The sequence below is a fragment of the Paracidobacterium acidisoli genome (assembly GCF_003428625.2).
GTDB classification, from domain to species: domain Bacteria; phylum Acidobacteriota; class Terriglobia; order Terriglobales; family Acidobacteriaceae; genus Paracidobacterium; species Paracidobacterium acidisoli.
In genome coordinates this window covers 171120-285732 of record NZ_QVQT02000004.1, presented here as the reverse complement: position 1 = coordinate 285732, position 114613 = coordinate 171120, and the positions used below count along the sequence as shown (strand labels likewise).

At 61.4% G+C, this 114613-nt stretch carries 101 protein-coding genes (2 of these 101 only partly in view); 59 read left to right on the top strand and 42 right to left on the bottom strand.

Features of this window, described 5'->3' with window-relative positions:
• From D0Y96_RS12295 to D0Y96_RS12275, 5 genes are all read right to left on the bottom strand, one after another.
• Positions 1–99: the 5' end (the start) of an acyltransferase family protein gene (locus D0Y96_RS12295; protein ID WP_158562368.1), read on the bottom strand. 1008 nt of this gene lie to the left of the window's left edge; 99 of the gene's 1107 nt are visible here — the first part of the coding sequence; the start codon lies at positions 97–99; the stop codon falls past the left edge of the window.
• 283 nt (positions 100–382) lie between these two features.
• The gene (gene dnaN, locus D0Y96_RS12290; protein ID WP_252263731.1) at positions 383–1549 is read right to left on the bottom strand and encodes a DNA polymerase III subunit beta; all 1167 of its coding nucleotides are present in this window, start codon (positions 1547–1549) and stop codon (positions 383–385) included.
• Positions 1550–2577: 1028 nt separating this feature from the next.
• A complete protein-coding gene (locus tag D0Y96_RS12285) occupies positions 2578–3351 on the bottom strand; it encodes a hypothetical protein (RefSeq protein WP_117300278.1) in 774 nt (257 codons plus the stop codon).
• A gap of 116 nt (positions 3352–3467) precedes the next feature.
• Positions 3468–4364 carry an FkbM family methyltransferase gene (locus tag D0Y96_RS12280; protein ID WP_117300276.1) on the bottom strand — a complete coding sequence of 299 codons (897 nt, stop codon included), beginning with the start codon at positions 4362–4364 and terminating at the stop codon, positions 3468–3470.
• Positions 4365–4805: 441 nt separating this feature from the next.
• The gene (locus D0Y96_RS12275) at positions 4806–5918 is read right to left on the bottom strand and encodes a prolyl oligopeptidase family serine peptidase (RefSeq protein WP_158562367.1); all 1113 of its coding nucleotides are present in this window, start codon (positions 5916–5918) and stop codon (positions 4806–4808) included.
• A 147-nt stretch (positions 5919–6065) separates the two neighbouring features.
• Here D0Y96_RS12275 and D0Y96_RS12270 point away from each other — a divergent pair, with 147 nt between their 5' ends.
• The 3 genes from D0Y96_RS12270 (at position 6066) to D0Y96_RS12260 (ending at position 8122) form a co-directional block, all read left to right on the top strand.
• Positions 6066–6680, top strand: a complete 615-nt coding sequence (locus D0Y96_RS12270; RefSeq protein ID WP_117300274.1) for a PadR family transcriptional regulator — start codon at positions 6066–6068, stop codon at positions 6678–6680.
• A complete protein-coding gene (locus D0Y96_RS12265; RefSeq protein WP_147325043.1) occupies positions 6649–6855 on the top strand; it encodes a hypothetical protein in 207 nt (68 codons plus the stop codon). The genes D0Y96_RS12270 and D0Y96_RS12265 overlap by 32 nt, the downstream gene beginning before the upstream one ends.
• 160 nt (positions 6856–7015) lie before the next feature.
• Positions 7016–8122 (top strand): Gfo/Idh/MocA family protein, encoded by a 1107-nt coding sequence (locus D0Y96_RS12260; protein WP_117300272.1) that lies wholly within the window; start codon positions 7016–7018, stop codon positions 8120–8122.
• Between the two features lie 54 nt (positions 8123–8176).
• On the opposite strand, the gene dnaA is transcribed toward D0Y96_RS12260, so the two are convergent.
• A complete protein-coding gene (gene dnaA / locus D0Y96_RS12255; RefSeq protein WP_117300270.1) occupies positions 8177–9622 on the bottom strand; it encodes a chromosomal replication initiator protein DnaA in 1446 nt (481 codons plus the stop codon).
• A 431-nt stretch (positions 9623–10053) separates the two neighbouring features.
• On the opposite strand from dnaA, the gene rpmH reads away from it, so the two are divergent.
• The 6 genes from rpmH (at position 10054) to mnmE (ending at position 14986) form a co-directional block, all read left to right on the top strand.
• Positions 10054–10209: a 50S ribosomal protein L34 gene (rpmH, locus tag D0Y96_RS12250; protein ID WP_117300268.1), complete on the top strand. Its 156-nt coding sequence runs from the start codon at positions 10054–10056 to the stop codon at positions 10207–10209.
• Between the two features lie 90 nt (positions 10210–10299).
• Positions 10300–10713, top strand: a complete 414-nt coding sequence (gene rnpA / locus D0Y96_RS12245; protein WP_350449051.1) for a ribonuclease P protein component — start codon at positions 10300–10302, stop codon at positions 10711–10713.
• Positions 10710–10997, top strand: coding sequence for a membrane protein insertion efficiency factor YidD (gene yidD / locus D0Y96_RS12240; protein WP_117300264.1), 288 nt, complete (start codon positions 10710–10712; stop codon positions 10995–10997). Before rnpA ends, yidD begins: the two co-directional genes overlap by 4 nt.
• Before the next feature lie 42 nt (positions 10998–11039).
• Complete coding sequence (gene yidC, locus D0Y96_RS12235) at positions 11040–12830, top strand: membrane protein insertase YidC (RefSeq protein WP_117300262.1); 1791 nt, start codon at positions 11040–11042, stop codon at positions 12828–12830.
• Positions 12831–12953: 123 nt separating this feature from the next.
• A complete protein-coding gene (locus D0Y96_RS12230) occupies positions 12954–13496 on the top strand; it encodes a Jag family protein (RefSeq protein WP_117300260.1) in 543 nt (180 codons plus the stop codon).
• Between the two features lie 95 nt (positions 13497–13591).
• Entirely contained in the window at positions 13592–14986 is a 1395-nt protein-coding gene (gene mnmE, locus D0Y96_RS12225; RefSeq protein ID WP_350449050.1) for a tRNA uridine-5-carboxymethylaminomethyl(34) synthesis GTPase MnmE, read from the top strand.
• A 196-nt stretch (positions 14987–15182) separates the two neighbouring features.
• Here mnmE and D0Y96_RS12220 read toward each other — a convergent pair whose 3' ends face one another.
• Positions 15183–15530 (bottom strand): hypothetical protein, encoded by a 348-nt coding sequence (locus D0Y96_RS12220; RefSeq protein WP_117300258.1) that lies wholly within the window; start codon positions 15528–15530, stop codon positions 15183–15185.
• Between the two features lie 476 nt (positions 15531–16006).
• Here D0Y96_RS12220 and D0Y96_RS12215 point away from each other — a divergent pair, with 476 nt between their 5' ends.
• From D0Y96_RS12215 to D0Y96_RS12175, 9 genes are all read left to right on the top strand, one after another.
• On the top strand, positions 16007–17785 hold the full coding sequence (locus D0Y96_RS12215; RefSeq protein ID WP_117300256.1) for a 2-oxoacid:acceptor oxidoreductase subunit alpha: 1779 nt from the start codon (positions 16007–16009) through the stop codon (positions 17783–17785).
• 140 nt (positions 17786–17925) lie between these two features.
• Positions 17926–18822, top strand: coding sequence for a 2-oxoacid:ferredoxin oxidoreductase subunit beta (locus D0Y96_RS12210; protein WP_117300254.1), 897 nt, complete (start codon positions 17926–17928; stop codon positions 18820–18822).
• Between the two features lie 89 nt (positions 18823–18911).
• The gene (locus tag D0Y96_RS12205; RefSeq protein ID WP_199480264.1) at positions 18912–19364 is read left to right on the top strand and encodes a CBS domain-containing protein; all 453 of its coding nucleotides are present in this window, start codon (positions 18912–18914) and stop codon (positions 19362–19364) included.
• Positions 19365–19744: 380 nt separating this feature from the next.
• Complete coding sequence (locus tag D0Y96_RS12200; RefSeq protein ID WP_117300252.1) at positions 19745–21439, top strand: nitrite/sulfite reductase; 1695 nt, start codon at positions 19745–19747, stop codon at positions 21437–21439.
• Between the two features lie 11 nt (positions 21440–21450).
• Positions 21451–22116 carry a precorrin-2 dehydrogenase/sirohydrochlorin ferrochelatase family protein gene (locus D0Y96_RS12195; RefSeq protein ID WP_117300250.1) on the top strand — a complete coding sequence of 222 codons (666 nt, stop codon included), beginning with the start codon at positions 21451–21453 and terminating at the stop codon, positions 22114–22116.
• A complete protein-coding gene (gene cobA / locus D0Y96_RS12190; RefSeq protein WP_117300248.1) occupies positions 22113–22895 on the top strand; it encodes a uroporphyrinogen-III C-methyltransferase in 783 nt (260 codons plus the stop codon). Before D0Y96_RS12195 ends, cobA begins: the two co-directional genes overlap by 4 nt.
• A complete protein-coding gene (cysD, locus tag D0Y96_RS12185; RefSeq protein ID WP_117300246.1) occupies positions 22892–23827 on the top strand; it encodes a sulfate adenylyltransferase subunit CysD in 936 nt (311 codons plus the stop codon). Before cobA ends, cysD begins: the two co-directional genes overlap by 4 nt.
• Positions 23827–25467 (top strand): sulfate adenylyltransferase subunit CysN, encoded by a 1641-nt coding sequence (cysN, locus tag D0Y96_RS12180; RefSeq protein WP_117300244.1) that lies wholly within the window; start codon positions 23827–23829, stop codon positions 25465–25467. The genes cysD and cysN overlap by 1 nt, the downstream gene beginning before the upstream one ends.
• Positions 25464–26153 (top strand): phosphoadenylyl-sulfate reductase, encoded by a 690-nt coding sequence (locus D0Y96_RS12175; protein WP_117300242.1) that lies wholly within the window; start codon positions 25464–25466, stop codon positions 26151–26153. Before cysN ends, D0Y96_RS12175 begins: the two co-directional genes overlap by 4 nt.
• Before the next feature lie 55 nt (positions 26154–26208).
• Here D0Y96_RS12175 and D0Y96_RS12170 read toward each other — a convergent pair whose 3' ends face one another.
• Positions 26209–27153 carry an FkbM family methyltransferase gene (locus D0Y96_RS12170; protein ID WP_158562366.1) on the bottom strand — a complete coding sequence of 315 codons (945 nt, stop codon included), beginning with the start codon at positions 27151–27153 and terminating at the stop codon, positions 26209–26211.
• A gap of 275 nt (positions 27154–27428) precedes the next feature.
• Here D0Y96_RS12170 and D0Y96_RS12165 point away from each other — a divergent pair, with 275 nt between their 5' ends.
• Positions 27429–28958 (top strand): YXWGXW repeat-containing protein, encoded by a 1530-nt coding sequence (locus tag D0Y96_RS12165; protein ID WP_117300239.1) that lies wholly within the window; start codon positions 27429–27431, stop codon positions 28956–28958.
• Between the two features lie 71 nt (positions 28959–29029).
• On the opposite strand, the gene D0Y96_RS12160 is transcribed toward D0Y96_RS12165, so the two are convergent.
• Positions 29030–29278: a hypothetical protein gene (locus D0Y96_RS12160; protein WP_147325042.1), complete on the bottom strand. Its 249-nt coding sequence runs from the start codon at positions 29276–29278 to the stop codon at positions 29030–29032.
• Positions 29279–29584: 306 nt separating this feature from the next.
• On the opposite strand from D0Y96_RS12160, the gene D0Y96_RS12155 reads away from it, so the two are divergent.
• Complete coding sequence (locus D0Y96_RS12155) at positions 29585–30583, top strand: isoaspartyl peptidase/L-asparaginase (protein ID WP_117300235.1); 999 nt, start codon at positions 29585–29587, stop codon at positions 30581–30583.
• A gap of 154 nt (positions 30584–30737) precedes the next feature.
• Here D0Y96_RS12155 and D0Y96_RS12150 read toward each other — a convergent pair whose 3' ends face one another.
• From D0Y96_RS12150 to D0Y96_RS12130, 5 genes are all read right to left on the bottom strand, one after another.
• Positions 30738–31181 carry a PPC domain-containing DNA-binding protein gene (locus D0Y96_RS12150; protein WP_117300233.1) on the bottom strand — a complete coding sequence of 148 codons (444 nt, stop codon included), beginning with the start codon at positions 31179–31181 and terminating at the stop codon, positions 30738–30740.
• Between the two features lie 391 nt (positions 31182–31572).
• Positions 31573–32037 carry an SRPBCC family protein gene (locus tag D0Y96_RS12145; RefSeq protein WP_117300231.1) on the bottom strand — a complete coding sequence of 155 codons (465 nt, stop codon included), beginning with the start codon at positions 32035–32037 and terminating at the stop codon, positions 31573–31575.
• A complete protein-coding gene (locus D0Y96_RS12140) occupies positions 32030–32350 on the bottom strand; it encodes an ArsR/SmtB family transcription factor (protein WP_117300229.1) in 321 nt (106 codons plus the stop codon). Before D0Y96_RS12140 ends, D0Y96_RS12145 begins: the two co-directional genes overlap by 8 nt.
• A gap of 74 nt (positions 32351–32424) precedes the next feature.
• Positions 32425–33435, bottom strand: a complete 1011-nt coding sequence (locus D0Y96_RS12135; protein ID WP_117300228.1) for an alpha/beta hydrolase — start codon at positions 33433–33435, stop codon at positions 32425–32427.
• A 103-nt stretch (positions 33436–33538) separates the two neighbouring features.
• A complete protein-coding gene (locus tag D0Y96_RS12130) occupies positions 33539–34495 on the bottom strand; it encodes a metalloregulator ArsR/SmtB family transcription factor (RefSeq protein WP_117300226.1) in 957 nt (318 codons plus the stop codon).
• 72 nt (positions 34496–34567) lie between these two features.
• On the opposite strand from D0Y96_RS12130, the gene ahcY reads away from it, so the two are divergent.
• Positions 34568–35998: an adenosylhomocysteinase gene (gene ahcY, locus D0Y96_RS12125; RefSeq protein ID WP_117300224.1), complete on the top strand. Its 1431-nt coding sequence runs from the start codon at positions 34568–34570 to the stop codon at positions 35996–35998.
• Between the two features lie 88 nt (positions 35999–36086).
• On the opposite strand, the gene D0Y96_RS12120 is transcribed toward ahcY, so the two are convergent.
• Together D0Y96_RS12120 and D0Y96_RS12115 are read right to left on the bottom strand one after the other, a co-directional pair.
• Positions 36087–36383 (bottom strand): hypothetical protein, encoded by a 297-nt coding sequence (locus tag D0Y96_RS12120; RefSeq protein ID WP_117300222.1) that lies wholly within the window; start codon positions 36381–36383, stop codon positions 36087–36089.
• Positions 36367–36666: a BrnT family toxin gene (locus D0Y96_RS12115; protein WP_117301021.1), complete on the bottom strand. Its 300-nt coding sequence runs from the start codon at positions 36664–36666 to the stop codon at positions 36367–36369. The genes D0Y96_RS12120 and D0Y96_RS12115 overlap by 17 nt, the downstream gene beginning before the upstream one ends.
• 72 nt (positions 36667–36738) lie before the next feature.
• Here D0Y96_RS12115 and D0Y96_RS12110 point away from each other — a divergent pair, with 72 nt between their 5' ends.
• The gene (locus tag D0Y96_RS12110; protein ID WP_117300220.1) at positions 36739–37350 is read left to right on the top strand and encodes a Maf family protein; all 612 of its coding nucleotides are present in this window, start codon (positions 36739–36741) and stop codon (positions 37348–37350) included.
• Positions 37351–37354: 4 nt separating this feature from the next.
• Here D0Y96_RS12110 and D0Y96_RS20600 read toward each other — a convergent pair whose 3' ends face one another.
• A complete protein-coding gene (locus D0Y96_RS20600) occupies positions 37355–37489 on the bottom strand; it encodes a hypothetical protein (RefSeq protein ID WP_286676412.1) in 135 nt (44 codons plus the stop codon).
• 690 nt (positions 37490–38179) lie between these two features.
• On the opposite strand from D0Y96_RS20600, the gene lpxC reads away from it, so the two are divergent.
• Complete coding sequence (lpxC, locus tag D0Y96_RS12105) at positions 38180–39100, top strand: UDP-3-O-acyl-N-acetylglucosamine deacetylase (protein ID WP_117300218.1); 921 nt, start codon at positions 38180–38182, stop codon at positions 39098–39100.
• Positions 39101–39222: 122 nt separating this feature from the next.
• On the opposite strand, the gene D0Y96_RS12100 is transcribed toward lpxC, so the two are convergent.
• Entirely contained in the window at positions 39223–40386 is a 1164-nt protein-coding gene (locus D0Y96_RS12100) for a lactonase family protein (RefSeq protein ID WP_117300216.1), read from the bottom strand.
• 122 nt (positions 40387–40508) lie between these two features.
• On the opposite strand from D0Y96_RS12100, the gene thpR reads away from it, so the two are divergent.
• The 3 genes from thpR (at position 40509) to D0Y96_RS12085 (ending at position 44267) form a co-directional block, all read left to right on the top strand.
• Complete coding sequence (thpR, locus tag D0Y96_RS12095; protein ID WP_117300214.1) at positions 40509–41066, top strand: RNA 2',3'-cyclic phosphodiesterase; 558 nt, start codon at positions 40509–40511, stop codon at positions 41064–41066.
• 70 nt (positions 41067–41136) lie between these two features.
• Positions 41137–42774 (top strand): phytoene desaturase family protein, encoded by a 1638-nt coding sequence (locus D0Y96_RS12090; RefSeq protein ID WP_350449081.1) that lies wholly within the window; start codon positions 41137–41139, stop codon positions 42772–42774.
• Between the two features lie 41 nt (positions 42775–42815).
• Positions 42816–44267 carry an APC family permease gene (locus D0Y96_RS12085; protein WP_117300212.1) on the top strand — a complete coding sequence of 484 codons (1452 nt, stop codon included), beginning with the start codon at positions 42816–42818 and terminating at the stop codon, positions 44265–44267.
• Here D0Y96_RS12085 and D0Y96_RS12080 read toward each other — a convergent pair.
• From D0Y96_RS12080 to D0Y96_RS12060, 5 genes are all read right to left on the bottom strand, one after another.
• Positions 44237–45583 (bottom strand): MFS transporter, encoded by a 1347-nt coding sequence (locus D0Y96_RS12080; protein WP_117300210.1) that lies wholly within the window; start codon positions 45581–45583, stop codon positions 44237–44239. The two genes, D0Y96_RS12085 and D0Y96_RS12080, sit on opposite strands and share 31 nt — an antisense overlap.
• Before the next feature lie 70 nt (positions 45584–45653).
• A complete protein-coding gene (locus D0Y96_RS12075; protein ID WP_147325041.1) occupies positions 45654–45977 on the bottom strand; it encodes a hypothetical protein in 324 nt (107 codons plus the stop codon).
• A 147-nt stretch (positions 45978–46124) separates the two neighbouring features.
• Positions 46125–48203 carry a tRNA uridine-5-carboxymethylaminomethyl(34) synthesis enzyme MnmG gene (mnmG, locus tag D0Y96_RS12070; protein WP_117300206.1) on the bottom strand — a complete coding sequence of 693 codons (2079 nt, stop codon included), beginning with the start codon at positions 48201–48203 and terminating at the stop codon, positions 46125–46127.
• 90 nt (positions 48204–48293) lie between these two features.
• On the bottom strand, positions 48294–51695 hold the full coding sequence (locus D0Y96_RS12065) for a TonB-dependent receptor (RefSeq protein WP_117300204.1): 3402 nt from the start codon (positions 51693–51695) through the stop codon (positions 48294–48296).
• A gap of 390 nt (positions 51696–52085) precedes the next feature.
• Entirely contained in the window at positions 52086–55496 is a 3411-nt protein-coding gene (locus tag D0Y96_RS12060; protein WP_117300202.1) for a TonB-dependent receptor, read from the bottom strand.
• A gap of 160 nt (positions 55497–55656) precedes the next feature.
• Here D0Y96_RS12060 and obgE point away from each other — a divergent pair, with 160 nt between their 5' ends.
• The gene (obgE, locus tag D0Y96_RS12055; RefSeq protein WP_117300200.1) at positions 55657–56706 is read left to right on the top strand and encodes a GTPase ObgE; all 1050 of its coding nucleotides are present in this window, start codon (positions 55657–55659) and stop codon (positions 56704–56706) included.
• Between the two features lie 377 nt (positions 56707–57083).
• Here the strand turns inward: obgE and D0Y96_RS12050 are convergent, their stop codons facing one another.
• Positions 57084–58298 (bottom strand): DEAD/DEAH box helicase, encoded by a 1215-nt coding sequence (locus D0Y96_RS12050; RefSeq protein WP_117300198.1) that lies wholly within the window; start codon positions 58296–58298, stop codon positions 57084–57086.
• A 515-nt stretch (positions 58299–58813) separates the two neighbouring features.
• On the opposite strand from D0Y96_RS12050, the gene D0Y96_RS12045 reads away from it, so the two are divergent.
• Positions 58814–59023, top strand: coding sequence for a hypothetical protein (locus D0Y96_RS12045; RefSeq protein WP_117301016.1), 210 nt, complete (start codon positions 58814–58816; stop codon positions 59021–59023).
• Positions 59024–59163: 140 nt separating this feature from the next.
• Here the strand turns inward: D0Y96_RS12045 and D0Y96_RS12040 are convergent, their stop codons facing one another.
• The 3 genes from D0Y96_RS12040 to D0Y96_RS12030 form a co-directional block, all read right to left on the bottom strand.
• A complete protein-coding gene (locus D0Y96_RS12040) occupies positions 59164–59514 on the bottom strand; it encodes a VOC family protein (RefSeq protein ID WP_117301014.1) in 351 nt (116 codons plus the stop codon).
• 274 nt (positions 59515–59788) lie between these two features.
• Entirely contained in the window at positions 59789–60358 is a 570-nt protein-coding gene (locus D0Y96_RS12035) for a thioesterase family protein (RefSeq protein WP_117300196.1), read from the bottom strand.
• A 261-nt stretch (positions 60359–60619) separates the two neighbouring features.
• Positions 60620–61237: a thiamine phosphate synthase gene (locus D0Y96_RS12030; protein ID WP_117300194.1), complete on the bottom strand. Its 618-nt coding sequence runs from the start codon at positions 61235–61237 to the stop codon at positions 60620–60622.
• Positions 61238–61374: 137 nt separating this feature from the next.
• Between D0Y96_RS12030 and sthA the strand changes: the two genes are divergently transcribed.
• On the top strand, positions 61375–62772 hold the full coding sequence (gene sthA / locus D0Y96_RS12025; protein ID WP_117300192.1) for a Si-specific NAD(P)(+) transhydrogenase: 1398 nt from the start codon (positions 61375–61377) through the stop codon (positions 62770–62772).
• A gap of 18 nt (positions 62773–62790) precedes the next feature.
• On the top strand, positions 62791–63693 hold the full coding sequence (locus D0Y96_RS12020) for an ROK family protein (RefSeq protein WP_117300190.1): 903 nt from the start codon (positions 62791–62793) through the stop codon (positions 63691–63693).
• A 112-nt stretch (positions 63694–63805) separates the two neighbouring features.
• Here D0Y96_RS12020 and D0Y96_RS12015 read toward each other — a convergent pair whose 3' ends face one another.
• Positions 63806–64729 (bottom strand): DUF1684 domain-containing protein, encoded by a 924-nt coding sequence (locus tag D0Y96_RS12015; RefSeq protein ID WP_117300188.1) that lies wholly within the window; start codon positions 64727–64729, stop codon positions 63806–63808.
• 211 nt (positions 64730–64940) lie between these two features.
• Here D0Y96_RS12015 and D0Y96_RS12010 point away from each other — a divergent pair, with 211 nt between their 5' ends.
• Positions 64941–65741, top strand: coding sequence for an NIPSNAP family protein (locus tag D0Y96_RS12010; protein ID WP_117300186.1), 801 nt, complete (start codon positions 64941–64943; stop codon positions 65739–65741).
• Positions 65742–66269: 528 nt separating this feature from the next.
• Positions 66270–69728, top strand: coding sequence for an outer membrane beta-barrel protein (locus tag D0Y96_RS12005; RefSeq protein ID WP_117300184.1), 3459 nt, complete (start codon positions 66270–66272; stop codon positions 69726–69728).
• Between the two features lie 157 nt (positions 69729–69885).
• On the opposite strand, the gene D0Y96_RS12000 is transcribed toward D0Y96_RS12005, so the two are convergent.
• Entirely contained in the window at positions 69886–71358 is a 1473-nt protein-coding gene (locus D0Y96_RS12000; protein WP_117300182.1) for an outer membrane beta-barrel protein, read from the bottom strand.
• Positions 71359–71688: 330 nt separating this feature from the next.
• Between D0Y96_RS12000 and tgt the strand changes: the two genes are divergently transcribed.
• Entirely contained in the window at positions 71689–72828 is a 1140-nt protein-coding gene (gene tgt / locus D0Y96_RS11995) for a tRNA guanosine(34) transglycosylase Tgt (protein WP_117300180.1), read from the top strand.
• A gap of 389 nt (positions 72829–73217) precedes the next feature.
• Here tgt and D0Y96_RS11990 read toward each other — a convergent pair whose 3' ends face one another.
• A complete protein-coding gene (locus tag D0Y96_RS11990) occupies positions 73218–73643 on the bottom strand; it encodes a c-type cytochrome (RefSeq protein WP_117300178.1) in 426 nt (141 codons plus the stop codon).
• A 162-nt stretch (positions 73644–73805) separates the two neighbouring features.
• Between D0Y96_RS11990 and D0Y96_RS11985 the strand changes: the two genes are divergently transcribed.
• The 13 genes from D0Y96_RS11985 (at position 73806) to D0Y96_RS20740 (ending at position 86609) form a co-directional block, all read left to right on the top strand.
• Positions 73806–74693, top strand: coding sequence for an RNA polymerase sigma-70 factor (locus D0Y96_RS11985; RefSeq protein ID WP_117300176.1), 888 nt, complete (start codon positions 73806–73808; stop codon positions 74691–74693).
• The gene (locus D0Y96_RS11980; protein ID WP_147325040.1) at positions 74690–75202 is read left to right on the top strand and encodes a hypothetical protein; all 513 of its coding nucleotides are present in this window, start codon (positions 74690–74692) and stop codon (positions 75200–75202) included. Before D0Y96_RS11985 ends, D0Y96_RS11980 begins: the two co-directional genes overlap by 4 nt.
• 108 nt (positions 75203–75310) lie before the next feature.
• Positions 75311–76507, top strand: a complete 1197-nt coding sequence (locus D0Y96_RS11975) for a Fic family protein (protein WP_147325039.1) — start codon at positions 75311–75313, stop codon at positions 76505–76507.
• Between the two features lie 401 nt (positions 76508–76908).
• Positions 76909–77220: a preprotein translocase subunit YajC gene (gene yajC / locus D0Y96_RS11970; RefSeq protein WP_350449049.1), complete on the top strand. Its 312-nt coding sequence runs from the start codon at positions 76909–76911 to the stop codon at positions 77218–77220.
• Positions 77221–77247: 27 nt separating this feature from the next.
• Positions 77248–78870 carry a protein translocase subunit SecD gene (gene secD / locus D0Y96_RS11965; protein WP_117300170.1) on the top strand — a complete coding sequence of 541 codons (1623 nt, stop codon included), beginning with the start codon at positions 77248–77250 and terminating at the stop codon, positions 78868–78870.
• Positions 78871–78997: 127 nt separating this feature from the next.
• Positions 78998–80215: a protein translocase subunit SecF gene (secF, locus tag D0Y96_RS11960; protein ID WP_117300168.1), complete on the top strand. Its 1218-nt coding sequence runs from the start codon at positions 78998–79000 to the stop codon at positions 80213–80215.
• Positions 80216–80574: 359 nt separating this feature from the next.
• Complete coding sequence (locus D0Y96_RS11955; RefSeq protein WP_117300166.1) at positions 80575–81306, top strand: energy transducer TonB; 732 nt, start codon at positions 80575–80577, stop codon at positions 81304–81306.
• Between the two features lie 101 nt (positions 81307–81407).
• Positions 81408–82148, top strand: coding sequence for a MotA/TolQ/ExbB proton channel family protein (locus tag D0Y96_RS11950; protein ID WP_117300164.1), 741 nt, complete (start codon positions 81408–81410; stop codon positions 82146–82148).
• Positions 82149–82268: 120 nt separating this feature from the next.
• Complete coding sequence (locus tag D0Y96_RS11945) at positions 82269–82721, top strand: ExbD/TolR family protein (protein WP_117300162.1); 453 nt, start codon at positions 82269–82271, stop codon at positions 82719–82721.
• A gap of 150 nt (positions 82722–82871) precedes the next feature.
• Positions 82872–83306, top strand: coding sequence for an ExbD/TolR family protein (locus D0Y96_RS11940; protein WP_117300160.1), 435 nt, complete (start codon positions 82872–82874; stop codon positions 83304–83306).
• A 165-nt stretch (positions 83307–83471) separates the two neighbouring features.
• Positions 83472–84293: a tetratricopeptide repeat protein gene (locus tag D0Y96_RS11935; RefSeq protein WP_117301009.1), complete on the top strand. Its 822-nt coding sequence runs from the start codon at positions 83472–83474 to the stop codon at positions 84291–84293.
• A 295-nt stretch (positions 84294–84588) separates the two neighbouring features.
• Positions 84589–86106 (top strand): acetyl-CoA carboxylase biotin carboxylase subunit, encoded by a 1518-nt coding sequence (gene accC / locus D0Y96_RS11930; RefSeq protein ID WP_117300158.1) that lies wholly within the window; start codon positions 84589–84591, stop codon positions 86104–86106.
• Positions 86103–86609, top strand: a complete 507-nt coding sequence (locus D0Y96_RS20740) for an acyl-CoA carboxylase biotin carboxyl carrier protein subunit (RefSeq protein WP_158562365.1) — start codon at positions 86103–86105, stop codon at positions 86607–86609. Before accC ends, D0Y96_RS20740 begins: the two co-directional genes overlap by 4 nt.
• 164 nt (positions 86610–86773) lie before the next feature.
• On the opposite strand, the gene D0Y96_RS11920 is transcribed toward D0Y96_RS20740, so the two are convergent.
• From D0Y96_RS11920 to D0Y96_RS11905, 4 genes are all read right to left on the bottom strand, one after another.
• The gene (locus D0Y96_RS11920; RefSeq protein WP_117300154.1) at positions 86774–87763 is read right to left on the bottom strand and encodes a Gfo/Idh/MocA family protein; all 990 of its coding nucleotides are present in this window, start codon (positions 87761–87763) and stop codon (positions 86774–86776) included.
• Between the two features lie 34 nt (positions 87764–87797).
• On the bottom strand, positions 87798–88871 hold the full coding sequence (locus tag D0Y96_RS11915) for a SurA N-terminal domain-containing protein (protein WP_350449048.1): 1074 nt from the start codon (positions 88869–88871) through the stop codon (positions 87798–87800).
• Positions 88872–89078: 207 nt separating this feature from the next.
• Positions 89079–90056, bottom strand: coding sequence for a DsbA family protein (locus D0Y96_RS11910; RefSeq protein WP_252263728.1), 978 nt, complete (start codon positions 90054–90056; stop codon positions 89079–89081).
• Between the two features lie 209 nt (positions 90057–90265).
• Positions 90266–92857, bottom strand: coding sequence for an LPS-assembly protein LptD (locus D0Y96_RS11905; protein ID WP_158562364.1), 2592 nt, complete (start codon positions 92855–92857; stop codon positions 90266–90268).
• A gap of 284 nt (positions 92858–93141) precedes the next feature.
• Here D0Y96_RS11905 and D0Y96_RS11900 point away from each other — a divergent pair, with 284 nt between their 5' ends.
• On the top strand, positions 93142–94392 hold the full coding sequence (locus D0Y96_RS11900; protein WP_117300148.1) for an RDD family protein: 1251 nt from the start codon (positions 93142–93144) through the stop codon (positions 94390–94392).
• A gap of 21 nt (positions 94393–94413) precedes the next feature.
• Here the strand turns inward: D0Y96_RS11900 and D0Y96_RS11895 are convergent, their stop codons facing one another.
• The gene (locus D0Y96_RS11895; RefSeq protein WP_147325037.1) at positions 94414–95301 is read right to left on the bottom strand and encodes a hypothetical protein; all 888 of its coding nucleotides are present in this window, start codon (positions 95299–95301) and stop codon (positions 94414–94416) included.
• 77 nt (positions 95302–95378) lie between these two features.
• The gene (gene mltG, locus D0Y96_RS11890; protein ID WP_117300144.1) at positions 95379–96374 is read right to left on the bottom strand and encodes an endolytic transglycosylase MltG; all 996 of its coding nucleotides are present in this window, start codon (positions 96372–96374) and stop codon (positions 95379–95381) included.
• Between the two features lie 122 nt (positions 96375–96496).
• Between mltG and ruvX the strand changes: the two genes are divergently transcribed.
• From ruvX to D0Y96_RS11875, 3 genes are all read left to right on the top strand, one after another.
• Positions 96497–96919: a Holliday junction resolvase RuvX gene (gene ruvX / locus D0Y96_RS11885; RefSeq protein WP_252263727.1), complete on the top strand. Its 423-nt coding sequence runs from the start codon at positions 96497–96499 to the stop codon at positions 96917–96919.
• Between the two features lie 122 nt (positions 96920–97041).
• Positions 97042–97515 carry a GreA/GreB family elongation factor gene (locus D0Y96_RS11880; protein ID WP_117300140.1) on the top strand — a complete coding sequence of 158 codons (474 nt, stop codon included), beginning with the start codon at positions 97042–97044 and terminating at the stop codon, positions 97513–97515.
• A gap of 7 nt (positions 97516–97522) precedes the next feature.
• Positions 97523–98251 carry a CDP-alcohol phosphatidyltransferase family protein gene (locus D0Y96_RS11875; RefSeq protein WP_117300138.1) on the top strand — a complete coding sequence of 243 codons (729 nt, stop codon included), beginning with the start codon at positions 97523–97525 and terminating at the stop codon, positions 98249–98251.
• A gap of 12 nt (positions 98252–98263) precedes the next feature.
• Here the strand turns inward: D0Y96_RS11875 and D0Y96_RS11870 are convergent, their stop codons facing one another.
• The gene (locus tag D0Y96_RS11870; RefSeq protein WP_117300136.1) at positions 98264–98758 is read right to left on the bottom strand and encodes a GNAT family N-acetyltransferase; all 495 of its coding nucleotides are present in this window, start codon (positions 98756–98758) and stop codon (positions 98264–98266) included.
• A gap of 146 nt (positions 98759–98904) precedes the next feature.
• Between D0Y96_RS11870 and tilS the strand changes: the two genes are divergently transcribed.
• From tilS to D0Y96_RS11845, 5 genes are all read left to right on the top strand, one after another.
• A complete protein-coding gene (tilS, locus tag D0Y96_RS11865) occupies positions 98905–100269 on the top strand; it encodes a tRNA lysidine(34) synthetase TilS (RefSeq protein ID WP_252263726.1) in 1365 nt (454 codons plus the stop codon).
• A 229-nt stretch (positions 100270–100498) separates the two neighbouring features.
• Positions 100499–102415 (top strand): ATP-dependent zinc metalloprotease FtsH, encoded by a 1917-nt coding sequence (ftsH, locus tag D0Y96_RS11860; RefSeq protein ID WP_117300132.1) that lies wholly within the window; start codon positions 100499–100501, stop codon positions 102413–102415.
• Between the two features lie 91 nt (positions 102416–102506).
• Entirely contained in the window at positions 102507–103040 is a 534-nt protein-coding gene (gene lptE, locus D0Y96_RS11855) for an LPS assembly lipoprotein LptE (protein WP_117300130.1), read from the top strand.
• A gap of 71 nt (positions 103041–103111) precedes the next feature.
• Positions 103112–104248 carry a DNA polymerase III subunit delta gene (holA, locus tag D0Y96_RS11850; protein WP_117300128.1) on the top strand — a complete coding sequence of 379 codons (1137 nt, stop codon included), beginning with the start codon at positions 103112–103114 and terminating at the stop codon, positions 104246–104248.
• A 54-nt stretch (positions 104249–104302) separates the two neighbouring features.
• Positions 104303–104875 carry a pyridoxamine 5'-phosphate oxidase family protein gene (locus D0Y96_RS11845; protein WP_117300126.1) on the top strand — a complete coding sequence of 191 codons (573 nt, stop codon included), beginning with the start codon at positions 104303–104305 and terminating at the stop codon, positions 104873–104875.
• 4 nt (positions 104876–104879) lie between these two features.
• On the opposite strand, the gene D0Y96_RS11840 is transcribed toward D0Y96_RS11845, so the two are convergent.
• Positions 104880–106559, bottom strand: a complete 1680-nt coding sequence (locus D0Y96_RS11840; RefSeq protein ID WP_117300124.1) for a type II secretion system protein GspD — start codon at positions 106557–106559, stop codon at positions 104880–104882.
• Between the two features lie 73 nt (positions 106560–106632).
• Positions 106633–107568 (bottom strand): DMT family transporter, encoded by a 936-nt coding sequence (locus D0Y96_RS11835; protein WP_117300122.1) that lies wholly within the window; start codon positions 107566–107568, stop codon positions 106633–106635.
• On the opposite strand from D0Y96_RS11835, the gene D0Y96_RS20735 reads away from it, so the two are divergent.
• Both D0Y96_RS20735 and fdhA read left to right on the top strand, forming a co-directional pair.
• Positions 107527–107922, top strand: coding sequence for a heme-binding protein (locus D0Y96_RS20735; protein ID WP_350449047.1), 396 nt, complete (start codon positions 107527–107529; stop codon positions 107920–107922). The two genes, D0Y96_RS11835 and D0Y96_RS20735, sit on opposite strands and share 42 nt — an antisense overlap.
• On the top strand, positions 107844–109043 hold the full coding sequence (fdhA, locus tag D0Y96_RS11830) for a formaldehyde dehydrogenase, glutathione-independent (protein ID WP_117300120.1): 1200 nt from the start codon (positions 107844–107846) through the stop codon (positions 109041–109043). Before D0Y96_RS20735 ends, fdhA begins: the two co-directional genes overlap by 79 nt.
• Positions 109044–109129: 86 nt before the next feature.
• Here the strand turns inward: fdhA and D0Y96_RS11825 are convergent, their stop codons facing one another.
• From D0Y96_RS11825 to D0Y96_RS11815, 3 genes are all read right to left on the bottom strand, one after another.
• Positions 109130–111193, bottom strand: coding sequence for a M13 family metallopeptidase (locus D0Y96_RS11825; RefSeq protein WP_117300118.1), 2064 nt, complete (start codon positions 111191–111193; stop codon positions 109130–109132).
• 186 nt (positions 111194–111379) lie between these two features.
• The gene (locus tag D0Y96_RS11820) at positions 111380–112276 is read right to left on the bottom strand and encodes an SGNH/GDSL hydrolase family protein (RefSeq protein WP_147325036.1); all 897 of its coding nucleotides are present in this window, start codon (positions 112274–112276) and stop codon (positions 111380–111382) included.
• Between the two features lie 283 nt (positions 112277–112559).
• The gene (locus D0Y96_RS11815; RefSeq protein WP_117300112.1) at positions 112560–112760 is read right to left on the bottom strand and encodes a cold-shock protein; all 201 of its coding nucleotides are present in this window, start codon (positions 112758–112760) and stop codon (positions 112560–112562) included.
• Positions 112761–113097: 337 nt separating this feature from the next.
• Between D0Y96_RS11815 and D0Y96_RS11810 the strand changes: the two genes are divergently transcribed.
• Entirely contained in the window at positions 113098–114474 is a 1377-nt protein-coding gene (locus tag D0Y96_RS11810; RefSeq protein WP_117300110.1) for a pyridoxal phosphate-dependent decarboxylase family protein, read from the top strand.
• A gap of 25 nt (positions 114475–114499) precedes the next feature.
• On the top strand, positions 114500–114613 hold the 5' portion of the coding sequence (locus tag D0Y96_RS11805) for a DUF4432 family protein (RefSeq protein ID WP_117300108.1). Its footprint extends 828 nt past the window's final position; the window shows 114 of its 942 coding nt (coding positions 1–114); the start codon lies at positions 114500–114502; its stop codon lies beyond the right edge, outside the window.

The following is a 114613-nucleotide window of genomic DNA, read 5'->3' as shown; positions in this document are numbered from 1 at the left end:
CTTCGGGTTCACGCAGTGAGAGACGATGACAAGGATAATGGAGACGGCGCGGAGACCATCCAGCGTGGGAATGTAATGGCTCTTTACCGACGCTCCCAAAATTTCCTCTCAGCTCAGAATCGGGGAAGGCTTGTTGATTATGACAGATACCCCTGCAAACAGATTATGAAATCAGAGGCCTGAGAGGGAAGGCTGAATGCCAGGCCGGGCATGTCCGGCGCCCCTGTAAGCGCCTGTCGCGCTGGATGGATCGCGGCCCGCAGACGGGTACAGACTGAAGATCAAAAAAGGCCCGGAGGGTTTCCGGGCCTTTGCGGGATACGTATTTCTGCGGCACGCGTGTATGTTCCGGCGGCTTTGTCTTCCGCCCTCCGCGAAGGAGTCAGATGCGCATGGGCATGATGATGTAGCGGTACTTGTAATCTTCGGAGCCATCTTCGGGGCGCATCTGGCCGGCCGACTGCGAGTCCTTGAACTCAAGGCGAACTTCGCCGGTGTTGCCGATGGCTTTGAGGAAGTCAAGGAGATAGGCGGAGTTGAAGCCGACGACGATGGGATCGAAGGTGTAGGGGCTGTCGATGGTGTCTTCGGATTCGCCGGTCTCGGTCGAGGACGATGAGATCTTCAGCTCGTTCTGCTCGATGCGAATGCGGATGGCGCCGGAGCGCTCGTCGGCGAACTGGGCGACGCGCTGGATGGAGCCGGAGAGATCTTCACTGCGCACGACGACGAACTTGTTGTTGTCGCGGGGCAGGACCGCCTCGTAATTGGGGAACTGGCCGGTGAGCTTGCGGCTGGTGAGCACGCGAGCGCCGATGCGGAAGTAGAGGGTGTGATCGTCATCGGCAAAGTCGAGGGCCTCGGCGTCGGTATTCGAGAGCAGAGACTGCAGCTCGGAGAGCGCTTTGCGCGGGATGAGGGTCTTCTTTTCCGGACCGATGCCGGGGAAGTCTTCGCCGCTCTTCTCGATGTGAGCGAGGCGATGACCGTCGGTGGCGACCATGGCGATGGATTCGGCCTTGAGGATGAGCAGCGCGCCGTTGAGGGTGTAGCGCGACTCCTCGTTCGAGATGGCGAAGATGGTTTTGGATATCAGGCTCTTCAGGGAAGCGACCGGGATGCGGGTGATGCTGGCTTCGGGGAACTCCGGCACCTGCGGGAAGTTGGCGCGGGCCATGCCGACCATCTTCGTGTTGGAGCGGCCGGAGCGGATCTGCACCCAGTGGTTATCGAGAAGCTTGATCGAGATATCGCCCTCGGGCAACAGCTTGATGTAGTCGTACAGCTTGCGCGCGGGGATGGTGCAGGAGCCGGGCTTTTTGACCTTTGCGGCGCAGGTGGTGCGGATGCTCTGGTCGAGATCGGTCGCGGTGATGGTGATGCCGTCGTCTCCGGCCTCGAAGAGGAAGTTGGAGAGGATGGGAATGGTCGTTTTGCGCTCGACGACACTCTGCGTGGCGGTCAGTTCGCGAAGCAGGTCCTGACGGCTGACGCTGATCTCCATGGATGCCCCCTGTACGGTTTTCTCCTGTTCGACTCCCACCAGCATGCTGTGCCTCCCCAAGGCTGCTGCGGCGTTCGGGCCCGTTTCCGGGCGAAGCGCCGACGATACGTTTGCCTCACTGTATACCACGCGAGGGATCGATTCCGGCGCAGCAAGTGCAGACGGCTCCATTCTAGTGAGAAAACCCCTATTTGCGCTCTCTGGAAAACAGGGATTCTGTGTGGGGGACGCGGCAAACGGCCAGGCAGGACGAGCCTTTCGTGCTGAGCCGCGGCCCGGTTGGCAACGGCTACGGGTACTACCTGTTTTTGAGTATGTATTTATCCCGCCGTAGCAGCCGTTCGGTGCGGAAAAGTGGAAAGCCGCGGCAAAACCGCATGGAGAGCGGCTCCGGAATATGTACCGGTTTTAGAAAACCGGTGACGGCGGATTCGCAAAAGCAGGAAAGCGGGGGAAAAGACGCGAAATGCCACCCCGGTTCTCCTCGTTATGAACAGGAGGCTTTGCGAAGGGTGTGGAAAGCGGCTGCCGGGAGTGGAAAGCACGGTCCGGGGCGCTGCGGGAGCGGTCTCCGTAAAGGCGGGTGATCCACAGCGGAGGGCTTATCCGCAGTTTGCACAGGAGGCGGAGAGGACGTGGAAATGAAGGACGGTTTGAATGCGGGATGAGGCTGAGGGGATAAAAAAAAATGCCGGTAGAGTGCGGGCGGGGGTTTGTCTTCGTGGGGCACCCTTTCGTTTTCTCCGATATGAAAATGCAGATCCCTCGGCTTCGCTCGGGATGACAAGGGGAAGAGTTCCCAGTCCCATGTCCGACAGACGGACATGGGGCATCCGATTTTCGTCCCACCTTAGCTTCCCCACCCCCGCGCACGAACACCGCGTGCGCCGGGGACCCCGGTTCGCGAAGGTGGGGCACCCGGGTCCTGCGAACACCCCATTCATGAGAAGCAAATGCAGATCCCTCGACTTCGCTCGGGATGACAAAGTGAAGAGTTCCCAGTCCCATGTCCGACAGACGGACATGGGGCATCCGGATTCCACGTCATTGCTGATATGAGCTGAGGGATTTGCTCAGACCCAGGGAGCGTTGGGGCGCGCCGCGCGCAGGACGCGAAAATTTTCGGCGAAGCAGCCGTAGCTGTCGGCGTGGGTGATGGCCTGCTGGGCGGTAAGCGCGGCTGTGCTGGGTCCCCAGGGAACAGGATGAGCGGGGATGACGGCGCGATGGGCCTCCCACGCCTCGAAGAGGGCTGTGCCGATGAAGTAGCAGCCGCCGTTGTGGTCGGCGGTCCGGGCAAATTTATGGCTGGCCTCGTGAATGAAAAAACGAAAAGTATCGGCATCATTCACGGCCATGCGCTGAAAATTAAGGTGGATGCGCCCCTTCATGGGCTGGTTTGCGTCTTCGAAGAAGTGAGGATTGATGTAGCCGCTGACGGTGCCGCGCAGCGAAGTGTCGACGATCTGGAGCTCCTGGTCGGCCTGGATGCCGGCCCATATCTGCATGTACCGCTGGCCGATCTGGTTGAGGACCGCTCTGAGCTCAACATTCGTCAGATTGTCGGCAATTTTGAAGTAGACGTGGACGAGGCGCTCGACATCGGGCGGGACCGGGTTCTGGTTTTGCCAGAGGTTGAGCCGCTGAATGAGGATGGGCAGAATCTGATACGTCTCGTCGAGGACCCACTGCGCCGCGGCATGATCGTTCGCAGCTAACTGGGCTCCGGGACGGGTGACGACCCAGCCCACATTGGCGCCGCCGCCGGTCTGCAGCCGCTGGCGCTGGGATGCCCCTTTGAGGTGCTGTGTTTTGGTGTGGAAGTAGTTCTGGACCGCACCGCCCATATATTCTCCTCGTTCAGGCCTGCCGGGCCGGATGGCGAGAAGTGTATCGCAGAGTAAGTAAAAACAGGCACTTACGAGGGTAACGGAATCGAGGCGCCGTCTGATCAGCAGCAGATTTATGCCGTGTTCCGCCGGTTCTGCGCCGTAAGATCTCGCGCAGCGGCGAGTACCTCATCGACCTGAGAGGAAAAGCGAGAGGGAAAGCCGAAGTAATTTGAAATGGAGACATCGGGCCGAAGATCCGTAGTGAGATGGTCGGCATCGATGATGCGATATCCCTGGTTTTCAAGGGAGAGAAGACAGGCATGATTCGGGTGACCGCATTCGACAAAGAGGATGGGCTGATCGGAGTCGATGGTCTGCTGCGCGCCTCGCAGGACCGCAGCCTCATGGCCTTCCACATCGATCTTCATCAGGTCAATCGATCCGTGGTGCGCCCGCTGTTCATCGATGGAGACGAGGGGGATGGAGAGGGTGCCGGCGGGAACGCCCCAGTGCCGCTCCTCAAAGGTGGCTCCTTCGGATTCCAGGGAAGAAGTGGCTCCGGCGACGGCATTGGTGCGAAGCAGGGCGGTACCTGCCTGTTCGCTGACGCCGGCGCTCACCAGAGTGATATCCGGAAAGCTGCAGCGATCCAGTGTCTGCCGAATCAGAGCGGCATTTGCCGGCAGCGCCTCGAACAGCACCACGCTCAGATGCGGTACAGCAGTCTTCAGCAGCCACGTGTAATGGCCGATATTTGCGCCTACATCCCAGAAGGAGCGCAGCTCCAGATGACGCACGCAGGACAGGACGAGAGCCTCGCAGCTCGGTTCCTGCGAGCCTGTGGCAGCAAAGGCCAGGCCATGGGTAACCAGAAGGCCGCGCACCGGGAAACCAACGCCGGGAACCGAGATCCATGCGGGGCGATCCACGAGACGGATGGCTCCGCGTCCGAGCTTCGACTTTCGCAGATAGAACAAAGGGTGAAACTGTTCGCGGAAGGCGCGAATCGACTTTTCGGCAAAAGGCATCTACGGATACTCCTCCGTTCCTGAAGAGGCAGGTTCCCGAAACCCAGGAACGTGACGCAAGCAGGATCGCGACCAATGCGCACAGCCCGCAACTCACGTCTACCGGAAATCGGGTTGAAAGGCAAGCAATGATCCTGAGTGCAGCAGCCTGCTTCCCATCAGGGTCTGAAGCCTGGATGAATTTTCATCGATTTGCGGCACCCTTCAGCTTCGCTCAGGACGGGCTTTGAAGCTGTGCGCTGATACAGAACGACGCAAAGCGACTCACTCCCCATAAATGCTCAGAAGAGACGGGCTGAAGATGAGAAGCGCCACAGCATTGTCCCAGGCACGCAGAATCCGCACACTGCCGGCGGTCTGCGCAGGTCAACAGGCGAGATCATTCAGCGGTACTGGTCCATTGTGATATCGGAATGGGCAGCCATATCGAGGTGGGCGGAATCAGCGCTTTTTTTCCCAGAATTCTTCGTGGCGGTCGTCGCGGAAGCGGATGCCGGAGACGCGCCCTTCGGAGTCGCGCTCGAAGGTGAGGCGGGTGGGCGAGCCGGTGGGGTAAAACCAGGTGGCGGCGCTCTCGGGCAGGAGCTCGATCATGTCTCCGACGCGATTGCGGGCCATGAGCCGGTCGCCGGTGCGGAAGATGGTCTCGATGGTGACGCCCTGGTCCTGGTATTCGCCGGAGTACTCGTCATAGAGCGCGAGGCTGACGCGGGCCGGAACCGGGTGGAGAGGCACGAGGATCTGCTCGGAAGCGGGCACGAGGCGGGGAATGGCGCTGAGACGCTGGGCGAGCAGCCAGCGGGGGAGCTGCGGCTCGGCGTAGGCCTTGTCCCAGACATTGTGGCGGACTCCGGAGTACTGCCAGAAGCGCACATTGCCTCCGGCGGCCTTGAGGGCCTGGAACATGATGACGGCCTCGCGGGGCGGGACGATGGGGTCGCCGGCGCCGTGGAAGATCCAGACGGGCGTACGGCCGATGGAGCGCACGTAGTCGGCGGGCAGCGTGTGCAGGTCGTGCCAGCGCGAGGGCGCATAGGACCAGAAGATGCCGCCGCAGACGGGAACGATGGCGGCGAAGCGGTGCGGGTAATCTTTGGCGATCTCCCAGACGCCGTAGCCGCCGAGCGAAAGGCCGGTGAGGTAGGTGCGGTCTCGGTCTCCGTGGAACTCCTTCGTCTCGGCGTCGAGAGTGGAGATGGCGAGCTGCATCATGTCGGGATCGGTCCAGTGATGGTGGCTGAAGGGAACCTGGGGCATGACGACGATGAAGGGCCAGCGCTCGGGGTGAAGACGGATAGCGGAGGGGAGGCCGATCTGGATCTGGTCCATGCCTTCGACACCGCGCTCGCCGGAGCCGTGAAGGAAGAGGATCATGGGCCAGCGGTCGTGGGGGTTCCAGTTCTCCGGCAGATAGACCATGTAGTGGTGCTGGACGCCGTTGATGAGAACGGAGCGGTTGAGAAAACCGGTGTCCTGCGGATGGCGAGCGAAGGGGCGAGCCGGAGCGGCAAAGAAAAGAGCGAGAACGCCGATGAGGAGAAGGCGTGGGACCATCTTCCTGACAGGGTAAAGGGGATGGGCTGCAGGGTACAGTTTTTCACGAGGCGGGGCGGGTTCGGGGAAGAATCGTAAAAAGCTGCATCCAAAACCATCCGCGATATATCTTAAGATATATCTTAGAAAGTACGAAGGAGTATTGAGATGTTTCGTGAGAAGTTCAGACAATGGGTGGAGGAAGAGGGGGGCGAAGCCTGCCACGGGTATCAGAGGCATTTCCACGGAGGCAGACACGGCTTCTGGGCGGAGCCGGGCGGCTTTCGCGGGCGCGGATGGGGACGCTTCGGCGGGGAGTTCGGCGGACGGCTGTTCGATCCGGGCGAGCTGCGGCTGGTGATTCTGCAGATGATTGCGGAGAAGCCGAGCTATGGATACGAGATGATCAAGGCGATCGGAGAAAAGCTGGAAGGCGCGTATTCGCCGAGTGCCGGGGTGGTGTATCCGACGCTGACGCTGCTTGAGGAAGAGGGCTTTGCAACGGTGACTTCGGCGGAGGGCGGCAAGAAGCTGTACGCGATTACCGATGCGGGCCGGGAGGAGCTGAAGGCAAGCCGAGCGCGCGTGGATGCTCTGTTTGCACGGTTGAACCAGGCGGGCGAGGCCTTCGGAAAAGGGCGTTCGCCGAAGCTGATGCGCGCGATGCACAACATGAAGCTGGCGCTGAAGCTGCGCTTTGCGCAGGGTGACCTGACGAAGGAACAGATAGCGAAGATCGCGGAGATTCTGGATGACGCAGCCAGAGGAATCGAATCTGTCTGAGCGAGTTGCCGGGGCGGATATGGGAGTGGAGCGAGTGACGGAGCTGGAGGCACGGAACCGCGAGCTGGAAGCGCAGAATCTGCATCTGCGGCTGCTGGTGGCGGAGCTGCTGGAACGCAATCAGCGGCTGCGCCTGGCGGCGGAGAGTTCCGGCGATGATGCGGCGCGGGGATAGATTTGCCGATAGCCGGAGATGGCTCTGAATCCGGCTTTGCATTTTTGCGGGGCGACGTAAAACGCAGCATCGCGTGCGATGCGCATTTGAAGATGGAGTGGGGCGGGGCGTATTCTCCAGAGGCAGTTTGCTCAAGGTAAAACGATTCAGGAGAGCCTCGATGCCTTTTACGCGCCGCCAGTTCAATCGCCTTGCCGGTCTTGCCGCTGTTTCGCCCTGGTTCCCCAGGCTGGATGCATCGGGCGCTGAAGCGCCGCCTGAGCCGCAGCGTCTTCGCTGGTGCATTGTGGCCCTGGGCCGCATCTCGATGGACCACTTTATGCCTGCCGTAAAGACGACGCAGACGTCGGTGATTACGGCGCTGGTGAGCGGGCACCGTCCCAAGGCGGAGCAGCAGGCGGCGCTGTACGGCGTGCCGAGCAGCGCGATCTACAGCTACGACAACATGGACGAGATTGCGCATAACAGGAACATCGATGCGGTGTACATTGCGCTGCCGAACAGCATGCACGCCGAATATACGATTCGCGCGGCGAAGGCGGGCAAGCATGTGCTGTGCGAGAAGCCGATGGCCACGTCGGTGGACGACTGCAGGGCGATGATTGCGGCGTGCAAAGAGGCGAACGTGAAGCTGATGATCGCCTACCGGTGCCAGTATGAGCCGTCGAACCTGCGGGCGATCGAGCTGATTCGCAGCGGAAAGCTGGGCACGATTCAGGCGATCGAGAGCGCGAACGGCTTCAACATTCGCGCGGGCGAGTGGCGGCTGGACAAGAAGCTGGCGGGCGGCGGTCCGCTGATGGATATGGGAGTCTACTCGCTGAACGGATGCCGGTATCTGACGGGCGAGGAGCCGGCGGAGATCAAGGCGGTGTCGTCGGTGATCGACCATGACGGCCGCTTTAACGAAGTGGAAGAGAATGTCTCGTGGACGATGAAGTTTCCTTCCGGCATCGTCGCGAGCTGCAACACGTCGTATGGCGCGGGCATGAACGGGTTTTACCGCGTGCATGGATCGAAGGGCACGCTGGAGATGGAGTCGGCCTTCGGATACCAGGGACAGCATCTGACGGCACAGCTGCCGAATCACGAGAACATCGACGAGCTGAATCCCGCGCGCGACCCGTCACAGTTTGTGAACGAAGCCAATTACTTTGCAAGCTGCGTCTTCGAGAACAAAACACCGAAGACGGCGGGCGAAGAGGGTCTGCGGGATGTCGAGCTGATCTCGGAGATTTACAAGTCGTCGGGCCGGCCGGGGCTGTAACCACAGCCTCCGGCGGCGCCTGCGCGGCGGGCGGTCCTGGCCGGACGGGCAGCCCTACCCGTTCAGCGTTTCCTGCAGCTTGTTGATGGTGCTGTTGAGGTTTTTGTCGGTGCGGCGCTGCTCGTCGATCTTGGCGATGGAGTGCATCACGGTGGTGTGGTGCTTGCCGCCGAACTGGCGTCCGATCTCGGGCAGTGAGGCTTCGGTCATCTGCTTGGCGAGAAACATGGCGATCTGCCGGGGCACGACGACGGCGCGCGAGTTGTTCTTCTGCTTGAGCTCGGCGACGCGCATGCCGAACTGTTCGGCGACGGCGCGCTGAATGGACTCGATGGTGATCTTGCGCACCTGAGTATCGATGAACTGGCGAAGGCACTGCTGCGCGGTGGGCAGAGTGATCTCCATGCCATTGAGGCCGCACCAGGCGATGAGGCGCACGAGCGCGCCTTCGAGCTCGCGCACGTTGGTGCGCACATTGGAGGCGATGAAGAGCGCGATGTCGGTCGGCAGCGAGACGTGCTCGCTCTCGGCCTTCTTCTGCAGAATGGCGACCTTGGTTTCGAGGTCGGGCGGCTGAATGTCGGCGATGAGGCCCCACTCGAAGCGCGAGCGCAGACGGTCCTCGATCTCAGGCAGCTCCTTGGGCGGCCGGTCGGAGGCGATGACGATCTGCTTCATGTTTTCGTGCAGCGCGTTGAAGGTGTGGAAGAACTCCTCCTGGGTGCGCTCCTTCTGCGCGAGGAACTGGATGTCATCGACGAGCAGCAGATCGACGGTGCGGAACTTGTCGCGGAAGCTGGTCATCTTGTCGTAGCGCAGCGAGCTGATCATCTCGTTGGTGAACTTTTCGACCGAGACGTAGCAGATGGATGCGTTGGGCTGGCGCTGCTTCACTTCATGGCCGATGGCGTGCATGAGATGGGTCTTGCCCATGCCGACGCCGCCGTAGAGGAAGAGCGGGTTGTAGGCCTTCGAGGGCCGCTCGGCGACGGCTTCCGCGGCGGCGCGCGCGAACTGATTGCCGGCGCCGACGACGAAGGCGTCGAAGGTGTAGCGCGGGTTGAGCTGCGCGGCGGTGGACCAGTCGAAGCGCGCCTGCTGGGGGCCGCCGGCGGGAGCGGGAGCTGCGGGAGGACGCGGCGCCACGCCGTTGCGCGCTCCGCCGGGAACGTTGGGAGCATGGGCGGGAGCGGGCGGGAAGCCTCCGTCCTCGCGTGCGCGGGTGACGGTGGGATCTTCCTCGGGCGTGAGGTAGGCGACGTCTTCAAACTCAAGCTGCAGGTTCTCGATCGCTTCCTGAATGAGGTCGGCATAGCGCTCGCCGATGATGCGGAACTGCGGCGTGGGGATGCGTACGTAGAGCATGCGCTCTTTGGTATGGCTGAAGCGGGTGGGCTTGAACCAGGTGTCGTACGACTGGCGGTTAATCTTTTTTTCGAGGGCTCCGAGGATTCGCACCCACGGATTGAGCGCAGCGACGGGAGTAGCAACAAAAGACATTCATAATCCTTACAGGACGCTCGCGAACGGATGGGAACAGGACCGTGGACCATGAGGGAATGCCCCGGCTATGCCTGGCCTGTGGAACAACCAGGTCAGACATGGAGCAAAACGCGCTGGTCAGGAAGGCTCCGGCAAATTTGCCCACCGGAGCGTCGGTCAATTCCTCTTTTGACTGCCGCGAGGCGTCAGGAAATCTCAAGTAAACGTTGCCGATACTAGCACACTCGGGAAGCCCCGGATATGCACTTTCGTAAGGATTTTTTTTTATTGCGGGAGGTTGCACCGGGGGTGGTGAAAAAGTAGCCGTGAGGCGCATTTTTTGCGGCTTTGAGCCCGATACGGTATACTCAGAACTTGCCCCGAAGTGCTGTGTGAGCACAGAGCGAGCGGGCACGAATTCAGAAGAAATTTTCAGGAGCGCCGTTTCCATGCCGAAGCGCACATTTCAACCTAACCGCCGCCACCGTTCGAAGACGCACGGGTTCCGCAGCCGTATGAAGACGAAGTCGGGTGCAGCCGTATTATCGCGCCGCCGCGCAAAGGGGCGGCATCGCGTCGCTGTGAGCGCGGGATACCGCGACTAGTCTCTTTTGCCGACAGCGGTTCCCTCTGGATTTTTCAACCGAGGCAGCGCTTCCTCTGCGCTGCCTTTATCACGTCTGAGCGACCATGAGATGATGCCGGAGCCGTTTCCCGATTGGCGCAGCGCCCGTCTGCGAAAGCATGCGGACTATCAGCGTGTGTACCAGGGGAGCAGGAAGCACGGATCACCGTCGATGAGTTATTTCTTTCGCTGGCGCACGGCCGAAGAGCCTGCGGAGAACGAAGGTCCGCGCGTGGGTCTGACCGCGGGGCGGGTTCTGGGCAAGGCCGTGGAGCGGAACCGCATCAAGCGCAGGATGCGCGAAGCAGTGCGTCTGCACCTGGGCGAGCTGCCGGCAGGCGTGGACGTGATTCTGCATCCGCGAAAGTCGGTGCTGGAGATGGAGTTCGTCCGCCTCGAGGGCGAGGTGTCGCGTATTTTTACGACCGTCGCGCAGAGCGCGGCCCGTGCTGCAGCGCATACGCGAAGGCAGGAGCGGCCGTGAGGGCTCGCGAACGTATCGCAGCGGCGGCGCTGGCGGTTTACAAATATGCCGTTTCTCCCTTGCTGCACGCGGTAACGGGAGCATCGGGCGCATGCCGGTTTCACCCCACATGTTCTGAATACGCAGCGCTGGCAGTGAGCGAGCACGGGCTTGTCCGCGGCAGCCTGATGGCGGCGGGACGGCTGCTGCGCTGTCATCCCTTTCACCGGGGCGGTTTCGACCCGGTTCCATCGCGCGAAGAGCAGTCATTCATACGACGTACAGGTCCGGCCAGTTACCATTGAAGGGCCGCATTCCATTCACACAATCGACAGGAAGCAGAAGTTTTGGCAGAGATACAGAATCCAAATCAGCAGGGTGGTGGCGGTGGCGGGTTTGACTCGCGCACCATCCTTGCGTTCAGCGCCGTTTTTCTCCTGATTTTTCTGGGGATGCAGTATTTCAAGCCAAAGACGCCTCCTGCTTCGGGCCATGCCGCGACGCAGCAGCAGAAGTCGAGCGCTCCGGCGGCGCAGAGCCAGACGGCCGCAACGTCTGACGCCGGGACAGCCGCACCCGCTTCTTCCTCGCAGGCTGCTGCTCCTGAGGCGAATGCGGTGCAGGCAGCGGCGGAGAGCGAGACGGTGATCGAGAACGAGCTGTACCGCATCACGTTCTCGAACCGCGGCGCCGAGGTGAAGTCGTGGATTCTGAAGAAATATAAGAACGACGACGGCAAGCCGCTCGATCTGGTGAACGCAGCCAACGCGGCGAAGTATGGCTTTCCGCTGTCGCTGCATGTCTATGACGAAGGACTGCAGAGCCGGCTGAACCAGGCGATGTATGTGCCGTCGGCGACGGGAAGAGTGAATACCCCGGGCACGCTGAGCTTCAAGTACTCCGCGGGCGGCCTGCAGGTGAAGAAGACCTTCACCTTCGATTCAAGCTATGTGATCCATGCCGAGGTGACGGCGACGCGCCAGGGAGCACCGCTGACGGCGGCGCTGGCATGGCCGGCGGGCTTCGGCGACCAGAACACGCTGCCACAGTATGCGGCGAGCATGATCGACACGGCGAAGAACGGCGATGTGGATCAGATCAAGCCGAAGAAAGTCTCGGGCGGCGCGACGGAGCAGGGTCCGTTCCAGTGGGCGGGCGTGAGCGATCTATACTTTGCCGCGATCTTTTTGCCGGATGAGGCAGAAAACACGAGCCTGGTGACGCTGCACAACACGATCGATCTGCCGCGCGATCCGAAGCATCCGGAGTCGGGCCAGGTGGAGCATGCGTCGGTGCTGGGCGCAGGCATCGGAGGCACGGCCGCAACCTTCAGCACTCGCCTTTTTGTGGGCCCGAAGTCGCTGGACGTGCTGGAGTCGGTGAACACGCATGGAGGGCCGAGCCTCGAGAAGGCGGTGACCTTCGGCTGGTGGGGATGGGTTGCGAAGCCCATGTTCCTGCTGACGCGCTTCTTCTACGACCACGGCGTGCGCAACTGGGGCTGGGCGATCCTGGTGCTGACGTTCCTGCTGAACATCGCCATGATGCCGACGCGCTTCCAGATGATGAAGTCGTCGCTGAAGATGCAGCGCATTCAGCCGGAGATGGATGTGATCAAGGCCAAGTACGCGAAGTACAAGGCCACGGACCCGCGGCGGCAGGAGATGAACAAGGAAATGTTCGATCTCCAGAAGCGGGAAGGCATCAATATGTTCGGCGGATGCCTGCCGATGCTGCTGCAGTATCCGCTGATCTACGGCTTCTACCGGATGCTGGAGAACGTGATCGAGCTGCGGCAGGCGCACTGGCTGTGGCTGCCGGACCTTTCGGCTCCGGACCCGCTGCACATTCTGCCGGTCTTCTTTATCGGATCGATGTTTCTAGTGCAGTTCTTTACGCCGTCGCCGGGTATGGACCGCTCGCAGCAGAGAATGATGGCCTTTATGATGCCGGCGATCTTCGGCTTCATGATGTGGAACGTGGGCTCGGGACTTGCGCTGTACTGGGCGGGCAGCAACATTATCGGCGTGGGCCAGCAGCTGGTGATCAACCGCACCAGCATGGGCCGCGAGATGCGCGCCCTGGCGGCGAAGCGGGCGGCGAAGAAGCAGGGAAAGATCGTTAACGCGAGAAGATAGGGTGTTTCCCGATAAGAAACGACAAAGATGCCCGGCAAGATAAGGTAATATGGCTAACCTGACGGATAAGTTTGTATCTGAAAAGTGACTGAATTCCGGGCCGGATGCGATACTGGATGCGCAATGCCAATCGATGATTATTCCGCCGCTGCGCAGAGCATTGCGGCATTTCTGAAGACGCTTACAGCACCGGGCAGACTGCGGCTGAAGTACAGAATTACCGCGGGCTCCGGGGCAGCCGATCCGGATGGTCTGGAAGCGCGCGAGATCTATGTGGAGCTGGCCGGGCCGGATGCTCCGCTGCTGACGCAGCGCGGCGGAGAGCTGCTGCGGGCGCTCGAACATGTAGCGGCGAAGATTATCCGCCTGGATCAGGAAGAGCACGATAAGGTCTCGTTCGACGCGAATAACTTCAAGGCGCTGCGGGCCCGCGAGCTGAAACTGGCGGCAGATACGGCCGCGGAAAAAGTGCGGCGGACGGGGCAGCCGTACAGCTTTGCTCCGATGAGCTCGCGCGAGCGGCGGATGCTGCATCTGGCCTTTCGCGGGTATGACGATCTGGAGACGGCGTCGAGCGGCGAAGGGCTGCGGCGCTTTGTGGTGGCCTATCCCAAAGGCTATGACCACGAAAAGCTCTCGACGGGGCTTGCCGGCCACCGGCGCTAAAGCGGATTTCTCCGCGACTGCCGCTGTTCGCATGGTCTCCGGTATCTCCGGAGCTTGTTTTCCGGGAACGGAGAGCGGAGACTCGGGAAGACCCGGTGGTACAGATTCAGGTGCAGCCTCATCCTCAGACAACAGAACGGGAACTGGTCGCAGACGAGACGATCGTCGCGATCTCCACTCCGCCGGGGCGCGGAGGCATCGGCATTGTGCGGCTTTCAGGGGCGCATGCGATGGAGATTGCTGGCGAGCTGATCCGGGCGCGCCAGCCGCTGGAGCATGCGCGGGTGCGGCTGGCGGAGGTCCTGGAACCGGAGACGAAGGAGAAGCTGGACGAAGCGGTGGTGACCTTCTTTGCGCGGCCGAACTCCTACACCGGCGAAGACCTGGTGGAGATTGCGGCGCATGGCTCGCCGGTGGTGCTGGAGCTGCTGGTGCGGCTGGCGCTGCAGCGGGGAGCGCGTCTGGCACGGCCCGGGGAGTTTACGGAGCGGGCCTTTCTTTCGGGCCGCATCGATCTGACGCAGGCCGAAGCGGTGCGGGACCTGATTGAGGCGCAGACGCTGTATCAGGCGCGGGTGGCGGCGGAGCAGATGGGAGGCGCGCTCTCGCGGAGGATTCAGCCGGCGAAGCAGCAACTGGTGGAGCTGGTGGCACTGCTGGAGGCGGGCATCGATTTCGCAGAGGACGATATCGATGTGACGCCGGATGCGGAGATTGCGGCGAGGATCGATGGCATGACGCCGGAGCTGGAGAGGCTGGCGCGATCGTTCGAGCAGGGGCGCATTGTGCATGCGGGGCTGTCGCTGGCGATTGTGGGCAGGCCGAACGTGGGCAAGTCATCGCTGTTCAACCGGCTGGTGGAGCGCGAGCGGGCGATTGTGACGGCGACGCCGGGGACGACGCGCGATCTGGTGACGGAGCGGGTTTCGCTGGGAGGGATTCCGGTGGAGCTGGTGGATACGGCGGGGCTGCGCGAGGCGAGCGACGAGGCCGAGTCGCTGGGCATTCAGAAATCGCGCGAGGCGCTGGCGGATGCGGATGTGGTGCTGGTGGTGCTCGATGCTTCGGTGCCGCCGCGCGATGACGAGCGGGAGCTGATTGCGTCGCTCGATGGACGGCGGGCGCTGGTGGTGCGGAATAAAAGCGATCTGGAGACGGCGGATGTGGAACGATCGCTGTTTTCAGTGCAGACGTCGGCGCTGACAGGAGCGGGGATCGCGGAGCTGCGCGAGGCGCTGCTGTCGCTGGTGCGCGATCCGGCAGGCGAGAGCGAGACGGGCATGCTGACCAGTCTGCGGCATCGGGAGGCGGTGACGGGCGCGCTGACGTCGCTGGCGGCGGCGAAGCAGGCGCTGCCGAACCGGGTTCCACACGAGATGCTGCTGCTGGATCTTTACGGGGCGTTACGGTATCTGGACAGCCTGACAGGCGAGACCACGCCGGACGATATTCTGAACCGGATTTTCTCGAGCTTTTGCATTGGGAAGTAGAAGCGGCTGGTAGTGGGTCAGTCTGAAAAGAACCTGTTCTTCAGGGGCTAAAGCCCCGCAACGACTACAACCATTACGGCACGGCTGAAGCCGTGCCCTGATACAAAGCGATTCAGACCGGCCCACTATCAAACGGCTGCATCGGTGCGGATGCAGCCGTTTTTTTTTTGCTCTGCGGCGGTCGGGAAAAACTGGTTTAGTAACGGCCGTGGCGCATGAGGTGTTCGACGCCGACCTGATATCCGCGACGGAAGCCGTGGCGATAGGCGGCGCGGTCGCGATGCGGAACGGGGGGATGGCGGAACTCATCCCGGTTTTCGACGTTCGGCGGACGATGGTTTCCCGCGTCCTTGCGGGCGCCTTCGATGCCGTCGTGGAAGCCCTGCGATTCGACTCCCTGCAGCTCCGGCGGCGGGACTGCCCAGGGTTCCTGACCATAACCGTATGCAGCCGGTGGAGCGGACCATGCGCGCGCAGCGGGAACCACGCAAAGCGCCGCAGCGAGAAACGCCGCGGCGGAGAAACCTGAGAGAAACTTTTTCATACCTTTGCCTCCGTGGGTGAAGCCGTTTTTAAGATGTGGCGGGGAGGGGAGCAGTTGCACCCAGGCACCGCGTTCCGGTTGTTTTATCAGACCGCAGGGCCGCGGGTCAGTTGCAACGCAAAAAAAGCCATCTCTCGGCGGCTGGAGCCGCACCGATGCTGCACTCTTTATGGCGCGGCCGGAGCCATGACCTTCCTGGAATGATCCGGGCTCAGAATGATCCGGACTCACCCGTTACCGACCGCAGGAAAGTCTCTGCCAGCTATCGGGCCGCGGGTGTATGCTGGTTGGCGCTCGGGATCAGACAATCGAAATCCTGTGGAGCGAATTGCTGGTAGTACGTTCGGAAGTTCGCCGGGGCATGCTCCGCGTTATCCGAAACAGCGACGAGTGACGCGCGCGGCTGCAACGGTTTGCCGCGAGCGCCCCGGCACTGATGCGGGCAGATCCGGCTAATCAGCCTGGAGATGACTCATATGAGGCAGTCCTTCGCCATCGGTATTGGAGGCGCGGCCGGCCAGGGTGTTGCCACGCCGGGCGACATCTTCGCCAAGATATTCAGCCGCCGTGGTCTTCATCTCAACGCGTACAACGCGTATCAGTCGATTATTCGCGGCGGCCATACGTTTCTGACGATCCGGACGGGTCCGGAGAAGGTCACGAATATGGGTGACCGGATCGACCTGCTGATCCCTCTGAATCAGGACACGATGGACCGGCACCTGAGCCTGCTGAGCGCGGGCGGGGCGTGCATTTATAACGCCGACACGATTAAGCCCGGTACGCCGGCGGAGGGCGTGCAGCTTTGTCCGCTGCCGGTGTCGAAGCTGGCCGATATCAGCAAGAACAAAGTGGCGCAGAACACGCTGGCGATGGGGGCGGCGCTGAGCATGATGGGCGTCGGCTTTCAGGCTCTGGAGAGCGTGCTGGCGGAGCAGTTTCGCAAAAAAGAGCAGGCGGTGATCGACGAGAATGTGAACCTCGCGCGCACCGGATACGACTATGCGACGCAGAACTTCCAGGCATTCCCGCATCCTCTGCCGATGACGGACAACCGCTATGCGGTGCTGAGCGGCAATGCGGCGCTGGCGATGGGCGGAGCGGCGGCGGGAGTGAAATTTTACTGCGCGTATCCTATGAGTCCTTCGACGGGCGTGCTGCACTGGATGGCCGAGCATGCGCGGAAGGCGAACATCATGGTCCGCCAGGTGGAAGACGAGATCGGCGTGATCAATATGGCGATCGGCGCGGCGCATGCGGGCGTGCGGGCGATGTGCGCGACCTCGGGCGGCGGCTTTGCGCTGATGAGCGAGGGGCTGGGCTTGTCGGCGATGGCGGAGATTCCGGTGGTGGTGATCGACTGCATGCGCGCGGGCCCTTCGACGGGCGTGCCGACGAAGACGGAGCAGGGCGATCTGTGGCAGATGCTGGGCGCGGCGTTCGGAGATTATCCGCGCGTGATTGCGGCGCCGCTCGATATCGGCGACTGCTTCACGCTGATTCCGGAGATCTTCAACATTGCCGAGCGCTTCCAGTGTCCGGGGATCGTGCTGTGCGATCTGTTGCTCTCGGAAGGACGGCTGAGCGTGGAGCCGCAGGCGCTGGACTTTAATCCGCCGATCGATCGCGGGGAGATGATTACCTCCGCGAACGGCAACGGCCACGGCGAGTACAAGCGCTATCTGATTACGGAGAGCGGGGTTTCGCCGCGGGCGGTTCCGGGGCTTCCGGGATACACGCATACGGTTTCGAGCGACGAGCATGCGGAAGACGGCGTGCTGATCTCAGACGAGTACACCAATACAGTCAAGCGCCGCGCGATGATGGAAAAGCGCATGCGGAAGGTGCAGGGCATCGAGGCATCGGCGCCCCCGCCGGAGCTGCAGGGACCGGCCGATGCGGATGTGACGCTGATCGGATGGGGATCGACGCAGGGCGTGATCGAAGAGGCGCGGGAGCAGCTGGCCGAGCAGGGCATCAAAGCGAATCAACTGCAGATTCGCTGGCTGGTTCCGCTGCACGGCGATGCGATTGTCGGGATTCTGAAGGGATCGCGGCGCACGATCATCGTCGAGAACAACTTCAGCGGACAGTTTGCTCGCTATCTGCGCAGCGAGACCAGCTTTCTCGCCGACGGGCATATTCGCAAGTACGACGGCGAACCCTTTATGCCGCACCACATTGCCGAGGCAGTGAAGGAACAACTTGCCGGAGAGACGACGCTTTCGATTCCGGCCCACGAAGTGATGGTGTGAGGGGGGCTGAATGAGAGAGTGTGATTCACCACACCTCCGTAGTTCACCACAGAGGACACAGAGAGCACAGAGGGAGCCCGGCACGCAGATGCGGCCTCTCGATGCAATAAGGTTCAGAAACATTTACGGGAGAACTGACGATGGCGACTGAGGTAATAGCTCCGAAACAGATCACGATGGCCGACCTGAAGGGGAAGGTCGATCCGGACTGGTGCCCGGGCTGCGGCGACTATGGCGTGCTGGCCGCGGTGCAAAAGGCGCTGGTCGATCTGCAGATTCCCAACCATGAGGTCGCGACGATCAGCGGCATCGGCTGCTCGTCGAATTTTCCGGGCTTCATCAATACGTACGGCATGCACACGCTGCACGGGCGCTCGCTGGCGGTGGCGACCGGGTTCAAGATGGCGAACCACGGCATGACGGTGCTGGTAACGGGCGGCGACGGCGATGGATTCGGCATCGGCGGCAACCATTTCACGCACACGATGCGGCGCAACGTGGATCTGCTGTATATCGTGATGGACAACCAGATTTATGGACTGACGACGGGGCAGACCTCGCCGACGAGCCGCAGGGGCATGAAGACGAAGAGCATGCCGTTCGGCAACCTCGAGTCGCCGATCAATCCGATCTCGATGGCGCTGGCAGCGGGCGCGACGTTTGTGGCGCGGGGCTTCAGCGGCGAGCAGAAGCATCTGACGGAGCTGATCAAACAGGGCATTCAGCATAAGGGCTTCTCGTTCCTCGATGTCTTCAGCCCCTGCGTGACCTATAACCACGACAATACGTATCAGTGGTTCCGGCCGCGGGTGAAGAAGCTGGAAGATGACGCTTCGTACGATGCGACGAACTGGCTCGGCGCGATGGAGCGGTCGCTCGAATGGGGCGATGAGATCCCGATCGGGAAGTTCTTCGAGCGCGATGACGTGCCGACGCTGCATGGGGCGGAGCCGGTGCTGCAGACCGGTCCTCTGGTCCACCAGGAGATGCGGGTTCCGGCGGAGGCGGCGAAGGGGTTCATTGAGGAACTGATGTAACCGGCGCCGCGGTTTTTACCGCAGCAAAGGTCGATTGGCAAAGCTCTGTGCCTGGTGCTATCGTTGCCGTCCGGAAAGCAGGTGGGCGCATGAAACTGACCGAGACCGTTGGGTCCGTTCTCCGGGAAAAGAACAATGCTGCCGTTCTTTCTGTTACGCCGGAGCAGTCTGTTTACGAAGCAGTGGAGAAGATGGCCGCCGCCGGGGTGGGAGCGCTGCTGGTGCTCTCGCGCGGGCGGCTGGTCGGCATGTTCTCCGAGCGCGATTATGCGCGCAAGATCGTGCTGATGGGGCGCTCGTCGAAGGAGACGCGTGTCAGCGAGATCATGAGCAGCCCGGTCATCTCCGTGAGCCGGCGGCATACGGTCGAAGAGTGCATGGAGATCATGACGAGCGAGCGGTGCCGTCATCTGCCGGTGCTGGAGGGCGATGAGGTGGTGGGCGTGCTCTCGATCGGCGATGTGGTGAAGTGGGTGATCTCCGGCCAGGAGAAGACGATTCAGCAGCTCGAGGAGTATATCGTGGGGAAGTATCCAGCCTGAGCGGCGCTGACGGCATAGAAAAGTGCCGCCGCCGCAGAAGAAAACTCTCAGACCATCCGGTGACAGCGCTTTGATAAGGCTTCAATTCAGCGAGGCAGTGGGAAGGTGTGGACCGGAAAGGCGTTCATTCTGCAGGGATAAGCCGCGTCTCCGGATTACGGTGCGCCCGGCAGATTCGATCTGATATCATAAACGAGATGAGTCTCTGTCCCACTCCGGTGATGGCGTGTTGTGCATGTTGTCGCACGCTGAGCCGGTTTTGTGGGTGAGTGATTAACCAGATTCAACAGACTTCCCATAAACCCGCGCTACAGCTTAACGGCTGACGCGGGTTTTCTGTTTATTGCATATTGCATCGCCATTGCCCCCGAGAGGATTTCATGACTGACATTGCCGCTCCCAAAGAGACCAAAGCGCAGAGAGCCGAACGGCTGAAGCGCGAGAAGAACCCGTGGGACGCGTTCGACGAAATTCTGGGCTTTGCCCGCGACGGACGCGCCAGCATCCCCGATACCTGGAACACGTACTTCCGCTGGTGGGGGATTTATACCCAGGGCGACGGACTGGGCGTGACGGGCGGCAAGGGCGGGGAAGGCAGGGCGACCGAATATTTCATGCTGCGGATCGGGATTCCGAACGGGATTCTGACGGCGCACCAGACGCGCGTGATTGCCGATATCACGAAGAAGTATGCCCGCAACCAGGCGGATGTGACGGTCCGGCAGAATATCCAGCTGCACTGGCTGACGATCGAGTCGCTGCCGAAGATTGTGCAGGAGCTGGACGCGATCGGGCTTTCGCCGAAGGGCGCCTGCGGCGACGTGGTGCGCAATGTGACGGGCTGCCCGCTGGCCGGGATTGCGCATGACGAGCTGATCGACGCCTCGCCGCTGACGAAGCAGGTGGCGCGCGAGCTGACGGCGAACGATGCGTTTTACAACCTGCCGCGCAAGTTCAAAATCTCGATTACCGGGTGCCCGGCGTGGTGCTCATATCCGGAGATCAACGATATCGCCCTGACGGCGGTGCGGCGCGGGGAGGAAGTGGGCTACTCGGTCCGCGTGGGAGGGGGACTCTCGAAGGAGCCGCACCTGGCGGTGAAGCTGGATGCGTTTGTGCGGCAGGATCAGGCGCTCGAAGTGGTGCGCCGCATTGCGGAGATCTTCCGCGATGAGCAGTGCCTGCGCGAGAGCCGCGACCGCGCGCGCATGAAGTATCTCTTCCTGAAAGAGGGCTGGACGGCGGAGCGCTTTCTGAGCGAGCTGGAGGGCCGGCTGGGCTACAGGCTCGATCCGGGCGTGGAAGAGAATGTTCCGGACGATGTGTACCGCGACCATGCGGGCATTCACGCGCAGAAGACGGCCGGGCTGAGCTATGTGGGCGCGAGCGTGCTGCGCGGACGCGTGACCGGCGATCAGCTGGCCGCGGTGGCCGATCTGGCGGAGCGCTACGGCAGCGGCAGTGTGCGCGCGACGGTGATGCAGAACCTGGTGTTCCTCGATATTCCGACGGCAAAGGCGGGTGAGTTTGCGCGCGAGCTGGAGCAGATCGGGCTGCATGTCGAGGGAACTCCCTTCTGGCGCGGCGGCATCGCCTGCACGGGCACGGAGTTCTGCAAGCTGGCGATTACGGAGACGAAGGGCTTTCTGCGCTGGCTGGTGGATGAGCTGGACGAGCGGCTGCCGGATTTCGACCAGCAGCTGAAGCTGCACGTGACGGGATGCCCGAACAGCTGCGGACAGCACTGGATTGCCGATATCGGGATGGAAGGCAAGAAGATCAAGCACGAAGGCAAGCTGATCGACGCCTACTACTTCTGCGTGGGCGGCGCTCTGGGTCGGCATGCGGGGATGTCGCGGCCGGTCGGTTTCCGCTCGCCGGCGCATGAGGTGCCGGATGCGATCGAGCGGCTGCTGCGCGATTATCTGGCGGTGCGGCTGCCTGGCGAGAATCTGCGGTCGTACTTTGCGCGGCACAGCAACGATGAGCTGCGCGCGACGCTGGCGGGAGAAGAGCTCGACGCGGTGGAGCGCGATCAGCCGAGCGGGCGGGTGCCGCAGGAAGTAGCCGGCTGAGAGGTAGAGGGATGGGTCTCTTTCCAGTTTTCCTGAAGCTCAGTGAGCGGCCGTGTCTGGTTGTGGGCGCGGGAAATATTGCGCAGAGCAAAATCGAAAGCCTGCTGACGGCGGGGGCGAAGGTGACGGTGGTGTCTCCGGAGGCGCTGCCGGAGGTGGCTGCACATGCCGGGGCGGGAAGGATTGTCTGGCACCGCCGCGATTATGTCTTCGGTGATCTGGCGGGCGTGTTCCTTGTGGTTGCCGCGACCGATGAGGCGGCGGTGAATCAGGCGGTCTACCGCGATGCGGTGGAGCGCGGGGTCTTATGCAATGCGGTGGACGATCCGCCGCACTGCGATTTCTATTTCCCGTCGATTGTTTCGCGGGGCGATCTGCAGATTGCGATCTCGACGGCGGGCGAGAGTCCGGCGTTTGCGCAGCAGCTGCGGCGGGAGATCGACGCGCAGCTTCCGGCGGACCTGGGTCCGTGGCTGGAGCAACTGGGCGGTCTGCGGCGCGAGGTGCTGGCCGCGCATCCGGCGGGCGAGGAGAGAAAGCAGCTTCTGCATACCCTGGCGCAGCGGCAGCTTTGCGAGGCGGAAGAGTGCCCGACGCGGAAACTGGCCAGGCAGGCGCCGGAGCTGCAGAAATCAGGACTGCAGAAACCGGGACTGCAGAAAGAGGTGCACGCATGACGACGCCTCAGCCAGGAAGAGTGTATCTGGTGGGAGCGGGTCCGGGCGATCCGGAGCTGCTGACGCTGAAGGCCGTGCGCCTGATGATGGCCGCCGATGTGGTGCTGCACGACGATCTGGTGCCGGCGGCAGTGCTGGAGCATGCGCAGGAACAGGCGCTGATCATGAATGTGGGCAAGCGCTGCGGGCACAAGAATGTCACGCAGGAGCAGATCAATGCGAAGCTGGTGGAGTTTGCGCGCAGAGGCCTCTCGGTGGTGCGGCTGAAGAGCGGCGATCCGCTGGTGTTTGGGCGCGCCGGGGAAGAGATGGACGCGCTGACGACGGCGGGCATCGAGTTCGAGATTGTGCCGGGGATTACGGCGGCGTTTGCGGCGGCCGCGGCGCTGAAGACCTCGCTGACGGACCGGCGGGCGGCTTCGAGCGTGACCTTCACCTCGGGGCATCATGCGCCGGGCTCTTCGGAGCTGCCTGCTTCGACGAACGGCGCGACGCGGGTAATTTACATGCCGGGGCGTGATCTGCACGCGATTGCGGGGCAGCTTCGCGGCGAGGGGCTGCCGGCGGATCTGCCGTGCGTGGTGATCTCGCACGCGGCGCAGCCGGACCAACAGATTCAGCGCACGACGCTGGCAGAGCTGGGACAGGTGGTTCCCGGACCGGCGCCGAACATACTGCTTGCCGGAGAGGCGCTGCGCGCGGTGAGCGATGCCGCGCTGGCCGGAACGGCGCTGCCTGCGGCGGAGAACGACGCCGCACAGACTGAGGTTTTCTTATGACGACAATGGTGTCTGCACCGGAAGAGATCACGCAGCAGAGGCTGAGCCATCTGCAGCTTCTGGAAGCGGAAAGCATACATATTCTTCGCGAGGTGGCGTCGGAGTTTCAGAAGCCGGCGATGCTTTATTCGATCGGCAAGGACTCGTCGGTGATGCTGCGGCTGGCGCAGAAGGCGTTTCATCCGGGGCCGATTCCGTTTCCTCTGCTGCATGTCGATACGGGCTTCAAGTTCCACGAGATGCTGGAATTCCGCGATCGCTATACGGCGGAGCTGGGACTGAAGCTGATTGTGTGGCGGAATGAAGACGCGATTGCAAAGGGCGCGAACCCGATCGAGCTGGGAACACAGCGGTGCTGCGGCTATCTGAAGACGCAGGCGCTGCTCGACGCGCTGCGGGCGCACGGCTTCGACGCGGCCTTTGGCGGCGCGCGGCGCGACGAGGAGAAGTCGCGCGCGAAGGAGCGGATCTATTCGTTCCGCGACAGCGCAGGGCAGTGGGACCCGAAGAACCAGCGTCCGGAACTGTGGAACCTCTTCAACGGGCGCATCGGGCCGGGCGAGAGCATCCGCGTCTTTCCGCTGTCGAACTGGACGGAGATGGACATCTGGCACTACATCCATCTCGAAAACATTCCGATTGTGCCGTTGTATTTTGCAAAGGAGCGCCGCATGCTGGTGCGCGGCGAGAGCCTGATTCCGGTGGAGCAGCCGTTTGTGAAGGGACTGCCGGGCGAGGAGCAGTGGGTGAAGTGCCGTCTGCGCTCGCTGGGGTGCAGTCCGTGCACGGGGGCGATTCGCTCGGAGGCCGACACGCTGCCGAAGATCATTGCGGAGCTGGCGGCGATGCGGAACTCCGAGCGGGCCAATCGCGTGATCGATCATGATCAGGACGGCTCGATGGAGATCAAGAAACGCGAGGGGTATTTCTGATGGCGCTGCTCGATATTCCGGTGAAGGAGACGGTGGATGCGGCGCAGATGCATGCGGAAGAGCTGCTGGCGGCGGACCGCGAAAAGGATCTGCTGCGGTTCAGCACGGCGGGCAGCGTCGATGACGGCAAGTCCACGCTGATCGGACGGCTGCTCTATGACTCGCGGAGCGTGTACGAGGACAATGTCCGCGCGGTGACGCGGGATTCGGTGATCGACTTTGCGCAGCTTACCGATGGTCTGCGGGCGGAGCGGGAGCAGGGCATCACGATCGATGTGGCGTACCGCTACTTCTCGACGGCGAAGCGCAAGTTCATCATTGCGGATACGCCGGGCCACGAGCAGTACACGCGGAACATGGCGACGGGAGCCTCGACCGCCGATGTGGCCATCGTGCTGGTGGATGCGCGCAAGGGCATTCTGGACCAGACACGCCGCCATGCGTGCATCGCCGCGCTGCTGGGGATTCCGGTGGTGGTGGCGGCGGTGAACAAGATGGACCTGGTGGAGTTTTCCGAAGAGGTCTTTCGCCGTCACAAGCAGGATCTGCTGGCGCTTGCGGCGCAGCTGGAGATTCCGCATCTGCACTGCATTCCGGTGAGCGCGCTGGACGGCGACAACGTCGTTCACCGCAGCACGCGCGCGCCATGGTATGACGGCCCGAGCCTGCTCGAATTTCTGGAGTCCGCACCGCAGGCGATGCAGCAGGCGCAGGCCGGCTTCCGGCTGCCGGTGCAGCGGGTGATTCGCCCCAACCAGGAGTTTCGCGGCTTTGCGGGACAGATCGCGGGGGGAAGCATTCGGCCGGGCGATGAGATTGTGGCGCTGCCTTCGGGGATTCGCAGCCGCGTGCGCACGATCAGCACCTTTGACGGAGATCTGGCCTCGGCGCAGGCTCCGCAGTCGGTGACGCTGACGCTGGAGACGGAAGTGGACATCAGCCGTGGCGATCTGATCGCCGCAGTGGATGCGTCTCCGCACCGCGCCAGCCGGATCGAGGCGACGGTGGTGTGGATGCACGGCACGCCGCTGCGCGCGGGCAGAACGTATCTGCTGAAGCATACGGCGCAGACGGTAAAGGCACGCGTCATCGAGATTCGCTCGCGGATCGATGTGGAGCACCTGGAGCGGCGCGGGACGGATCAGCTGGATCTGAATGCGATCGGCGAGGTGGTGATCGAGACCAGCAGGCCGCTGATCGCCGATGCGTATCGCGAGAACCGCATGACGGGCAGCTTTATCCTCATCGACCCGGTGGACAATGCGACGGCGGGCGCGGGGATGATCCGCGTGGCGCAGGAGGACGAGGCAGGCATGCTGTCGCACACCGGCGCGCTGGTGGTGGTGGGCGATCGCCGGGAGATGGCGGAGACGCTCGAAGAACGGCTGCTGGCAGCGGGCGCACTGGTAGTGAGGACGCGGGTGGCCAGCCGTGAAGCGCTGCTGCCGCTGGCGCATGCCGGAGCGATTGTGCTGGCGGAGAGTGACGCGGCGGAGGCTGTATCGCTGCGCGTCTTCGAGCATGGGCATGAGATTACGCCGGCGGAGAGCGAAGCCGGTGGTCTGGCGTCGGCCGCATCGATTGTGACGGCGCTGGCTGCGAGCGGCGTTCTCGCCGATCTGAAAGGGGATTTGCTGTGAGTACTTCGAGCATTGAGCAGGAAGTGGAAGGCCGCGCCGCCGAGGCACAGCAGTTTCTCCGTGAACAGCTTGCGGAAGCGGAGAATCCCTGCGTGACGAGCAGCTTTCAGGCGGAAGACATTGTGGTGCTGCACATGGTGCGGCAGATTCTGCCGGAGCTTCCGGTGCTGTTTCTCGAGACGGGCTATCACTTTCCCGAGACGCTGGAGTATCGCGACCGCATGGCCTCAGAGTGGGGCCTGAACCTTATCAACGTGCTGCCGGAGCTGACGGTTGCCGAGCAGGAGTCGCAGTTCGGGATTCTGAACCAGACGGCTCCGGACCGCTGCTGCGCGCTACGCAAGGTGGGTCCGCTGTTCGGGGCGCTGGCGGGTTACGGCACGTGGATCACAGGACTGCGCCGCCAGCAGTCAAAGTCGCGCGCGGAGCTGCAGACGGCGGAGGATTTTACGCTGCCGGGCGGGCAGAAGATCGTCAAGCTGAATCCGCTGACGGAGTGGACGACGCGCGATGTGTGGTATTACGCGCAGGCGCATGAGATTCCGCTGCTTCCGCTCTACGATCGCGGTTACACCAGCATCGGCTGCGCGCCGTGCACCAGCCTGCCTTCGGACCCGAACGATCCGCGCTCGGGGCGCTGGGGCGGCCACAAACTGGAGTGCGGCATTCACATCCAGGCGTCGTAAGGACCGACTGGCTTCGTAAGAGCGGTCTGCTTCGGTGTGCCCGCCGGGCAACAGGTCAGGCGGCGAGGCGGCTCCGGACGAAGTCTCCCATCTCGGGCGGAACGGCGAGAAGCTCTCCCGCTGTTGCATAGTGGAGGGGCTTCAGGTGATAGCTGCAGCCACTGCGTCCAGTGACCTCGGCGAAAACGGCATCCTCCCAGAAAAGGCTTCGGAAGTCCTCTTCCGAGCCAAAGCCGGCTCTGGCCCGATCACATATCTCCATCAGAATGGGCGGCCGGTCGCGACGAATCGTATCCGCCAGTCCGTGCAGCACCAGCGGCTCGAAGCCTTCGACATCCATTTTGATGAGATCGACGGGGGGAAGGCCCATCTCGGAGCAGAGATGGTCTCCGTTCCGGACGCGGATTTCGACGGGCTCGGTATAGGTGCCGATCTCTTCGGGAAGGAACGTGCCGGAGCCGGAGTTGGCTCCGCCGCCCGGCCAGTAACGCTGCGTGCTGTCTTCTTCGCCGAGCGCGCAGGGGATCAGCAGAACATTCGTCAGGGCGTTGAGCCGGAGCTTCTCGCAGATTCGTTCCTGCAGTGGCGCAAAGGGCTCAAAGGCGATGACCTGATCGGCACAGCCGGCCATGAAGAGTGTGTGGTGGCCCAGGTTGGCGCCGATGTCGTAAAAGCAGAGCCGCTTCTTTTTTCCGCGCAGGTCGGTGGCGAGCTCCTTCAGCAGAGTCAGCTCGGCCGAGGCATGACATCCGTAGGCGAAGACGCGCCAGTCGATGAGCTGGGACAAGTCGCCGGGATAGCGCATGCCGAAGAAGTCGACTTCGAAGGGATAACTTTGTCCGGAGTCGGGATCCCAGATCTTTCGCAGCATCCAGTCCTGACCGCGGGGTATCCAGGTCTGTTTGCCGATGAGGCGGAAGAGCTGAAGCCTGAGAGGAACGGATGAGGACAGTACACCGCTGCGGGCGAAAACCTGAGGGGATGCGACCAGAGACTTCATCTTTGTCTCCTGAATGCAGGTTTTGATATGGGATTCAGTCACGCTTCGGCGGACACACCATTTCTGAGCGGTAAAAAGAACGGGGAATAGTACCGGGATTCGCGCTGTGGAACAGGACGGTACTCCCCGCATATCTGAAGAGGCAATATCAGATTTGTTAATTTCTATTCATCCGGTTACTCTGAAAGCCGTTAAATGCAAAAGCAGCAGATATTTCCGGCTGTCTCAGGCAGAATGGACACCGGATTCTGCATCTCATTTCGCCGGAGAGTTCTATGAGAAAGACAGCAATTTCCGGTTGTGCGCAGGCGATAGCGCTGGCGCTTGTTCTGGGCGCGACAGGCTGCCACGGCAGCAGTAACGCGCAGGGTGCGCAACAGGCTCAGCCGGATTCGAGCGATCCTGCTGCGGCCAACCTGGCTCCGGCGAGCAATACAACCCCGGCGGACAATACAGCCGATACGGCCGATACAGCAGCCGATACATCGCAAAACCCACCGGCGCCGCCGGCGGATCAGCCTGCGGCGTCGACGGCAGCGCAGCCGGCTCCGGCCGCCGCGTCAGCGCCTGAAGAGGCCAGCTCGCAGCCGGCCTATAACGAGAGCCCGGCTCCGGTAAGCGCTGCGCCGGCGAGTTACTCTTCCGACGGCGGACAGTACGAGGACGATTCCGATGAGCAGGAAGTTTACGCTCAGGAGGCTCCGCCTCCGCTGCCGCAGTATGAGCAGCCGGAGTGCCCGGGGCCCGACTACATGTGGACGCCGGGCTACTGGTACTGGGCGCCGACGGGCTATTACTGGGTTCCGGGAAGCTGGGTGCTCTCGCCGTATGTGGGCGCACTATGGACGCCGGGCTACTGGGGGTTTGTGGGCAGCCGCTACCTGTGGCATCACGGCTACTGGGGGGCGCACATCGGCTTTTATGGCGGGGTGAATTACGGCTTCGGCTATGGCGGCGTGGGATATGAGGGCGGTTACTGGAACCGCGGCTCCTTCTTCTACAACCGCTCGATCACACGCGTGAATGTGACGATTGTGAAGAATGTCTATGTTCACAACGTGACGGTGATCAACAACACCCGCGTGAGCTACAACGGCGGACGCGGCGGGCTGAATTACCGGGCGACTCCGCAGCAGATAGCGGCGGGACGGGAGCGGCATTTTGGGGCGATTCCCGCGCAGAGAGAGGTCGTCCACACGGCGATGCAGAACCGGGCGCAGTTTGCGAACGTGAATCATGGACGGCCGCAGACCTTTGCCGAGACCCGGCCAATCAATGGAGGCAGGACGGCACCGGCGGCGCGGGCGAGCGATTTTCATCCTCAGCCGGTGAACCGCGCGCAGCCTGGAGCACGGCCGCAGCCTGGAAATCGTCCACAGCCCGGGGCACGGCCACAGCCCGGGAACAGACCTGAGCCTGGGGCTCGCCCTCAGCCGGGCCGGCCGGTTACGCCGGCGAGACCGGAGACGAGGCCGCAACCGGTGCAGAGACCGGAGGCCAGACCGGCTCCGCATGTCCAGCCGAATCGTCCGGCAAATGTGCAGCGGCCGCAGAATACGGCTCGCCCGGTTCCGCAGCAGAGACCGGCACCGGCGGCACGGCCGGAGACGCGTCCTCAGCCGAGGCCCGAGGCACGGCCGGTACAGCCGCGTCCGCAGGCGACTCCCCGACCGGAGGCGAGACCGCAGCAGCAATCTCGTCCTGCGCCGCAGGCGCGTCCGCAGCAGCGTCCTGAGGCGAGGCCACAGCAGCCGCGTCCACAGCCAAGGTCCGAGGCTCCGCATGAGGAGCACGGAGGGCACTAAAAATACAATGCAGGTGGAACAGAGGGCGGAAGCGAGAGGCTTCCGCCTTTTTCTTTTGCGCTTTGGCGGACTCAGGCGGCGCGGTGGCGGATGACGGTGCGGTCGAGGAGCTGACGCAGACTGAAGGCGCGTTCGAGCTGGCCCCGGATCAGAAGGCGCTGACGGCGGCGGTGATCGGGATGGAGGAGCCTCGAAAGGGCGCGCTCATCGTAAGCGGCACCGGCCTCGAGACGGCGGATGGTGTCTTCGAGGGTGAGCCGAAAGCGGCTGCTGACGTGGATGGGCTCGGCGGGCGAAGTTTTCTGAAGATCGTGGCTCATGGTCTCTGCACTTCTTTCCGATGATGAGGGATACAGCCCACTTTGCGCGAGATTACGGCTCCGGATTACGGGGCTCCGGGAGCGAAGTACGCCGGTGACCGCGGAAGAGAGTTCTTTTGTGGGAGTGTGGCTCAAAACTGGTCAATTCAGCATGCGGAGCACCAGGCCATGCGACGGCCTGGTTGCGGGGTGCTTAGCGGAAAAGGGCGTCTGTGAGGCTGTTTCTTCCGGACAATATGCGTATGAGGCAGAGGCTGGATGGGTGGAAATCTGCCTCGTATAATCGAGCGTTCTGCGTGAATCGTTATGACGACGAAACGTTCTCCCATTCTTCTGGTGCACGGCGGCGCGTGGGCCATTCCCGATGATATGCAGGAGGCGCACGAGCAGGGCGTCTTCAATGCGCTGCAGGATGGCTACCGGCTGCTCGAAAAGGGCGGCTCGGCGGTGGATGCGGTGGAGGCGGCGGTGAGCTCGCTTGAAGACGATCCGACCTTCGACGCGGGACGCGGGAGTTTTCTGACGCGCGACGGGCGGGTGCAGCTGGACGCGCTGCTGATGGATGGAGCGGCGATGCGCGCGGGCGGCGTGGCGTGCGTGGAGCGGATCCGGAACCCGATCCAGGCGGCGCGGCTGGTGATGGACGAGAGTCCGCATGTGTACTTTGTCGCTCAGGGAGCGGAGGCCTTTGCCGAGGCGCATGGAATGACGCTGATCGAGAATGCGGAGCTGGTGCTGGAGCGCGAGCGCGAGCGGCTGGCCGAGGCGCAGGCGAAGGAGCGCGCGGGATTGCCGGACCTGACCTTTGCCGGAGATGACAAATCGCCGGAGACGGCGGTGCCGTATGATCCGCAATCCGGTCCGAAGTTCGATTCGCACGATACGGTGGGCGCGGTGGCGCTCGATGAGCAGGGACGGATCGCGGCAGGCACCTCGACGGGGGGGACGCTGAACAAGGACCCGGGGCGCGTGGGGGATTCGTCACTGATCGGCTGCGGCTGCTATGCGGACAATGCCAGCGCGGCGGTCTCGCTGACAGGGTGGGGCGAGCCGATGATGAAGCTGGTGCTGGGCAAGTGGGCGACAGACCGGGTGCAGATGGGGCACGCGCCGGAGCAGGTGGCTCCGGATGCGATTGCGTATCTGTACAAGCGGCTGGGCGGGCATGGCGGAATCATTCTGCTGGCTCCCGATGGGCGGTATGGGATTGCGCACAATACGCCGCGGATGGCGTGGGGTGTATGCACGGCGGATGGACCGCGGACGGGGCTGGTGGTGCGGGAGGGACAGGCGTCCGAAGACTGAGGACTGGCCGTCCAGGCGTACGCGGCTTCGCCGCCGGGGGGGATCACTGAAAACGTAAAGCATTTCCCTGCGGAATGGCAGAATGTCCAGATCGTGACGGCGCGTCAGTTTCTGAACAGGATGGCATAGCGAGAGTCTGACTGGTCAGACCGGATCAGTCTTCGATCCGGATGAGCGCGAGACCGGATTCCGGGTCGTGCTGTTTGCGCAGATGAGCCGGGGTTTCGGTAAGGACCAGCTCGAGCGTCGGCCAGACATGCGCTTCAAGCAGATGGCCGCCGTGGGCGGTGCCGTCGCGTTTGCCGACGACGATGTGCGCATGGACCTGCGGTTTGCCGTCGGGGGTGAGCGCGATATCGCCGATGAGGGACAGGAGCTCGACCTGTTCTTTTAAATCGGCAGAGGTTTCGTACTTTTTAGTTTCGCGATTGAACCAGCCGACTTTTACTCCGGAGAGCGCGCCGACCGCCTTGAAGCTGCTTCCCGCAAGGTGATGCTCTTCGGCAAACTTTTTCAGCGTGGAAGCGACCTCGTCGCCGGCGTCGAAGACAAGAATCCAGGTCTGAGTTTTTTCTTCTGCGATCAGACGGCTTTTCATGCGGCGCTCCTCAGTGAGTGAGATGCGGCGCGGACTGATTTGCGAGAGGCCACAGCGGCTTTCTTCGATCCTGCATCTCACCGTGGGTATGCCTGATTCGGCATGGAACGAGAGATTGCATATCGAAGAAGGAGAAGATTTTTATGAGTGATGCAAAGAAATGTGCAAACCCGACCTGCAGTTGTATTCCCACGGATAAATCGAAGTTCTGCAGCCCTCACTGTGAAGCGACCAAAGGCACGGTGGAGATCGCATGCCAGTGCGGTCACCCATCCTGCCAGGGTGAGGCGCTGAGGGCATAGCCGCAACTCTGCTTCAGAGAATGCCGGGGGACGGTGGTGGTTTCACCGTCCCGTCAGCTCCAGTCACCGTCCCCCCCAGCTCCAGGTGGTTAGTGCGCAGCGGCTGCGAGGACTTCGGAGATGCGCGTGGCCACCTTTCCGCGCCATCCCTGGCCCATCACTTTGTAGGCGTAGCTCTCCGGATCGAAGCCGGCATGTTCGAGATGCAGTTGCGTGCCGCCGTTTGCTGCGGGTGTGAGCGTCCAGGTGACGATGGTGTCGAGCTCGTGGCCGTACCCTTCCAGCTTTTTTGCTCCGCCCTGCCACCGATAGACGAGACGCTGCTGCAGGGCGACTTCGAGGATTTCGCAATAGACGGTGCCGTCCCAGCCGGGAACGGCCGGCGCATGAAAGTTGAACTGGTGGCCGACTTCTGCGTGGATGTTGTTGGGCATGAGCCATGCCGCGAGCAGATCGGGCTCAGTGAGCGCGCGCCAGACCTTTGCGGGCGGGTCGGGCAGCTCGTAGTCGACGACAATAGACGCTTTCTCGTTTACGGGAGTGCTCTCATTCATCCTTCATCTCCTTGAGAACGGCTTTCAGGCGCGGCATGCGCTCGTGCCAGAAGGCCTGGTGATATTCGAGCCACCGGATCATGGGCTTTAATCCGGCCGGATCGGCGCGGTAGTGGACGTGCCTGCCGGCGCGCCGCTCGGAGGCAAGACCGGCCCGCCGCAGAATGGCCAGATGCTGCGAGATGGCAGGCTGCGATACGGGGAAGCGGCCTTTGATCTCCGAGACGGTCATCTCCTGACGCGCGATGCAATCGTAAATGGCGACGCGTGTGGGATCTGCCAGTGTGCGAAAGATCTCGGCGGCGGGAAGCATGGGATAAATATATAAGCAAATACTTATATGTTCAAGAGGAAAATCCTGCGGATATGAATAAGGGCGAAGGAAGGTTATTTCGAGATCATTCCGATCGTTCTCAGCCACGTCTCAACAAGACGAGGCCAGCCTGTGATGGGAAACTTCGTCTGACGAAGGCCGAAGGCGTGGCCGCCATGCGCATACAGGTGCATCTCCGCGGCAACGCCAGCCCGCTCGAGAGCGATGTAATACGACAGCGAATCGTACACGCTGTCCTCGTGGTCGTCTTCGGCCTGCAGCAGAAATGTGGGCGGTGTCTGTCGGGTGATGTGGAGATCGGGATTCAGCGCAAGTTCTGCATCCGTGATGGACGGATGCCCGGGACGAGGAAGCGTAAACTTTTTCGCGCCCTGCCTGGCATCCCACCTTGCCGCGGACAGGGAGAGATGGCCCGGATAAATGGCTACTGCGAAATCCGGACGGCAGCTTTGCTGGTCGGCAGCGTCGACGGGCGCATATAAACGCTTGTCAAAGTGGTTGCTGATGGCCGCCACCAGGTGACCCCCTGCCGAAAACCCGAGCACTCCGATCCTGTGCGGGTCGATGTGCCACTCTGCCGCGTGGAGACGCACCAGACCGATCGTCCTCTGCGCATCTTCGAGGGCCATTGGCGATTCGGGGTAAGGTCCTGACTTCGGATAGGGCCCTGTATCGGTCACGCGGTATTTGAGCAGCACACAGGCGATGCCCCGAGCGGTCAGCCAGTCACAGACTTCCGTACCTTCGAGATCCATGGCCAGAATCTGATAGCCGCCGCCGGGAAAGACGATGACGGCGGCGCCGGTGTTTCCGCTTTTCGGCGAATAGAGGGTCATGGTGGGCTGCGTGACGTTGCTCACGCCCACTACCTGCCTGCCGGCTACAAGAAACGATTTGCCCGACGGCTCCATCATCTCCGGCCCTTTGACAGGTTGTGGATCGGGAGCCGCTCCGGGCCAGATCGGGATTTGCGTGTGTCCCGGCGATGGCTGCCAGACAGTTGTTTGCGCGTATAACCCGCCGGATGCAAAGACGGCACAGAGAGCAAAGATCAGAGGTTTCATTTCGGCTCCCACAGCTTAGCTGTAACCCGTCGCGGCCGGGATTGTCAGAGAGGTGACATTTCGAGCCGGGCAACGATTTTGCGCAGGAGAAAGAAGGGATGGCCTAGAGCGAAACGGGCGGGGCTTTCTTACCGGCGGCGAGCAGTGTCTGGAAGTAGGGGGCTTCGGCTTCGCGGTGGACGATGGAGGTCTGTATGTCGCGGAAGCCGGAGGCTTCGAGGGCGGCTCTGAGCTCGACTTCGCTGAAGCCGAGCCACTGGTCGGCATAGAGCTCGCGGGCTTCTTCGAATTTATGTTTCACCAGATCGAGCACGAGGATGCGGCCATCGGGTTTGAGAATGCGGAAGGCTTCGGCGAGGGCGCGGCCGGGATGCAGCGCGTGGTGCAGGGACTGGCTGAAGAAGGAGACGTCGACGGAGGCGTCGGCGATGGGCACATCTTCGAGATCGCCGAGGCGGTACTCGAGGTTTGCTACGCCCTCGCGTGCGGCCTGCTTTGTGCCGTACTCGACCATTTTGCGGGAGCTGTCGATGGCGATGACCTGCTGCGCGCGCTGTGCGAGCAGCAGCGAGAAGGCTCCTTCTCCCGCGCCAAGGTCGGCGATGATGAGCGGCGGCATGAGCTGCAGCAGAGCCTCGGCGACACCCTTCCAGGATTTTCCCGGCATGTAGGTGCGGCCGAAGCGCCCGGCCATTTCATCGAAGAAGCTGCGCATGCGGTCCTGGCGCTTTTCGAGGATGAGCCTGAGAGCGGCCTGATCGTGGCGGGCTTCGGGGATCTCGCCGGCGGCCTGATGAAGAAGCTGGGTGAGGACGGCAGAGCCATTTGTTTCAGAGCCGTTCTCGCGCTTCAGGCTGTAGAGGTTGTTTTTGCCGGTGCGACGGTCGGCGACGAGTCCAGCCTGGCGGAGCTGCGAGAGGTGCATGGAGATGGTGCTTTGGCCGGTCGAGAGGATCTCCTGCAACTCCGCTACCGACAGCTCCTCGCGCTCGAGCAGGAGGAGGGCGCGCAGGCGGAGGGGGTCGGCGAGAACGCGCAGAATTTTGACAATCGAGGCCATCGGGTGTGATATGAATATATATCAACATATCGTGATGAGACGATATGAGATTTCAGGATGAGGTTTTGACCGATGGCAACTGCAACGCTCGAACGCACCGCTGCCGACTACAAGGTAGCTGACATGTCGCTGGCCGACTGGGGCCGCAAAGAGATTTCGATTGCCGAGCATGAGATGCCCGGCCTGATGTCGATCCGCCGCAAATATGCCGCCGAGAAGCCGCTGGCTGGCGTGCGCGTGACCGGATCGCTGCACATGACGATTCAGACCGCCGTGCTGATCGAGACGCTGGTCGATCTCGGAGCCGACGTGCGCTGGGCGAGCTGCAACATTTTCTCGACGCAGGACCACGCCGCTGCCGCCATTGCCGCCGCCGGGGTACCGGTTTTCGCATGGAAGGGCGAGACGCTCGAAGAGTACTGGGACTGCACCTACAAGGCGCTGACCCATGCCGGCAACAAAGGTCCGCAGCTGGTGGTGGACGATGGCGGCGATGTGACGCTGCTGATCCACAAGGGCTATGAGCTGGAAGAGGGCGATGGATGGGTCAACACGCCTTCGTCGAACCACGAAGAGCAGGTGATCAAGGACCTGCTGAAGAAAGTGCATGCCGAAGATCCGCAGCACTGGCACAACGTGGCGAAGGAGTGGCGCGGGGTTTCCGAGGAGACCACGACGGGCGTACACCGGCTCTATAAGATGAAGGAGCAGGGCAAGCTGCTGATTCCGGCGATCAACGTGAACGATTCGGTAACCAAGTCGAAGTTCGACAATCTATATGGCTGCCGCGAATCGCTGGCGGACGGCATCAAGCGCGCGACCGACGTGATGGTTGCGGGCAAAGTCGCCGTCATCTGCGGCTATGGCGACGTGGGCAAGGGCTCGGCGCACTCGCTGCGCGGCATGGGCGCACGCGTGATCGTGACGGAGATCGATCCGATCAACGCGCTGCAGGCGGCGATGGAAGGCTTTGAAGTCACGACCCTTGAAGATACGCTGGGCCGCGGCGACATCTACGTGACCTGCACCGGCAACCTGGACATCATCACCTTCGAGCACATGAAGGCGATGAAGGATCAGGCGATCGTCTGCAATATCGGCCACTTCGACAACGAGATTCAGATGGATCTGCTGAACGAGGCGAAGGATGTGAAGAAGCTCAACATCAAGCCGCAGGTGGATCAGTACACCTTCCCGACCGGCAACAGCATTTTTGTGCTGGCGGAAGGGCGGCTGGTGAACCTGGGCTGCGCGACGGGACACCCGAGCTTCGTGATGAGCAACAGCTTTGCGAACCAGACGCTGGCGCAGATCGATCTGTGGGCGAACAAGGACACGTACAAGGTCGATGTCTACACGCTGCCGAAGAAGCTGGACGAGGAAGTGGCGCGGCTGCACCTCGAAAAGATCGGCGTGAAGCTGACGACGCTGACCCCGAAGCAGGCTGAGTATCTGGGCGTGGCACAGGAAGGCCCGTACAAGCCGGATCACTACCGGTACTAAGCAGGGATCAGGGATTAGCCATCAGGGATTAGCGATTAGAAATGCTGAAGAGCCTGGCGATGAGCCTGGCTCTTTGGTTTTCTGCGGGTTATGCCGACCGCAGCCGGGTTTCGGCGATGATCTCCGCAATGATTTTGTCGGCGACGCCATGTTTGCGCAGGCTTTCCGCCAGCGCCTGTGTCTGCGGGTTTTCCAGCCTGGCCAGATCTTTTCTCAGGCCCTGTCCAATGTAGGCGCGGATCAGCGGCTGATAACCGGAAAAGCCCAGCGCGGGCGCAATCTCTTTCAGATCGTCGACCACATCCTCGGGAATGCGGATGCTGATGGTGCTCATGGGACGGTCCTTGCGGAGCCGCTGCTGAATCCTTTCACTCGCCTTCTTCATACGCTTTCCTTTCATGGGATGTGGCCTGCCGGGCAGAGATGATGCGGATGGAATCTTCTTCCCGCAACAGATGAACAACGAAAAGCAGGCTCCAGTCCTCGGCCAGTCCCAGAGCAGCAGCACGCTTTTCTCCGGAATCGTCGGCCTCCGTGAGGCGGACGAAGGGATCGAAGAAGATCTCACAGGCCGTCTGGCATGAAATGCCATGCTTCAACAGATTGGTTGCCGCTTTCTCTGCGTTCCAGATGAAGTGCTGTCCCTGATAAAGAAAGCGAATTTCCATTTCAGCCAACGTATATACATTGTATATATCCACGTCAAATCATTTAACGATCGATTTGAAATAATTCTCCTTATGCTCGTTCTTGCCTCCGCATCGCCGCGCCGCAGGGAGCTGCTGGCGCAGATTGGTCTCAATTTCCGGGTTCTGCCGTCTTCCATTCCGGAGGATGTTCGCTCCGGTGAATCGCCTGTTGCTTATGTGACGCGCGTGGCGCGGGAGAAGGCACGGGCGGTGTATACGGCGCAGTCTGAGGGCGATGCCGAGGAAGATGCGCTGCTGGTGCTGGGGGCGGATACGGCGGTGGTGGCGCCGAACGGAGAGATTCTGGGCAAGCCTGCCGATGAGGCCGATGCGGCACGGATGCTGCGGCTGCTCTCCGGAGCGACGCATGAGGTGGTGACCGGGGTCTGTCTGTTGTCGGATGTTGCGGAAGAGATTGCCGCCGAGGTGACGTATGTGACGGTGAACACGCTCTCGGATGCAGAGATTGCCGCGTACATCGCCACGGGCGAGCCGAATGACAAGGCGGGAGCCTATGGGATTCAGGGATATGCGGCGCGGTGGATTCCGCGGATTCACGGCTGCTACTTCAATGTGATGGGACTGCCGCTGGCTTTAGTGGTGAATATGCTGGAAGGAATGCAGGCACGCATGGGCCTGCAGCGCAGGCTGGTGGCGCGCTGAGCGTTTACTGGCTTTCGGATTTGCGCGCGCCGATGGGATCGACCTCGGAGGGCGGCACCTCATGCGGCGATGCGGCAACCAGGCCAAAGATGATAAGGATCGACACGGCGAGCAGAGCCAACTCTACAAGCTTCAACATTGCATCCTCTCTCCGCACTCATCGTAATTTTCGAAGAGTGCCGTTCGGGACAGTTCTTAGACGTGCAAACCGAATGGTTCGTGCATTTCTTCCGGCGCCCACACCTTTATTGGATGCCGGAGCGGAGTTTTTACGGCGGGCCTGATTTCCACTGTCATGCCATGACAGCGCTTACCGAATCGAACCCAGGTTTATGGCCGGAGTCGCGCTCTCTTCAGCCGTTGTGGCGTATCTTGTCAGGTTCTGCATGCGTGCGGCAGATACCAATTGGATCGTTATTCAGCAGGAAAAGGTTCCAATATTTCCGTCACACGTGCACGTGCTTTCGTCCCGGATGCGTGCCGAAGAGGATCTGAAGGCTCTTCTTCGAGAGGTTCCTTCGAGGTGTCTGCTCCCCTGAACGCGGCTGCACACTCTGGTAGTGCAGGGAAGAGGACGGCCGTATCAAAATGTGACACAGGAAACCGGAACGCTGTGGCACGGAAGGGCAAAGCCGAATGCTTTCCGGATTCGCATCCCACGATATGATATGGAATCGCAGGATTTTATAACTAGTTGATTATAAGAGACATGCGGAAAGGGTATCCGGGCGGTTACTGTGCCGGTTCGGGCATGAACTGTGGCAAATATACAACAGTAAAACTTTTCTCTTTCAAGAGTAGTCTATGCCCTGAGACGAGGAAATACTGATTGGCTGACGTACTGCATCTGGAACAGACTGTTTCGACCGAAATTGAATTTACAGGAGTGGGGCTTCACAGCGGCGCACCGGTTCGCATGCGGCTGTTGCCTGCGCCTGCCGGTTCGGGGATTGTCTTCCGGCGTTCCGATCTGGACAACTTCGAGATACCCGCGACGGGCCGCAATGTGGCCAAGGTGAGCTATGCCACGAGCCTGATGCGGCAGGGAGTGCTGATCTCGACGACCGAGCACCTGCTTTCGGCACTGATCGGGATGGGCGTGGACAATGTGGTGGTCGAGCTGGACAACCTGGAGCTGCCGATTCTGGATGGGAGCGCCTTGCCCTATGTGCAGGCCTTTCGGCGCATGGGCCTGAAGACGCAGCGGCGGCGGCGCGAGTATCTGCGGGTGCGCAAGGCGGTCGAAGTGCGGGAGGGCGACAAGTTCATCGGCCTTTATCCGGGTGAGGGGTATTCGATCTCGTATAAGATCGATTTTCCGGCGCCGATCGGCGCACAGGGCTTTGTAACGGACCTGGCGGCGCGGCGGTACGACCGGGAGATTGCTCCAGCGCGGACCTTCGGCTTTAAGGAAGACGAGCAGAAGCTGCGCGATATGGGGCTGATCCGCGGTGTGTCGGAGGAGAGTGCAATCATTCTTACCCGCGACGGCGTGCAGAACGGCGCGCTGCGCTTCAGCGACGAGTTTGTACGGCACAAGGTGCTGGACCTGATCGGCGATCTGGCGCTGGCCGGGCACCACATTCTGGGGCATGTGGTGGCAGAGCGAGCGGGGCATGCGATGCACACGGCGCTGGTGTCGCGGCTGCTGAAGGACCGCTCGGCGTGGGAGCTGGTCACGCTGGGGCATGAAAAGCAGAAGAAGGCGCGGGCAGTTGCGGCGGCTGACCCGCGGCTGGTTCCGGCGTAGAACACTTTTACCGGGTGGCAATCCATTGCTGTGCCTGGAGGGATACGAGAAAGGCGGGGGCAAGAGCCTCCGCCTTTTTTCTTCCGGATCAGGAATGGACGCGAAGCGGGTGCGGCGCAGCCTCAGGCAAAGACGAGGCACTGCGGACGAGAGAGCGGGAAGCTCTTTCCGCTGCCGGCGAGTGTGCCTGCCTTTTCGTCGCGGGCGAAGACGGCGATGTTGTCCGATTCCTGATTGGCTGCGAGCAGCCACTTCTCCGAGGGGTCGAGCGCAATGTGGCGCGGCACCTTGCCGCCGCAGGTGGTGCGTCCGAGCACGGTGAGAAGCCCTGTTTTGCGGTTGACGGAGAAGCTGGTGATGACGTCGGCGAAGCGGCTGGCGGCATAGGCGAAGGCGCCGTCGCGGGTGATGACCACTTCCGATCCGGCGCCGGCGGGACCGCTGTAATCGTCGGAGACGAGTTTGACTTTCTGGAGCGATTTGAGGGTGCCGGCCTGGGCGTTCCAGACGAGCGCTTCGACTTCGTTCGAGAGCTCGTGCACGCAGTAAGCCCAGCGGCCGCCCGGGTGAAAGCGCAGGGCGCGCGGGCCGGAGCCGGGTGTGGCGTTCCACTGCGCCGGGGTATTGGGGGTGAGGCGGGCGCTGGTCTGATTGAGATGGTAGATGTGGATGCAGTCGAGGCCGAGGTCGTTCACGAGCAGAAAGCGATTATCGGGCGAGGGCGTGGTGCGGTGCGCGTGGGGCGCCTCCTGCCGCTGCGGGTTCGGCCCGTGACCGGTGTACTGGAAGTGCGAGACGGCCTGGCTGAGCTGGCCGTCGGGGTAGACGTAGAAGGACGAGGCGCTGCCTCCGGTGTAGTTGGCGCAGAAGACGGAGCGGCCTTCGTGATCGGTGGAGACGTGGCAGGTGCCGGGGCCAAGAGCGGTGATCTGGTTGAGCGGCTTCAGCTTTGCGGTGGCGAGGTCGATGGCGAAGCTGCTGACGGCTCCGCTGCGCTGGCCTTCGAACTGATTGAGCTCGTTGGCGGCGTAGAGAAATTTGCGCGCGGGATCGATGGCGAGGAAGGTCGGATTATTCGATTCGGCGGCGAGGCCGGCGAGAACGGGCTCGCCCTGCGCGGCGTTCCAGTGATATGCGTAGATGCCTTTGCTGGTGCCGGAGGTCTGGGTGCCGGCGAAGAGGATGGTGCGCTTCGGTTCAGCGGCAGCGTTCTTCCAGGGAAAACAGGCAGCGACGGGGACGGCGAGCGCTCCCCGTATGAAGTCACGCCGGCGAATGATTGGCATAGGGCAACATCATCGCTCAATCGATGATGCGATGCCAAATTCGCTTCCCCAAATTCGTTCATGGATTTGAGGCAGGTTGTGCGCGGCCGGGAAGAGATGCGCATCGTATGCTGTGAATCACGATGCGGCTGTTTCTCGGTATCGCTATTCCGGAGGAGATCGCGGGAGAGCTGCTGCGGCTGGTCGAGAGGCTGGCTCCGGTGGCGCGTGATCTGCGCTGGTCGGCACCGGCCACATGGCATATCACGCTGCAGTTTCTGGGCAGAACAGAAGAAGCGCAGTATGCGTGCGTGACGGAACGGCTGCGGGGAGTGCAGGCGGCACCGGTGCCGGTGGCGATGGATGGCACAGGATTCTTCGACCGGGCAGGAGTGTTTTTTGCCGGGGTTGTAGTGACGGCCGAGCTGCTGGCGCTGCAGCAGCGGATTACGGCTGAGACGCAGCACTGCGGATTTTTGCCGGAGGGCCGAGCGTATGCACCGCATATCACGCTGGCGCGCAGCCGCGGCAGAAGCGGCGCGGGACCACTGGCTCCGCTGAAGACGGCGATGCGCGGAAGGGCGAAGGCAGTCTTCGGGGGATTCACGGCAAATGAGTTTCTGCTGTATGAGTCGCTGCCGCTGCCGGAGGGATCGCGCTATGAGATTCGCGAGCGCTTTGCGCTGACCGGGGATGGGTGACCGGGGACGGAAGCGCGGTGTGATGCAGGGATGACGGGATAGAATACGGCCTCTGGAGGATTCCTCGTTGGTGCGTACAACTGCCTCGCCCACGGCGGCGATTCTGGGAGAGATCGGCCTTCCGCTTCCGGTAAAAGAAATGGCGCAGCGGCGCTGGGACGCGATTGTAGTGGGCGCGGGGCACAACGGCCTGGCATGCGCGGCGTATCTGGCGCGGGCGGGGAAGCGGGTTCTGGTGCTGGAGAGCCGGACGCGCGTGGGCGGAGCATGCACGATCGAGGAGCCGTTTCCGGAACGGTATCCGGGCGTGAGGATGTCGCCGTGCGCGTATCTGGCGGGGCTGCTGCATCCGCTGGTGGTGGAGGAGCTGGAGCTGCCGGCGAGGGGCTTCCGGTGGACCCCGGCGGTGAATGGGCTTTTTGTGCCGTTCCTCGATGGATCGAGCGTCCAGCTGTGGGATGACGACGAGCGGTGCGAAGAGGAGATTCGACGGTTCGCGCCCGGGGACGTGAAGGGCTGGCGCGCGATGAGCGCGGTGATGCGGCGGCTGCGCGATGCGCTGCGGCCGGGGGGCAGCGGCGATGTCCCAGGCGGGAAGCCCGGAGATATGTGGATCGGCGAGGCTCCGGCACGGGAGGAGATCGAGGCGCGGCTGGGAAACGATGAGGAAGCGAAGCACCTGCTCTTCGACTGGTCGATGGCGGAGTATGTGGAGCGGTACCTCGAGGACGAACGGCTGCAGGTGGCGCTGCTGGGCCAGGGAGTGATCGGGACGAATGCGAGTCCGTTTGACGCGGGCACGGCGTCGATCCGCTTTCACCACGCTTCGGGCAGGCTGGGAGGCATGCCGGGGATGTGGGGCTACGTGGAGGGCGGGATGGGGATGGTCTCGTTCTACTTCTGCGATGCGGCGTGCGAGGCGGGCGCGATGGTGGCGTCGGGCGTGGCTGTGGCAGGGATTGAACCGGGAGAGGGTGTGGTGCTGGAGGGCGGCGAGCGCATCCCTGCGCTCGTGGTGATTTCAAATGCCGATCCGCGCGTGACGCTGCGGCTGCTGGGCGATGCGGCCGATGAGGCGTGGCGAGGGCGCGTCGAAGGGATTCCGATAAAAGGGTGCACGGTAAAGCTGAACGTGCTGCTGCGCGAGCTGCCGAATTTTACGGCGCGGCAGGGCACGGATGAGCCGCACCACTATGGGCAGATCAATGCACCGCTGACGAAGCATGAATGGAAGGCCGGATATGCGGCGGCGCGGCAGGGAGAGCTGGCTGAGGCGTTGTGGTGCGAGCTGTACTTCCAGAGCGTGCACGATCGCAGCGTGGTTCCTGACGGCCGGCATACGATGAGCGTGTTTGCGCAGTATGTTCCGTATGCGTTTGCGAAGGGAAGCTGGGACGAGCGGCGAAACGAGGTGCGCTTTCTGGCGCTGAACTCACTGGCGCGGTTCTGCTCGAATATCGACGATGCGGTGATCGATGCGCAGGTGCTGGGGCCTCCGGATATCGAAAAGAAGGTGGGGCTGACGGGCGGACATATCTTTCAGGGGGAGTGTCTGCCGCCGTATATGTGGTCGAACCGGCTGCCGCCGCGAACGCCGATGAGGGGCGTGTATCTGTGCGGGGCGTGCACGCACCCGGGCGGCAGCGTGATCGGGATCAACGGGCGGAATGCGGCGATGGCGGTGCTGAAGGATATGGGCGCGAGTTAAGGCTTCGTCACGGGGGTCTTTCTCAGGTATGCTGCGCTCCAATGGCTGACGCACCGATTGCGACGCCGCCGACACTGAAGCGCGCGCTTCGATTTCGCGACCTCACGCTCTTTTACATCGTCAGCGGGCTGAGCGTGCGCTGGGTCGCCACGGCGGCAGCGGCGGGGCCGAGCACACTGGTGGTGTGGCTGTTTGCCCTGGTGGGCTTCTTTCTGCCGCTCGCGGCAAGCGTGCTGGAGCTTTCGTCGCGGTATCCCCAGGAAGGCGGATTGTATGTGTGGGCGCGGGAGGCGTTCGGGGATTTCTCCGGCTTTATTGCGGCGTGGATGTACTGGATGTCGAACCTGCCGTATTTTCCGGCGGTGCTGTACTTCGGCGCGGGGTCGATTTTGTTTGCGGCCGGCGCGCGGGGGCACAATTTGTCGGCGAGCCCGGTGTTTTACATGGGCTTCGCGGTGCTGTGGCTGACGGCGATTACGGTGCTGAACATCACCGGCCTCGACATGGGGAAGCGGCTGAACAATGTCTGCTCGTTCGGAAGCTGGCTGCCGATTGCGATTCTGATTGTGCTGGCCGCGGTGTCGGCGATGCGCTTCGGATCGGCGACCGCATTTACGCGGACGACGCTTGTGCCGCACCTGACGCTGAAGAATGCGATCTTCTGGTCGACGATCTTCTTTGCCTTCGGCGGCTGTGAAGCGGGATCATTTATGGGCGAGGAGATCGAGAATGCGCGGAGGGTGATTCCGCGCGCTCTGCTGGCGGGCGGCAGCGTGCTGGCGGTGGGCTATATTGCGGGGACGGGGTCGCTGCTGGTGGCGCTGCCGGGCAGCGCGGTGAGCGGCGTGGATGGATTTATGCGGGGCGCGGAGCAGCTTTGCACGCGGCTCGGCGTACCGTGGATGATTGCGATTCTGGCGGTGCTGCTGGCGCTGAATGCAGTGGGCGGCGCGGCAGCGTTTCTCTCGTCGACCTCGCGGCTGCCATTTGTAGCAGGCATTGATCGCTATTTACCGGCGGCCTTCGGGAGTATTCATCCGCGCTTCCGGACGCCGTGGGTGGCGATTGGCGTGTACGGCTTCGCGGGGATCGTGGTTGCCGCGCTGGGGCAGGCGGGAACGACGGTGCGCGGCGCGTACGACGTGCTGGTGGCGATGTCGATCATCACGTATTTCATTCCGTATCTGTTTGTCTTTGCGGCGATGATCCGGCTGCAGAAGAAACCGGCAGGCGCAGAGGTGATGCGCGTGCCGGGCGGAGCGAAGGTAGCCGTGCCGCTGGCGGCGATGGGATTTGTAACAACGATGCTTACGATTGTGCTGTCGGTGATTCCACCGGATGAAGAGCCGAACAAGCCGCTGGCCGTGGCGAAGGTGCTGATCTCGACGGCGGTGCTGATCGGAGCGGGCGCCGGGGTGTTTTGGGCCGCGCGGCGGAAGGGACAGAGCGGGGATGGTCCGGATCAGAGGTCGGCGCCAGAGACGGATGCGTGAACGGGCTCGGGGATGAGGCGCATCTTTCCGAGGAAGAGCACGTAGCCGGCGATGCCGATGGCGAGGACGACGGCGGCGACAGTGAAGGCTCCGCGGAAGTTGTGACGCTGGGCAAACCAGCCGGTGATGATGGGCGCGGAGATGGCAGAGATCTGCGTGACGAAGTTCATGATGCCGCCGATGCGGCCCACGCTTTCGCGCGGAGAGATGAGCGAAGGGATGGACCAGCCGACGGGCGCCATGGCGCCGAGTCCGCCGATGGAGAGGCTGATCCAGAAGAGCGCCCGGCCTGGGGTGTGCGCGAAGCCCGCGCCGAAGAGGCCGGCTCCGAAGGCCATGCCAAGGACGAGCACGGACTGGCGAACGAGCCAGGGACGGCATCCGCGCCGGATGAGCGTGTCGACGAGCCAGCCGCCGACGAAGAGATCGGTAAAGGTTGCGATGAGCCAGGGCACGCTGGTGTAGAGGACCGAATGGAGCAGATCGACGTGCAGGCTCATGGAGAGATAGCTGGGCAGCCAGGTGAGCAGGAGATAGAAGCCATAGTTGTAGGCGGCGAAGCCGATCGAGGCTCCGATGACCTGCGGCTGGCGAATGAGATAAAGCAGCGGCGCGCCGTTGTAGTCGCGTGTGGCGCTCTCGGGCTGCGCTTTGCCGCGAAGGATGAACTGGCGCTCGGCCTGGGTGAGCTCGGCATCGTCGCCGGGATTGCGGTAGACGTGCCAGAAGAGCAGGAAGTAGGCGAAGCTGAGGATGCCGGTGAAGGCGAAGCTCCAGCGCCAGCCGAAGTGGATGAGCAGGACGCCGAGGATGGGCACGCCGATGGCGGAGGCGAATTTGGCGGCGGCATCGTTGATGGAGGTCGCGAAGCTGCGTTCGCTCTCGGGAAACCAGTAGCCGACAGCCTTGGCGTTCGAGGGAAAGGTTGAAGCTTCACCCACGCCGAGCAGCAGGCGGGCTCCCAGGAAGGTGCCGATGCCGGGGGCGATGGCAGCGGCAAAGGATGCGAGGCTCCAAAGAAAGGTGGAGATACGGCCGATGCTTTTGACGCCGAAGCGATCGAGGAAGACGCCGACGGGGATCTGAAGAGCGGCATAGGTCCAGCTATAGGCGCTTGAGAGAAAGCCGAAGGTGAGCGCGGTGATACCGAAGGCGTCGCGCAGAGCGGCCTGCGACACAGAGAGATTGACGCGGTCGAAGAAGTTGATGAGCACACCGATGCCGAGCAGCACGGCGATTCGCCACCGCCGGTGCGAGGACGGTGGCGGCGCATATTCAGCCGCGGAGAGTGCTGCTGCGGATTCTTCTTCCGGCATGGATAAGGAGAATGCTTCTCACGCATTGTAGATGCAGGGCGGCTGTTGTGGCGGATCAGTGCGGATTCGTTTAGCTGAGATGAATGGCAATGCCTGTCTGTGCCTGGAGCTGTTTGAGCAACTCCGGCTCGAGGTGTTTCGGCAGATCCATGTCGAGATATGCTTCGGCGTTGCTTCCATCGCGATAGAGGATGCGCAGCGTATCGTTCGCCATATAGAAATCGATCGACGAGATATTGCGGTAGGGAATGGTCTTTTTCACGCTCTCGTTCACGATGAAGAGAACGTTCTTTGAATCGGGATCGAGATTGAGCGTGCCTTCGATGGATGCGGCGGCATTTGCTTTGGAGGAAGCGGTGTTTTCGAGCAGCTTTACCTTTTTGTATGTGGACACAGTGTTCTGAGCAGAAGCGGGCAGAGTCATGGCCAGAGCGGCCAGGAGAGCAAATGAAGCAAAGGGGAGTTTCATCTGCTCACCGTAGCATCGGCGATGCGCACACGAAAGTATCAAGCGGTGTACGCGCGCCGCGGCGATCGAATTTTAATTCGATGCTGCAGCGAAACGCCTGCCCTGAATCCCGATGTAGACGTTGATGAGCGAGAGCGCGGCGGGCGTGACGCCGGGGATGCGGCTGGCCTGGCCGATGGTGGCGGGGCGCACGCGCAGAAGCTTCTCCTGCATTTCGCGCGAGAGGCCGCTGACGGCGGTGTAGTCGAACCACGCGGGAATGCTGCGTTCCTCAGCCTTCCTGAGCTTGTCGATGGCCTTGCGCTGCTGGTCGAGATAGCCGGAGTATTTGATCTCGGTCTCGACGGACTTCAATTCGTTTCTGGACTTGCTGTCCAGGCAGCCTGTCGTGAGCGAAGCCGAAAGATGCTTCGCGCCATTCGCGTCGGGGATTGTTCCGGTCCATTGCAGACTGGTCCACGCATCGAAGAGAGAGGAATCATCGAGCGAGGCGAGATCTTCACGGATGGCCGGCCAGAGGAGATCGATGGAAACCTCTGGACGCTTCAGAACCTGCGCGTATGTCTGGCCCTGCAGATTGCCCAGGGCTGTCGCTTCAGGAAGCAGAGACGCGAGTTTCTCAGGGTTCACCTTTCTGGTCGAGAGCAGCTTTTCAAGCGCGACGGCGCGGGACTGCTTCGCCTCGTATTCGGACCATGCGGCATCGGTGATGAGGCCGAGGCGCCGGCCATGCGGCGTAAGGCGCCGGTCGGCGTTGTCGATGCGCAGATGAAGGCGGAATTCGGCTCGCGAGGTGAACATGCGATAGGGCTCGTTGGTGCCTTTGCTGATGAGGTCGTCGATGAGGATGCCGGTGTAGGCCTCGGTGCGGTCCAGGGTGAATGCAGGCTGGCCGTTGACGCTGCGGGCGGCGTTGATGCCGGCCATGAGGCCCTGGCAGGCGGCTTCTTCGTAACCAGAGGTGCCGTTGATCTGTCCGGCAAGATACAGGCCGGAGAACTTCTTCACGCGCAGAGAGCGGTCGAGCTCGGTGGGGTCGATGGCGTCGTACTCGATGGCATAGCCGGGGCGCAGCATCTCAGCGTTTTCGAGACCGGGGATAGAGCGCACGATCTCCCACTGCACGTCCATGGGCAGCGAGGTGGACATGCCGTTGACGTAGACCTCGTGCGTGTTGAGACCCTCGGGCTCGAGGAAGAACTGGTGCTGCGATTTGTCGGGAAACTTCACGACTTTGTCTTCGATGGACGGGCAGTAGCGCGGCCCGATGCCTTCGATCTGCCCGGAGTACATGGGCGAGCGGTGTACGTTTTCGCGGATGATGCGCAGCGTCTCCGGCGTGGTGTAAGCGATGTGGCAGCTGATCTGGCGCTGCGGGATCTCCTTCGTGCGGAAGCTGAAGGGCGTGGGATCGGCGTCGCCGGGCTGCTCCTCGAAGCGCGACCAGTCGATGGTGCGGCCGTCGAGACGCGGAGGGGTTCCGGTCTTGAGGCGGCAGCCGCGCAGGCCGAGGCGCTTGAGCGCTTCGCCGAGCAGAATGGCGGGCGGCTCGCCGCTGCGGCCCGCGGGATATTGCTCTTCTCCGCAGTGGATGAGGCCGTTGAGAAATGTTCCGGTGGTGATGACGGTGGCGTGAGCATGGATGGTGCGGCCGTCGCGCAGCTTCAGCCCTGCAATGCGGGGCTGAGAGCTCAGGGGACAGAGCTCAGAAACCGCAGATCCTTCGACTTCGCGCTGTGCGCTTCGCTCAGGATGAGAATCCGAGATAAGGTCGATGACCTCGGCCTGCTTGATGAAGAGGTTCGGCTGCGACTCCAGCACTTCGCGCATTTTGACACGGTACTGCTGCTTGTCGCACTGCGCGCGCGGTGACCAGACGGCGGGTCCGCGCGAGGTGTTGAGCAGGCGGAACTGAATGCCCACCGCGTCGGCAACTTCGCCCATGATGCCGCCGAGGGCGTCGACTTCGCGAACGAGATGGCCTTTTGCGATGCCGCCGATGGCGGGGTTGCAGGACATCTGCGCAATGAGATCGAGGTTGAGCGTAAACAAGGCCGTGCGCAGCCCCATGCGCGCAGAGGCCATGGCGGCTTCACAGCCGGCGTGGCCTGCTCCCACGACAACGACGTCGTATTGTTCGGTGAACGGCATGATGCTCTCTTTATTCTACCGGGAGGCGCTTCGCGCAAAAAGAAAACGCGGCAGTCTGAACTGCCGCGTGTGTGGTGAGGGATGTCCGGATTAGAAGACGAACCGGGTGGAGATTTCGATCTGCCGCGGCGTGTAGAGGAAGCCGCTGTTGTTCGAGCTGGTCACGACCTGGTAGGTGTTGTTGGAGGGGTTCGACAGCCCCTGTCCCTGATAGGTCGCGGTGGTTCCGGAGAGCTTGTAAGCGGTGGTTCCCAGACCGTCGATATTCTGATGATTGGCAAGGTTGAAGACATTTGCCATCAGCTCCAGATGGTAGCGGCTGGTGAATGCGATGCTCTTCTGGACGCGGAGGTCGTCGACCATGCGGCGAGGATACCGTTTGGTGTTGACACCGATCATGGGGATCATCGTCGAGCCGGAGCCGCCGTTCCAGTCGCTCAGAATGCCGGCGCTGAAGAAGCCGCTGACACCGACGGTGTAGGGAAGGCCGTTCTGCATCTGGAAGCTGTCGTTCACGCTCCAGTCATTGGCCAGCCATTTGACCCAGTTGCCGGACTGTACGTTGGGCAGGTTATACAGCGCGTAGGCCACGAAGCGATTGGGCACGTTGTAATTGGAGTCGCCGTAGTTGATTCGCGCGTCCTGATAAGGGTTGTACCAGCTGTTTCCGCCCGTGGTGCTGGTATTGGCGTTCTGCGCGTAGTCGAGGGCATGGGACCAGGTGTAGTTGACATCGAACTGGAGGCTGCGCAGCGTCTGATTCTGCACCTCGGCGACCAGCGCGTTGTAGTTCGAGTTCACGTTGCTGACCATTTCCTGAATGGCCTGGAAGCTGGAGGCCGCGGCGCCGAAGAGGGCCGTATTACCGTATCCGGTAAACTGCGGCACCTGATAGTGCGCGCCGTTTGGCAGCGGACCCTTACCAGAGGCGTCGGAGATGGTGACGGTAATCGGCGTCTGGACAGGGTTCAGGTTGACGTCGAGGAAGTTCGGCAGGCGGCGTCCCAGAGCGCCGAGATAGCTCAGCGAAAAGACGGTGCCTCGGGTGATCTGCTGCTGCAGGCTCAGATCGTACTCCTGCACTTCCGGGTTACGCAGGTTGGAAGCCAGGAAGTTGGAAGTTGGCTTTGCCGCTGCCGCGCCGGAGCCGGTTTCGATATTGGCAAACTGCGGCGCGCCGCCGGTGTTGGCTTTGTAGGTAGTGGTGTACTGGCCGTTCGGGCTGCCGGTAGTGAGCCGGGTCAGCAGCAGCTCGCCGTTGTTGAGGCGGCCGTAATACATGCCGTAGCCGCCGCGGAGGACGGTTCTTCCCTGGCCGTACACGTCATAGCTGAAGCCGATGCGCGGTCCGAAGTTAGTCTTGTCGCTGGGATGATTGGCCAGCTGCGGATACGGAACGAAGCTGCCGACGGCAGTAATGAGACTGGGAGTAGCCGGGGGAATCGTTTCGTAATCCCAGCGCAGGCCGAGCTCCAGCGTCAGACGCGGTAAGAACTTCCAGTTGTCCTGGACAAAGGCGGCGTTGTCCATCGTGGAAATGGCGTAGACCGGATTGCCGAAGCCCTGGTAGAAGTCGGCATAGCAGGACGAAGTGCCTACCGCGGTGCCGCTGCCTTTGGAGGACGGAGCAGTTCCGGCAGAGGATGCGCCGGAGTCGCAGGTGTTTGTTTTGCCGTTATTGCGATTGAGCTGATCGTTGATGTAGTTGCCAACATACTGGTAGCTGTAGTCGCCGTTGCTTTCGTAGGTGTTGTTGATCAGATCGTAGTTGTGGACCTCGTCGACGCCGAACTTCAGGGTGTGGTTGCCGTGGCTCCAGTAGAAGGTGTCGCCGATCTGCCACTTCCTCTCGTCGGGCAGCGCCTTGCGGTAGGAGTAATACGGGGAGCCGATGTTCATGCCTTCCGCGGTGTCGACGGCGACCTCCGGAATGTTGCCGGCCGATGCGCCGGTGCCCACGAGGTTGGCGAGAGTGTAGGGAGTAAAGGGCTGCTGTCCTTCGTCATTCAGCTCGCGTCCGTACTGATAGAGCAGCTCATTGCTCATGTTCGTGGAGATAAGGCTGGTCAGTTTGGTGACGCCGTAGTCCAGCTTCACGAAGTCGTTGCCCCACGTGTCGCGTCCGTAATCGGCCGTAGCAGAGGTCTGCACGCCACCGGGCGAGTCCCAGCGAAGACGATGATAGAGAACGCTGAGATGCTCCCGGCTGTTGATCTGCCAGTCCAGCTTGGGCGTGTTGATCTCCTGATAGCCGAAACGGGAGACAATGCCGAGGTCGGTGGTGAGCGCCGCGATGCCGGCGTTATACAGGCTGACGCCCTGGTCGTAGCCGACTCCCTGGCGGGCGGCGAGGGTACAGGCCTGGCTGTTCAGCGTGTAGTTTGTATCGGTGCCCGAACCCTCAGTCAGATATCCGGTGGCGGTATTGCAGCTTTCTCCGCTGCTTGTCCATGCCGTTGACGGAGAGGGCAGCGCGTAAAAAGAGTTCGGGTTGTTTGGAACGGCTGTTCCGGGAAAGACGTGGGTGTGCTGATCGTATGTGTACATCCAGAAGAGCTTGTCTTTGATGAGGGGACCGCCGACGGTAAAGCCGTAAATTTTGCGGAGATCCTCAGGCTTGATGTGCGTCGGGTTGTACTTGTTCGCGGCGGGATCAAAAACGGACTCCGTGGCGTAGTCGTTGAAGGCGGCCCAGTTGCTCTGGCGATCCCAGAAGTAGGCTTCTCCGTGAAGCTGATTGGTTCCGCTCTTTGTTACGGAGGTGATGACGCCGCCGGCGGCGCGGCCATATTCCGCGGAGTAGACGCCGGTGTTCACGGCAAATTCGCGCACGGCGCTAGCGGAGGTGGAATAGGCCTCGCGGGTGCGGCCGCGCTCTTCAGAGTAGTAGGCCTGGTTGTCGTCGGCACCGTCGATCTCGACGTTGTTGAGGACAGGGCTGACGCCGCGAATGCTGACCAGACCGTATCCGTTGGAGTCGGAGACGACTCCCGGTGTCGTCATGGCGAGGCTCGACCAGCGGCGGTTGTTGATGGGGATCGAGGTCAGCGCTTTGGCATTGAGCACGCTGTTGAAGTCGGGCGAATCCAGATTGACGACGGGCGCCTGCTCGGTCACCACGACGGAAGTGGAGGCCGCGGTCACCGAAAGATGCGGCTCGACCGGCGTGACCTGGCCGACCTGGACAACAAGGGCGTCGGCGCGGAAGGAGGCGAACCCGGATGCGGTTACGGTCACCGAGTAGGTGCCGGGCTCGACCAGCGGCGCCTTGAAGTAGCCGCTGCCGTCGGCGGTGAGGGTGATGTCGGCATTGGTGCCTGTGTTGTGAATCGTGATGGAGGCTCCGCTGACCACGGCGCCTGAGGAATCGAAGACCGTTCCGGCGATGGCGCCCTGTGTGGTGGATTGAGCGGAGGCCGTGCATACAAGGCCGCAGATGAGAAGCAGGGTGAAAAACAGGGGGACTCGTCTCTGTAAAAAGAGAATCAACATATTGGCGCTCCTGAAAGTTGTATGGCCGGCCTGGGTCGTGCGCCTGGCTCGTGGCAGTTCATTGAGGTGAAGAAAGGAAAATCATTCCCACGGAATGATTCCTGCGAAATCCTTCATCCGCTCCGCGATGTAATGACTCGTTCTGGGCAGCGGGACTGAAAGCGGTGCAGATGATCGTGCCTGCACCCAATACACGGTGCCATAAGTTTCTTAATGCAGGATTACAAAATCGTCAGTTTTAGAGGGCTATCGTGCGCAGCTTTCTGGAAAACAGGGATTCGGAGTGGAAATCAGAGGCGAGAAGGAGATTTTGTAACAAAGAAAGACGAAAGGCGGGATTCTCCGTCGGGCCGTATCGCCAGCAGGCACATCCGGGGAGGAGCTTTCTCTTCAGAAGATCAGTTTTATGCCTGCCTGGATCTGGCGCTCGCGGTAGAGGGTCGCGCTGTTGGCGTTGGTGATGCTGCCGAAGGAGGCTTTTCCATTGGCTCCGCTGAGAAAGGTCAGCGTGCCGGAGTTGGTCTGGTCGCGGTTGTTGTCGAGGATGTAGCCGGTCGTATCCACGGATGTGACGTTTTCATGGTTGAGCACGTTGAAGGCTTCGGCGAGGAGATCGAAAGAGATCCGCTCCGTAACGCGTGTGCTCTTGCTCATGCGCAGATCGAGGTTGGAGATGCGGGGATAGCGCCAGGTGTTGCGGCCGACTTCGGGAATCCAGTTGCTGCCGCCGGAGCCATTGAGGCTGGCGCCGAGGCCGCTGACGCCGTATGCGCTTTCGGGAGAGAGGATGGTTCCCTGATTGGGAGCGAAGATGCACTGACTCTGCATGCTCACATAGTCCTGCGGGGAGCAGAAGGATACCGGGATGGCTCCGGTGATGCGCATGCTGTAGGGCAGCCCGGAGCGGAGCTCGCCGGAGGAGGCGAGGGAGTATCCGTTGATGAAGAGCGCGGCAAAGCCGCGGGCGCGCCAGGGAGAGTGAAGAACAAAGCCGCCGACGAGGCGCTGGCGCACGTCGAAATTCGAGGTGCCGCGCTCGAGTCTGAGGTTCGTGGGATCGAGGATATCGTTGGTATCGGCAGAGGTGGATTCGTTCTGGCCGTCGTCGATGGCGTGGGCGAAGGTGTAAGAGCTGTGCAGATCGAGCAGGCGGGAGATGCGGGTATCGAGGCGGAGAACGGCGGCCTGATAGATGGAATTGCTCTCGCTGGTGATGGCGGTGATCTGCTGATATGCGGGGTTCAGGCGCGCATAAAAGAACTTGTCGGTGTAGGTCTCATGAAGAGGGCCTTTGCCGGTGGGATCTTTCACGGTGTAGTGCATGGCTCCAATGGAACCAGTGTCGATGTTGGTGTCGACGAAGGAGGGCAGCTCGCGCCCGAAGCTGCCCATCCAGGTGAGCGCGAGGTGGGTGGTGCGTCCGATGGTCTGCTCGAGGGAGAGCTCGGCCTGATCGACTTCAGGGTTCTGGAAGTGCTTCTGAAAGAAGACCGCGGCGGGCGGGACCAGCGACACGGGATTGCTGCTGAAGACATAGGGGAAGGGCGGCGCGCCGGTGTTGAGCGGCCTGAAGTAGTAGCTGCGCTGTCCCCCTGAGGAGCCGGTGCGGGCCAGGGCGCTGAGGGCGGTGGCATTGATGATGCGCGCGTAGTAGATGCCGTAGCCGCCGCGCAGCACGGTGCGGCCTTTGCCAAAGATGTCCCAGGCGAAGCCGGCGCGAGGGCCGAAGTTGTTGCGGTCGTGGGGCAGGAGCGCGGTCTGTGGAATGTCGGGATTGGCGAGCGCAGTGCCGGGGTTGGGCAGGCGCTCGTATTCGTAGCGCACGCCGAGTGAGAGCGTCAGGCCGTGAAAGAGCTTCCACTCGTCGGCGACGAAGGCGGCGTAGTCGGCGGACTGAAACTGAAAGATGGATGGTCCGATGGCCTGGCTGTAATACGACCAGCAGGGAAGAAGGCCGGAGCCGGAGGTGGTGTCGTCGCAGTGGCCGGGGGAGAGGTAGTCGGCGGCAAAGGTGAGAGCGCTGGAGTAGTCGTAGGTGCCGGTCTGATCGCTGAGGCCGCTGCTGTAGTCGTTGACATGGTTGTAGTCGTAGCCGGCCTTGATGTCATGGTGTCCGCGCACCCAGGTGACGGCGTCGGAGATCTGCCAGCGGCGCTCGTCGGGCCATGCGAGGCGGTCGAGAAAGGCGGGCTTGCCGAAGCGGAAGCCGGAGCTGCTTCCGGCGACGGAGATCTGCGGGGGACGGCCGTAGGCGTTTTGCGCGAAGGGAGCTTCAAAAGAGGACGGCGTATTGCCGAGCTGCTGCTCGAAGTCGCGTCCGTACTGATAGCGGAGGTCGTTGAGCAGATCAGACGTGAGGAAGTACTGCCAGCGCGCGACACCGGCATCGACGCGGGTGTAGCTGCTGCCGAAGCTGGCGATGCCCCAGGCTTCGGCTGGCCGGGTTTCGACACCGTTGGGCGAGCTCCAGCGCATGCGGTCGTACTGCAGCGTGATGTGGCTGCGGTCGTTGGGGTGCCAGTCGAGCTTGGGAAAGAGGATGAGCTGATCGGCGTGGCGTGGCACGCTGCCGAGCAGGGTATTGAGACCGGCGAGGACGGCGTTGTAGGCGCATCCGCCTTCGAGAGCGGGATCGCCGGTATTGGCGGCGATACAGCCGGTGACGATGGGGCTGGTGCCAGTACTGACGCGGCTCCAGAGAGTCTGAAGCTGCTGCGCGGTCGGCGTGGCAAAAAAAGTGGCCGGTTCGCTGGCCACGGCGACGCCGGGGAAGTTGTGGTGAAGCTGGTCGTAAGCGAAGAACCAGAAGAGGTGGTCGTGACGGATGGGTCCGCCGATGGAGGCTCCCCACTGCTGGCGGAGGTCCTGCGGCTTGTAGGGATCGGCGGCAAAGCCGGAGGCGGTCTGCGTGGTGAGAGCGGTGAAGGGATTGGCTGCGCCCCATGCCGCGTCGCGATCGAAGCCGAAGAGGCGGCCGTGCAGCTCATTTGTTCCGGATTTGGTGACGGTATTGATGACGCCGCCGGAGGCGCGTCCATACTCGGCGGAAAAGTTGGAGGTATTGACCTGGAACTCGCGCACGGCGCCCTGAGCGATGGAGTAGCCGTTGCCGATGATGCCGCGCTCCTGAGAGAAGAAGGCCTGATTGTTGTCGGCTCCGTCGACGGTGTTGTTGTTGAGCAGCGGGCTCATGCCGCGAAAGCTGAGCGAGCCGTCGGCGTTTGCATCGGAGGTGACGCCGGGGGTGAGGAGAACGAAGGTCGACCAGTGGCGCCCGTTGCTGGGGAGGTCTTCGATCTGCTCCTGGCTGATGTTGTCGGTGACGGCGGGCGAGGGCGTTTCGGCGGGCTCGGACGAGTCTGCGTCGACGAGAACGGTCTGGTGAATGGCGAGGAGGCTGAGGTCGGCGGTGATGCGGCGGACGGTGCCGACGGCGACGGCGATGTTGTCAGCCTCCCACACGGCGAAGCCGCGCGCCTCGACGCGGAGGGTGTAGCTTCCTGGAGCGAGCTCGGCGAAGCGGAAGTTGCCCTGGGGATCGGAGAGCACTTCGTTCTGCACGCCGGTGGCGTTGTTTGCGATGACGACGAGCGCGGAGGATGTGGCGTAGCCGCTTTGGTCGATGACCTGGCCGGAGACCGAACCTCCGGTATCGGACTGTGCGCGGAGGGCCGCCGGAAAGAGGACGGCGAGGAGGAGGATGCAGAGCAGCCGGTAGCGCCACGGGGAAGAATAGTCCCGCGCAGGCGCGGAGCGGATGTTGCACGTCGCGATCAGCAAAGCAGAGCCGAATATAGCCATCTATCCGAGCCTCGCGGCAGGACGAGCGCAGTTGTTGGTACGGCGGACGGTCACCGCACAAAAGCATGACCCGCGGCGCTGGTTTGCGCCCGGTTTCTGCCTGAATCATTTGAGAATTGGTGAGACGAGCGTATCGGATTCGTTAGACTGAAAGAAGCAAATGTTTATTGATGAAGCGAGAATTCGAATCAAGGCCGGTGACGGAGGTAATGGCTGCATGGCCTTCCGCCGCGAGAAGTTCGTGCCGCGGGGCGGGCCTTCGGGTGGCGACGGCGGGCATGGCGGCGATGTGGTCATGGAGTCGACGCAGCGGCACAATACGCTGGTCTACTTCCGGTTCAATCCGGAGCACAAGGCGGAGCGCGGCGAGCACGGGATGGGATCGAACTGCACGGGCCGCGCCGGTCACGATGTGGTGCTGAAGGTTCCGGTGGGGACGCAGCTCTACGATGCGGAGACGGGCGAGCTGGTGCATGACTTCGCGCATCCGGACGAACGCATTGTGATTGCGAAGGCGGGCCGCGGTGGACGCGGCAACCAGCACTTTGCGACGTCGACGCATCAGGCTCCGCGCGAGCATGAGCTGGGATGGCCGGGCGAGGAGCGCACGTATCGGCTGGAGCTGAAGGTGCTGGCCGATGTGGGCCTGGTGGGCTATCCGAATGTAGGGAAGTCGACGCTGATCTCGCGCATCTCGGCGGCAAAGCCGAAGATTGCGGATTATCCCTTTACGACGCTGGAGCCGAATCTGGGGGTGGTCTCGATCGGCGAGGCTCCGCACGAAAAGAGCTTTGTGGTCGCGGATATTCCGGGGCTGATCGAAGGCGCGCATCTGGGCGCGGGGCTGGGCGTGCAGTTTCTGCGGCACATCGAGCGGACGCGGATTCTGGTGCATCTGGTGGATGTGTCGGATGCGAGCGGGCGGCCCGATCCGGTGGAGGATTTCAAGGTCATTGTCGGCGAGCTGCAGAGCTTCGGACACGGGCTGGACGAGAAGCCGATGATCGTGGTGGCATCGAAGGCCGATGTGGCGAATCCGGAGAAGCTGAAAAAGCTGCAGGCGATGGCGAAACGGAAGAAGCTGCCGTTTTACGAGATCTCCGCCGTGACCGGCATGGGCATCGAGAAGCTGAAGTATGCGATCGGGGAACGGGTGGAGGAGCTGCGGGAAAAGCAGATTGCGGCATCGACAGACAGCGCCATAAAGTAACACTCCGGTCCATTTCAGGCCATGTGCGGGGAACTGCTCAGGCCTGTTTTTTCCCCTGAAAGAAGTGCATGGCGATTTTCGCTGTGCCTTTCTTCATGCAGATCGATCAGGTTCGGAAACTGCTGAAAAACCCCCGGGGCTGAAGCCCCTTCTCTTCTTAGCCTGCATTCACCGGGCTAAAGATCACCCCAGCGCACTTTGTTCGCCGGGGACCCCGGTTGCCCGGTGCTTCTACCGGGTCTCGCTGGCGCGAGACGATATATCTCAGCTCTGAACAGACAACACCAGCCTTCCCACCTTAGCTTCCCGCCCCAGCGAACTTTGTTCGCCGGGGCCCCGGTTCGCGAAGGTGGGGCACCCGGCTTCTTCTGCATGCCTTATGCAGACTGAGCTGTTGTTTCGTTTGCCTTCACGCGGAATTTCTTCATGGTGATGGAGAGCCGGCGCTCGATCTTCCGCAGGTCGTGCTTCTCTTCCGGCGAGGCAAAGGTGGAGGCGATGCCGTGTGAGGAGGCGCGGCCGGTGCGGCCGACGCGGTGCACGAAATCCTCAACTTCCTTCGGCATGTCGTAGTTGACGACATGGGCCACGTCGGCGACGTCGATGCCGCGAGCGGCTACGTCGGTCGCGACGAGGACGCGGTGACGGCCTTCGGCGAAGCTGCGCAGGGCGGCGTTGCGCTGCGACTGCGAGCGATCGCCGTGGATCTGCGTGGCGGAGTGTCCGCTGCGGATGAGGCGGCGGGCCATGCGGTCGGCACCATGCTTGGTGCGGACGAAGACGAGAAAGCTGCCGTCATGCGAGCCGAGCAGGTGCTCGAGGAGCTCCTGCTTCTTCTCCTGCGGAACCTCGAAGGCGCGGAGCTCGACGCGGTCGGAAGGCTTGAGCACGGAGCCGATTTCGACGCGGGCCGGGTTCTTCAGATATTCGCGGGTGACCTGCTGGATCTGCGGGCTGAGAGTCGCCGAGTAGCAGAGCGTCTGGCGCTCGGCGGGCAGCGCCGCGGCGATACGGCGGATGGCCGGCTGGAAGCCCATGTCGAGCATGCGGTCCACTTCGTCGAGGACAAGGATCTTTACATCCTTCAGGCTGACGAGGTTGCGGGTGAGGTAATCCTCGAGGCGTCCGGGGGTGGCGACGATCAGCTTTGCGCCGCGGCGGATGGCCTCAAGCTGCGGGCCTTCGGCGAGACCGCCGACGACGAGCGCGGCATCGTGCCGGCCGGAGGACTGATGATGGCCCCGACCCCGGCCTTTACCGTGTTCGGGCGTTCGGGTGAGCTGCTTATAGGCTTCGAGAACCTGGATGGCCAGCTCGCGGGTGGGGAGCAGGATGAGCGCCGAAGCGCCTTTGGTGGCGAGACCGGCGGTGCGCTCGATCAGCGGAACGAGGAAGCTGAGGGTTTTGCCGGTTCCGGTCTGAGCGGTAGCGAGCACGTCGCGGCCTTCGAGGGCGGGCGGAATGGCTCCTGCCTGAACGGGGGTGGGGGTGGTGAAATTTGCGTTCGCCAGGTGCTTCTGCAGCTCGGGCGAGAGGGAAAAATCGGAAAACTGGGTCACGTAGGTCCTTGATGGGGCAGATGCCGGACGCATGCTCCTCCGGAATTGTGCCGGATACGAGGAGACGCCGGGGCTGCCGGTCGTGCTGCTCCCGAAGAACGGCGGCCTGCCGCGCAAAGGGAGCGGATGATATTGATGTACGCAGGGAAGGATCAAATCTTTCAGGCTCTCATCCCCGGCGGCCTGTGCGGCGCGCATTCGGGAGGCCTGTTTCCTGCCTCACGCTGCAGCTTCGGCTCGCGCCGGATGGCGAGGGCCTGGTCCCGAACCGATCCATCGGTGCGGGCCATTACGCTGAGGGGCCTGGAATTTTTTCGTGGAAGGCGGTCCTGCTGATGAGGGCGAGAACGGCTCACAAACCAAACAACTGAGCGTAGATAAAGTCTAACACAGGCTGCAGATGGAAGGGTTTCCGACCATAGCGGTCCTTAATAAATGGGACATAAATGGTCGTAAATTCAGAAGGTTACAGGAATTTTTTCACTGGACATCCGGACAACCTGGCGGCATGATGGCGGCGTCCGATGGTTATCTCAGTGGAGGTGCTTATGCTCGCAGTTCACAACGGTCAATGCGGTCTCTGCAGCCACTTCGGGGAAGGGCATGCCAGCAACGACAAGCTGGTGGCTATTCTGACCACGAAGCAGGCTCCGGAGTCGATGGTGGATTCCTGCGGTCTTCCGAAGAATGCCTCGCTGCACCTGAAAGTCACGCCGATCAGCGGCTGTGACGGCTTTGAACCGGCGCACGCGGCGTAGCACCGGTCCCGCGATCTGATTTTTCTGTCTGCGCCTGTAACGAGCAGGCGCTAACCGGCGCTCCGTCTCTTTATGCAGGGAGGGGAGGCACTTTGCTGCCTTTTCCCTGTCATGGGGAGGGCGGGTGCGCCGTGGTTGGGTTATCTGCCCTGCCAGAGAGCGATGGCGGCTCCGGTGGGGTCGGTCAGCACGGAAAACCAGCCCATCTGAGGGACTTCCTGGGCGCGCATGCAGACCTTTGCGCCGAGGGCTTCCGCTTTATCCGTGGCGGCGTGGATGTCGTCGACGCCGATGTAAGGCAGCCACTGGGTAGGCCCGTCGGGCATGCTCATGATGCCGCCGCCGGGGCCGTTGTCGGGACGGAAGAGGGAGTAGACGCCGTGGGGCGTGGGCGAATCTTCAAAGGTCCAGCCGCAGAGCTGACCGTAAAACTCTTTGGCTTTGGCGAGATCGGGCGTGTTGAGCTCGAGGTGAACGAAGGGGTTAGCCATGAGAGCCATCCTTTCGGGACGTGTGGGTTTGTGTCTGCAGGCCGCGTGTGCCGCCAGGCCGGTGCAGACGGAGCCATCGTAGTCGCGGCGTGTGGGGTTGTCAGCGGGTGCGGTGTGAATTTTTGATCTGCTCGTCAGAGCCTGCGGCGAAGATCGCGGATTTTCTGTTCTACTTTCTCCTGATTGCCATTGCGCTGCCCATTGGTAACAGGATCGGGACGGTGCGAGTGCGGGCTTTCCCGGTACTGCCCTGAGTCCACTTCTCTGAAAATCCTTACAATCCGTCGGCCTGAACCAGTTTTTCCCGGGTGAGGGTGTTCCACTGCGCGAGAGATTCAGGCATGAGGGGCGAGGCGAGGCCGGGAGCGACGAGGTGGACGATCTGCTGCGGCGCGACGTTGCCGGTCTTTGCGCGGAAGAGTCCTTTGACCCAGGCGATGGCGGCGAGGCCATCCGTATCGGAGCCGGGGGTGGTCGGGGTGCGAAAGACCTGCTCCATGTAGAACCACTTTTCATCCCAGCAGAGGATGCGCGAGGCGAGGGTGAAGGGCGCAAAGAGATTCAGGGAGCGGCGGTAGGTGATGAAAATGGAGCCGACGAGCGGCATCCAGCGGGCGCGGAGAGCGGGGTCGAGGGCGCCGATGGCCGCGATGAGGTGCATGCGGCCGTAATCCATGAGACTGAGGTAGCGGGCGTTGTTGAGGTGCAGGTTGAAGTCGATGTCGAGGGGCCGGACGCGCATTGCGAGGCAATCCTCGTCGAGAACGCCGATGCGGGGCAGCGGCCGGATGCGCTGGCGAAGGGCGAGAGCGGGAATGCGGACAAAGCTGTTGAAGTGGGACATGGGAGAAAGCAGCCAGGAGGCGGTCAGCGAAGAAACGGTCAGCTAAAGGCCGGTTAGCTGAAAAGCGGTCAGCGGAGGTCCGGTCAGCGAAAAAGCAGCCAGCGGACGGAAATCAGCTCCTTTCTTTCGCAGTGTACACAGCGTGTGCGGGATTTTGGGACGGCGGTCAGCGTTGCCGGGATAGATCCGTCCGAAACAAATCAATCTGATGAATCAGCGCTGCCCGGGATACGCCGGTCCGGAGTGAACCAGCCGAAGGAATCAGCGGAGGGCGTGCCAGGCGCCGGTGAGAAAGAGGCGGATAGCGGCGATGCCGGCGGCTCCTGCATCGACGCAGACGCGGGCGTTGGAGGCGGTGATGCCGCCGAGGGCGAGGACGGGGATGTCTCCTGCGGCCTGGCAGGCCTGGCGGAGCGGTACGAGGCCCTGGCCGGGGAGGGTGCGGGTTTCGGTCACCTTTTCAAAGACCGGCGCGAAGAGCAGCAGAGATGCGCCGCGGGCCTGGCGGATGTCGTCGGGATTGTGACAGGAGACGCTGACAAGAGGCTCGCGCCCGGCGCGGCGGTAGGCCTGTTCGGCGGCGGTGATGCCGGGAAGGCCGATGCCGCTCGAGAGGTGGATGCCGTCGGCGTTTGCTGCGAGGGCGAGCTGCGGGGGCGCGCTGAGGAGCAGGCGGGTTTTGCCGCCTTCGGCGTGAACGACGGCGGCGATTTCGGAGGCGAGGGACTGGAGATCGGGAAGTGGGAGATCCTTTTCGCGGATCAGGATAAAGGGAATGCCGTCGCGGGCCCAGATTTGGGTGCGATGGACGAGCGCGGCGCGGCGGGAGGACTCGTCGTCACCGAGCAGTTTCCGGTTGGTGATGGCGCAGAGCAGCATCCCGAATTGAGTCTACCGCGACGGACTACGCCAAATTGGGAAGAAAGCTCTCCACTAAATGTCCTTTCACGCAATTCTGATCCCCGACGGTTTAAGATCAAGCCCTGGAGCACGCCTTTGAGGCCTCCTCTGACGACATGACGAAATACGATTTGCTGGTGATAGGATCGGGTCCTTCGGGCCAGCGCGCCGCCGTTTCCGCCGTGAAGAAGGGGAAGAGCGTCGCGCTGGTGGAGATGCGCAGTGTGGTGGGCGGTGTGTGCATCAATACCGGAACGATTCCGAGCAAGACGATGCGCGAGGCGGTACTGCATCTCTCCGGATACAACTACCGCTCGATTTACGGGATGAATTACCGCGTGAAGGAGAAGATCACGATGTCGGATCTTGCCTTCCGGGTGCAGCACGTGATCAAGACGGAGATCGACGTCACCGAGGCGCAGCTTTCGCGCAACGGTGTGGAGGTAGTCAGCGGCACGGCGCGCTTTGACGATCCGCACCATGTTCACGTGGAAGGGCCGCGCGGGACCAACAGCTACGAGGCCGAAAAGATCGTGATCGCGGTGGGGACGCGGCCGGCGGATTCGGCGAAGGTTCCGATCAACGGGCGCACGATCATCAACAGCGATCAGGTGCTGGAGCTGCAGGACCTGCCGAAGACGCTGATCGTGGTGGGCGGCGGCGTGATCGGCGTGGAGTACACGTGCATGTTTGCGGCGCTGGGCGTGCGGGTGACGCTGGTGGAAAAGCGGCCGAAACTGCTCGAGTTTGCCGATCAGGAGATTGTGGAGGCGCTGAGCTACCATCTGCGCGACAGCCGGGTAACGATGCGGCTGGCCGAAGAGGTGGAGAGCGTTGAGGAGCTTCCTGACGGGACGGTCGTCGCCAATCTGGAGAGCAAAAAACGGATCTCGGGCAATGCGCTGCTGTACGCGGTGGGACGCCAGGGCAATATCGACGAGCTGAACCTGACGGCGGCGGGCGTCGAGGCGGACGGGCGCGGGCGCATTCCGGTGGATCAGGATTTCCGGACGAAGGTGCCGCATATTTTTGCCGTCGGCGACGTGATCGGTTTTCCCAGCCTTGCGTCGGTTTCGATGGAACAGGGGCGCATCGCGATCGAGCGGGCGTACGGAAACGACTCGATGCAGTCGAACCCCAGCTTTTATCCGTATGGGATTTACACAATTCCGGAGATCTCCTTTATCGGCAAGACAGAGGAGCAGCTGACGGAAGAGGATGTTCCGTATGAGGTGGGCGTCGCGTATTACCGCGAGATTGCGCGCGGGCAGATACGCGGCGACACGACGGGACGGCTGAAGCTGGTTTTTCACCGCGAGACGCGGGCGATTCTGGGCGTACATATCATCGGGGAAGGCGCAGCGGAGCTGGTGCATATCGGCCAGGCGGTGATGACGCTGAACGGCACGCTGGACTATTTCATCGATTCGGTATTCAACTATCCCACGCTGGCCGAATGCTACAAGGCGGCAGCGTTTAACGGAGTCAACAAACTGGCGCGTTTCGAAGACTGAGCCGGCAGGAGGAGCAGGATGGCAAAGACCGTGGGTGTGGTCATGGCCGAGCGGGTAAAGGTGGGGCTTCTGGATGACCATACTCTGCAGGGAGCGCTCCAGGAGTTTCCGAAGCGCACCGATGACACGAATGCTCTTTTGGAGATGCCCACGGACGCACTGTGCGAGCTGATCTGCGACTCCATTGCAGAGGTAGCTCCGGCGGGCTCTGAGATTTCCGCAGTGGGTGTGGCGATGCCGGGGATCGTGCATAAGGGCGTGATTCTGGATTCTCCGAATCTGCCGCAGCTGAAAGGCGCGCATGTCCGGGAGAATGTGGAGACAGGGCTGAAGGCGCGAGGCATCGACTGGACGGTGCAGGTCTTCAACGACGCCGATGCCGTCGCCGCCGGGCTGGCTGCGAGCCGGGGACGGCTGGACCGCTCGGTGCGGGTGTGGACGATCGGCAACGGGATTGGATTTGGGCGGTTTCCCTACACGGAAGGACCGTGGGAGGGCGGACATACAACGGTTACGCTCGACCCGAAGGAGAATTACTGCGGATGCGGCGGACGGGGACACCTGGAAGGCATTATGGGCCACCGGGCGATGCGGCTGCGCTTTCTTGACCTGGAGCCGGACGAGGTATTTGCCGCGGCTAAAAAGGGCGACCGGCGGTGCGTGGAGTTCGTCGAACTGTGGCACAGGGCGCTGGCAGCCGCGACGGCCTCGCAGATACATCTGGAAGGGCCGGGAAAGTTTTACTACACAGGCCGGGATATTCAGCGGCTGGAGCTGCCGCTGCTGAAGCAGTATCTGTACGAGATGGTCAAGATGAGCCCGCTGCAGAGCTATACGGTGGAGGTTCTGCCGGAGGAGCATACGACCTCAGTGATTGGAGCCGGGGCCGCGGCGGAATACGTGATCCGCAGCGCGGTCTAGGCAATTCCGGGGCGAAGGCTATACGCGACGCTGGCTGGTCTGCGCACGGGCGATCTTCGGATACGGGTTTTCAGGTTTTGCTCTTCCGTGCGCGGTCGCGGTGCATTGCCATTCAGTGCGAATAGCGCTCTTCGCCGACGGGGAGAGCGATACTCAGGCGGTTCTTCTCGGGCGGCAGCGGGCACGTGGCGTACGGTGTGTAGGCGCAGGGCGGATTCCGCAGGCGATTGAAATCCAGGATCAGGTGGCCGGGCTTGTCGAGGCCGTGGTCGGGGAAACCGGTGTAGAGGAAGCGGGCTGCGCCGTAGCTGGTGGTGCGGCTGGTGATATCGCGCACGATGAAGAAGAGCTGGGTATCTCCGGGCTCTTCAATGACCGGCTCAAGCTGCAGGGTTTTGCCGTCGAGGATGAATTCGGCGATGCCCGGAGCGGGGAGGTTGAGCGTGGTGCCGATGATGGTCGCGATGTGAAGCGTGCTGCCCGGAGCCGAGGGAATCCATTTTGCATCGACGCGATAGTGCGGGTCGGCCGGATACCAGTGCAGGCCGTGGAAGTGGAGCCGCGTGGGGGATTGCGCGTCTTTGATGCGGAGCGCGAAGCGGCCTCCGCGATGGATGACGGTCATGGTAAGGCTTCCGGCGGTGAGGACGGAGGGGTGGTTCTCGCTGTCATCGGTGAGCAGCACAGGCTGCGCGGGTTTGCCGTCGACGCGGAGTGCGGCGGGAAATCCGCCAGGCGGTGGGATGAGGCGCACCTGAGTGCCACTGAGCAAGAGAATGCCCAGATGCGGAGCGGCGGATGGCGCGGTAAGACGGATACGACTGCCGTCGGCTGAGCCGAAGGGATTGGCTCCGGGCTGTAGCCAGTCGAGGCCGACGAGTGTGAGCCAGCTATCGGGCTGCGCGAGTCCCTTTTCGCGATCGGCCCGCCAGGCGAGAAGATCGGATTTCCACTGAGCGGGGACGACGACGGCGGCGGCGAACAGAGCTGCGAGAAAGAGAGCAAGGGCTGTGGCGAATGTCGTAAGGAATTTCATGCATGGTTCTCCGGGTATGCTTCAACGGCAGAAGAAGCGACAACAGAAACCGAAGAATGGACAGCGCGCACTCACGGGATGAGGGTAGCGCCACGTTGCAGGCGGGGTCAAACGAGCGACGCGAGCACGGCGATCATACAGACACAGTGGAGCGGACCAGGTGTGCCGCAGGTCACGTAAAATTGCGGACATCTTCCAGAAGGAGAGATTCATGCAGCGCCGCCAGTTCCTTGCCGCTTCCCTTGCCACATCTGCTCTTGCCCTTACGCGCGACCTTTCCGCGCAGACTCCCCCTGCCGCCGCCAGCTCGCGCGAGTTTTATCAGCTTCGCCGCTATCAGCTGGAGAGCGGGCCGCAATCCAGATTGACGGAGAGCTATTTCGGCGATGCGCTGATCCCGACGTTAAGCCGCATGGGTATGGGACCTGTGGGCGCATTCAAGGTCGATTACGGTCCGGAGACGCCGACGTTCTATCTGGTGATTCCGGGATCGTCGGTCGAGACGCTGGCGACGCTCGATCTGCGTCTTGCGGAGGATGAGGAGTTTCTGAAGGCGGCGGACCCGTACTGGAATGCGCCGGCGAATGCACCGGCCTTCCGGAGGATCGAGAGCTCGCTGCTGGAGGCGTTTCAGGGATGGCCGAAGCTGACTCCGCCGCCGGCCGCCGCGACGAAGGGGAAGCGGATCTATCAGCTTCGCACCTATGAGAGCGCCACAAACCGTGACCATACGCGCAAGATCGAGATGTTCCATTCGGGCGAGTTCGAGATCTTTCAGCGGTCGGGATTTCAACAGGTGTTCTTCGGCGATACGCTGATCGGCCCCAAAATGCCGTGTCTGACCTACATGCTGAGCCTGGGAAGTCCTGCGGAGCTGGAGCCGAAGTGGGCGGCATTTTTCGGTGATCCGCAGTGGAAGAAGCTGGCGGCAGATCCGCATTTCAGCTTTGAGCCGACAGTCAGCAATGTGACGAATCTGCTGCTGAGTCCGCTGAGTGTGTCTCAGGTGTAGCGGCGGGAAAAATTTTCCGGGGAAGATCCTTCGGCGCAGCCGCGCCGGAGGATTTTTCTTTTGGGATATCTCTTTTGGAGCCATCGGGAAGACGCATGAAACCGCGCCTGAACGGGCTGTTTCGAGGGGATGGATGAGCGATGTAGTTCGTGCTTGACAGGGGCAATTGGAGCAGACTATTCTTCACCGCCAGTAAACATTTACACGACTGCCGGAAGCTGAAAGCAGAGGTTCGAAAAGCATCACGGCAGCAACTTCCAAAAGCCTTTTAGTAAAAGACTCCAGAGGGTTCCCCGGAGATCATGCAGAGAAGCAATTGAAAAATGCAGAGAAACTGAAGGCGGATTGTAACGGCGAATGGGCAAACGTTATCTCAGCCTGGATCGAGAGCTGCAGGCGGGTTCCGGAAGAGCAGAGCGCCTGATGAGGCGCCGGAACGACTGACCGGAGTTTTTATCGACAGACAAGGCAAAATGCCCACGGACTCAGCAAGGCACACAGGGTAAGGAAAAATTTCAGGAGGCGTTTATGAGACGCATAGCTTTCTGGCTGGCAGGTATCAGCTTCGCGCTGATTCTTCTCGCTCCAGCCGCGAGATCGCAGGAGAATGCGACGATTACCGGAACGGTCACAGACCCGACTGGAGCGGTGGTTCCGAATGTATCCATCGCGCTCACCAATCAGGCGACCGGCCAGGTGAGACAGACGGTGTCAAACAGCGCAGGTATTTATCTCTTCGCCAACGTGGGTGTAGGCCACTTCACGCTGAATGCGACGACGCAGGGATTTCAGAAGTTCACCCGTACGGACATTGTGGTGAACACGGACCAGAGCCTGCGAGAAGACGTGAGCCTGACGGTAGGCAGCGAAGGGCAGACGGTGACTGTCCAGGCGAACGCTCTGCAGGTGCAGTCGGAGACGAGCGAGCTGAGCACACTGATCAGCGGCCAGCAGGTGGCCCAGCTTGCGACCAACGGCCGCAACGTAACGGCGCTGGCGGCTCTTGGCCTCGGCGTATCGAATAATCTGCCGGCCTTCAGCGGCGTGAATGCGCTGACCTCGGCCAACGGCATCAGCTTCAATGGCACACGCACCACGCACAACATCTACCTGCTGGACGGAGGCGAGCTGAACGATCGCGGCTGCGGCGGCTGCTTCGGCTCACTGCCCTCGATTGACGCTCTCTCCGAGTTCCAGACGCTCGACAGCAACTATTCACCGGATTACGGCATCGGCTCGGGCGGCACGATTCTGATGGTGATCAAGTCCGGCACCCGTGATTTTCATGGCGAGCTGTATGAGTTCAACCGCAACGAAGATTATGACGCCAACAACTACTTCACCAACCTTGCGAACCAGCCGCGGCCTGAGTTTCGTCTGAACGAGCCGGGCGGCAATATAGGCGGTCCGCTGTTTATTCCGCACATCTACAACAACGCGCGCAAGCGGACCTTCTTCTTTGTGAACGAAGAGTGGCGGAGACTGATCCAGGGAAGCACGCCGTCGATTGTGAATACGATCATGGCGAACAATTTTCCGACGGCGGGCCAGGACCTGCATTACACGGTTCCGGGCAGCAATGCGAATCCTGTCGTGCCCACCACAACGGACCCAAACAAGCTCAGCCTGTATGCGGCGGATGGACTGACTCCCGGCCAGCCCTTTCCGGGCAATGTGATTCCGGCCAACCTGATCGATCCCAATTCGGTTCTCGAAGTGAACGCGGGTACCTTTCCCCGGCCGAACTATGGGGCGGCCCAGTTCATCTCGTCGATTCCGCAGACGACCAATGTTCGCGAGGACGTGGTCCGCATCGATCACACCATCAACAGCAAGCTGCAGCTGATGGGGCATCTGCTGCATGAGCCGGTGACGGCGACCTTCTTCCCGCCGCTGTGGGGTCCGGGCGGGGATTATCCAACGGTCGGGACCCAGATGCAGAATCCGGCATGGTCGTCGGTGATCAAGCTGACACAGACGATTTCTCCCAACCTTCTGAACGAAACGTCCTACCTTTACAGCGGCAACAAGATCACTCTGTCGCCGATCACCGGCCCTGGCGGCTCATTCGTGCAGCCGAGCGGATGGTCGGCGACGAGCTTCTTCCCGGTGTCGGATAACGTCGGCAGCCGTATGCCGGAGATCGACCTACAGGGATCGCCGCTCAACCAGACATGGACATCGAGCTACTTCCCCTGGAAGAACGGATACGAAGGCTTCGAATGGCGTGACGATCTTTCGTGGACGAAGGGACGGCATGCGCTCAAGTTCGGATTCAGCTGGCTGCACGATTACAAAAACCAGCAGCTGCAGGCGAATACGCAGGGAACCGCAGCATTCAATTCCAGCGCGTTTTCCGGCGACTCTTATATCAACTTCCTTCTGGGCGATGCGACCAGCTTTACTCAGCTGCAGTTTCTGGCCGGCAAGCACTGGGTCAACAATAACTATGGCTTTTACGCCAACGATAACTGGCATATCAGCTCGCGGTTGACGCTGAATCTGGGTATCCGCTTCGACGGCCTGCCGCATGCCTTTGAGCGGTATAACCAGTTTGCCAATTTCGTGCCAGGCGACTACAACACGTCGCAGGGCTATCCACTGAACGCGGATGGAACGCTGAACTCCGCCTTCCTCACCAATTTCAAGGGCCAGGGCTTCTACCTCAACGGCATCCAGCAGGCGGGCGTCGGCGGATTCCCGCGCGGGAACGTCCAGAACAAATACAACACCTGGCAGCCCCGCATTGGATTCGCCTACGATCTGAGCGGAGACGGAAAGACGGTGGTTCGCGGCGGATTCGGGCTCTTCTATGAGCGTGTGCAGGGCAACGACGTATATAACGCTGCTCTGAACCCGCCCTTTGCCTATCAGCCGGCGGCGAACAACGTGTACTTCTCCAATCCGAATACCAGCGCACTGACAGGAAATACGACATCGCAGACCTTTCCTTCGGTGCTGACGAATCTCGAGTACAAGTACACACCTCCGGGAACTGCGATGTTCAGTCTGGGCGTGCAGCACCAGCTGGCTCCCTCGGTTGTCCTGCAGGTGCAGTATGCGGGCTCGCTGGGATGGGACCAGAACGACGATCGGAACATCAATACGCTTCCGCTGACCGATCCGAACAACGCCGCCAATCCATATGACCTTCGTCAGGGCGTTTCGAATGGCTCACTCAATGCCAACCTGTACCGCATCTTCCCGGGGTTCGGCGGCGTTACCCAGGAAGAGAACGAGACTAACTTCGGCTATAACGCGCTGCAGGCCGGTCTGCGCATGGAGAACAAGCACGGGGTGACGGCGCAGATTGCCTACACGTACTCGCATGAGATCGATGAGACCAGCAACGATCTTGGCGCGATTTCGAATCCATTCAATCCGGGGTATGACCGCGGCTCGGGAACGCTCGACCGCCGTCATATCCTCAACGTGAATTATATCTATGCCTTCCCGTTCTTTGCGCACAGCTCGAGTGTGGCGGCCCGCACGGTCCTGAGCGGCTGGGAGTTCTCAGGTATCACGACGGCAGAAACGGGAGTTCCGCAACCCCTCACCTATACGGGTCCCATTGCCGGTACCACCGGCCTGACGGATACGCTTGGCCTGGGCGGCGGCACAACGAATCGTCCTGACCTCGCTGGGAAGGTTTCCTATCCGAAGACGCGAACAGCATGGTTTACACCCAGTGCCTTCGCGAATCCCGTCGCTCCGTGGAATGGAGGAGGAAACGATGGCTTTGGCAATGCCGGAAAAGACGCTGTCCGGCTGCCTGGGCTGTTCAACTCCAACTGGTCACTGTTCAAGACGATTCCGTTCACGAGCGGGGAAGGACCGAACCTGGAGCTGCGGTTCGAATACTTCAACATCTTCAACCACACGGAGTTCAATGCCATCGATGCCAACAGCGGTGACGCGAACTTCGGCGCGGTTACCAACTCGTACGATGCCCGAACCCTGCAGCTTGGAGCGAAGCTGCACTTCTAAAGCAGTAAAGAAAGAGGGGCTGTATCCGGATCTTCCGGGTGCAGCCTCTTTATATTTCCGGGGAAGTTTCTTCAGAGCGATTTGCGGGGAACGCATCCTTTGCCGGGCGGCAGGACAGCGGGGATGCGCTCGCTTATGTATTGCAGCGCTGACGGCGTCAGAAGTGATACGTCAGATCGCCGGCGACGATGAACTGGGTGTACTTCGTCCCGTTGTCGTAGGCGGGAAGATCATACGAGTGCTCGAGCCGGAGCTCGGGGCGGAAGAGAATGGTCGAGCCGATCCAGTAGCCGTAGCTCACAAGATGCTCTGAGTACTTTGTGACGTGGCCGGTGCGCTGCCCTTTGATGTCGTTCACGAATTCGTTGCGGATCGACAGATAGTGGTGCGTGTCGAACTCGTGCTCGAGGTAATTGACGACGGCAACTTCGGGCGCGAAGCAGGTGCGCTGGCCGGCGCTGCAGAAGGCTCCGTTGGCTCCGGTCTCGGGCGTGATGGGATTCGCGACATTTCCGGCGATGTTCGGCACCTGGCGCTCGTACATGTACCAGGTTTCGGTATCGGTGTGCCACTTTGCATTGATTTTGTGATACCAGGTCTCGTAGTAGCTCTGCACATTGTTATAGGCGTATTTGCCGTTGTTGACGGAGTTGGCGCAGGTGTAGAGCGCATCGCCGCCTTTCCGCCAGGTGTAGTCGGCGCAGGCGGTTCCGGTGGGCTTCGCATCCTTTGTCCAGGGCGCAACGTCGTTGCCGGCGGATAATCCGCCCTGCACGAGCCAGTGACTGGAGAGCTTGACACTCGCGACGATGCCGGTCTGCGTATAGGGATCGATCGTATAGAGCAGAGAGTGCGAATAGGTGTAGTTGTTAGGCGCGAGCTGCGCCTCGATATCGGGCAGAGAGATGTAGCGGCCGATGCGGATATTTATTCCCTGAGCAACATGAGGAAAGTAGATGTCGAAATAGAGCATCACGGGGTCGTAGCCGTACTCGTGATTTTCTGCCAGCAGCTGCTGGGAAAAGATGCCCTTCGATGTGGTGTAGCGATAGTCCTGCCCCCAGAGCTGCGCGAAGCGAAAGCCGTAATCGACATGATCGGTCTGCACGGTGTTGGGCAGGCGCTCAATGTAGAGCACTTCCTGATCGGGCGTGATGCGGTTGGGATTGTAGTAGTAAGCGGCGGGGGAGTTTGCGCCATCGCCTTTGTTCGAGGTGCTTACGTTGAAGCCGCCATTGAACCATCCATAAATTTTGGTGCGGGTGCGGTTCTCGTTGATGGCCTGCATCAGCGGATAGGTCTGCGTGTCGGGCGCGCCGATGATGGGGGTTCCTCCGACGGAGTAGTCCGGGCTGGGAAACGGTATCGAATCGAGAGGAGCGTCGTAGCCGCGACGGGCGGGCGCAGGGCCGGCGTCCGGCGCAGGATTCCAGTCGCTGCGGTAAGCCTCTCCCAGACGGGAGAAGAAGCCTGCAGCGGGAGCGGCTGCACCCGGCGAAGACGAAGAGGCGGACACCGCAGAGGAAGGCTCTTCAGGGAGCGGCGCACCGGTGGCCGTCTGCTGGGCACTGACTCCGGAGGAAAAAAGCAACAACAGGGAAGCGATAAAAAGAAGACGCAAGGGGAACACCTCAGATGTTCAGGAGACAGCATTCCCCATAAGGAACTTATGGGGTTCCCATCAGAAATCCATAAAGACCGGCGTGCATGAGAGTGCTGGCGGAGGCCGTTACGGTACCCTTCGACTTCGCTCAGGGCAGGTTCTGAAGCCGTGCCCTGATACGAAACTTTGCAGGGGCCGATTTATCAGATACTTCCGAAGCCCAGTGCTTCTGCCGAGTCTCGTGGGCGCGAGACGGAATGCAGATCCCTCCGCTGCGCTTCACTTCGTTCCGCTCCGGTCGGGATGACAAAGGTTTAAGGGGGAGTACTCGTTCTCCTGCCCGGTACAATCACGGAAGTGTCTCTTGCATTTCAGATTCATGCCGAGTCGGGAGCGGCCCGGCGCGCGACGATGATGCTGCCCCATGCCGCGGTCGAGACGCCGGTGTTTATGCCGGTGGGAACGGTGGGCTCGGTGAAGGCGGTGCCGCAGCATCTGCTGGAAGAGCTGGATGCGCGCATCATTCTGGGCAACACGTATCACCTGTATCTGCGGCCGGGACATGAGCTGGTGCGGCGGATGGGCGGACTGCACCGCTTTATGAGCTGGGAGCGGGCGATTCTGACCGATTCGGGCGGATTTCAGGTCTTCAGCCTGAATGAGCTGAGGAAGGTCACGGAAGAGGGCGTGGCGTTCCGGTCGCACATCGATGGATCGTCGCACTTTTTCTCGCCGGAGCATTCGATGGATGTGCAGGTTGCGCTGGGCTCCGATATTGCGATGGCGTTCGACGAGTGTACGGAGTATCCGGCGGATTATGCGCGGGCGCGGAAGTCGCTCGACCTGACGCTGCGCTGGGCGCAGCGCAGCCGCGATCACTTTGAAGCGCACAAACACGAGAGGCCGTGGAGCGAGGGATTTGAAGGGAAGATGCCCAGCCTGTTCGGGATTGTGCAGGGCGGGATGTATCCCGATCTGCGGCGGGAGTCGGCGGAGCGGCTGGTGGAGATGGATTTTCCGGGCTATGCGATCGGTGGATTAAGCGTAGGCGAGCCGAGAGAGCTGACGCGGGAGATCATTGCGGCGACGCTGCCGCTGCTGCCGAAGGACAAGCCGCGCTATGTGATGGGCGTGGGTTATCCCGATGAGATTGTAGAGTATGCGGCGATGGGCGTAGACATGATGGACTGCGTGCTGCCGACGCGGGCGGCGCGGCATGGGCTGCTGTTTACTTCCGAGGGGCGGCTGAACATCAAGAACCGGCGGTTTGCGGAGGATCAGGGGCCGGCCGATCCGAAGTGCGACTGCCTGGTGTGCCGGCGCTACAGCCGGGCCTACCTGAGGCATCTGATGACGGCACAGGAGCCGCTGGCAGCGGTGCTGAATACGCTGCACAACCTGGCGTTCTATCTGGGGACGATGCGCAGGGTGCGCGAGCGCATCGAGGCCGGGCTTCCGGTGACGGACCTGAAGATGGAAGCCTCGCAGAGCGCCTGAGCGTTCTACCCCATTCTGGTCGTCCTGATCGTGGGGTCCGTTTGCAATGCAGGAAAAACCAACCATCCCTCAGCGCTGAAGCCGCACATGTTTGTGCTTCTTACGGCTGAACAGGCTGCCGAAAAGAGGGAATTTGAGGCGAAGTCAGCAGAAAAGAAGGTCACAGGGGCTAAAGCCCGGCTGATTCTGAAGCATTTGCGGCACGACTGAAGTCGTGCCCTGATACAAAACAGAGTTTTCCGCAACCTGTGATGCAAACAAAGCAATGAGCCTTTCACCACGCACCCCGCCTGATACAAAGCAGAGTTTTCCGCAACCTATGAAGCCGTGCCCTTCCCCCAAATTATTCAAACCGATCCGCTACTCCGTCTTAACCCACTACGCCATCTTTATTGTTTGGACATCGACCGCAGGTAGATGACCAGGTTCCAGATCTCAGCCGGCTTCGCGCGGCCTTCCTCGGGAGGCATCTGGCCCTTTCCTTTGAGGATGACGTAGTAGAGCTCGCCGTCGGTCATGCTTTTCAGCGTGGCGGAGCTGGTGAAGTCGCCCATAGGCGTTTTCATGTCGGCGGCGACATCGCCTTTGCCGTCCCCTTTTTCGCCGTGGCAGAGAGCGCAGTCATAGCCATAAATCTGTTTGGCGCGCGCCTGGGATTCTGCGGTGGGCTTGACGGGGTTGGGGGTCTGGGCGGCATCGGCCGGAACGGCAGGTGCGGGTGCGGCTGCAGGCGCTCCGGACGGAGGCGGGGTTTGCACCGGAGCGGAAAAGGCGAAGAAGGCCAGAGACGCGAACATCAGAAAAGGCCTGAGCATTGCAGCCTCCTGATACAGGGTGGGGGGAATCCGCAGAACACTTTACGCCTGAACGGGAGCGGTGGAACAGGATTATTCGCAGACAGGTGCACGTTATGTTCACACCGCGGTAACTGCGCGGTGTTGTCACGCTCAGAAGAGGAATCCGGTCATAGTAAGCAGATGGAGAGTTCGGGCGCAGAGATATTTGCCGGAGAGCGGCGTTACCTGCTGTCGCTGGCGTACCGCATGCTGGGCAGCATGGCCGATGCGGAGGATCTGGTGCAGGAGGCGTGGCTGCGCTGGAGGCAGGCCGATACGGAGGAGATTCGCTCGCCGCGGGCCTACCTGACGACGGTGGTGACGCGGCTGGCGATCAATTATCTGGACTCGGCCAGGGTGCGGCGCGAGGAGTATGTGGGGCCGTGGCTGCCGGAGCCGGTGGTGACGGTGGGCGCGGCTGACCCGGTGGAGCTTTCGGAGTCGCTGGCGATGGCGTTTCTGGTGCTGATGGAGAGCCTGACTCCGGTGGAGCGGGCGGTCTTTCTGCTGCACGACGTCTTTGACTACTCGCACGCGGAGACGGCGCAGATTGTGGGCAGCACGGAAGAGGCGTGCCGGCAGATGCTGCGGCGGGCGAAACAGGCGATGGAGGCGCGGCGTCCGAGATTTCATCCTGAGCCCGGGGCGGTGGAGCGGCTGATGCAGCAGTTTGGCGCGGCGGTGCAGGGCGGCGACCTGGAAGGGCTGATGAGCCTGCTGCATGAAGACATCACGGTGTACTCGGATGGCGGTGGACGGACGCGCGCGGCGCTGAATCCGATCCACGGACAGGACCGGGCGGCACGGTTCCTGATCGGGATTGCGCGCAAGGGTGGAGAGGGGCTGAGGCGCGAGCTGACCTGGATCAACGGGCAGCCGGGATTTATCGGCTTCCGAGACGGAGCGGCGCAGACGGTGCTGGTACCGGATATCGAGGAAGATGGCGTGGGCGAGGGACGGATTCGGGCGATTTATATCGTGGTGAATCCGGACAAACTGCAGAGACTGCCGAAGGAGGGAGAGGCATGATGAACTGGCTGGTGAGGAGACGTCTGGACAAGGCGGAGAAGTTTCTGGGGGTACCGATCGATGAGACGCGGTTTATAGCGAAGCATTCGATGAAGGCGCTGCGGGCGTACAGCGGCCTGCAGGGGATTTCCCGGTTTCACGGGCCGCTGGAGGCCGAGGTGTATTACACGGCCAAGATTGCGGCCTACCGGCAGGAAGACTGCGGAAGCTGCCTGCAGATCACGGTGAACTTTGCGAAGCGCGACGGCGTGCGCACGGAGCTGATTCGCGATCTGCTGGCGGGACGGCTGCAGGCACTGCCGGAGCTGCTGCGGGATGTTTACCGCTTTGCTGCGGAACAGGCGAACCGGATCGACAACGCGGAGCTGCGGGAGACGATGCGCGAGCGCTACGGCGACGAGGGGCTGATTACACTGGCTCTGGCCATTACGAGCGCTGGGACGTTTCCGACGCTGAAGCGGGCTCTCGGGTATGCGACGAGCTGTTCGCGGATACAGATTGTGGCGTGAGAGAGTAGGGGGGATTCTGATTGTGTTTTCCCGGAGGCGTGTGCCTACTCCCTTCGCACACTTGCCGTGAGCAATAGTGCAATATTATTTGCCTATAGTTAATTAGTATTGTACTTTATTTTGAAGCCTTGGTATCTTTGGCTGATGCTGTTCAAGAGTGCAGAGATCGGCGAACCTGAATCCCAGGTCATCGTTCGGATCGATGAAGCGAGAAATCGATTACGGCACAACCTTGCCACTCCCCGGCGATGGACGGGGCTTCTTCGGCGCAACACATTTGCTCGCGCTATCAGAGGTTCAAACAGTATCGAGGGATACAACGTAACAGCCGAAGACGCCATAGCCGCCGCCGAGGGAGAGGAGCCATTGGACGCGAAACGGGAGGCGTGGCTCGCGGTGACTGGATACCGCACTGCCATGACTTTTGTTCTTCAATTGGCGAAAGATAAGAATTTTATCTATAGCGAAGGATTCATTCGCAGTCTGCACTTCATGATGCTTCAGCATGATCTCTCAAAGAACCCCGGAAATTGGCGACCGGGCACGATTTATGTTCGCGAAGAGGCGAGCGGCGAGATTGTCTATGAAGGCCCGGATGTGGAGATGGTGGCTGGATTGATTGAGGAGCTGGTCGAATTTCTCAACGAAGACGAGGAGCGCTCCCATGCTCTGATCAAAGGAGCGATGGCCCATCTCAATTTGGTGATGATTCACCCTTTTTCAGATGGGAATGGCCGCATGGCACGTTGTCTGCAGACTCTCGTACTGGCGCGTGAGGGAATTCTGGAGTCAGAATTCTCTTCGATTGAGGAGTACCTGGGTCGAAATACCCAAGCTTACTACGATGTGCTGGCGAAGACTGGCGCAGGTTCCTGGCATCCACAAAGTACTACACGAGACTGGATTCGGTTTAACCTGACTGCTCACTATCGTCAAGCACTGACTCTGCTTAACAGAACAAAGGTGATGGATTTGTTGTGGCAAGAGATGGAGCAGGTAGTAAAGGCGCGAGGTCTTCCTGAGCGTCTGCTTTACGCTATTTGCGATGCCGCAATCGGTTATCGAGTTAGAAATGCCAGCTACCGTAACCTGGCAGAGTTGAACGACATAATGGCCAGCCGAGACCTTAAAGCAGCCGTCGATTCAGGTCTTCTCATTCCTACCGGCGAGCGCCGAGGTCGTTTGTACAGTGGGGCTCTCCAAATCAAGGCTGTGTTTGACCGACTGAGGGGAGAATACCTGAGACCGATTCCCGACCCGTTTGTCCCGGAGACGGGGCAGCTGGAATTCACTACTCTTTCATAGCTTCCCTAACGCTCCACGAGCAGCCTGGCTAAAGTCCTCGCTCGCGGATGGTACTCCTCGACATGGTGTCGAAGCGCCTTCATGGCAGACTCGGCGGAATTTGAGATATTGAATGGCCATCATGAGATGGACCTCTGGTCGCATCTCTTGACAGTGGGGGCGTGGTACGTGATTCTTAGAGGCAGGCCTCTCTTCCGGCACTCCGCTGTCGTGTGTATGTGCCCGGGATGGTGAGACGGGACTGAAGGGCGGGCCATCCCCAGGAAGCAGCTGGAGCTGTTTGCAGCATGCCGGATGTGAAGGTATGCGGAAACGCGGCCGAACCGGCGACAGGGACCTTCCGCGGAGAGAAATAACGTTTGCGGCTGGACGGCCGAGGCTGATCCGGCCAAAAGGACTGTGTGTTGACGTCTACGACTTTGCTGGCCGCCGCAGCCATTCCGCCCGGAATGATGCAGTTACTTCCTTTCCTCCTGATTATCGTGGTCTTCTATTTTCTTCTGATTCGGCCGAATCAGAAGAAGCAGCAGAACTGGCAGCAGATGCTGAGCAATCTGAAGCCGGGTGACCGGGTAACGACGACCGGCGGCATCCGCGGCGTGATTCTCTCCATTAAAGAGGACGCGATTCAGCTGCGTGTTCCCCCCGACAATCTGAAGCTGGAAGTGATCAAAACGGCCATTGCTTCCGTTACCCAGGACGAGGCGAAGTAAGGGGCCCTCCAGCCGGACACGAATTCCATGCGTAAGAATCTCACCACTAAAACGATCACGATCTTCGCCGTACTCCTCGTCTTCATCATCGGAATCATTGGTATTCCGAAGGGATTCAGCGGCAGCGCTCTGAAGGAGTCGCTGCTGAGCCGGATTCATCTTGGCCTGGACCTGAAGGGTGGAACCCACCTGATTCTGCAGGTCATGGTGGATGAGGCCGTGGGGGCGAACACGGACAGCGACGCTGCCCGGATTCAGACCGATCTGCAGCAGAACAGCGTCGCCGGCGCAACGGTGATCAAGCCCGATCCGAAGGGGCGGCCGGATTATATCCAGATTTCGGGCGTTTCGACGGATCACGTGGGCGATGCGCGCGAGGTGCTGAGCTCGCGGTACGGCAGCCAGTACGATATCGGCTCGGCCGCGGACGGCGCGCTGACGCTGACGATGAAGCCGTCGGTCGAAGCGGAGATGAAGCAGCACGCGCTCGAGCAGGCGATCGAGGTGATTCGCACCCGCGTGGACTCGCTGGGTGTGAGCGAGCCGGTGATTCAGGAGTACAACCTGGGCAGCGATCAGATCCTGGTGGAGCTGCCGGGTGTGGACGATCCGGCGCGCGTAAAGGAAGTGATTCAGTCGACGGCCCGCCTCGAGATCCATCTGGTGACCGGAGGCCCGTGGCCTGACCAGCAGACGGCGCTGCAGGCGATTGGCGGCACGGTTCCTTACGACTCCGTGCTGCTGCCGAGCGTTCCGGGGGCATCGAGCTCGGACAGCGGCTCAGCGTGGTATGAGCTGACGCGCATTCCGGCCGTGGCGGGAACCGATATCCGCGACGCGCAGCCGGGCACGAATCCGGATACGAACGAGCCGCAGGTGGTCTTCTATCTGACCAGTGCCGCGGGCGACCACTTCGGGCAGTTCACGCTGGCCAACAAGGGCAAGCCACTGGCGATTGTGCTGGACAACAAGGTTCGCGAGGTCGCCGATATCCGCGACCAGATTCGCGATACGGGAACGATCTCGGGCGGAGGCATCTCGGCCCAGGCGGCGAAGGACCTTTCGATGCTGCTGCGGACGGGCGCGCTTCCGGCCTCGATCCGGTACCTGCAGGAGAGCACGGTCGGGCCGTCGCTGGGCGCGGATTCGATCCGGCAGGGCGTGATGGCGTCGGTGGTCGGCATGCTGGCCGTGATGATCTTCATGCTGGTGTATTACCGAGGCGCGGGCATTAACGCCGATCTGGCGCTTTTCCTGAACCTGGTGATTCTGCTGGGGTTCATGGGCTATACGGAATCTGTGCTGACGCTGCCAGGCATAGCGGGCGTGATTCTGACCATTGGTATGGGCGTCGACTCGAATGTGCTGATTTTTGAGCGCATCCGGGAAGAGCTGCGCGCAGGGAAGACTCCGGCGGCCGCGGTCGATCAGGGATTTGCGCACGCATGGACGACGATTCTGGATACGCACGTGACGACGATGGTCTCGGCGGCGATTCTGTTCATCTTCGGAACCGGTCCGGTGCGCGGATTCGCTGTAACGCTGGTCTTTGGTCTGGCGGCGAACCTGTTTACCGCGGTGTTTGTGTCGCGTGTGATCTTCGACGCGAACCTGAACCGCAAGCAGCGGGGCGAGGCGATTTCGATTTAGGAACCGGCCGTTCAGGCAGCCGCGCCTTCGGCGGAACCTGCCGTTCGGGCGTACGCGCCTCCGGCGCAAATGCGAACCGCTCCCGCTGGTCGCGAGTTGCGGGAGCAGGACTTGAGGGACTGACGCTGTGGAACTGTTTCATGACGTAAAGATCGACTGGCTGGGGAAGAAATGGTACTTCCTCGGGTTTTCTCTGATTTTCAGCGTGTCAGGCCTCCTGTCGCTGCTCTTCTGGCATCATCTGCCGCTGGATGTCGATTTCACGGGCGGCACGGTGGTGCGCGTCAAGTTCGGCCAGAAGCCGGATACGGACAAGATCCGCGAGGCAGCCAGTAAGGCGGGACTGGGCGATGTGCGCATCCAGAGCATCGCCAACACGGCGGAGTCGAACAACGAGGTGTACATCACGCTGGCGCAGAAGCAGACCAGCGAGGCGTCGCTCGACCGGGGCCGCGCAGCCATCGTGAAGACGCTGACGACGAATTATTCGAAGGCGGGCCCGGAGGATGCCGGGAAGATCGATCTCGATAATGCCGGGCGAGGGTCTCTGTCGGCGTGGCTGGAGCAGAAGGACCCTGAGCATCTTGGAGGCGCCGACAGCCAGAATGCGCAGACGCACTATGAACAGCAGGCGGCGGCGATCCAGAACTATCGCGATGTGACGCACGGCGGTCTGATCGATTCGATCGACGGTCTGAGCAGCGTGGCCGATGCCGCGGTGGTCAGCGAGCTGAAGCAGGACGGATACCTTTCCGGCTTTGCCATCCGCAACGTGGAGATTGTGGGACCGCAGGTGGGCAATCAGCTGAAGATGCAGGCGCTGTATGCGACGCTGTATTCGCTGGCAGGCATGCTGATCTATCTCTGGTTCCGATTTGAACTGATTTACGGCGTGGCCGCGGTCGTTGCCGTATTTCACGACACGCTGATTACCATCGGCGCATTCAGCCTTACGAATCAGGAGATTTCGCTGACGGTGATTGCGGCGATCCTGACGCTGATCGGCTACTCGATGAACGATACGATCGTGGTCTTCGACCGCATTCGCGAGAATCTGCGTATGACACGACGCGAGCCGCTTACGGACCTTGTGAACCGCAGCATCAACCAGACGCTGAGCCGAACGGTGCTGACCTCCGGTCTGACCTTCCTGACCGTGCTTTCGCTGTATGTGTTTGGCGGCGAAGTACTTCATGGCTTTTCGTTTGCGCTGGTAATCGGCATCCTTATCGGAACCTACTCGTCGATCGCGGTTGCTGCACCGATGCTGGTGGCGTATCAGGACTGGCGTGCGGGGCGCGGACGCCGCGCCACGCTGCCTGCGGCAAAGAAGGCAAGAGCCTGAGGCGAAAGCTCAGGCAGATACATGCAAAAACAGGAAAAGCGGCTTTCGCTTTTCCTGTTTTTGTTTCCACGGAAGAGATTTTCAGCATCAGATTCCTTTGCCGGGTTTCCCATCGTATGCCGGATGTGTTATCAAAGCAGAACTCGGCTTTTTGTCTGGAATGCAGTGTCGAAATTTCGCCGAACAATCTGCAAATGGAACAGGGCTGTCGCAGGCAGCCGTGTCGACGCAGGACGGCGAGGTGAAATATTTGTTGCGCCGGGGCGAATGTGAATTTTGTCCGGAACAGCCGGGAACAAAACGGGGCTGTGACGGTGTCTAAAGGTGGTAACAACGTTTTGGAGGGTTCGAGGTAGGCCATGTTTGAAGATGCCCTGATGGAGTCCGGCGGCAAAATCAAAACGAAGAGCAAGTACTACACAGTTTTCGGGATCATCCTGAACTGTTCGATTCTTGCGGCTCTGGTTTTGTATCCGCTGATTTATCCCGAAGCCCTGCCTAAGGCGATGATGACCACATTGCTTGTGGCACCGCCTCCACCGCCGCCGCCGCCGCCGCCGCCGCCGCCAGCGGCTCCGCAGGTGCAGCATGTGGTTTCGGAAGTTCTGAATAACCAGCTCACCGCTCCGACCAAGATTCCCAAAGAGATCAAGATGGTGAAGGAAGAAGCTGCTCCGCCAAGCGCGGGCGTGGCCGGCATGGAAGGCATGGCCGGCGGCACCCCGGGCGGCGTGATGGGCGGCATTCTCGGCGGACTGGGCAGCGCGCCCGCTCCGGTCGTGAAGAAGGCAGCGCCGACCGGCCCGATCAAGGTTTCAGCGGGTGTGGTCAGCGGTCTGAAGATTGCCGGCATGGAGCCGCAGTATCCGGCGATCGCCAAGGCAGCCCGCATTCAGGGCACGGTGGTGCTGCAGGCAACGATTTCGAAACAGGGCACGATTCAGAACCTCCGCGTGATCAGCGGCCCGCCGATGCTGCAGGCCAACGCCGTGGAAGCTGTGAAGACGTGGCGGTACAAGCCCTATCTTCTGAACAATGAACCTGTCGAGGTTGAGACGCAGATCAACGTCATCTTCAGCATGGGCGGCTGATCGGCAGTCATTTCCGGTCTCGCCGGGATTAACCCGGCGAGGCATTCCAACAGCACCAATACCGGTACTTACCAGAAGCAACTCCCCAGGAGGAAGATTCAGTGATTCTCGCTCATCTCAGTCAACTCGTTTCAAACCCCGCGGCCCTCGGCTTTTTCCAGGACAATACGCAGGTGGGTTTCAGCCCCATTGATCTGTGGAACAACATGGGCTGGCTGGCCCGCGGCGTCGTGTTCATTCTGTTCATCATGTCGATCTGGTCTCTGGCCGTGATTATCGACCGCTGGCTCTATTTCGGAGCGGCCCGTAAGCAGTCGCGTGAGTTTGCTCCCCGCGTCGCCGGCGCCCTGAAGGAAGGCAAGCTGGACGAAGCGGTCAAGGTTGCGGATCGCAACAAGAAGTCGCACCTGGCCGAGGTGGTTACGGCCGGTCTGCAGGAGTTCCGCAACTACGGCAGCGGCGGCGCTGTGACGCCGGAGCAGATCGAGTCTTCGAAGCGCGCTCTTGAGCGTGCCGAAGCGATCGTGCATGCGAAGCTGAAGCGCGGTCTGGGCGGTCTGGCCACGATCGGCTCCACGGCTCCCTTCGTCGGACTGTTCGGAACGGTCGCCGGTATCCTTAAGGCCTTCCAGGAGATCGCGACGCAGAAGACTCCTGGTATCGGCGCTGTGGCGGGCGGTATCTCGGAAGCTCTGGTTACGACGGCTTTCGGTCTGCTGGTGGCCGTGCCGGCGGTGTGGACCTTCAACTACTTCACCAATAAAGTGGAAGCCTTCGACGTCGAGATGGACAACTCGTCCAGCGAGCTGATCGATTACTTCCTCAAGCAGGGCCGTCGCTAACCACGGTCTTTGTTCGAGACAGCGGGAATCCTGGCCGGGGTGGCTGAGTGGGGACTCTGCCTCCCCCGGCAACTGATTTCGCTGTGATTCAGAGAAGAGCCCGAAAGACGGAGCATACAAATGTCAATGGTTGTCAGAGACGAAGGCAGCAAGGTTAATTCCAACATCAACGTGACCCCTATGGTGGACGTGATGCTGGTGCTGCTGATTATTTTCATGGTCATCACCCCGATGCTGAACAACAAGGTGAACGTCGATCTGGCGCAGACAAATACCGCTACGCCGATGGACGATGCCAACAAGGAAGATTCAGTTACGGTGGCGATCACCCGCGACAGCAAAGTGTATCTGGGGCAGAACCAGACGTCGATTGACCAGCTTGGCTCGCAGGTTCACGACATGCTGGAGAACAAGACGAACAAGATCGTATACTTCCGCGCAGATGCGCGTGCGCATTACGGCACTGTGGAAGATGCCATCGACGCGGTGCGTACCGCCGGCGTCGAGGAAGTCGGTCTGCTGACAGAGCAGCGCTCGAATGCGCTGAATATGTCCGGCACCAGCGGAGAATAGTGGAAGGATCTTCCGGGATTACAGCTGCGAAGGGCGCGGGCCGTCCATGCAGCGTCCACCGGCAGGAAGCGATTTCGAGCCGGGTTCCGGAAGATGCGGGCAGCATAATCTGACAGAGGTCTCCACTTCGGAGAAATGAGGAACTGACGTATGGCAATGAGTTTGGGCGGTTCGGGCGGACTGAATTCCGAACCCAATGTGACGCCGCTGATCGATGTGCTGCTGGTGCTGCTGATCATCTTCATGGTGATCGTGCCGGTTACGCCGCACGGGCTCGATGCTCTTGTGCCGCAGCCGCCGAAGAATCCGAATCAGCAGCAGCCGAATGACCGCACCATCGTCGTGCAGATTTTCGGTACCGGCAACGGAAATCCAACTTACAAGATCAATCAGGACGATGTGGCCAAGAACCAGCTTGAGGACAAGCTGAATGCGATTTATTCGGCGCGTGCTGAGAAGGTCATGTTCGTCAAGGGCGATCCGAATCTGAACTTCGAGTCGGTTGCCGAGGTGATCGATATTGGCCATGCGGTTGGTGTGGATCATATCGGTCTGATTACGCCGAAGATCGAAGCCGGCCAGTAGATCCTGCGGCGACGCTCCGGCAAGCCGCCTGACGACTGATTTTGTGTTTCCCCGGTTGTGCGGCAGACGCTCGCGAACGATGTTCAGAATACAATTGCCGCACGATAGTTTTTGAAACTGCAGATGCCATCTCAGGCAGGCGGCCTGAAGGAGAAGGAAGACAGAATGAATCGAATCGCACGTGTACCGGTGCTGGCAGCCGCCACGATCGCATTGGTGGCGTCTATGGCCGGGTGCAAGCGCCTTGAAGCCCGGGATCAGCTCAATAAGGGTGTTCAGGCCTATAAGGCGGCCAAGTATGAAGAGGCTATCGGCCACTTCCAGAAGGCAGTGAATCTCGATCCAACCTATCCGATGACCCGGCTGTATCTTGCCACGGCTTACATGCAGCAGGTGACTCCGGACAATACCAGCCCAGACAACCTGAAGACTGCGCAGATGGCGATCAATACCTATCAGCAGGTGCTTCAGGACCATCCGAACGATCCGGGCAGCCTGAAGGGCATCGCCGCTCTGTACTATGACATCGATAAATTCGATGACGCGAAGCAGTGGCAGATGAAGGTGCTGCAGGCTGATCCGCAGGATGCCGAGGCTGCATACACCATTGGCGTGATCGACTTCGGCAAGGCGCTCCGCAATGCCACGAAGGTGATTACAGGCGCCAACCAGCAGGTGGATGGAGTAGGCAATGCCAAGCTGCCGGTGAAGGATTGCAAGGATCTTGCGACGCAGAACAGCCCGCTGATCGATGATGGCTTCACTTATCTGAACCAGGCGATTCAGATTCGGCCGAACTACGAAGACGCGATGGCGTATCTCAACCTCATGTACCGCCGTAAAGCGGAGATTGAGTGCGGAGACGATGCGGCGCGCAAGGCCGATATTGCCAAGGCCGACGAGTGGCGCGAGAAGGCTATGGGCGTCCGCAAGGAAGCGGAAGAGAAGGCTAACAGCAAATCGCAGGGCGGCATTGTGATGAAGTAGGCGGTTTACCTTCCGAGCAGAACGTGAAGCCCCCGGATTCCGGGGGCTTTGCACTTTCGGGATGGAAGCGAGGGACGCAGGTCAGTTTGCAATGCAGAGAAAGCAAACCATCCCTCAGCGGCTGAAGCTGCGCTCCTTTTGAACCTCTTACGGCATCCTTCGACTTCGCTCAGCGCAGGCTCTGAAGGTATGCCCTTTCCAAACCATTCAAACTGACCCACTACCGAAGCGAGAGCTGATTGCCGGGAGAGGCGCGGTGTGATTTAGAATCCTTCCTTGCTTCCTGCGGAGCCGCATGGCCTTTACCAAAATTCTGATTGCAAACCGCGGTGAGATTGCGCTGCGCGTGGAGCGCGCCTGCCGCGAACTGGGGATTGCCACCGTCGCGGTGTATTCCGACGCAGACCGTGCAGCGCCGCACGTGATGGAAGCGGATGAGGCGTACCGGCTTGGTCCGGCGCCGGCGACGGAGTCGTATCTTCGCGGTGATCTGATTCTGAAGATTGCCCGCGAGTCGGGCGCGCAGGCGATTCATCCGGGATATGGCTTTCTTTCGGAAAATGCGGATTTCGCGCTGGCGTGCGAAGAGGCGGGGATAAAGTTTATCGGGCCGACGGCGCAGGCGATGCGGGCGCTCGGATCGAAGACCCGCGCGCGTCAGGCGGCGGATAAGGCGGGGATGCCGCGCACGCCTGGATCGACCGAGGCGCTGGCCTCGCTCGACGAGGCGTATGAGGTCGCGGAGCAGATCGGGTATCCGGTGATGCTCAAGGCGGCTGCGGGCGGCGGCGGCAAGGGGATGCGGGCCATCACTCGGCGCGAAGAGCTGGCGAGCGCTTTTACATCGGCGCAGAGCGAGGCGGAGCGGGCATTCGGTTCGGGCGAGGTCTATCTCGAAAAGCTGATTGAGCGGCCGCGGCATATCGAGATACAGGTGCTGGCCGATGAGCATGGTCACTGCATCTCGCTTGGAGAGCGGGAATGCTCGGTGCAGCGGCGGCATCAGAAGGTAATTGAAGAAGCGCCGTCTGCGGTTGTGGATGAAGAACTGCGGCAGCGGATGGGAGAGGCTGCGGTGCGGCTGGCGCAGTCGGCTGGATATACGAATGCAGGCACGGTCGAATTTTTGCTGGATGACAGCGGGAGTTTTTATTTTCTCGAGATGAATACGCGGCTGCAGGTGGAACATCCGGTAACTGAGCTGGTGACAGGTCTGGACCTGGTGCACCTGCAGATTCACATTGCCGAGGGTGAGCCACTGCCTTTGAAGCAGGAGGATGTGCAGCTTCGCGGCCATGCGATCGAGTGCCGTATCTATGCCGAAGATCCGGAGAATGGATTTTTTCCGTCGCCGGGCCGCATTACACGGCTGCTGCAGCCGGGCGGGCCGGGTATTCGCGAAGACAGCGGCATTTACGAGGGCTGGGTGGTGCCGATGGATTATGACCCGATGCTTTCCAAGCTGATTGCGTATGCGCCGACGCGTAAGATGGTGGTTGCGCGGATGCTGCGTGCGCTGGATGAGTATGTGATTGGCGGCATCCGGAGCAACCTGAACCTTTTTCGCCGCATTCTGCATGATGAGGACTTTCGCGCCGCGCGCATCGATACGGGCTACCTCGATCGTTTATTGCAAAGGGATTCCGGTACAGAGGGAGAAGCGTCTGCCGAAGTGAAGGATGCGGCGATCCCTGCGGTGCTGGGCGCGGCGATCTTCGAAACGTTGCGCGGCGATGGCGCGGCCAGGACAGCCGGGACGGCAAGCGCAGGCGGGTGGAAGCTGCAGGCCAGGCGGGGAGCGCTGCGCGGGTGAGGATCGAGATTGAAATGGGCGGGCAGCTTCGCAAAGTGCAGCTGGAGCAGGCGGCGGAGAACGGCGTCTGGCGTGCTTCTGTCGACGGAGAGAGCGTCACTGCAGAAGCGCGGCTGCTGCGGCCGGGAGTGCTTTCGCTGATCGTCGATGGCCGCTCTTACCGGATTGTGCTGGAAGAGAGCGCAGCGGAGGAGCAGGTGTTGTTCGCGGGAACGGAGCGGATGGCGTATCGAGTCGAAGATCCGCGCTCATTGCGATCGCGGCGAACGCATGGCGGAGGCACCGATGGGCCGAAGACTCTGAAGGCATCGATGCCGGGCCGCGTGGTGCGGCTGCTGGCGGCAAAGGGCGAGACAGTGAGAGCGCACCAGGGAATTGTGGTGATCGAAGCGATGAAAATGCAGAATGAGGTGAAGTCGCCGAAGGATGGGCGGGTAACCGAGATTCACGTCGGAGCCGGCGATACCGTGACGGCAGGAGATGTGCTGGCAGTGATTGAGTGAAGACAGGGCACAGGGCACAGGGCACAGGGCACAGGGCACAGGGCACAGGGCACAGGGCACAGGGCACAGGGCACAGGGCACAGGGCATCATTCAGGCAGGAAAGGTTGTATTGGCTGGCTGATTTCTAACCGCTAATCCCCAAGGGCTAACCCCTGCTCCCGGATTATGGCGTCTGGGTTTCGCCGGTGCGCCAGCTGCGGTAAGCGGCGTCGAGGATGCGCTGGTTGATCAGGCCGTCGGTGCCCGGGGAGCGGTATTCCACGCCGCCTTCGATCCAGGCGGAAAAGCCATCGAGCATTCTGCCATAGGCGTCGGCGTTGGAGACGGTCTCAACGGATTCAACCTCGGTGCGGCGGCGCAGCATCACTTCTACAGGATGGTCGACGGTGAGGCCGTTTTCGCAGAGAATGGCGCCGGTTTCGCCAACCACTTCGATCACCGTTCGATATGCGGTGCGGGTGGTGACGGTAACGGCTCCCATGGCTCCTGAGGCGAATGCGAGCGCCAGCGCAGCGTGCGATTCGACGGAGCCGGAGTGAGCATCGCGATGCGCGAGAGTGCTGATCTGCGCGACGGTAGTGTCGAGGATAAAGCGCAGCGCATCGATGCAGTGGATGGCCACGTCGCCGATGGGGCCGCCGAGGGCGAGCGAGGAGTCGTAAATCCAGACGCGCGGGCTGGCGGCGGCATTGAAGGCGAACTGCGACTGCGCGAGTGCCGGCGCGCCGATGCGACCTTCGGCGATCCACTGGCGGATGAGCTCAAGACTGCGGTAGTAGCGCATGTTCTGCGCGACACCGAAGCGAATGCCCGCCGCGTTTGCGGCAGAGAGCATCTGTTCGGCTTCGGAGGCATTCATGGCGAGCGGCTTCTCGCAGAGAATATGTTTGCCGTGACGCGCCGCGGTGAGCACATCGGCGAGGTGCAATGCGTCGGGTGATGCGATAAAGACGGCATCGATCTCCGGCGAGGCGCAGAGGTCGCCGGCGGAGGCAAAGACGCGGGGGATGCTGTATGCGCGCGCGTTGGCTTCGGCTTTTACCGGATCGCGGCGCCACAAGCCGGCGAGCTGCGAGGATTGCGCGTATGAAAAGCCGGGGACCATGCGCTTGATGGCATGATGGCCGAAGCCGAGGATGCCGTACCGGATCATTCGCTCTTCCTCTGTTTTCGTTCTTCTTCCGGGGTTACTGCGCGCCTTCTTTGAAGACCTCTTCCGCGAAGTAATTTGTGACGTGGGCCTGGTCGCGAAGCATTTCGAGGTACGCGTTTTTGAGGAGCTGGGAGCGGCTGTCGCGCAGCTGCTGGCGGATGGCCTGCTGTACGCGGGGATCGTTGAGCTCGCGCTGGCCGGCGGCTTCGCGGTCGATGAGCTTGTAGATGGCATAGCCGATGGCCTGCTTCGATCCGGCCGAGGCATAGACGGGCAGGATCTCGGTGATCTGACCGGGCTTCAGTTTGGCGACCGCGTTGTAGACATCGGCATCGGCGTGGAGCTGCGACTCGGTGACAAAGCCCATGTCACCGCCGTTGGGAGCGGTGTCGGGCCGCTCGGAGAAGTTCATGGCGAGGGCGCCGAAATCTTCTCCGCTTTCGAGGCGGTTGTGCAGCATCTGCACCTTCTTCTTCGCCTCGGCGTCGTTCATCGCCTTGCTGTTCTGGAGATTGCCGGCCTGCTGCGGCTGAGTGGGGATGGAGGTGACGACGATCTCAGCCAGATGGTACTGGGGCTCGATGAGATTGAACTCCGCTTTGTGCTCGTTGTAGTAGCCGGCGATGTCGGCGTCGGTGATGTTGATGCGGGAGTTGATTTCCTTATTGAAGAGCTTCTCTTCGGTCTTGCTGCGGCGGATTTCCTTTTTCAGATCGTCGAGCGTGAGGTGCTGCGAGTCGAGACGCTTCTGAAACTCTTCCTGGGTAAACGGAGCCTTGATCTCGTTGAGCTTCGAGTCCACTTCCTCGTCGGTGGCGGAGAGGTTCATCCTGGCCGCGCGCTGCATCAGAATCTCTTCGTCGATGAGCTGGCGCAGAATGTTGAGGCGAACGATATCGGCCTGCACCTTCGACGGCTGCTGGTGCGAGTTGCCGAGGTTGTTCTGGTAGATGGTCTCGACCTCGCCGCGCAGGATCGGCTTGCCGTTTACGGAAGCGAGCGTGTCCGGGGTGTGCCCGCGCTGGCATCCGGTAACGGCGCAGACCATGCCGAGAGCAAAGGCCGCGAAGGCTGCGCGGCGGGTGACTCCGGCCGGCGTTCTACGCACGTTATGTCGGGGGAAGGTCTTTGCAGCAGCGAACAATGGGAATTGCAACAGTCATCTCCAGGGACGCCGGCGAGGCGGCGTCCGAATCGGCAGGTATCTCCGGTCCGTAATTACCAGCATAACTGGCCGAAAGGCAATTATCAGCATAATCGGCGGAAAGCCCGCTGCATAGGGCGGGCTGACAGGGTGATTGCAGAACGGAAGAACCTATTCAGAAGGGGTGGCTCCGGCCGGTTTACTTTCCTGGGAAGGCGTGGCGGGGGCGACCTTCTGCTCGACGGGAGGGGTCTGGCCTGCGGCGCGAAGGGCGCGGTCGATCATCAGATCGAGATCGGCCGCAGGCAGGGCGCCGGACCAGCGATCGCCATTGACGAAAAAGGTCGGGGTGGCATTGACTCCCAGCCTGTCTCCCACGTGCATCTCGGCCCGAATCTGCGAGTCGTCCTGTTTGGTGATGCAGGCGTCGAGCTTTACGGCATCGACGTTCTGACGGGTGCCTTCCTGGCGGGCGAGCTTGTCGAGCATAGCCGCGGATTTGGCGGGATCGTGATCGGGGCCGCTCACATCTTCTCCGTGAGTATGGAGGTAGTCGACGTAGTTCCAGTAGGCGATCGGATTTTCCGCGGCGAGGCAGTTGGCATTCACGGCGGCGTGCATGGCCCAGGGATGCAGCTCGGTGAGCGGGTAATCGAGATAGATGATGCGGATGAGATCTTTATACCGCTCGAGGGTAGCCGGGAAAAACTCGGCGTGCATGCGCGCACAGTAGGGGCATTCGAGATCGTCGAAGTTGACGATGGTGACCTTTGCCGCAGGATTGCCGCGAATGGGGCGGTTGGCGATGGGAAAGACGGCGGCGGGATCTTTGCTGATATCCCACTTTGCCAGGCGAGCGAGCGTGTTGCCGTCTTTGGAGATCAGATAATCGAGCGTCTGCGTGTGGTCGGGATGGCCGGGCAGCGAGAAGGTGATGGTGATGGTGTCATAGCCGGGAATATCGCTGCGTGTATGGGGTCCGACGGCAACGCTGTATTGCGGAGGGACATTCAGCTCAGAGCGCACGAGGAGCTCAATCTTGCGATCGACTGCGCTGGGGGCGCTGTCGACGGGCGCGGTCTGAGCTTTGCATCCGGCAGCCAGGAGCAGCAGGACGAGGCAGCCCTGCAGAAAACGGGTTCGGTACAAGTCAATCCACCTTTCGGCCGGGCGGCTTCGCAACGTATGCATTATTATCCCATTCCTGGCATCGGGGAAGACCGGGAGGGCCTTTCAGCAATGGGGCAGTTTGAAAAGCCGTCCCTCAGGGGCTAAGGCCCCGCACTTATCGTGCCCTTTGCGGCAGGGTTGAAGTCGTGACCTTCCAGACAGCATGAAACTGATCCGCTGCCGGACCTTCAGAAGAGTCGCAGACGGCGGGAGAGGTTTCCGAGCGAGGCGAAGCCGGAGAAGCTGAAGCTGTAGAGGTATTCGGTGTCGTCGCGGATCGATCCCAGAGAGAACTTTCGCCACTGGATGGCGAGGCCGCAGCAATCCAGATTATAGGCGGCCTGCACGGCTCCGTACTGGAGCTGCTCATGGACCAGGTCATAGGCGGCGTTGATTCCTGTGCTGAAGCCCAGCTTGGTCTCGGAGCCGTAGCTGCTGGCGAGATGAATCTGGTGGTATGCGTTCTTCTCCGTCGTGGATGGTGTTACCTGGGGAAGAGAGCCGGGAGGGGGACCGGGAGGAGTATTCAGATACGCGTCGCCGAACTGAAAGCGATATTCGCCGGTGTGGAATGTGGTGTAGAGATTGCTCGACAGCAGGCGGCCGGTCTTTGTGTCGTAGTCCAGATCCCACTCGAAGTCCGTGGCTGCGGTGGTGCGGGCATGCAGACGCGAGATGACCGGCGAATAGTGCCGAGAGCTGGTGAGGAAGTCGATGCCGGAGAAATCGAGGGTGGTGAGCAGGGGATTGGGTGTGCCGCGTGTGATGGCGCGGTCGAATCCGGGCTCGAAGAAGTACTTCTGCGCGACCTTCCAGCTCAGCCAGTCGACGGGGCTGCCGGTGCAGGTGCTTTGCGGCAGGACCTCGACGGGCTCGATCTCTTCCGGTCCGGAGGCGAGAGGGATGGAGGGCGGGCGAGCGTCTTCGCGTCCGGTTACGTCGGCTTCACTGCAGGGATGCGGATGCTGCTGGCGGAGGTAGAAGCGCTGGGTCAGCGAGTACTCGATCTCATTGGTGTTGCTGGCGATGTCGGTGTCGTCGAAGCGCAGGATCTGCCGGAAATTATTGATGCCGGTCACGTAGTGGTACTGGATATCAGGCTCGAGGACGTGCCGGACCGTTCCTCCGGTAAGTTTCTGCAGCCAGGGCGCGCTGAAGTCGCGCTCGAGAGCCGGCGGGCGGAGGTCGAAGCCGGTCTGGATGGCCATGCGGTTGATTCCCTCGAGGCGGACCGTGGGGAAGTTTGTGAGGGGTGTATCGTTCTGGCTTTTTCCGTACCAGGTGTCGCGCAGCCCGAATTCGGGGCGGAAGCTCCAGCCGGCGAAGTGCAGCGGCAGAGAAAGATGGGGGTTGAAATCGGTGCGGGGCACTTCCGCCGTAGTGCGGAAGTTGGGATAGTCGTACCGCGAGAGAGCGGCGGCGGAGCCGGTGAAGTCCCAGAGGAGCCAGCTTTTGCCGAGATGACGCTCGGCGGTGTCGACGTCGAGCTCAGGAAGGTGCAGGATGCGGACCTCGTCGCCGGCCGGTGAGGCTGCCTGGAAGTTCTGGTAGCGATTGACGCGGATGCTGCGCCAGATGTCGTCGTGCTCATGCGTGATAAAGGCCTGGGACTTGATCTCAGAGTTGATGGCGACGGCGTAGCTTTCCTCGAAGACGAGCCGGTAGAGGTAGGAGCTGAGGTATTCTCCGTCGATGACGGCACGGGCGTGCGGACCGAGATCGTAGCGTCCGTCCACATTGACGTCGATGCCGCCCTGGTTGGTGAGCTTTGAACAGCTGGGCGGGGCGCAGCCGCGGTCGAGGAGGCTGTGGAAGCGGATATTTCCGAAGTTCTCGCCGAGGCCTTTGTAGCGGAACATTCCATTCGGAGCGAAGCCGCGCTTTGAGTAGTATTGCGCGGCGGCGGTGATGTCGGCGCTGCGGCCCAGGGTGAGATAGAAGCCTTCGCCCAGAATCCAGCCGCGGGTCGTGTTTTTCCCGAAGTAGGGAAGGAGGATTCCGGACTGGCGGGTGTTTTCGCCGACGGCGCGGGATACATAAGGAAGGTAGAAGAGTGGAATGTGCAGGAGCTGGAAGAGCGCGTTTTTCGTGGTCGCCTTGTCGTTGGCGAGCTCGATGTCGCCGGCGAGGATGCTCCAGTCGGGATCGGGCAGGCGGCAGGAGGTCATGGTGCCGTGCAGGACGCGATAGCGTTTTTTGCCGAGCTGCAGAATCTCTTTTCCGGTGAGCGCGTATGGATTGGGTGAGGTGTAGATGACTTTGCCGTGGCCGGCGCGCTGCACGCCGATGGTGCCGGCGACGTCGTAGAAGTGGCCGGTGTCCTGCTGCAGGTTGATGGTGCCGTGCGTGCTTTCGAAGTGCTCGTCGTCGGGGCCGCCGTCGACGAGCATGTGGCCGGAGGCGATGACGTCGCCGGTGTCGTCGTTGTAGGTCGCGTGGTCGGCGCGAACGACATAATTGCGGTAGTAGATTACGACGTTGCCGTCGAGCGCGTAGAGATTGCCTTTTGCCGTGGGGGTGCGGGTCTGCGAGTCGGCAATGATCTTTACCGGCGTGCCGGAGAGCGGAGACGGGACAGGATGCGCTTCCGGAAGGGAGCTTTGCAGATCAGGCGCATCGGGCAGCGTATTCGATGAGGCATCCGGCGTGGAGGCAGGAGTCTGGCCGGCGGTCTGCTGCGTTTGATCCGCCGGGGGAAACTGCCTCGTTACTGCCTGCGGCCAAAGCTGCGGATGACACAGTAACAGCAGCGTGATACACAAAAACAAGCGGACTCTCATCGCGAGGGGCAACTCCAGCATAGCAAAGCGGAAGAGCCATGCCCTAAGCGCTGACAGCGCCGCTGCTCTGGCTCGAAAATTCGTAGTCTCGCCCGCATTGGAGTATCGCCAATGGACATGAGACGCGTGTATCGGGACCCCTGCCTTGCCTGGATGTTGTGCGCAGGGGTGATGAATCCGCTGCCTCCTCGCCTTTTTCGAATGCCTGGTCACAACAACAGACGTGTCCGCTCCGGATTCCGTTGCGAGAGCCGGCAGCGAGCGCGTGGAACAAGAGGGTTGCATTGAGCACTTCGTCGAATCGTCTGCCTGCGTGGAAAGAAGAAGTAAACGCCCGTCTGCATGAACACCGGAACCGGCGGGGCCAGACAGCGGAGAAGCAGCCGGCGCTCCCCGGGATGGAAGGCGCCGTGGACGGGAAGACTTCGCGCGCGTCCAGCCTGGCGGCACGCGTGGCGGAGCGGTACGCGAATATTCCCAGCTACAGCGAGATGCTGGCGGCCGAAGCCGCCAGGGCCGCACGCGCCGCGGAAGAGGCCGCCAGGGCAGCGCAGGAGGTCCACGCGGCGGCTCAGGCGCTGCTGGCAGAGCTGCCGGTATTCTGCGAGGAGCCGGAAGCGGAGTTTGCGCTGACTCCGCCGGCCGCGGCGGAGCCGGTGGTGATGATCGCCAGCCGAGAGCCGGAATGGATTCCGGAGCCGGTACGGTACAAGGTCAGCCAGGAGTCGCTGCCGGAAATGCGGAAGGCTCCTCCCCAGGCGCGCGCCGGGGCGCATCCTATGATCACGGAAGCTGAGGAGCCGGCGACGGACCTGTATGAAGAGGCCCTTCGGGAACCGGCTCAGCCGCTGCCGGCCCGGATTCTGGAGTTTCCCCGGGAACTGATCGCTTCCCGCAAGGCCCGGCCCCGGATCGCGGAGGGTCCGCTGCGCGATGCGGGGGAGCCCGAGCAGTCGCAGCTTCGGATTTTTGAAGTGGAAGCCGACGCCATTTCGACGGAGCCGGTTACAGAGCCGGTGCTGACTGAGTGGCATTCCATCCGCCTTGATGCGGCACCGGAGGGGGAAATGCCGGAGCCAAAACGCACCGCAGAGCCATCTTCGGTGTTTGCGTTGGATATGCCGCTGCATACGGCGCCACTCGAAGACCGGCTGATGGCGGCGATTGTCGATGTGGCTCTGGTGCTGGGAGCCTTCCTGCTCTTCGTGCTGGTATTTGTGGCGTGCACGGCGCATCCGCCGTCGGGGAAACCTGCGCTGATTGCCGCGGCATGTGCTCTGCTGGGTCTGTCTGTGCTGTATCAGTGGATCTTCTTCAGCTGGGCGTCGGGGACACCGGGGATGCGCTACGCAAAGATCGCGCTCTGCACCTTCGACGATGAGAATCCGACGCGCAGGGCGATGCGCGGACGCGTAGCCGCACTGCTGCTCTCAGCCCTGCCGCTCGGGCTTGGATTTTTGTGGGCCTTTTTCGACGAGGACCATCTGGGCTGGCATGACCGCATTACCCGGACCTATCAGCGGAGTTACCGGTAAGGCGGCCCAACCGATGCAGAATCAGTCGAGATTCTGAATCTGAGTGCTCGGCGGGATCTTTAATTCGAACTGGTCGTCGGTGAGCGGCTGATTGACGATCAGCTTCTGCAGACTGATGAGGATCTGGTACTCCTGCAGCGGCCGCTCGATGGTGATGGTGGCGGGAAACTGCTGTGCGCCGAAGGTCTGCAGGGGACCGTACAGGGCGCGAGTTTCGATGGCGCCGTCCTTGTCGTAAATATCTTCCTCATACGGACGAAGGTCGACCCGGCTGAAGTGAATGACGCGCACCGGCGCGAGCAGATTGCTGGAGCCTTCGCGGTGCAGAACCGTCAGGTCGTATTCGGGCTCAAGCATCAGCTTTTTTGTCTTCGGATCGATCTTTGTGTCGGTGTCGGCCGTGAGCGTGTAGAGCTCGTTCGGATCGATCGCTTTAATCAGCAGCGAATCGAAGAAGACGTTTGGCCGCATATTTTCAAGCTGATTCGGCGACTGCTTCGTTACGGTGTTGCTTCCTTCGATGGCCTTGTTCTTGGAAGGAATGATCAGCTTAAACGTATCGCCATTGCTGGCCATGTCGAAGGCGATGGTGTGTATAAAGGGCACAAAGCCGAGGACGCGGATGGACTCCGGCTTGCGCATGAGGATGTAACCGCTGAAGGAGGTGTAGGTCTTTTCCTTTCCCTGGCGCGGGCCGCCGGTGGTGGCGCGGAACTCCACGGTCGCATTCAGAGAGCGGATGGTGTCGTACTGCTGATTGAGTTTGGCGATGAGCTGGTCGGCGGTTGCATTGAGGACGACGGAGGGCATCTTCGCCTGCTTCACCTTGCGCGTGGTGTAAAAGCAACCCGTCAGCGCGGGAAGCGCCAGAGCCAGGCCGATCCAGATTGTCGCGCGGGGCCTCCGCATCCGGTTATTCATTTATTACGAAACTTCGATCTGATACGAAACTGCGAGTATATCTGGTTGCATTATTGTTATCCGGGTTACCGGGAGCCGCTGGAGCGCAGTGCGCGCCGGTAGGCCTGTACGTTCTGTGCATGTTCCTCGAGTGTGGCTGAAAAGCGCGAGTGACCTGAAGGGTCGGCTCCGGCGGCCACGAAGTAGAGATAGTCGGTCCGGGTGGGGTGCATGGCGGCGCGCAGCGATGCGATGCCCGGATTGCAGATGGGACCTGGCGGCAGGCCTGGATGTTTGTAGGTGTTGTAGGACGAGTCGGCCTGCAGGTCCGACTCATAAATCGTACCGCGGTAGCGCCCGTCGAGCAGCGCGGCATAGATGACGGAGGGGTCGGTCATCAGGGGCATGTCCCGCGAGAGGCGATTGCTGAAGACGCTGGCGACCAGGGGACGCTCGAAGTCGATCGGCGTCTCTTTCTCGACGAGCGAGGCCAGGGTGACGACCTGGTGATAGCCGGAGGAGAGGCCGATTTCGGCAGAGCGGGTGCGAAAGCGCCTGACCATGGTTGCGAGAATCTCGACCGGCGTGGAGGTGCGCTGAAAGCGGTAGGTATCGGGAAAGAGATAGCCTTCGAGGCTGGGAGCGGACGGATCGAGATCGGCGACGAGGGAGACGTTCTGCTTCGCGGCATCCAGGAAGGCGGCTTTTGTGCCCAGCTTCGAGGCTTCGACCCGCGCCGCGATGTCGAAGAGGTTGGAGCCTTCGGGAATGGTGAGGCTGAGGGTGTAGACATCGCCGCGGCGGAGGCGGTCATAGACCTCGGCCATACGCGCCGGATGATCGAAGCGGTACTCGCCGGCCTTGATGGTGCCTCCCTTTGCCAGGTGGAGCGCAAGGAAGACGAATTTGCTGCGCACGAGGCCGTCCTGCTTCAAAAGAGCGGCGATGCGCATGGTGGGTGTGCCGGGCGTGATATCCACGAAGGTTTCCGAAGACGGACCAGCCGGGACCAGCAGGGTGTAGCCTGCGGCGGCAAAGAGCAACAGAATGAGCAGAAAGAACAGAAAAAGGAGGCGTCGCACCGATAAAGGCCTTTTTGTTTTGATTCCTCTCTCGATTTTAAGATGCGGCGATTCGGGAGAACCTTCATGAGCGATGGTGCCGTAACATCCATGATGTGGAAGAGCGTCCTGGGACAGAGCGAATGATGGGGCTCGATATCGGCGACCGGCGAATCGGCGTGGCGGTTTCCGATGAGCTGGGGCTGACGGCTCAGCCGGTGCTGACGCTGGTGCGGAAGAACCGGAAGCAGGACCTGAAGTCGCTGGGGCGGCTGCTGCGGAAATACGGGTGTGCGGCGATTGTGGCGGGAAATCCGCTGTATATGTCGGGCGATGTGAGTCCGCAGGCGGAGAAGGCGCAGGCCTTTGCGCATTTGCTGCGCGAGGAGTTCGGGCTGCCGGTGTACCTGTGGGACGAACGGCTGACGACGACCGAGGCGCATCGCCATCTGCAGGCGGCGGGGCGGCCGGCGACCGAGCATCGCGAGGTTGTGGATCAGGTGGCAGCGGTGCTGATTCTGCAGGGCTTCATGGATGCGCGGCGGGTGCAGACGGCATCTGACTGAGGGAAAGTACGGCGTCTGAGGGTCCTTTGGCTGACCGGCGTCCCGTATAATGAGCAGAACGGTACAGGCCACAGCTGTGGGTCAGAGACGGCTCATACCCATGAGCCGCAACGGATATTTACATGCCCGAACACATCAAGAAAAAGCTACTGGAAGAGATCAGGCTGCTTGAGCATGAGCTCACGCATGAGCTTCCTGCCGAGATCAAGAAGGCTGTCGCGCTGGGCGATCTGAGCGAGAACGCTGAATACCATATGGCCAAGCAGCGGCAGGAGTTCGTCAATGCCCGCCTGGGACAGCTGAAGAAGCGCATGGGAGACCTGGCGCTCGTCAACCTTGCCAATATTCCCAAAGACCGCGTGGCGTTCGGTTCGACGGTGCTGGTTTACGATACGAACAAAGACGAGAAGATCGAGTACAAGCTGGTCACCAGCGAAGAGTCAGACGTGACCAAAGGACTGATCTCGACGACCTCGCCTATCGGCAGGAGCCTGGTAGGCAAACAGGTCGGTGATATGGCGACGGTGGTGACACCGAACGGTAACCGGGAACTGGAAGTCCTGAAGTTGACGACCATTCACGACGAAGCGGAATAAACCAGTCATGACGTGGACCAGCGCATTTGGGCGTGCCTGCGGGGTGCTGCTGCAGGCGATTGTGAACGGGCTCGCGCTTACTCGTATTTCGCCGAATGTGCTGACATTCATCGGCCTGGTGATCAATACGGGCGCGGCGATCCTGTTCGGCTTCGCCAACGACCGGAACTATGTCCGCATGTTTCTTTACGCGGGTCTGGTGATTATCGGCGCCGGCATCTTCGATATGGTCGACGGCCGGGTGGCGCGGCAGACGAAGCAGGTGACCGTCTTCGGCGCGTTCTTCGATTCGGTGATCGACCGCTACTCCGATGTCGTGCTGTTCTTCGGTCTGCTGGTCTTTTACGCCCGCGGAAATCGTTTGTTCTATGTCTTTCTGGCGGCGTTTGTGATGATCACGTCGCTGATGGTGAGTTATACCCGGGCAAGGGCCGAGGCGCTGATCGGCCAGTGCAAGGTGGGCTTTATGGAGCGGCCGGAGCGGATCGTGCTGATTATTCTGGGCGCACTGTTCGACCGCTGGGGAGCGATGGCGCCGGTGCTGTGGGTGCTTGCCGTGATCTCGACGATCACGGTGATCCACCGCATTCGCTATACCTACGTGATGACCCGCGATATGGCTCCGGTGGCCGACACGAAGCCGCTGGTTCTGAGGGAGATTCGGGCGCAGCGCGAATCCGGTTCGGCGCAGGAGCATGGCGCGGAGCTTCCGGCGCATACGGCTCCGCACGCTTAGACGCCTGCCGGATCAGACCTCGGGCGCGTGGAAGTGCATCTCATTTGTCGTTTTGAATCCAAGGATTTCATACAGGTAACGTCCCTTTTCCGTTGCATGGAGAGCGGTGACGCGAATCCCGCGACGTTGCGCCTCGGCGAGCGCGAGCTGGATCAGAGAATGGCCCAGGCGCTGACGGCGGTACTCCGGCTCGACGAAGACATTGAGCAGATAAGCGCGCTGTGAGCCCTCGGGATCGAGGGGATGCGGGGGCCAGTCGAGGAGAAGCATGCCGGCACTGGCGGCGACGGCAGGGCGCTCTCTTTCGAGGCTGCGATCTTCGATGAGCCAGCCGATGTAGGCGCCATCCTGAATACGCTGCGCGACCCAGCGCTCGTGAGACTGCTCCATGCGCGCGAGATCGGAGCTGGTGCCGAGTCCGGCGTCCGCAAACATAAGACGGCGATGGCGGCTGATGAGGGCGGCATCGGAGGGCAGAGCGAAACGCGTGGCGAACGAATCTGTCATCAGGGCATTATTATCTACGTTCGGGACCGGGGTCGGATTGCACTGAGCAGGGTAGTTTCCACGGCCTTTGGGGATGGATGGGGGATCGAAAGGGCTCGATGAGCGGCGAGGCACCAGCGTTCGATCGGAGATTTTTGAGGCCAGGGATGCGGCTGGGGGTTGCTGTTTCCGGCGGCGCGGATTCTGTAGCTCTGCTGCGGCTGCTGGCGGGTGCGGCTTCGGAGGCGGGGCTGGTGCTCACGGTTCTGCATGTGCACCACGGCATGCGGGAGGCGGACGCAGAGATGGATGCGGAGTTTGTGGCGGCGCTGGCCGGGCGGCTGGGGCTGGCTTTCCGGCTGCATCACGTGCAGGTACCTGTGGTGGCGAAGGAGCGGGGCGAGACGCTGGAAGAGGCAGCGCGGAATCTGCGCTATGGGTGGTTTCGGGAGCTGCTGGCGGCGGAAGAGATGGACGCGGTGGCGACGGCGCATACGCTGGATGATCAGGCGGAGACCGTGGTGCAGAAGCTGCTGCGGGGAGCGTGGACGGAAGGCCTGGGGGGGATTCATCCGCGGGTTCAGTACCCGGGAGGGTTCATCCTGCGGCCGCTGCTGGAGGTAAGGCGGACGGAGATTGAGGGATGGCTGCGAGCGACGGGGCAGGAGTGGCGGGAAGATCTGTCGAACCGGGACACGGCGTTTACCCGGAACCGCGTCCGGCATGAGCTGCTGCCGCAGATGGAGGGATATAACCCGCAGATTAAAAGCCAGTTAGCGCATATGGCATCAATTGCGCGCGAGGAAGAGGCCTACTGGGAGACGGAGCTGAAGCGCATTTTGCCGGGGCTGGTGCTGCCTGGAAGAGCGGTGCGAGGCGGGGGACGGGCGGTTTCGACGCATCCGGATGAAGGCACCGTGGGCATGGAAGTGGAGCGGTTGCGGGCGCTCGATGGTGCGATGCGGCGGCGTGTGGTGCGGGCGGCGGCGGCCGGACTGGGGTACGAGTTGAACTTCGGGCAGACGGAGCGGCTTATGGCACTGTGCGAGCCGTCTTTGCCGTCGGGCCGGGCGCGGCGGGAGATGCTCGGCGAGGGCCTGATGGCAGAGAGGACGCTGCGGGAGCTGCGGCTGGAGCGGAAAGCCGCCGCGGGCGAGGATCAGGAGGCGCTGCCGGAGCTGGAGCTGAGGATTCCGGGGACGCTGAGGGTGGAGAAGTGGAAGCTGAGCCTGACGGCGACGCTGGCCGGGGATGAGGCGGGTCCGGCAACGATGGCGAGGCTTCGGGCTCCGAAGCCGGGGGACCGTGTGTATATGCGGTACACGCACGGGCCGCGTCCGTTAAAGGAGATCTTTGAGCGTTTGCGCGTGGATGCCGCGGAGCGGCGCAACTGGCCGCTGGTGGAATGGCAGGGGAAGATCGTCTGGATGAAGGATGTAACGCTGGAGCCCGATCCGTCGGTTCCGTTTCGCATTATGGAAGAAACGGGGGAGCCGGCTGCGCGAAAGGGGCAGAACGAATCCCTCCCCTGATGTGCCGGTGCAGGGTAGAATGAAGAATGCGTGAACGGCGTTCGGTTGACGGGGAGCAGTTTTTGTCCTGCATCAAGGTTTGATGCTTCGTTCGCTCCCTTTGTAACGTCTAATGCATGAGGGCCGATGTGAAGCGGCGAGCCTGAGGCCGGAGTCGGGACCGGGGCCGCGAAATGGACTTCCTCCATACGGTCTGTTGTGACGCACGAGAAAAAAGAGGTTTCCCTACGTGAATTCAACCGTCAAGACGATCATCTTCTGGGTGTTCATCTTTGCGTGCCTGGTGCTGCTGTGGCAGGTGTTTCAGCGCAGCAGCGGAATGGGCAGCAAGGACCAGGAGATCAAATTCTCACAGTTCCTGCAGAACGTGGAACAGAATCAGGTCACGGAAGTGACTGTGGTGGGAGGCGAGGTTCACGGCTCTGAACATGTCGACCCGAAGAGTTTCCATGTAACGGTTCCGACGAACTACCCCCATCTGTTCGACATTCTCGATCAGAATCACGTTCAGGTCACGGTCAAGGACAATCAGGGCAGCGCGTGGTGGAGCATCCTGATTCAGTTCTCGCCGGTAATCGTGATTGCCGCCCTCTGGTTCTTCATGATCCGGCAGATGCAGAGCGGCGGAAACAAGGCGCTCTCGTTCGGCAAGAGCCGGGCGCGTCTGCTTTCGATGCAGCAGAAGAAGATCACCTTCAAAGACGTTGCGGGCGTGGATGAGGCCAAGGAAGAGCTGAAGGAGATCATCGAATTTCTGCGCGAGGCGCAGAAGTTTCAGAAGCTCGGCGGGCGGATTCCGAAGGGCGTGCTGCTGGTGGGTCCTCCGGGAACGGGCAAGACGCTGCTGGCGCGTGCTGTGGCCGGCGAGGCGAATGTGCCGTTCTTCTCGATCTCCGGCTCCGACTTTGTGGAGATGTTTGTCGGAGTGGGCGCGAGCCGCGTGCGCGATCTGTTCGAGCAGGGCAAGAAGAATGCTCCGTGCATCATTTTCATTGACGAAATCGACGCAGTGGGACGGCATCGCGGTGCCGGACTGGGCGGCGGACACGATGAGCGCGAGCAGACGCTGAACCAGCTGCTGGTGGAGATGGACGGCTTCGAGTCGAACGACGGAGTGATTCTGGTCGCGGCGACGAACCGGCCGGATGTGCTCGATCCTGCGCTGCTGCGTCCAGGACGCTTCGACCGCCGCGTGGTGGTGGGACGGCCGGATGTGCGCGGACGGGAAGAGGTGCTGCGCGTTCACGCCAAGAAGGTGCCGATCTCAGAAGACGTGGACCTGCGGGTACTGGCTCGCGGAACACCGGGCTTCTCAGGCGCCGACCTGGCCAATATGGTCAACGAAGCGGCGCTGAATGCGGCTCGCGCGAATCGCAAGCTGGTCATGATGGCCGATTTTGAAACGGCCAAGGACAAGGTGCTGATGGGCGCGGAGCGGAAGTCGATGCTGCTCTCGGACGAAGAGAAGCGTGTAACGGCGTACCACGAGGCCGGACATGCTCTGGTCGCCGCGATGCGTAAGCATGCCGATCCGCTGCACAAGGTCACGATCATTCCCCGCGGCATGGCGCTGGGCGTGACGATGCAGCTTCCGGAAGACGACAAGCACACGGTGACCAAGGACTATCTTGAGACGCAGCTTTCCATCCTGATGGGTGGACGGATTGCGGAAGAGATTTTCCTCAAGCAGATGACGACCGGAGCCGGCAACGACATCGAGCGCGCGACCGACATGGCGCGCAAAATGGTCTGCGAATACGGTATGAGCCGTCTGGGTCCGCTGACCTTCGGAAAGAAGGAAGAGCAGATTTTCCTCGGCAGAGAGATTGCGCAGCATCGCGATTTCTCAGAGGAAACTGCACGGCAGATCGACGCCGAAGTGCGGAGCCTGGTGGATGAAGCCTATCGCTCGGCCTACAGCATTCTTGACGGAAACCAGCCGATCATGCACCGGATGGCGATGGCACTGCTGGAGCGCGAGACGCTCGACGCGGTGGAGATTCGCCTGATTATCGAAGGCAAGGATCTGCCTCCGCTGAAGCCTTCGGGCGGATCGGGCAGTCCGACAGGCGACGTGCAGCAGATACTGAAGCCGGAACCTGGACGCGGATCGAGCTTCCCCGAAGGAAGTCCGTCACCGGCGTAACCGCCGATCATGACAAACAGGCAGCCCCGACGGGCTGCCTGTTCTTTTTTGCGGAAGCGATACCGGTCATTTCTGCGAGAATAACTCCAGAATGCATCGTGTCCGCGCTGTGGCGCCCTCCGCCTGTCTGCTCTTTTGCCTGATGGTTATCAGCGGCTGCGGCTATCACACCGTCAATTCGGCGGTGCATCTTCCGCAGACGGTGCACACCCTGGCGATTCCTTCGTTCCGGAATAATACGCAGTCGTATCATACGGAGATTGCATTTACAGAAGCGGTGATCCGCGAGTTCAATACCCGTACTTCGTATCACATCGTCACGAACGATGACGCCGCTGCGGACGCGACGCTGAAGGGCACTATCATCGGCTATCAGGTGACTCCGCTGACCTATAACAACACGACCGGCGAATCCTCGAGCTTTCTGATCACGATCACGGCGAAGCTGACGCTGACGGATCGAGAGCATCGGGTGCTGTATCAGAACGGGTCGTATGTCTTCCGGCAGCAGTATCAGGAGACGACCAACCTGGCGAGCTTCATCCAGGAGGATTCTGCCGCGACGCGAAGGCTGTCGCGCGATTTCGCCGAGGCTGCGGTGTCCGATATTCTGGAGTCCTTTTGATGCGAATGCCTGATTTCCGGCCGAAGCTGCGGCATGCATTGCCGGAAGGCATCTCTGCGGAGGGCTGCTGAATGGGCGCGGGCTTTGCGTCGACAGAGCGCTTTCTGAACGAAGTGCGCGGGAATGCACTTCGGCCTGGATATGTGCTGGCCGGAGACGAGATCTTTCTCTACGAGCGCTGCCGCCGTGCCGTACTGGAGGCGCTGGTTCCGCAGGAGCTGCGAGATTTCTGCCTCTCCGATCTGGATCTGGCGGAGACGAATATTTTCGAGGCGCTGGATCGCGCGCGGACACCGTCACTGATGGCGCCCTTTCAGGTGCTCTTTGTGCGCAACCTCAAAACCCTGTACACACGCGGCGCGAAGAAAGAAGAGTTTGCGGCGATCGATGCGTATTTCCGCTCTCCGAATCCGCAGGCTTTGGTGCTGTTTGTTGCAGACCATATCCGGATTCCTTCCGATCCGCGGCGCATGGATATGGAAGATAAAAACCGCTACGAGCGCATTCGCGAAACGCTGGGCGAGTGGTGCGGCGTGGTGGAGCTGGCGCGCGTGGACGAGGCGGACGCACTGCGCTGGATTACCTCGGAGGCGAAGCGGCAGGAGGTGCAGTTCGATGCGGATGCGGCGCGCGAGCTGACGGATGCGCTGGGCGCGGACATGATGCTGATCGCCAGCGAATTCGAGAAGCTGCTGCTATATACGGGCGCGAAACGTCATGTGACGCTGGGCGACGTGGAGACAATGGTGCTGGCGGCGAAGCAACGCTCTCTCTATGAGCTGACCGACGCGATTTCCGCCAAAGACAAGGCGCGCGCGCTGGCGCTGCTGCATGGCCTGCTGAATGCTTCTGACGGCGGAGAGGATTCGGCGATCGGGCATTTGTACATGCTGGCGCGCACGTTCCGGCAGATGCTGGTGATTCTCGAAAAGAACGTGCGTGACTCGCGCGCGATCTGGCAGGCGCTGTGGCAGGGATTCCGCATGCCTCCATTTGCCGCCGATGATCTGATTCGACAGGCTCGCCGGTATAAATCGCGACGCGAGCTGACGCGGGCGCTGCGGCTGATTGCGAAGGCCGATCTGGAGCTGCGCTCGCAGCCTGCAGACAAACGGCTGGTGCTGGAACGGCTGGTGCAGGAGCTGGCAAGCGAGCCGAAGGCCGGCCAGCCCGGCGAAGCATCGCAGCAGTACGCGATGGAGCTGTGAGACCGGGATAAAGCTCCAGCGTCTTTCCTATAATTGACTTCAGGAGATTCGCTCATGGGCAAGCAATTTTCCTCGATTGAGCCTGCGCATCGTGAGTTCATCGAGCGCCAGCGGATTTTTTTCGCCGCCTCCGCCACGGCAGACAGCCGTATCAATGTGTCGCCGCGAGGGACCGATTCGCTGCGCATTCTGAGCGATCATGCGGCTGCATATCTCGATCTGACTGGAAGCGGCAGCGAAACGTCGGCTCATCTGCGAATCGACGGCCGGCTCACGCTGATGTTCTGTGCGCTCGAGGGTGCGCCGACCATTCTGCGTCTGTATGGGCGTGGGCGAAGTCTGCGACGGGGCACCGCGGAGTACGCCGCGCTGCTGGCATCGAATTTCGATGGCAAAGAGATGACCGGTGCACGCCAGATCGTGGTGCTGGATGTCGATCTGGTGCAGACCTCATGCGGATATGGGGTACCGTTTTTCACCTACGCAGGAGAGCGGAATACGCTTGCGCGCTGGGCCGAAGCGAAGGGCGACGAAGGTCTCGAGGAGTATCGCCGCCGGAAGAATATGCGCAGTCTCGACGGCTTATCCACGGGCCTGTTCGACGACAAAGAAGCGCTGACGAAATAAAACTCTACTGAAGACGCCGCAGGTCAATCGCGGTGCCTGTACCGGTGTCGATCTGAGGCGAAACGGGCGGACCTGCGCGTCCTGCGCGCACGATATGCGGGACGACCATGAAGATGATTTCGTCACTCTTTGTTTCGTGCTCCTGCGTGCTGAAGAGGTATTTGAGCAGGGGGAATTCTCCGAGGCCGGGCCAGCCGCTGACGGTTTTGCTGGTCTGCTTTTGCACAAGGCCGGCGATGAGGTTCACCTCTCCATCTTTGAGACGAACGGTCTGCTCGGTCTTCTGCTGATTGATGATGGGCTCGCTTACGTCATCGATGGTTTCGATATTTCCTTCCGAGGAAACCTCGACGCTGAGCTTGAGCGTGACATCGCGATTGGTGTGAATGGTCGGTGTCATGTCGATGTTGACGCCGACGTCGATGTACTGGAACTGCGTTTCGACGCCAGTGACGGCGGCGGTGCTGGAGTAGGAGCCGGTGGCGACGGGCAGGCGCTCTCCGATTTTGAGGGTGGCCTTCTGGCCGTCGGTGGCGCGCAGACGCGGGTTCTGCAGAATGCGCGTGTCGGAGTCGGAGAGAAGCAGATCGGCGGCGGCCTGGCCGATGGAGATGCTGTAGGACGAGCTGCGGGCGATCTGATTGAGTGTCTGCGAGGTGCCGGAGGTGATGGAGAACGAGGTTGGCGGGGAGAGACCGATGGTACGCGTGAGATCGCGGCTGACCTCCATGACGGTGATATCGACGATGACCTCGGGCTTTGGCTGATCGAGGCTGTTGATTAGGGTTTTTGCGAGCAGAAGCTCATCGGGGGTGCCGTGCATGACGATGGCGTTCTGGCTGGGGATGGCGTAAAAGCGGGCGTTGGCGAGCATATTGCGCAGCGCGGTCTGGATGTCGTTGAGATCGGTGTTTTGGGCGACGTTGGTGAGATAGAAGGTCTGGACGGCCTGCTCTTCGAAGGCCTGGCGTTTGGCATGCGTGTTGGCGGCGACAAAGATGGTGTCGTGCGTGACCGGCTTCCAGAAGGTGTCTGAAAGATCACCGAGGATGCGCAGCGCTTCGTAGATCGTCACATTGCGAAGATCGACTTCGATGCGTTTGGGTGTGTACTGCGGATCGAAGAGCACGTTGATGCCGGCGGTTTTGGCGACGGCCCGGTAGACGGAGTCACTCTGCTCGAACATGTGCAGGGTGAGCGGCTCGATGGAGGTGAGCTTGAGCTGCGGCGGAGGGGCTGTCTCCGAGGGCGGCAGATTGCTGCCGGAGGCATTGCCGGGGGTGAGCTCCTTTTCGAGGCTGCGGGCATCGCGATCGGCGAGGGCGTTGGCGGGATCGATTTCAAGAGCCTTGTAGAAGCGAACGAGAGCGTCGACGGAGTGGTGCGCGTCGCGCAGCTTTTCGCCTTCGCGCACATATTCTGAAGCGGCGGCGGAGCGGGTGCGCTCGCGGGCGAGCCGGTAACGGAGATCAGACGGGTCCTGCTCGCAGGCCTGGCGGTAATCGTCATACGCAACGGTGATGCTGCCGCTGCTTTCCGCGGCCTGGCCGTCTTTATAAAGTTGTTTTGCCGACAGGGATGAGCCGGCGTACGCAGAGAGAGAAGTAAAAGCGAGCAACAGCAGCGGAAGAAGCAGGCGCGACAGGAATCGTGCAAGGGATCGTGCAGGCGTACGACGGCTCATGGGTCTCCGGGAAATGCAGAGGGAATACCGTGGGCCACTGGAAAGACGCCGCAGGCGTGGGGTTCGCTCAGGGTTACTGCAGCAGCGTTTCCGGTTCGGGACGGCCGGTGGTGGTGAGCACGATGGCGGCGGCGATGATGCAGGCGCCTCCGACCCATGCGCCGGGGCCGAGGCGGTCGCCGAGGAGCTCGACGCCGAGGATGGAGCCGAGAGCAGGCTCGATGTTGAGGAAGACTCCGGCACGCGAGGCGGGAACGTGATGCATGCCCCAGTTCCACAGCAGTGTGCTGGCGGCGGTGCAGAGCAGACCGCTGGCGGCGACGGCGATCCAGACGCGCAGATGGATGCCGTGGATGGGTGGGACTCCGTCGCGCAGCACGACCCAGAATGCGAGCATGACCATTCCGGTGAGCAGGCCCCAGGCGGTGACGGAGAGAGGGGACTGGCCTTCGGCCATGAGCCGCTGATTCAGCAGAAGCCAGCCGAGAGCGATGACGAGCGAGAGAATAACGAGCAGGTCGCCGGCGAGGGTGGGGTGGTCTCCTGAGGCCGATGCTGCGTGGCTGCCGCCGAGAACGATGAGCGCAACACCGAAGGTGGAGGTGAAGAGCGCGGCCCATCCCTTGCGGTCGAGACGCTCGTGCGTGAAGATCGTCGCGCCGACGGCGAGGATGACGGGCATGGTGCCGACCATGAGCGCTGCGTGGCTGACGGTGGTAAGCGACAGTCCATAGAACTGCAGAAGAAACTGCAGCGGAATGCCGAGGAAGGAGGCAATCAGCAGCAGAATCCACTGGCGGCGGGTGAAGCGCGGCACTCCCATCACCGGCAGCAGGCCGGCGCAGGCAAAGAGGAAGCGGTAGAGCACCATGTGACCGACGCTGAGCTCGGTGAGCGCGATTTTGCCGAAGTAGAAGCCCATGCCCCAGAAGCATCCGGCGAGCGCGCAGGAGGCATAGCCGAGGGTGTGCCTCGAGGCCTGCGTCGCGAAGTCCGGTTTGACGGGCATGGTCTTCTTAGCCTCGCATATCCGGCGCGTCCGGCGAAATTGCTTCTTCTTCCGCAGGTGGAGCCGGCATCCAACGAAAGGGATGCAGCCGCCTCAGCAATCGTCGCGAAGCATTCGGTTCGTGCCGTAATCGCAGGCGGCATCGCTCTTAAAAAGAATGGCAAGGTGGCGGGAGCCATCGGCGCAAGAGATGGTTCAGGCGAACAGGATCATGCGGTGGCCGAAGCCGGCGCAGCCGCTTTCTCATATCAACCCGAAGGGGAGGTTCATCCGTTATGGCGAATAACCATGGAGTCGTTTTTCTCGGTCCGGGCAAGGTCGAGGTGCAGTCGATCGACTATCCCAAATTTGTAAATCCCGCAGGCAAGAGCATCGAGCATGGAGTGATTCTGAAGGTCGTGTCGACGAACATCTGCGGCTCAGACCAGCACATGGTGCGTGGGCGCACCACGGCTCCGAAGGGGCTGGTGCTGGGACATGAGATCACAGGGGAAATTATCGAGAAGGGCAAAGACGTCGAGTATCTGAATATCGGCGACCTTGTGACGGTGCCGTTCAACGTGGCCTGCGGGCGATGCCGCACCTGCCGCGAACAGGCGACGGGCGTGTGTCTCAACGTGAATTCGAGCCGTGCGGGCGGCGCCTACGGATATGTCGACATGGGCGGCTGGGTCGGCGGACAGGCCGAATTTGTGATGGTTCCGTATGCGGACTTTAACCTGATCAAATTTCCGGACAAAGAAAAAGCGCTGGCGAAGATCGCGGATCTGACCATGCTTTCGGACATTCTGCCGACGGGCTTCCACGGCGCGGTCACAGCGGGTGTGGGTGTTGGCTCAACGGTGTATGTGGCCGGAGCGGGACCGGTCGGTCTGGCGGCGGCGGCTTCGGCACGGATTCTGGGAGCGGCAGTGGTGATGATCGGCGATATGAACACCGAGCGGCTGGCGCATGCAAAGTCGGTCGGCTTTGAACCGATCGATCTGAAGAAGAGCGACAAGCTGGAGGAACTGATCGAAGCGGTGATCGGCGTACCCGAAGTGGATGCGTCGGTGGATGCGGTGGGCTTTGAAGCGAAAGGCCATGGGCAGCAGCATGAGACGGAAGCGCCGGCCACGGTGCTGAACTCGCTGATGGCGATTACGCGGGCCGCGGGAGGCATCGGCATTCCGGGACTGTATGTGACGGAAGATCCGGGATCGAAGGACGAAGCGGCGCAGCAGGGCAATCTGAAAATGCGGCTGGGACTGGGCTGGGCGAAGTCGCATCGCTTCTATACCGGGCAGACGCCGGTGCTGAAATATAATCGCGCCCTGATGCAGGCGATTCTGCATGATCGTTTGCCGATTGCAAAAATTGTGAATGCCACGATCATTCCTCTGAACCAGGCGCCGCAGGGCTACACGGACTTCGACCACGGCGCGGCGAAGAAGTTCGTGCTCGATCCTCACGGAGTGCTGAAGAAGGCCGCATAAGGGAAAGACTTCACCGAGGGCAAAGCGAAAGGGCCTCGAAAAATCGAGGCCCTTTCCTTTTTTGTCCGGCAGAAGCGAGGAGCTATTTACCAGACGCGGCACTTCTTCGCCGGGTCCATGGGCTGGCCGGTTTTGCAGCTGAAGGCGTGGGAGAACTCGGGCATATTGACGAGCACGCCTTTGACGCGCAGAGCGTCGGGCGAGTGCGGGTCGACATTGGCCAGCATGCGGAGGAACTCCGGACGCTCGTTGGTGCACCAGTTCTGGGCGTAACCAAGGAAGAACTGCTGCTCAGGGGTAAATTTTCCGTTCGCGGCAGCGCCGGGAGTCAGGGCTGTCCGGGCAAGGAGCGCCATGTAGGCGAGACGCAGACCGCCATTGTCGGCGGTGTTTTCGCCGAGCGTGAGCTTGCCATTCACCTTCACGTCATCGACGGCGGTGAACTGGCCGTACTCACCGGAGACGCAGGCGGTGCGCTCGTCGAAGTTCTTCTTGTCCTCCGGCGTCCACCAGTTGTGCAGGTTGCCTTTTGCGTCGAACTTCGCGCCCTGATCGTCGAAGCCGTGCGTGAGCTCGTGACCGACGATGGCTCCGATGTGGCCGTAGTTGCTGGCCGCGGAGGCGTGAGGATCGTAGAACGGCGGCTGCAGAATGCCGGCGGGGAAGTTGATGTCATTCATGCTGTCGTCGTAATAGGCATTGATGGTGGGCGGGGTCATCTGCCATTCGTCGCGATTGACGGGCTTGCCGATTTTATCGAGCTGATATGCGGTCTCAAAGGCGCGGGCGCGCAGGGTGTTGCCCAGAGCGTCGCCGGCTTTGATGTCGAGCTTCGAGTAATCGCGCCACTTGTCGGGGTAGCCGATTTTGTCGGCGACGGCGTGGAGCTTTTCCTTTGCTTTGACTTTGGTGTCGGGGCTCATCCAGTCGAGTTGATCGAGATCCTTGTCCATGGCGCCTTCGATGTCATGCACCATGCCGAGAGTCGCGCTCTTCATGTCCGGCGTGAAGTACTGCTGGACATAGAGCTTGCCGAGCGCTTCGCCGAGCGAGCCATCGACGCCGTTGACGCAGCGCTTCCAGCGGGCGGACTGCTCGGGCGTGCCGGTGAGCTTGCGGCTGTAGAAGTCGAAGTTCTCTTCATCGAAGGCGTGAGGCAACCGGTCGGCGAAGGAGTCGGCGAGATGGGCCCGCAGGTAGGACTTGATGGTGTCGAGGCTGGTCGAGTCGATGGTCTGACTGAGGCCGGTGAAGAAGCCGGGGACGGTCACATTGAGCTCGTCGACGGCCGGCGCGCCCATCCAGTGAATGTACTGGCGGAGGTCGATGGCAGGCGCGGAGGAAGAGACGGCGGAGACTGCCATCATGTGGTAAATGTTCTCGGGGTCGCGGCGCTCCACATTGCCCATGGAGACTTTGGCCAGCGCGGTTTCGAGATCCATGATCTGCTGCGCCTCGGCGGAGGCTTTCGCCTCCGGATCGCCGAGCAGGTGAAGCATGTTGGCGAGGTGCTGGACATACTGCTTCCGGATTTCAACGCTTTTGGCGTCGGTGCGGAAGTAGTAATCCTTTTCAGGGAGTCCCAGACCGCTCTGATCGATATAGGCGATCTCCTTTGTGGCGTCTTTGAAGTCTTGCTGCGAGCCGAAGTCGAAGAAGACGCCGACGCCCACCTTATTGAGGTGCGCGATGAGCTCGGGGAGCTGCTGCTTCGAAGTGAGGCCGTCGATGCTTTTGAGCTCGGGCTCGAGCGGCGCGACGCCGTGACTGTCGATCGCGGAGGTATCGAGGCAGGCCTGATAGTAATCGCCGATCTTCTGCTCATTCGAGCCGGCGGGCGCGTGTGTGGCTGCCGCTTTTTCGATCAGCCCGTGTAGCGCCTGGACGTTGTATTCGTAGAGATTGATGAACTGATCGAACATCGGCATGTCGGACGGGATGGGATGCAGTTTGGCGAAGTTTCCGCAGGCGTACTGGTAGAAGTCGTTGCAGGGATCTGCGGTGGTGTCCATCGCCGAGGAATCGAATCCGGGAATGGGCTTGAATGTTTCCTGTTTTGCCGGCGCGGCGGAAGTCTGGGCCGCAGAGGAAAGAGTGAGGCCTGTGCCGAGAACGGCTGCAGCGAGAAAAAGGTAAATGGTGGGTCGCATTCATCCCTCCGGGAGGAAATAAGAGAAACAAGATAATACGCGATGGAAGACGCCGGGGATACGACCTGGGGACAAACGGGTGGTGCGGGGTGACCGGCGGTTATGAGATCAGAACGGACGGGGGTTTAAGCGCGCAGGAAGAACAGAGGGTGAGCGAGGCCCGCCCTCTGCAATGGAATCTGACCATCAGTGGCTCAGCACCTGTTCCGCCATCACGGCCAAAAATGCATGGCCGAAGATGGTCGGATGTTCGGCGTCCCAGAAAAAGCTGACGTAGGGATTGCTGCACAGGGTTGGCGGGGAAACAGCCCGGTTCAGGCATGGATCAGTGACGTCGCTGAATCCGTAGTGCGTGCCGTCGGCGAGGATGGACTGGAGCAGGCTGTAGGTGTCGATGCGATAGAGGAGGGTATCCGGCGTAAAGGCCTCGAAGAGCAGTCCGGTGTCCAGACCAAGATTCAGCGCATTGCTCGCCGTCGAGGCAAAGGCGGAGATGCCTGCCTCCTGCGCCGCGGGCAGCAGGCCTACGTTGAAGAGCCTCGGCACGAGGAGATTCCTGGCTCCGGCGTGCTCGAGGAGGCGAACACTGCTCAGCAGTCCAAAGGCAATTTCGCCGCCCAGCACCTCGGGCGATCCACCGGTGGCGTTGAGAATGTCGTTGCCGCCGCCTTCGACGATGTAGAGCGCTTTGGGATCGGCTCGGAAGTTGTGCTGGCTGAGATAGAGCTCGACCTGCTGGGGAACGCTGGGAATGGTGAAGGCGCCTTCCGGCACGGCGGCGGTGACCTCGGCGCCTCCCACGGCATAGTCTGTCCCGCCGAGGAGCGACGGCGTCATCGACACGCCATAGGTGCCGGCAAGATGCTCGACCCAGAGCGGGCCGTTCGAGAAGCGTCCGTTGAAATAAGGGGCGGGCGGATAGGTTCCCCCGTCGGCGGCGAAGAGGTTGCCGACATCGCAGTAGCTGTCGCCGAAGACGTAGATTGCATCGAATGCGGGCTGTGTGGCCGCATGCGCTGCGAGGCATGACATCAGTATCAGGGCCGCCACGGCTGTGGCGCACAGATGAGCGGGGATTCGCATCGTTGAGTCTCCTTTCGGATGTTCAACGCAGACCGGGAGCGAGCTTCAGAATGGGGGAGGGAGCGGAGTGTGCAGGCCGGCGGTCGCCGCCTGCTGGCCAGCAAGCATAGCGCACAGGAAGAGTGGTTGTGCAGAGAAAATCAGAGTGCCGCGAATGGGCTCAGCTTAGATTTTCAGGGGGGGGCAGGTTTTCGTGGTGGCAGTGGATGCGGCGCCATGCACAGAAGACACAAAGGCGAGCCGAAGCTCGCCTTTGATGACATGTTTTAACTGTCTGCGTCCATTACAGAGGCTGAACGTCCGCTGCCTGCCAGCCTTTTGGCCCCTTGACGACGTTGAACTGCACGGCCTGACCTTCCTGCAGACTCTTAAAGCCATTGGAGTTAATGGCCGAGTAATGCACGAAGACATCTTCGCCGTTCTGGCGCGAGATGAAGCCGAAGCCCTTCGCGTCGTTAAACCATTTCACTGTTCCTTGTTCCATTTTGGTGCTGTTTCCTGACGTTAAATTGCGCTGGAGTGAATCGGAGCCGCACTGGCAGAAACCGCTACGGGGCGAAAACTGCTTTTGCCCGGTTCGGATCTAACGCAGTAATAGTCTATCAGACCACTCAAGGGAATGCGTAATCTCCTCTGTGACTTAAATACCGGCGAAGGGGTCACTTAAGGGCGGCCAGGTACCCGGAGCCGAGCAAAGAATGGCGCGTGCTGCTTCTCCGGGAATGCTGCAGGACGGTTGCAGGGACTGCTGCAGGGCTGTCGTCAGCCGCCAGGGTCGCATTTCAGGCGTATTCTGTGCGGGCGGGGGATGCCTGGAGCGAATGAGGCGGGATCTTTCGGTTGCGCTGCTGGATGAGGCTCTGGCCAGACTGCAGGAGAGCTTTGCCGGTCTTCCGGAGCTGGAAGGCTATGGAAGTGAAGATGTTGCGGCGATGACCCGGGTGATGGCGGAGGCGGCTGGACGGATGGCCGACAATTACCCGTATTTTCATCCGCTCTATGCCGGGCAGATGCTGAAGCCGCCGCATCCTGTGGCGCGGGCCGCCTATGCGATGGCGATGTGGCTGAATCCGAACAATCATGCGCTGGATGGAGGGCGGGCGAGCTCGCGCATGGAAGTGGAGGCGGTTCGGGAGATTGCCGCGATGTTCGGATGGCAGGAGTTTCTGAGCCACCTGACGAGCGGTGGTACGTTTGCGAATCTCGAAGCGCTGTGGGTGGCCGGGCAACTGGCTCCGGGGAAGAAGATCGCCGCTTCGACGCAGGCGCACTACACGCACAGCCGGATCAGCGGGGTGCTGAAGCTGCCGTTTTCAGCCGTTGCGGTGGACGACCGGGGGCGGATGGATCTCACTGCCCTGGAAGACACTCTGAAAGCCGGGGATGTGGGCACGGTGGTGGCGACGCTGGGCACGACGGCGCTGGGTGCGGTCGATCCGCTTCGAGAGATTCTGGCGCTGCGTGAGCGGTATGGCTTCCGGCTGCATGTGGATGCGGCGTATGGAGGGTATTTTCGACTGGCGTCGAACCTGGAGGAGGAGGCGCGGCGGGCGTTCGAGGCGATCTCAGGAGTGGATTCGATTGTGATCGATCCGCACAAGCACGGGCTGCAGCCGTATGGATGCGGATGCGTGCTGTTTCGCGATCCGGCGGTGGGACGCTTCTACAAACACGATTCACCGTATACGTACTTCACGTCGAACGAGCTGCATCTGGGAGAGATCAGCCTGGAGTGCTCGCGAGCCGGGGCCTCGGCGGCGGCGCTGTGGGCGACACAGCGGCTACTGCCGCTGATGCGGGGTGGAGAGTTCGCCCGGGGACTGGAGCGCGGACATGAAGCGGCTCGGAGGCTGCACGCGAGGCTGGCTGCAGACGAGCGATTGATTGCAGGGCCGGAGCCGCAGCTCGATATTCTGGTGTGGGCTGTGCAGGCGAAGACACTGGAAGAGTCGTCGCAAAGAGCGCAGGAGGTTTTCGATCAGGCGGCAGAGCGGGATCTGCATCTTGCGCTGGTGCAGCTGCCGGTGCGATTTTTTGCGGGAAGGGGCTGCTGGAAGGGAGCTCAGGAAGACGAGGCCCAGGACAGCATGGTAAGCTGCCTGCGTTCGGTGTTGATGAAACCGGAACATCTGGACTGGGTGGACGAGATCGGCATCCGGCTGGATGAGGCCGTTAACGTAAACGATGCGATAGTTTAAGGAGGCCAGGTTGTCGGAGAGCGGCATGGAACACGTCGAAATGAAAACGAATACATTACGCGTGACGCTGATTCCGGCGGCCGGCGGCAAGATTGCCTCTTTGGTGGCTGTGCGGCAGAATGCGGAGCTGCTGCAGCAG

What these genes read in the sequence shown, in the direction of transcription:
- dnaN (WP_252263731.1), bottom strand. Translation starts at nt 1,549, where the DNA reads ATGCTGGTGGGAGTCGAACAGGAGAAAACCGTACAGGGGGCATCCATG.
- D0Y96_RS12285 (WP_117300278.1), bottom strand. Translation starts at nt 3,351, where the DNA reads ATGGGCGGTGCGGTCCAGAACTACTTCCACACCAAAACACAGCACCTC.
- D0Y96_RS12280 (WP_117300276.1), bottom strand. Translation starts at nt 4,364, where the DNA reads ATGCCTTTTGCCGAAAAGTCGATTCGCGCCTTCCGCGAACAGTTTCAC.
- D0Y96_RS12275 (WP_158562367.1), bottom strand. Translation starts at nt 5,918, where the DNA reads ATGGTCCCACGCCTTCTCCTCATCGGCGTTCTCGCTCTTTTCTTTGCC.
- D0Y96_RS12270 (WP_117300274.1), top strand. Translation starts at nt 6,066, where the DNA reads ATGTTTCGTGAGAAGTTCAGACAATGGGTGGAGGAAGAGGGGGGCGAA.
- D0Y96_RS12265 (WP_147325043.1), top strand. Translation starts at nt 6,649, where the DNA reads ATGACGCAGCCAGAGGAATCGAATCTGTCTGAGCGAGTTGCCGGGGCG.
- D0Y96_RS12260 (WP_117300272.1), top strand. Translation starts at nt 7,016, where the DNA reads ATGCCTTTTACGCGCCGCCAGTTCAATCGCCTTGCCGGTCTTGCCGCT.
- dnaA (WP_117300270.1), bottom strand. Translation starts at nt 9,622, where the DNA reads ATGTCTTTTGTTGCTACTCCCGTCGCTGCGCTCAATCCGTGGGTGCGA.
- rpmH (WP_117300268.1), top strand. Translation starts at nt 10,054, where the DNA reads ATGCCGAAGCGCACATTTCAACCTAACCGCCGCCACCGTTCGAAGACG.
- rnpA (WP_350449051.1), top strand. Translation starts at nt 10,300, where the DNA reads ATGATGCCGGAGCCGTTTCCCGATTGGCGCAGCGCCCGTCTGCGAAAG.
- D0Y96_RS12230 (WP_117300260.1), top strand. Translation starts at nt 12,954, where the DNA reads ATGCCAATCGATGATTATTCCGCCGCTGCGCAGAGCATTGCGGCATTT.
- D0Y96_RS12220 (WP_117300258.1), bottom strand. Translation starts at nt 15,530, where the DNA reads ATGAAAAAGTTTCTCTCAGGTTTCTCCGCCGCGGCGTTTCTCGCTGCG.
- D0Y96_RS12215 (WP_117300256.1), top strand. Translation starts at nt 16,007, where the DNA reads ATGAGGCAGTCCTTCGCCATCGGTATTGGAGGCGCGGCCGGCCAGGGT.
- D0Y96_RS12210 (WP_117300254.1), top strand. Translation starts at nt 17,926, where the DNA reads ATGGCGACTGAGGTAATAGCTCCGAAACAGATCACGATGGCCGACCTG.
- D0Y96_RS12205 (WP_199480264.1), top strand. Translation starts at nt 18,912, where the DNA reads ATGAAACTGACCGAGACCGTTGGGTCCGTTCTCCGGGAAAAGAACAAT.
- D0Y96_RS12200 (WP_117300252.1), top strand. Translation starts at nt 19,745, where the DNA reads ATGACTGACATTGCCGCTCCCAAAGAGACCAAAGCGCAGAGAGCCGAA.
- D0Y96_RS12195 (WP_117300250.1), top strand. Translation starts at nt 21,451, where the DNA reads ATGGGTCTCTTTCCAGTTTTCCTGAAGCTCAGTGAGCGGCCGTGTCTG.
- cobA (WP_117300248.1), top strand. Translation starts at nt 22,113, where the DNA reads ATGACGACGCCTCAGCCAGGAAGAGTGTATCTGGTGGGAGCGGGTCCG.
- cysD (WP_117300246.1), top strand. Translation starts at nt 22,892, where the DNA reads ATGACGACAATGGTGTCTGCACCGGAAGAGATCACGCAGCAGAGGCTG.
- cysN (WP_117300244.1), top strand. Translation starts at nt 23,827, where the DNA reads ATGGCGCTGCTCGATATTCCGGTGAAGGAGACGGTGGATGCGGCGCAG.
- D0Y96_RS12170 (WP_158562366.1), bottom strand. Translation starts at nt 27,153, where the DNA reads ATGAAGTCTCTGGTCGCATCCCCTCAGGTTTTCGCCCGCAGCGGTGTA.
- D0Y96_RS12165 (WP_117300239.1), top strand. Translation starts at nt 27,429, where the DNA reads ATGAGAAAGACAGCAATTTCCGGTTGTGCGCAGGCGATAGCGCTGGCG.
- D0Y96_RS12160 (WP_147325042.1), bottom strand. Translation starts at nt 29,278, where the DNA reads ATGAGCCACGATCTTCAGAAAACTTCGCCCGCCGAGCCCATCCACGTC.
- D0Y96_RS12155 (WP_117300235.1), top strand. Translation starts at nt 29,585, where the DNA reads ATGACGACGAAACGTTCTCCCATTCTTCTGGTGCACGGCGGCGCGTGG.
- D0Y96_RS12150 (WP_117300233.1), bottom strand. Translation starts at nt 31,181, where the DNA reads ATGAAAAGCCGTCTGATCGCAGAAGAAAAAACTCAGACCTGGATTCTT.
- D0Y96_RS12145 (WP_117300231.1), bottom strand. Translation starts at nt 32,037, where the DNA reads ATGAATGAGAGCACTCCCGTAAACGAGAAAGCGTCTATTGTCGTCGAC.
- D0Y96_RS12140 (WP_117300229.1), bottom strand. Translation starts at nt 32,350, where the DNA reads ATGCTTCCCGCCGCCGAGATCTTTCGCACACTGGCAGATCCCACACGC.
- D0Y96_RS12135 (WP_117300228.1), bottom strand. Translation starts at nt 33,435, where the DNA reads ATGAAACCTCTGATCTTTGCTCTCTGTGCCGTCTTTGCATCCGGCGGG.
- D0Y96_RS12130 (WP_117300226.1), bottom strand. Translation starts at nt 34,495, where the DNA reads ATGGCCTCGATTGTCAAAATTCTGCGCGTTCTCGCCGACCCCCTCCGC.
- ahcY (WP_117300224.1), top strand. Translation starts at nt 34,568, where the DNA reads ATGGCAACTGCAACGCTCGAACGCACCGCTGCCGACTACAAGGTAGCT.
- D0Y96_RS12120 (WP_117300222.1), bottom strand. Translation starts at nt 36,383, where the DNA reads ATGAAGAAGGCGAGTGAAAGGATTCAGCAGCGGCTCCGCAAGGACCGT.
- D0Y96_RS12115 (WP_117301021.1), bottom strand. Translation starts at nt 36,666, where the DNA reads ATGGAAATTCGCTTTCTTTATCAGGGACAGCACTTCATCTGGAACGCA.
- D0Y96_RS12110 (WP_117300220.1), top strand. Translation starts at nt 36,739, where the DNA reads ATGCTCGTTCTTGCCTCCGCATCGCCGCGCCGCAGGGAGCTGCTGGCG.
- D0Y96_RS20600 (WP_286676412.1), bottom strand. Translation starts at nt 37,489, where the DNA reads ATGTTGAAGCTTGTAGAGTTGGCTCTGCTCGCCGTGTCGATCCTTATC.
- D0Y96_RS12100 (WP_117300216.1), bottom strand. Translation starts at nt 40,386, where the DNA reads ATGCCAATCATTCGCCGGCGTGACTTCATACGGGGAGCGCTCGCCGTC.
- thpR (WP_117300214.1), top strand. Translation starts at nt 40,509, where the DNA reads ATGCGGCTGTTTCTCGGTATCGCTATTCCGGAGGAGATCGCGGGAGAG.
- D0Y96_RS12085 (WP_117300212.1), top strand. Translation starts at nt 42,816, where the DNA reads ATGGCTGACGCACCGATTGCGACGCCGCCGACACTGAAGCGCGCGCTT.
- D0Y96_RS12080 (WP_117300210.1), bottom strand. Translation starts at nt 45,583, where the DNA reads ATGCCGGAAGAAGAATCCGCAGCAGCACTCTCCGCGGCTGAATATGCG.
- mnmG (WP_117300206.1), bottom strand. Translation starts at nt 48,203, where the DNA reads ATGCCGTTCACCGAACAATACGACGTCGTTGTCGTGGGAGCAGGCCAC.
- D0Y96_RS12065 (WP_117300204.1), bottom strand. Translation starts at nt 51,695, where the DNA reads ATGTTGATTCTCTTTTTACAGAGACGAGTCCCCCTGTTTTTCACCCTG.
- D0Y96_RS12060 (WP_117300202.1), bottom strand. Translation starts at nt 55,496, where the DNA reads ATGGCTATATTCGGCTCTGCTTTGCTGATCGCGACGTGCAACATCCGC.
- obgE (WP_117300200.1), top strand. Translation starts at nt 55,657, where the DNA reads ATGTTTATTGATGAAGCGAGAATTCGAATCAAGGCCGGTGACGGAGGT.
- D0Y96_RS12050 (WP_117300198.1), bottom strand. Translation starts at nt 58,298, where the DNA reads ATGCGTCCGGCATCTGCCCCATCAAGGACCTACGTGACCCAGTTTTCC.
- D0Y96_RS12045 (WP_117301016.1), top strand. Translation starts at nt 58,814, where the DNA reads ATGCTCGCAGTTCACAACGGTCAATGCGGTCTCTGCAGCCACTTCGGG.
- D0Y96_RS12040 (WP_117301014.1), bottom strand. Translation starts at nt 59,514, where the DNA reads ATGGCTAACCCCTTCGTTCACCTCGAGCTCAACACGCCCGATCTCGCC.
- D0Y96_RS12035 (WP_117300196.1), bottom strand. Translation starts at nt 60,358, where the DNA reads ATGTCCCACTTCAACAGCTTTGTCCGCATTCCCGCTCTCGCCCTTCGC.
- D0Y96_RS12030 (WP_117300194.1), bottom strand. Translation starts at nt 61,237, where the DNA reads ATGCTGCTCTGCGCCATCACCAACCGGAAACTGCTCGGTGACGACGAG.
- sthA (WP_117300192.1), top strand. Translation starts at nt 61,375, where the DNA reads ATGACGAAATACGATTTGCTGGTGATAGGATCGGGTCCTTCGGGCCAG.
- D0Y96_RS12020 (WP_117300190.1), top strand. Translation starts at nt 62,791, where the DNA reads ATGGCAAAGACCGTGGGTGTGGTCATGGCCGAGCGGGTAAAGGTGGGG.
- D0Y96_RS12015 (WP_117300188.1), bottom strand. Translation starts at nt 64,729, where the DNA reads ATGAAATTCCTTACGACATTCGCCACAGCCCTTGCTCTCTTTCTCGCA.
- D0Y96_RS12010 (WP_117300186.1), top strand. Translation starts at nt 64,941, where the DNA reads ATGCAGCGCCGCCAGTTCCTTGCCGCTTCCCTTGCCACATCTGCTCTT.
- D0Y96_RS12005 (WP_117300184.1), top strand. Translation starts at nt 66,270, where the DNA reads ATGAGACGCATAGCTTTCTGGCTGGCAGGTATCAGCTTCGCGCTGATT.
- D0Y96_RS11990 (WP_117300178.1), bottom strand. Translation starts at nt 73,643, where the DNA reads ATGCTCAGGCCTTTTCTGATGTTCGCGTCTCTGGCCTTCTTCGCCTTT.
- D0Y96_RS11985 (WP_117300176.1), top strand. Translation starts at nt 73,806, where the DNA reads ATGGAGAGTTCGGGCGCAGAGATATTTGCCGGAGAGCGGCGTTACCTG.
- D0Y96_RS11980 (WP_147325040.1), top strand. Translation starts at nt 74,690, where the DNA reads ATGATGAACTGGCTGGTGAGGAGACGTCTGGACAAGGCGGAGAAGTTT.
- secD (WP_117300170.1), top strand. Translation starts at nt 77,248, where the DNA reads ATGCGTAAGAATCTCACCACTAAAACGATCACGATCTTCGCCGTACTC.
- D0Y96_RS11955 (WP_117300166.1), top strand. Translation starts at nt 80,575, where the DNA reads ATGTTTGAAGATGCCCTGATGGAGTCCGGCGGCAAAATCAAAACGAAG.
- D0Y96_RS11945 (WP_117300162.1), top strand. Translation starts at nt 82,269, where the DNA reads ATGTCAATGGTTGTCAGAGACGAAGGCAGCAAGGTTAATTCCAACATC.
- D0Y96_RS11940 (WP_117300160.1), top strand. Translation starts at nt 82,872, where the DNA reads ATGGCAATGAGTTTGGGCGGTTCGGGCGGACTGAATTCCGAACCCAAT.
- D0Y96_RS11935 (WP_117301009.1), top strand. Translation starts at nt 83,472, where the DNA reads ATGAATCGAATCGCACGTGTACCGGTGCTGGCAGCCGCCACGATCGCA.
- accC (WP_117300158.1), top strand. Translation starts at nt 84,589, where the DNA reads ATGGCCTTTACCAAAATTCTGATTGCAAACCGCGGTGAGATTGCGCTG.
- D0Y96_RS11920 (WP_117300154.1), bottom strand. Translation starts at nt 87,763, where the DNA reads ATGATCCGGTACGGCATCCTCGGCTTCGGCCATCATGCCATCAAGCGC.
- D0Y96_RS11905 (WP_158562364.1), bottom strand. Translation starts at nt 92,857, where the DNA reads ATGAGAGTCCGCTTGTTTTTGTGTATCACGCTGCTGTTACTGTGTCAT.
- D0Y96_RS11895 (WP_147325037.1), bottom strand. Translation starts at nt 95,301, where the DNA reads ATGCGGAGGCCCCGCGCGACAATCTGGATCGGCCTGGCTCTGGCGCTT.
- ruvX (WP_252263727.1), top strand. Translation starts at nt 96,497, where the DNA reads ATGATGGGGCTCGATATCGGCGACCGGCGAATCGGCGTGGCGGTTTCC.
- D0Y96_RS11880 (WP_117300140.1), top strand. Translation starts at nt 97,042, where the DNA reads ATGCCCGAACACATCAAGAAAAAGCTACTGGAAGAGATCAGGCTGCTT.
- D0Y96_RS11875 (WP_117300138.1), top strand. Translation starts at nt 97,523, where the DNA reads ATGACGTGGACCAGCGCATTTGGGCGTGCCTGCGGGGTGCTGCTGCAG.
- D0Y96_RS11870 (WP_117300136.1), bottom strand. Translation starts at nt 98,758, where the DNA reads ATGACAGATTCGTTCGCCACGCGTTTCGCTCTGCCCTCCGATGCCGCC.
- tilS (WP_252263726.1), top strand. Translation starts at nt 98,905, where the DNA reads ATGCGGCTGGGGGTTGCTGTTTCCGGCGGCGCGGATTCTGTAGCTCTG.
- lptE (WP_117300130.1), top strand. Translation starts at nt 102,507, where the DNA reads ATGCATCGTGTCCGCGCTGTGGCGCCCTCCGCCTGTCTGCTCTTTTGC.
- holA (WP_117300128.1), top strand. Translation starts at nt 103,112, where the DNA reads ATGGGCGCGGGCTTTGCGTCGACAGAGCGCTTTCTGAACGAAGTGCGC.
- D0Y96_RS11845 (WP_117300126.1), top strand. Translation starts at nt 104,303, where the DNA reads ATGGGCAAGCAATTTTCCTCGATTGAGCCTGCGCATCGTGAGTTCATC.
- D0Y96_RS11840 (WP_117300124.1), bottom strand. Translation starts at nt 106,559, where the DNA reads ATGAGCCGTCGTACGCCTGCACGATCCCTTGCACGATTCCTGTCGCGC.
- D0Y96_RS11835 (WP_117300122.1), bottom strand. Translation starts at nt 107,568, where the DNA reads ATGCCCGTCAAACCGGACTTCGCGACGCAGGCCTCGAGGCACACCCTC.
- fdhA (WP_117300120.1), top strand. Translation starts at nt 107,844, where the DNA reads ATGGCGAATAACCATGGAGTCGTTTTTCTCGGTCCGGGCAAGGTCGAG.
- D0Y96_RS11825 (WP_117300118.1), bottom strand. Translation starts at nt 111,193, where the DNA reads ATGCGACCCACCATTTACCTTTTTCTCGCTGCAGCCGTTCTCGGCACA.
- D0Y96_RS11820 (WP_147325036.1), bottom strand. Translation starts at nt 112,276, where the DNA reads ATGCGAATCCCCGCTCATCTGTGCGCCACAGCCGTGGCGGCCCTGATA.
- D0Y96_RS11815 (WP_117300112.1), bottom strand. Translation starts at nt 112,760, where the DNA reads ATGGAACAAGGAACAGTGAAATGGTTTAACGACGCGAAGGGCTTCGGC.
- D0Y96_RS11810 (WP_117300110.1), top strand. Translation starts at nt 113,098, where the DNA reads ATGAGGCGGGATCTTTCGGTTGCGCTGCTGGATGAGGCTCTGGCCAGA.